The 82731-nt window shown below is 47.8% G+C and carries 73 protein-coding genes, 3 tRNA genes and 1 other RNA gene (1 of these 77 only partly in view); 41 read left to right on the top strand and 36 right to left on the bottom strand.

All coding sequences use genetic code 11. From position 1 onward, the window contains the following. The coding region (locus M2404_RS08630; RefSeq protein ID WP_259239314.1) for a hypothetical protein at nucleotides 1-352 on the top strand (352 nt) is incomplete at its 5' end. Between the two features lie 234 nt (nucleotides 353-586). On the opposite strand, the gene M2404_RS08625 is transcribed toward M2404_RS08630, so the two are convergent. The 6 genes from M2404_RS08625 to M2404_RS08600 all read right to left on the bottom strand — a co-directional run bounded on the left by M2404_RS08625 (nucleotide 587) and on the right by M2404_RS08600 (nucleotide 3598). Then, a complete protein-coding gene (locus M2404_RS08625; RefSeq protein ID WP_259239312.1) occupies nucleotides 587-1114 on the bottom strand; it encodes a GNAT family N-acetyltransferase in 528 nt (175 codons plus the stop codon). Next, nucleotides 1104-1376, bottom strand: a complete 273-nt coding sequence (locus tag M2404_RS08620) for a type II toxin-antitoxin system TacA family antitoxin (RefSeq protein ID WP_259239311.1) — start codon at nucleotides 1374-1376, stop codon at nucleotides 1104-1106. Before M2404_RS08620 ends, M2404_RS08625 begins: the two co-directional genes overlap by 11 nt. A 109-nt stretch (nucleotides 1377-1485) precedes the next feature. Further along, on the bottom strand, nucleotides 1486-3111 hold the full coding sequence (locus tag M2404_RS08615; protein ID WP_259239310.1) for a tetratricopeptide repeat-containing response regulator: 1626 nt from the start codon (nucleotides 3109-3111) through the stop codon (nucleotides 1486-1488). A gap of 215 nt (nucleotides 3112-3326) precedes the next feature. Continuing rightward, nucleotides 3327-3402: transfer RNA gene (locus tag M2404_RS08610), tRNA-Val, on the bottom strand. A gap of 19 nt (nucleotides 3403-3421) precedes the next feature. Further along, nucleotides 3422-3497 (bottom strand) — tRNA-Val (locus M2404_RS08605). Between the two features lie 25 nt (nucleotides 3498-3522). Further along, nucleotides 3523-3598, bottom strand: a tRNA-Val gene (locus tag M2404_RS08600). Between the two features lie 200 nt (nucleotides 3599-3798). On the opposite strand from M2404_RS08600, the gene gltX reads away from it, so the two are divergent. Next, the gene (gene gltX, locus M2404_RS08595; protein ID WP_259239309.1) at nucleotides 3799-5217 is read left to right on the top strand and encodes a glutamate--tRNA ligase; all 1419 of its coding nucleotides are present in this window, start codon (nucleotides 3799-3801) and stop codon (nucleotides 5215-5217) included. 168 nt (nucleotides 5218-5385) lie between these two features. Continuing rightward, entirely contained in the window at nucleotides 5386-6183 is a 798-nt protein-coding gene (locus tag M2404_RS08590; protein WP_259239307.1) for a DUF481 domain-containing protein, read from the top strand. A 55-nt stretch (nucleotides 6184-6238) separates the two neighbouring features. Here the strand turns inward: M2404_RS08590 and serA are convergent, their stop codons facing one another. From serA to ssrS, 4 genes are all read right to left on the bottom strand, one after another. After that, on the bottom strand, nucleotides 6239-7465 hold the full coding sequence (gene serA, locus M2404_RS08585) for a phosphoglycerate dehydrogenase (RefSeq protein WP_259239306.1): 1227 nt from the start codon (nucleotides 7463-7465) through the stop codon (nucleotides 6239-6241). Nucleotides 7466-7547: 82 nt separating this feature from the next. Next, entirely contained in the window at nucleotides 7548-8204 is a 657-nt protein-coding gene (gene rpiA / locus M2404_RS08580) for a ribose-5-phosphate isomerase RpiA (protein WP_259239305.1), read from the bottom strand. Between the two features lie 229 nt (nucleotides 8205-8433). Next, on the bottom strand, nucleotides 8434-9069 hold the full coding sequence (locus tag M2404_RS08575; protein WP_259239304.1) for a 5-formyltetrahydrofolate cyclo-ligase: 636 nt from the start codon (nucleotides 9067-9069) through the stop codon (nucleotides 8434-8436). 36 nt (nucleotides 9070-9105) lie between these two features. Then, a non-coding RNA gene (gene ssrS / locus M2404_RS08570) (6S RNA) lies at nucleotides 9106-9290 on the bottom strand. A 195-nt stretch (nucleotides 9291-9485) separates the two neighbouring features. Here ssrS and M2404_RS08565 point away from each other — a divergent pair. The 11 genes from M2404_RS08565 to M2404_RS08515 all read left to right on the top strand — a co-directional run bounded on the left by M2404_RS08565 (nucleotide 9486) and on the right by M2404_RS08515 (nucleotide 22739). After that, nucleotides 9486-10067, top strand: a complete 582-nt coding sequence (locus M2404_RS08565; RefSeq protein ID WP_259239303.1) for a UPF0149 family protein — start codon at nucleotides 9486-9488, stop codon at nucleotides 10065-10067. Next, nucleotides 10068-11264, top strand: coding sequence for a 2-octaprenyl-6-methoxyphenyl hydroxylase (gene ubiH / locus M2404_RS08560; protein ID WP_259239302.1), 1197 nt, complete (start codon nucleotides 10068-10070; stop codon nucleotides 11262-11264). It abuts the gene before it with no gap. A gap of 1 nt (nucleotide 11265) precedes the next feature. Continuing rightward, complete coding sequence (locus M2404_RS08555) at nucleotides 11266-12489, top strand: FAD-dependent monooxygenase (RefSeq protein WP_259239301.1); 1224 nt, start codon at nucleotides 11266-11268, stop codon at nucleotides 12487-12489. A 189-nt stretch (nucleotides 12490-12678) separates the two neighbouring features. Next, nucleotides 12679-13758, top strand: coding sequence for a glycine cleavage system aminomethyltransferase GcvT (gene gcvT / locus M2404_RS08550; protein WP_259239300.1), 1080 nt, complete (start codon nucleotides 12679-12681; stop codon nucleotides 13756-13758). Nucleotides 13759-13815: 57 nt separating this feature from the next. Further along, nucleotides 13816-14202, top strand: a complete 387-nt coding sequence (gene gcvH / locus M2404_RS08545) for a glycine cleavage system protein GcvH (RefSeq protein ID WP_259239299.1) — start codon at nucleotides 13816-13818, stop codon at nucleotides 14200-14202. Nucleotides 14203-14306: 104 nt separating this feature from the next. Continuing rightward, complete coding sequence (gcvP, locus tag M2404_RS08540) at nucleotides 14307-17198, top strand: aminomethyl-transferring glycine dehydrogenase (RefSeq protein WP_259239298.1); 2892 nt, start codon at nucleotides 14307-14309, stop codon at nucleotides 17196-17198. Between the two features lie 171 nt (nucleotides 17199-17369). Beyond that, nucleotides 17370-18392, top strand: a complete 1023-nt coding sequence (locus M2404_RS08535) for a tetratricopeptide repeat protein (RefSeq protein ID WP_259239297.1) — start codon at nucleotides 17370-17372, stop codon at nucleotides 18390-18392. Continuing rightward, nucleotides 18377-19126, top strand: a complete 750-nt coding sequence (locus tag M2404_RS08530; RefSeq protein ID WP_259239296.1) for a hypothetical protein — start codon at nucleotides 18377-18379, stop codon at nucleotides 19124-19126. Before M2404_RS08535 ends, M2404_RS08530 begins: the two co-directional genes overlap by 16 nt. Nucleotides 19127-19460: 334 nt before the next feature. Next, a complete protein-coding gene (locus M2404_RS08525; RefSeq protein ID WP_259239295.1) occupies nucleotides 19461-19700 on the top strand; it encodes a toxin-antitoxin system HicB family antitoxin in 240 nt (79 codons plus the stop codon). Between the two features lie 698 nt (nucleotides 19701-20398). Continuing rightward, nucleotides 20399-21358: a reverse transcriptase family protein gene (locus tag M2404_RS08520; protein WP_259239294.1), complete on the top strand. Its 960-nt coding sequence runs from the start codon at nucleotides 20399-20401 to the stop codon at nucleotides 21356-21358. Between the two features lies 1 nt (nucleotide 21359). After that, nucleotides 21360-22739, top strand: a complete 1380-nt coding sequence (locus M2404_RS08515) for an AAA family ATPase (protein WP_259239293.1) — start codon at nucleotides 21360-21362, stop codon at nucleotides 22737-22739. Between the two features lie 326 nt (nucleotides 22740-23065). On the opposite strand, the gene M2404_RS08510 is transcribed toward M2404_RS08515, so the two are convergent. Genes M2404_RS08510 through M2404_RS08500 form a run of 3 tightly spaced genes read right to left on the bottom strand, consistent with a single transcriptional unit; the run spans nucleotide 23066 to nucleotide 23875 of the window. Continuing rightward, entirely contained in the window at nucleotides 23066-23143 is a 78-nt protein-coding gene (locus M2404_RS08510; RefSeq protein WP_259239324.1) for a type II toxin-antitoxin system YhaV family toxin, read from the bottom strand. Nucleotides 23144-23171: 28 nt separating this feature from the next. Further along, nucleotides 23172-23540, bottom strand: a complete 369-nt coding sequence (locus tag M2404_RS08505; RefSeq protein ID WP_259239292.1) for a type II toxin-antitoxin system YhaV family toxin — start codon at nucleotides 23538-23540, stop codon at nucleotides 23172-23174. Nucleotides 23541-23542: 2 nt separating this feature from the next. Further along, complete coding sequence (locus tag M2404_RS08500) at nucleotides 23543-23875, bottom strand: type II toxin-antitoxin system PrlF family antitoxin (RefSeq protein WP_259239291.1); 333 nt, start codon at nucleotides 23873-23875, stop codon at nucleotides 23543-23545. Between the two features lie 203 nt (nucleotides 23876-24078). Between M2404_RS08500 and M2404_RS08495 the strand changes: the two genes are divergently transcribed. Next, nucleotides 24079-24885, top strand: a complete 807-nt coding sequence (locus M2404_RS08495; RefSeq protein ID WP_259239290.1) for a PhzF family phenazine biosynthesis protein — start codon at nucleotides 24079-24081, stop codon at nucleotides 24883-24885. A 25-nt stretch (nucleotides 24886-24910) separates the two neighbouring features. On the opposite strand, the gene M2404_RS08490 is transcribed toward M2404_RS08495, so the two are convergent. Then, nucleotides 24911-25378 (bottom strand): CreA family protein, encoded by a 468-nt coding sequence (locus tag M2404_RS08490; RefSeq protein WP_259239289.1) that lies wholly within the window; start codon nucleotides 25376-25378, stop codon nucleotides 24911-24913. Nucleotides 25379-25597: 219 nt separating this feature from the next. On the opposite strand from M2404_RS08490, the gene M2404_RS08485 reads away from it, so the two are divergent. Together M2404_RS08485 and M2404_RS08480 are read left to right on the top strand one after the other, a co-directional pair. Then, nucleotides 25598-25909 (top strand): cupin domain-containing protein, encoded by a 312-nt coding sequence (locus M2404_RS08485; protein WP_259239288.1) that lies wholly within the window; start codon nucleotides 25598-25600, stop codon nucleotides 25907-25909. A 188-nt stretch (nucleotides 25910-26097) separates the two neighbouring features. Then, nucleotides 26098-28338, top strand: a complete 2241-nt coding sequence (locus M2404_RS08480; RefSeq protein WP_259239323.1) for a YgiQ family radical SAM protein — start codon at nucleotides 26098-26100, stop codon at nucleotides 28336-28338. 15 nt (nucleotides 28339-28353) lie between these two features. Here the strand turns inward: M2404_RS08480 and M2404_RS20280 are convergent, their stop codons facing one another. After that, entirely contained in the window at nucleotides 28354-30108 is a 1755-nt protein-coding gene (locus M2404_RS20280) for a PAS domain S-box protein (RefSeq protein WP_310503075.1), read from the bottom strand. A gap of 245 nt (nucleotides 30109-30353) precedes the next feature. Then, nucleotides 30354-30899, bottom strand: coding sequence for a GNAT family N-acetyltransferase (locus M2404_RS08465; RefSeq protein WP_259239287.1), 546 nt, complete (start codon nucleotides 30897-30899; stop codon nucleotides 30354-30356). A 204-nt stretch (nucleotides 30900-31103) separates the two neighbouring features. On the opposite strand from M2404_RS08465, the gene M2404_RS08460 reads away from it, so the two are divergent. From M2404_RS08460 to M2404_RS08425, 8 genes are all read left to right on the top strand, one after another. Then, a complete protein-coding gene (locus tag M2404_RS08460) occupies nucleotides 31104-36926 on the top strand; it encodes an MG2 domain-containing protein (protein ID WP_259239286.1) in 5823 nt (1940 codons plus the stop codon). A gap of 18 nt (nucleotides 36927-36944) precedes the next feature. Beyond that, nucleotides 36945-39278: a penicillin-binding protein 1C gene (pbpC, locus tag M2404_RS08455; RefSeq protein WP_259239284.1), complete on the top strand. Its 2334-nt coding sequence runs from the start codon at nucleotides 36945-36947 to the stop codon at nucleotides 39276-39278. Nucleotides 39279-39345: 67 nt separating this feature from the next. Next, nucleotides 39346-40491, top strand: a complete 1146-nt coding sequence (gene rlmC, locus M2404_RS08450) for a 23S rRNA (uracil(747)-C(5))-methyltransferase RlmC (RefSeq protein WP_259239283.1) — start codon at nucleotides 39346-39348, stop codon at nucleotides 40489-40491. Nucleotides 40492-40557: 66 nt separating this feature from the next. Further along, entirely contained in the window at nucleotides 40558-41226 is a 669-nt protein-coding gene (gene imuA, locus M2404_RS08445) for a translesion DNA synthesis-associated protein ImuA (RefSeq protein ID WP_259239282.1), read from the top strand. Between the two features lies 1 nt (nucleotide 41227). Beyond that, nucleotides 41228-42625, top strand: coding sequence for a Y-family DNA polymerase (locus tag M2404_RS08440; protein ID WP_259239281.1), 1398 nt, complete (start codon nucleotides 41228-41230; stop codon nucleotides 42623-42625). Between the two features lie 9 nt (nucleotides 42626-42634). Further along, the gene (locus tag M2404_RS08435) at nucleotides 42635-45724 is read left to right on the top strand and encodes an error-prone DNA polymerase (RefSeq protein ID WP_259239280.1); all 3090 of its coding nucleotides are present in this window, start codon (nucleotides 42635-42637) and stop codon (nucleotides 45722-45724) included. Between the two features lie 11 nt (nucleotides 45725-45735). Further along, the gene (locus M2404_RS08430; RefSeq protein ID WP_259239279.1) at nucleotides 45736-46281 is read left to right on the top strand and encodes an isochorismatase family protein; all 546 of its coding nucleotides are present in this window, start codon (nucleotides 45736-45738) and stop codon (nucleotides 46279-46281) included. Next, nucleotides 46281-47411 carry a dienelactone hydrolase family protein gene (locus tag M2404_RS08425; protein WP_259239278.1) on the top strand — a complete coding sequence of 377 codons (1131 nt, stop codon included), beginning with the start codon at nucleotides 46281-46283 and terminating at the stop codon, nucleotides 47409-47411. The genes M2404_RS08430 and M2404_RS08425 overlap by 1 nt, the downstream gene beginning before the upstream one ends. Here M2404_RS08425 and M2404_RS08420 read toward each other — a convergent pair. Then, nucleotides 47384-48166 (bottom strand): S1/P1 nuclease, encoded by a 783-nt coding sequence (locus M2404_RS08420; protein WP_259239277.1) that lies wholly within the window; start codon nucleotides 48164-48166, stop codon nucleotides 47384-47386. The two genes, M2404_RS08425 and M2404_RS08420, sit on opposite strands and share 28 nt — an antisense overlap. A 16-nt stretch (nucleotides 48167-48182) precedes the next feature. Next, complete coding sequence (locus M2404_RS08415) at nucleotides 48183-49019, bottom strand: 23S rRNA (adenine(2030)-N(6))-methyltransferase RlmJ (protein ID WP_259239276.1); 837 nt, start codon at nucleotides 49017-49019, stop codon at nucleotides 48183-48185. Between the two features lie 139 nt (nucleotides 49020-49158). Here M2404_RS08415 and M2404_RS08410 point away from each other — a divergent pair, with 139 nt between their 5' ends. Next, nucleotides 49159-50031 (top strand): tRNA/rRNA methyltransferase, encoded by an 873-nt coding sequence (locus tag M2404_RS08410; RefSeq protein ID WP_259239275.1) that lies wholly within the window; start codon nucleotides 49159-49161, stop codon nucleotides 50029-50031. An 18-nt stretch (nucleotides 50032-50049) separates the two neighbouring features. On the opposite strand, the gene M2404_RS08405 is transcribed toward M2404_RS08410, so the two are convergent. From M2404_RS08405 to M2404_RS08395, 3 genes are read right to left on the bottom strand one after another with little or no spacing between them, the layout of a single operon-like run. Then, the gene (locus M2404_RS08405) at nucleotides 50050-50763 is read right to left on the bottom strand and encodes a LytR/AlgR family response regulator transcription factor (protein WP_259239274.1); all 714 of its coding nucleotides are present in this window, start codon (nucleotides 50761-50763) and stop codon (nucleotides 50050-50052) included. Then, the gene (locus M2404_RS08400) at nucleotides 50756-51862 is read right to left on the bottom strand and encodes a sensor histidine kinase (protein WP_259239273.1); all 1107 of its coding nucleotides are present in this window, start codon (nucleotides 51860-51862) and stop codon (nucleotides 50756-50758) included. Before M2404_RS08400 ends, M2404_RS08405 begins: the two co-directional genes overlap by 8 nt. A 55-nt stretch (nucleotides 51863-51917) precedes the next feature. Further along, nucleotides 51918-52169 carry a superinfection immunity protein gene (locus tag M2404_RS08395; RefSeq protein ID WP_259239272.1) on the bottom strand — a complete coding sequence of 84 codons (252 nt, stop codon included), beginning with the start codon at nucleotides 52167-52169 and terminating at the stop codon, nucleotides 51918-51920. A gap of 318 nt (nucleotides 52170-52487) precedes the next feature. Here M2404_RS08395 and M2404_RS08390 point away from each other — a divergent pair, with 318 nt between their 5' ends. From M2404_RS08390 to M2404_RS08380, 3 genes are all read left to right on the top strand, one after another. After that, a complete protein-coding gene (locus M2404_RS08390) occupies nucleotides 52488-53096 on the top strand; it encodes a DUF2589 domain-containing protein (protein WP_259239271.1) in 609 nt (202 codons plus the stop codon). 64 nt (nucleotides 53097-53160) lie between these two features. After that, nucleotides 53161-53865: a hypothetical protein gene (locus M2404_RS08385; protein ID WP_259239270.1), complete on the top strand. Its 705-nt coding sequence runs from the start codon at nucleotides 53161-53163 to the stop codon at nucleotides 53863-53865. A gap of 5 nt (nucleotides 53866-53870) precedes the next feature. Then, complete coding sequence (locus tag M2404_RS08380) at nucleotides 53871-54425, top strand: hypothetical protein (protein WP_259239269.1); 555 nt, start codon at nucleotides 53871-53873, stop codon at nucleotides 54423-54425. On the opposite strand, the gene M2404_RS08375 is transcribed toward M2404_RS08380, so the two are convergent. The 7 genes from M2404_RS08375 to metK form a co-directional block, all read right to left on the bottom strand. After that, entirely contained in the window at nucleotides 54403-54669 is a 267-nt protein-coding gene (locus M2404_RS08375) for a DUF1653 domain-containing protein (RefSeq protein WP_259239268.1), read from the bottom strand. The genes M2404_RS08380 and M2404_RS08375 overlap by 23 nt on opposite strands. Further along, nucleotides 54653-55069 (bottom strand): Holliday junction resolvase RuvX, encoded by a 417-nt coding sequence (gene ruvX / locus M2404_RS08370; RefSeq protein ID WP_259239267.1) that lies wholly within the window; start codon nucleotides 55067-55069, stop codon nucleotides 54653-54655. Before ruvX ends, M2404_RS08375 begins: the two co-directional genes overlap by 17 nt. Further along, nucleotides 55069-55626 carry a YqgE/AlgH family protein gene (locus M2404_RS08365; protein WP_259239266.1) on the bottom strand — a complete coding sequence of 186 codons (558 nt, stop codon included), beginning with the start codon at nucleotides 55624-55626 and terminating at the stop codon, nucleotides 55069-55071. The genes ruvX and M2404_RS08365 overlap by 1 nt, the downstream gene beginning before the upstream one ends. 24 nt (nucleotides 55627-55650) lie before the next feature. After that, nucleotides 55651-56613, bottom strand: a complete 963-nt coding sequence (gshB, locus tag M2404_RS08360) for a glutathione synthase (RefSeq protein WP_259239265.1) — start codon at nucleotides 56611-56613, stop codon at nucleotides 55651-55653. A gap of 9 nt (nucleotides 56614-56622) precedes the next feature. Next, nucleotides 56623-57351 carry a 16S rRNA (uracil(1498)-N(3))-methyltransferase gene (rsmE, locus tag M2404_RS08355; protein WP_259239264.1) on the bottom strand — a complete coding sequence of 243 codons (729 nt, stop codon included), beginning with the start codon at nucleotides 57349-57351 and terminating at the stop codon, nucleotides 56623-56625. 106 nt (nucleotides 57352-57457) lie between these two features. Next, on the bottom strand, nucleotides 57458-59050 hold the full coding sequence (locus M2404_RS08350; RefSeq protein WP_259239263.1) for an AbgT family transporter: 1593 nt from the start codon (nucleotides 59048-59050) through the stop codon (nucleotides 57458-57460). Between the two features lie 184 nt (nucleotides 59051-59234). After that, nucleotides 59235-60383: a methionine adenosyltransferase gene (gene metK / locus M2404_RS08345; RefSeq protein ID WP_259239262.1), complete on the bottom strand. Its 1149-nt coding sequence runs from the start codon at nucleotides 60381-60383 to the stop codon at nucleotides 59235-59237. A gap of 333 nt (nucleotides 60384-60716) precedes the next feature. Here metK and tkt point away from each other — a divergent pair, with 333 nt between their 5' ends. The 10 genes from tkt (at nucleotide 60717) to M2404_RS08295 (ending at nucleotide 71338) form a co-directional block, all read left to right on the top strand. After that, entirely contained in the window at nucleotides 60717-62714 is a 1998-nt protein-coding gene (gene tkt / locus M2404_RS08340) for a transketolase (RefSeq protein WP_259239261.1), read from the top strand. Nucleotides 62715-62801: 87 nt separating this feature from the next. Then, the gene (epd, locus tag M2404_RS08335; protein ID WP_259239260.1) at nucleotides 62802-63818 is read left to right on the top strand and encodes an erythrose-4-phosphate dehydrogenase; all 1017 of its coding nucleotides are present in this window, start codon (nucleotides 62802-62804) and stop codon (nucleotides 63816-63818) included. Nucleotides 63819-63831: 13 nt separating this feature from the next. Next, on the top strand, nucleotides 63832-65013 hold the full coding sequence (locus tag M2404_RS08330; protein WP_259239259.1) for a phosphoglycerate kinase: 1182 nt from the start codon (nucleotides 63832-63834) through the stop codon (nucleotides 65011-65013). A 45-nt stretch (nucleotides 65014-65058) separates the two neighbouring features. After that, the gene (gene fba, locus M2404_RS08325; RefSeq protein ID WP_215397330.1) at nucleotides 65059-66123 is read left to right on the top strand and encodes a class II fructose-bisphosphate aldolase; all 1065 of its coding nucleotides are present in this window, start codon (nucleotides 65059-65061) and stop codon (nucleotides 66121-66123) included. Between the two features lie 248 nt (nucleotides 66124-66371). After that, a complete protein-coding gene (locus M2404_RS08320; protein ID WP_259239258.1) occupies nucleotides 66372-67142 on the top strand; it encodes a DUF3450 domain-containing protein in 771 nt (256 codons plus the stop codon). A gap of 6 nt (nucleotides 67143-67148) precedes the next feature. Continuing rightward, on the top strand, nucleotides 67149-68516 hold the full coding sequence (locus M2404_RS08315; protein ID WP_259239257.1) for a MotA/TolQ/ExbB proton channel family protein: 1368 nt from the start codon (nucleotides 67149-67151) through the stop codon (nucleotides 68514-68516). Then, on the top strand, nucleotides 68516-69043 hold the full coding sequence (locus tag M2404_RS08310) for a MotA/TolQ/ExbB proton channel family protein (protein WP_259239256.1): 528 nt from the start codon (nucleotides 68516-68518) through the stop codon (nucleotides 69041-69043). The genes M2404_RS08315 and M2404_RS08310 overlap by 1 nt, the downstream gene beginning before the upstream one ends. 12 nt (nucleotides 69044-69055) lie before the next feature. Further along, complete coding sequence (locus M2404_RS08305) at nucleotides 69056-69460, top strand: ExbD/TolR family protein (RefSeq protein WP_259239255.1); 405 nt, start codon at nucleotides 69056-69058, stop codon at nucleotides 69458-69460. A gap of 2 nt (nucleotides 69461-69462) precedes the next feature. Then, nucleotides 69463-70080 carry an energy transducer TonB gene (locus M2404_RS08300; protein ID WP_259239254.1) on the top strand — a complete coding sequence of 206 codons (618 nt, stop codon included), beginning with the start codon at nucleotides 69463-69465 and terminating at the stop codon, nucleotides 70078-70080. A gap of 1 nt (nucleotide 70081) precedes the next feature. After that, entirely contained in the window at nucleotides 70082-71338 is a 1257-nt protein-coding gene (locus M2404_RS08295) for a tetratricopeptide repeat protein (protein ID WP_259239253.1), read from the top strand. A gap of 55 nt (nucleotides 71339-71393) precedes the next feature. Here the strand turns inward: M2404_RS08295 and prsR are convergent, their stop codons facing one another. From prsR to M2404_RS08280, 3 genes are read right to left on the bottom strand one after another with little or no spacing between them, the layout of a single operon-like run. Further along, nucleotides 71394-72752 (bottom strand): PEP-CTERM-box response regulator transcription factor, encoded by a 1359-nt coding sequence (gene prsR, locus M2404_RS08290; RefSeq protein WP_259239252.1) that lies wholly within the window; start codon nucleotides 72750-72752, stop codon nucleotides 71394-71396. A gap of 34 nt (nucleotides 72753-72786) precedes the next feature. Next, nucleotides 72787-74808: an XrtA/PEP-CTERM system histidine kinase PrsK gene (gene prsK, locus M2404_RS08285; protein ID WP_259239251.1), complete on the bottom strand. Its 2022-nt coding sequence runs from the start codon at nucleotides 74806-74808 to the stop codon at nucleotides 72787-72789. 41 nt (nucleotides 74809-74849) lie between these two features. Beyond that, complete coding sequence (locus tag M2404_RS08280; protein ID WP_259239250.1) at nucleotides 74850-75596, bottom strand: S1 family peptidase; 747 nt, start codon at nucleotides 75594-75596, stop codon at nucleotides 74850-74852. Nucleotides 75597-75732: 136 nt separating this feature from the next. On the opposite strand from M2404_RS08280, the gene M2404_RS08275 reads away from it, so the two are divergent. Then, nucleotides 75733-76578: a patatin-like phospholipase family protein gene (locus tag M2404_RS08275; RefSeq protein ID WP_259239249.1), complete on the top strand. Its 846-nt coding sequence runs from the start codon at nucleotides 75733-75735 to the stop codon at nucleotides 76576-76578. A gap of 47 nt (nucleotides 76579-76625) precedes the next feature. On the opposite strand, the gene M2404_RS08270 is transcribed toward M2404_RS08275, so the two are convergent. Beyond that, on the bottom strand, nucleotides 76626-77669 hold the full coding sequence (locus M2404_RS08270; protein ID WP_259239248.1) for a Leu/Phe/Val dehydrogenase: 1044 nt from the start codon (nucleotides 77667-77669) through the stop codon (nucleotides 76626-76628). Between the two features lie 239 nt (nucleotides 77670-77908). Between M2404_RS08270 and M2404_RS08265 the strand changes: the two genes are divergently transcribed. Continuing rightward, on the top strand, nucleotides 77909-78337 hold the full coding sequence (locus M2404_RS08265; RefSeq protein ID WP_215397341.1) for a DUF4826 family protein: 429 nt from the start codon (nucleotides 77909-77911) through the stop codon (nucleotides 78335-78337). 81 nt (nucleotides 78338-78418) lie between these two features. Here M2404_RS08265 and M2404_RS08260 read toward each other — a convergent pair whose 3' ends face one another. The 4 genes in view from M2404_RS08260 to mnmA are tightly spaced (at most 52 nt apart) and all read right to left on the bottom strand, a layout consistent with a single transcriptional unit that may run on beyond the window. Beyond that, on the bottom strand, nucleotides 78419-79573 hold the full coding sequence (locus tag M2404_RS08260; RefSeq protein WP_259239247.1) for a ribosomal protein uL16 3-hydroxylase: 1155 nt from the start codon (nucleotides 79571-79573) through the stop codon (nucleotides 78419-78421). Between the two features lie 52 nt (nucleotides 79574-79625). Beyond that, complete coding sequence (gene purB / locus M2404_RS08255) at nucleotides 79626-80996, bottom strand: adenylosuccinate lyase (protein ID WP_259239246.1); 1371 nt, start codon at nucleotides 80994-80996, stop codon at nucleotides 79626-79628. An 8-nt stretch (nucleotides 80997-81004) separates the two neighbouring features. Continuing rightward, the gene (gene hflD, locus M2404_RS08250) at nucleotides 81005-81643 is read right to left on the bottom strand and encodes a high frequency lysogenization protein HflD (protein ID WP_259239244.1); all 639 of its coding nucleotides are present in this window, start codon (nucleotides 81641-81643) and stop codon (nucleotides 81005-81007) included. A 1-nt stretch (nucleotide 81644) separates the two neighbouring features. After that, on the bottom strand, nucleotides 81645-82731 hold the 3' portion of the coding sequence (gene mnmA / locus M2404_RS08245) for a tRNA 2-thiouridine(34) synthase MnmA (protein WP_259239243.1). It continues 38 nt past the right edge of the window; the window shows 1087 of its 1125 coding nt (coding positions 39-1125); its start codon lies beyond the right edge, outside the window; the stop codon is at nucleotides 81645-81647.

The following is an 82731-nucleotide window of genomic DNA, read 5'->3' as shown; positions in this document are numbered from 1 at the left end:
GAGCAGGTTGAGCATTTTATGGATAACGCCGCGCCGTTTCCGGGAGGCGGTCATGGCTTGCAGCGGGTGTATCAGAGTTAGGATCAGTTATTTAGATGTTGAGAGAATTTTCGAGCTGTTGCTGGCCGAGGAAACCGGGAAGCATTTAATTTCTTTAGGTGAGTCGTTTGACGATTTCTGTATCCTTGTATATGCGAAAGATGATTTATTAAATTTTGTATGGCGATTAGAACCTGATCCTTATTTCGATCATCCGCAATATGGGTATGAGTTAAAATCTGGCGTTGTCCCACTAAAGTATTTCCTAGGAGTCGTCGAAGATTATAAATCAGCAATTTCTAACTATGTTTGATAGCTATTTTTTTAATTGAGCAATCACACACCGACATAAAACCCAGCAGTGATCAAAGCCATCAGCATGCAGGGCAGCGGGTGCCGGTAGAAGTGATCAGCGTTGACCAGCAGGCTGCACAGATTTGTCCAGTGCCACTAACTGGTGGGGCTGGACAGATTGATCTGTTCTACTGGTGAGATGTAGGGAAGTCCTTGTCATCAATGTCATGGTTTTAATTTGGGGAAAAGGTCATCATCCGAGTAACGCTTTAATTGTTTGGATACTGAGAAACATTTTTGCGATATCGTTTTGGCTACCTTCGTCGAGACGGATAAACCCCAGTAACAGATAAAAGGCAATGGCATCAAGATCGGCATCCAGATATAGCCCGTAAATACCAATTTCTTTTGACGCTCTGTGTACCCTGTGTAATGCATCAGACATCATTTTTTTTCCGATGCCTTGCCCTTGCAGGCTTTTATCGACGCCTAACATCACCAGGCGAACGCAGGGAATATCTCTGGGTAAACTGCCCTGAGACAGCTTGTCTAACTCCGGTGCCGATAATTTAAAGGACGCTAAGGTATAAAAAGCAGAAAAACATTCACTGTTCCCGGTATCCAATAACACGTAAGCCTGAGAAAAGTGCTGGCTGATCTGCTTTTTTAGTGATGAGTGAACAAACTTATTAATAATCTTGTTTCCGCAGTCAAATTTTTTCTGCTGGAAATACGTTTTGCTCGTGTCATATTGCTCTATAACAAATTTCTTATCGTTCACTAAAGGTTCCTGCTGAAAGTAAGTCCTTTAACTCTTCAGTAGGTTTTGCAGGTTTAGATAACGCTTTAAACAATGCAACTTGTTCTGATTGTTGCAGTTGCGCTTGTTCTATTACCTGTCTTGCGGCTTTTAATGCCGGTTCAATGATAAAACTCGTCATATCAACCCCGCGCAAAAGGGCTGCGTGTGCCAGCAACTCCTTATTTTGCTGTGTGGTCTTCAAATCCAGCCGGGCGTCTTTTTTCAAAGCTAATGAAGTCATGCTATTTCTCCTGTACGGTTATTGTACGTATATATACTGTGAGGCCAGAGCATCAAAGTCAAGTAAATAATGAACGTATATTGTACGTATGTTGCCGCACTTGGTTTGGCTAAACAGCGGTTTCGTCTAAGTACTTTTGCCTTAATTGCAGGTAACGCTCTTGTTGTCCGGCTTTAAGTTTACTGCCGTCAATCAGCTGCTGGCATTGTTGCAACAAGCTCTGGCGTTGTTGTGGCGGGCAAAGCTGGCGGGGGGAGGTTAGCAGTGTTTGCAGCAGGTTAAGCGCTATGCCAGCATTTTTCGGCATAACCTGGGCGGCCATAACAAAAGCAGCAAACGCTTCTTGCCAGTTGCCGTGCTGGTACAGGCGCACTGCATTGTTATTCAGCTCTCTGGGGCCTTGCGGCATACGTTCGCGCTCTTGCTGCTCTTGCTGCAGATATTGCATAAATACCTGCTCAGGCTGCTGTTTACGGCAGTGTTCGGTAATCTGCCGGAACAGTTGTCTGGACGCATCGGCTAAGCCTACTTCATGCAAAGCCTTGGCTTTATCCAACGCATCTTCCAGCGAGGTAATTTCAGGTTGGGGTTCAAGCTCTGCCAGCAATTGCCGGGCCTTATCGCGGTGATCCTGCAGGTACATCAGCCGGGCTTGTAACACCTGTTGTTGCTCAGTCAATTTGTGGCTGGCAAATTGGTGCTGCACCATATTCAGTGACAATGTGGCCTGGCGATTAAGCCGGGACTGCTGCTCAGTATCTTCAGTGCTAAGGGCGAAATCTATGCTGGCGCGCGCCATATTCAGATATAAATCGGGTTGTTCATAAATTGAATTGCGGGCAAATTTAACCATATCGCGGGCGGCACGGTATTGAATTTCGTAATCATGGTTTAGCCGTGACAACTGCAACAGTTTTTGCTGACGTAGCAGATTACGCGGGGCTATGTTCGCAGCGGCCAGAATATGTTGTTGAGCTTCTTGGTAATGCTGTTGGCGAAACTCCAGCTCACTGAGGTTGTCCAGAGCAAACAGCCTGGTTTCCTGCCGTTTTAGCATTTGCTCCAGTTCAGCAAAAGCTTGTTGTTCGTGGCCTTGCTGCAATAAACAGCGTACCTGGCCAATTCTGGCCCAGCTAAATGGCTGAATTTGTAGCATGGCCGTAAAAAACACACTGGCCTCGTCCCAATTAGCTTGCAGCAGTAAAATATCACCCTTAATTTTAAGCAGCAGAGGAAACAGCTTGTGCAACTCAGTTTTACCAAGCTGAATATTGATATGCTGTAATGCTTTGTCCAGTGCATTTTGTTCCAGCAACTCATAAACCGGCCGTAGCAACTGTTTGCGTTTTAGCACCCGCTCAATACGCTGCTGCAAATCGCGGATAACAAACGGCTTGGCCATAAACTCATCGGGCTGTAATTCCAGCACACTGTGTACCAGCGCGGGATCTGTTTCTGCGCTGATAAAAATCACGCCGCCGGCAGGTTTATGTAAACCTCGGCTTTTTAATTCATCAAATAACTGGTAGCCATCTTTGCCTTTAGCCAGGTTGTAATCGCAGATCATTAAATCGTAGCTATTTTGCCGGCAAAGTTGCAGGGCGGTTTGGGCCCGGTCGGCTAATACAATATTCTGATACCCCAATTGTTCCAGCGCATAACGCAGAAAACTCTGGCTCAGGCTTTGATCATCAATTATCAGAATGCGTTCGTCGCGTTTAACGGCGGGTTCCATAGGAATAAAGCAGATCCGGGACAGAAGACTGACTTTACTATAGCAAGTTTTTAACAATGCAGAACAGCAGAAGATAAGATTTACTTCAGGTTATTTGCTACGGGTTTTATCAGGAAGTGGTGGATTGTACTGGGGCGGCATGCAATGCTTCGAGGCAGTGGCAACCGTGTCTTAATAAAGAGAGGGCGGTGCTTTGCTATGGTTTTATCAGGAAGTGGTGGATTGTACTGGGTTCGAACCAGTGACCCCCGCCTTGTAAGGGCGGTGCTCTCCCAGCTGAGCTAACAATCCATGGGAGTATAAAAATTTTTGGTGGATTGTACTGGGTTCGAACCAGTGACCCCCGCCTTGTAAGGGCGGTGCTCTCCCAGCTGAGCTAACAATCCATGGGATAAGTCTTTACATCAAATTTGGTGGATTGTACTGGGTTCGAACCAGTGACCCCCGCCTTGTAAGGGCGGTGCTCTCCCAGCTGAGCTAACAATCCACGCTGTTTGATGGCGCTCATTATAGGGAGCATGAAAAAGCTGTCAACATTATTTTGGCAATTGTGGTTTGCCTGCTGCAAAAGTAAACATTCTGCCGTGCTTTAGTACAAAACAGTGGCTGCCGCTTTGCCTTAGCGAGTGCATCCGGTGCGCGGCATTGTTACAATAGCCGCCATTATTGCACTGTGATGGATAAACTATGTCTCTTGTTACCCGTTTTGCACCAAGCCCAACTGGTTATTTACACGTTGGTGGCGCCCGAACTGCTTTGTTCAGCTGGTTATATGCCAAAAAGAACGGCGGAAAATTTATTCTGCGTATTGAAGATACCGACTTAGAGCGTTCTACCCAGGCGTCGGTTGATGCTATTTTAGAAGGCATGACCTGGCTGGGGCTGGATTACGACGAAGGCCCGTACTACCAAACCAAGCGCTTTGATCTGTATAAAGAAGTGGTTGCACAGCTGTTGGCAGATGGTAAGGCTTATAAGTGTTTTTGCACCATAGAAGAAGTTGACGCTATGCGCGAAGCGCAAGCCGCTGCCGGTGAAAAACCGCGCTATAACGGTATGTGGCGTGACCGCACTGATCATCCGGCGGATAAACCTTTCGTTATCCGTTTCAAAAACCCGCAAAGCGGCACTGTGGTAATTGATGACTTAATAAAAGGCCGTATTGAAATTGCCAACAGCGAGCTGGACGACTTAATTATTGCCCGCAGCGATGGCACACCTACCTATAACCTTACTGTGGTGGTAGACGACTGGAAAATGGGTATAACTCACGTGATCCGCGGCGACGACCATGTTAATAACACACCACGGCAGATGAATATTCTGGCAGCGCTGGGTGCTGACATTCCGAAATATGCTCATGTGCCAATGATCCTCGGCGATGATGGTAAACGGTTATCCAAGCGCCACGGTGCGGTGGGTGTAATGCAGTACCGCGATAACGGCTTTTTACCCGAGGCCTTGCTTAATTATTTAGTGCGTTTGGGCTGGTCACATGGTGATCAGGAAATTTTCAGCAAAGACGAGCTGGTTCAACTGTTTGATCTGGATAGCTGTAACCGTGCTCCGTCGGCATTTAACACCGACAAACTGATTTGGTTAAACCAGCATTATATGAAAACCCTGCCGGCAGAACAGGTTGCAGCACAACTGCAGTGGCATCTTGCAGAGCAAAAACTGGATACCAGCAATGGCCCGGCGTTAACTGAGCTGGTAAAAGCGCAGGCCGAGCGGGTAAAAACGCTTAAAGAAATGGTAGAGGTAAGCCGCTATTTCTATGAAGACTTCAGCGACTTTGATGCAGAAGCGGCAAAAAAACATTTACGCCCGGTTGCGCTGGAACCTTTACAGGCTGTTGCAGCCAAACTGGATGCATTAAGCGAGTGGTCAGTGCCGGTTATTCATAATGCTATAAACGCTACGGCAGAGCAGCTGGGTGTGGGCATGGGTAAAATTGGTATGCCGCTGCGGGTGGCTGTTACCGGTGGTGGTAATTCACCGGCTTTGGATATTACGCTGGCTTTGATTGGTAAAACACGTAGCCTGGCGCGGTTGCAAAAAGCCATTGTTGCAGTGCAGCAGCGTGCGGCAGAAACAGAGCAATAATCATTTTAGCGTTAAAAGCCCCAATAACCCGGTTCAGTATCACTGGGCAGGTTTAGTGGGGCTGATACAATAAAAATGCCGAAAGGCAGGGAACAAATAATAACAACCGGGATGGCAATACGACTCATGGGTAACTAATTTATATAAAAGGAGTGACCAAGCGGAATAATGCCTTCTTTTTACAAAGGTATCAGCGCTGTGCTGATGCTTTGCTTGTATGGGGTACAAGCGAGCGAAACAGAACACTTACCCAGCAGCGAAGAGCCACTGCAGCCAATAGGCTTCTTTGGTACGGTGACAGGTGATGTGGAGCTGGGCTTTTTGCTGACGTCAGGTAACACTGACTCTTTTGCTATACGGGCGAATAGTGAGCTGGTGCACGAACTGGAGTATTTTCGTAACCGCTATCATTTACAAAGCCTGTTGCAAAAAAACAATGTTACCAATGCCAGCACCGGCGACAAAAATCAGGTTACGACCGCCAGCCGTTATGGCCTTACCGGCCAGAGTAACTATAAAATTGTTACAGGCAGGCAAACAGTGTTTGGCCGCGGAGCTTACCTGCATGATAAGTTTGGTGCTTTTAAAGAGCAGGCTTCTCTGGTGGTAGGTTATGGTAACCGGATTTATGAAAAGCAAAGCGACTACTTTGATCTGGAAACCGGCCCTGGTTTTGGCCACCAGGAAGCGGCGTCGGGTAACACCAATACCGGCCTGATCTGGTATCTTGCGGCAAACCTGGATTATCAGTTATACGATACCACCAAGTTTCGCCAGACACTGGAAAGCACTGTGTCGCTTAATGGTGAAAACTCGACCTTGTTAAGCCGCAGCAGTGTAACTGCACAGCTGGCAGGCAGTTTGTCAATGCGGTTTAATTTTGTGGTGAAGTTTAACTCTGATCCCGAAGGGGCTCGCAAGCAAACGGACACTGAAACGTCTGCTTCGCTGGTGTATACGTTCTGATGTAAAAAGCCGGTGCAAACCGGCTTTTTTGTCTTTGAGTTTTATGGCTGAAAAATCAGTGTAATACACGGGCGCGTAAGGTGCCGGGTATCGCTTTCAGCTCATTTAACGCCTGTTCAACATCGTCTGAATCAATATCTATAACCACATAGCCAATATCAGCATTGGTTTGCAGGTACTGGCCGGCAATATTAATATTCAGCCGGGCAAAAGCCTCGTTAATTTTGGTCAGCACACCTGGCTGATTTTTATGAACATGCAACAAGCGTGAACGGCCTTTGTGCTCTGGCAGTGATACTTCCGGAAAATTCACTGCGGAAAGTGTTGAGCCGTTGTCACTGTATTTCACCATTTTACCGGCTACTTCAAAGCCGATATTTTCCTGCGCTTCCTGGGTAGAGCCCCCAATGTGCGGTGTCAGGATCACATTATCAAAAGCGCGCAGTGGGGAGATAAACTCTTCATCATTACCTTTAGGCTCAACCGGAAACACATCAATAGCGGCGCCAGCCAGCTTTTTGTTATGCAGTGCCTCGGTTAATGCATCAATATCTACCACTGTGCCACGTGAGGCATTAATTAAAATACTGCCGGGTTTCATTAATTCCAGTTCAGCTTCACCAATCATATTTTTGGTTTGTGCTGTTTCTGGAACATGCAGGCTGATCACGTCTGACGTTTTTAACAAGGTGCTAAAATTAACCTGGGTAGCGTTGCCCAGCACCAGTTTGTCTTCGATATCGTAAAACTGAACGCGCATACCAATATTCTCAGCCATAATGCTCAGCTGCGTGCCGATATGGCCGTAGCCGATAATGCCGAGGGTTTTACCGCGCGCTTCAAAAGAGTTATTGGCTGTTTTTTGCCATTCGCCCCGGTGGGCGGCAGCGTTACGCTGTGGAATACCACGTAGCAGCATAATAATTTGCCCCAGCACCAGCTCGGCTACTGAGCGGGTATTGGAAAACGGCGCATTAAATACCGGAATAGCACGTTTTAATGCTGCGGTTAAATCTACCTGGTTGGTACCAATACAGAAACAACCAATAGCGACCAGTTTACCGGCGGCGTCCAGTACTTTTTCAGTCAGTTGGGTGCGCGAGCGGATCCCGATAAAGTGCGCATCTTTTATGCGCTCAATCAGTTCGTCTTCCGGCAGGGACGTTTTTAAATACTCAATATTGCTATAACCCTGGTTTTTAAAACTTTGCACTGCGCTTTGGTGCAGGCCTTCTAATAGCAATATTTTAATTTTGTCTTTGGCCAGCGAAAATTTTTCCATGTCACGTCTCTTCAATAAATTAAAAGTAAAATCAGTTTGTTAGTTATTATTGTTATAGTTTTTCGTGGCCTTGAGCTGTTATTTAGCGAATAACCTGTGTACCTGTGGCACTGCCTACCAATACCATGTCGGCAGCGCGCTGCGCAAAGATGCCATTGGTGACTACGCCGACAATATTATTAACTTGTTGCTCCAGTTTAAGCGGGTCGCTGATAATTAAATCGTATACATCGAGGATCACATTGCCGTTATCAGTGGTTACACCGGCGCGTAATACCGGCCGGCCACCGAGTTTGGTCAGTTCGCGTGCAACATAGCTGCCGGCCATTGGGATCACTTCTACCGGCAACGGGAATTTGCCCAGCATTTCAACCTGTTTGCTTTGATCAACAATGCAAATAAAGGTATCGGCAACTGCTGCAACGATTTTTTCACGGGTAAGGGCAGCGCCACCGCCTTTAATCATATGTTTTTGCGCGTTTATTTCATCGGCGCCGTCAACATACACACTAAAGCTGTCAATGCTGTTTAGATCCAGCACCTCGATACCCAGCGCTTTAAGTTTTTCAGTAGATTGTACCGAGCTGGACACCGCACCTTTAATGTCATACTTAATGCTGGCCAGGGCGTCGATAAAATGATTTACCGTAGAGCCGGTGCCCACGCCAACCACGGTATTACGCGGAATAAACTCCAGTGCAGCCCAGGCGGCGTTTTTCTTCATTTCATCTTGTGTCATCAGCTGTTCCAAATTCGTTTAGCCATACAGATGGATATTATATCGAAAGGGCCTGCTGACAAAAGGGCAAAAACGGAAAAAGGGCAAAACAGTTGTTTGCCGATGTTGCAGTGAGCAAACGCCGGCCACAATACCTGCTCTGGCTCGTCACAGCAACTCGCCCTACTGCCTGCGGCAGGGCTCAGACACTCTGTGACGACCAGATCGCGTTTCTGGCCTGCTTTTGTGATTAAGCATCAATTGCTCGACGAAAATCGAAGTAGTGATCCGGCGTAATAATCTGCTTTAGCGGAATATCCCAGGCTTCACCTGGCACAGCATCAACCTGCTGGCAGTTATGCGCCAGGCCGATAACCTGACAGTGGCTGTCGGGGGAGAGTTGTGACAAAGTGCGATCATAAAAGCCGCCGCCCATACCCAGGCGGTTACCGGCAGCATCAAAGGCAACCAACGGCGTAAAAATAATATCCAGCTGCTGCAGCGGTATCAGCCGGTGGCAGGCTGGCAAAGGTTCAGGTATGCCAAATTTATTCGGGTACAGCAGGGTGTCTTTATCGTAGCGCACAAACAACAAATACCCGGCAACAAAGGGGTGCAGTACCGGCAGATAAACGCTTTTGCCCAGCTGCCATAGAGCCTGAATAAGCGGATAGGTATCCAGCTCGCCGTCGTTGGCTAAATACAGCGCTATATGCTGGCCTGGCGTAATAATATTGCTGGCAAGCACCTTTGCGGCTAAATCTGTAGCTACCTGTTGCTGCGCCTCAGCACTGAGCTGTTGCCTTTTAGAACGGGTAAGTTTTCTCAGTTGCTGGCGCTGGTTTGTTGTGTCGGGCAAAGCTGGCTTGGGTATGGTACTGGTCATGCAAATAAGTATGCCTGAACGGCGGCAGAATAAAAGAGGTTCTCCAAATTGCCGTGTCTGGTGTTAGCCCTTGAACCATAGGTTCAAGGCGGGAGTCAGATGGCTGCCTCAGGCTTCCCGGTACGGGCCGGGCTTGCACACTGGCAGCGCAGAAGAATCCCTGGGTAAAAACAATTATCGGCTCAGGGACATCCACCTGATCACTAACAATCCAGAGAACAGGCTTGAGTATAACACCGCAGTTTGCTCTGTATAAGGTTATTCATCGCAGTTTTGTGCCTGCCGATGTTAGTTGCATGGTTTTGCAGCAACTTTTGTTTACGCTTTAAGCCATTATTAAAACTACAGTGCGAAGGTTGGCGCTTTTTCGCCGGGGTGGTAGCATAAAGGCAGGTAATCACAGCACGAACAGTTATATGAGCAGCCCTTTTTTACTAACCTACGACGAGTGGACTTACAAGCTGGATCAGGCTTATGTTATGGCGTCTGCTGCAGAAGTGCATGGTTTAATTGCCGGTTTATTAAGTGCCGGAGTCGAGCCTGATGCGCAACAGTTGCTACCGGTGCTGCACGATTTTCTTAACGATGGCCAGGCATTACCGGCAGAGGTTAAGCAACATGTCGCCGGGCTTATTGAGCTTACCCACAAAGAATTGGCACAAAACGACTTTAGTTTTAGCATGTTATTGCCAAGCGATGACGACAGCCTGCCAGAGCGCCTTGACGCCATGGTTGAATGGACTCAGGCTTTTCTGGTGGGTTTCGCCGTACAGCAAACTGATCTGTCGCTGGTATCTGACGACGTACGCGAAGCACTGGATCAACTGAGTGAAGTTACCCGTATTGATATCCACACCACCGATGATGGCAGCAGCGAAGAAAACGAAGAAGCGTATTTCCTGGTGCTGGAGCATATCCGTATGATGGCATTGGCCTGTTATACCGAAGTGGGACAAAAATTCAGCCCTAAGCCCATTGGCAATAAGACATTACATTAAATGACACAGACTGCTGTAATTTCAGATTTACCGCTGTTTGATATTGTGATCAGTGGCGGCGGTATGGCTGGCAGCACTTTGGCCTGGGCATTGCTGCAGGCTAACCCGGCGCTTAAGCTGGCGATTATTGAACAGCAAGCTGAAACTGTTAGCCAGGCCAGTTTTGACAGCCGCAGTATAGCGCTGGCTGCAGCCAGTGTTGATTTGCTGCAGCAATGGGGGCTTTGGCCTGACATTAAACCTAAAGCCTGCGCCATTGAGCATATTCATGTATCTGATCGCGGCCATTTCGGTAAAACCCGGCTTAGTGCGGCAGAATACCAGCAACAGGCACTGGGGTATGTGCTGGAAGTAGAGCACTTAGGCGCGCTATTGGCACAAAAACTGGCAGGTTATAAACAGTTACTGCGCTTTGCCCCCAATACCCTTACTGCAATAACGCCAATGCAACAGCAGCAGATGCTGATATTAAATGACGGTACCGTGCTGCAAGCCAAATTACTGCTGATTGCCGAAGGGGGGGTATCACCCAGCCGCAGCCTGGCAGGTTTTGCAGTGCAGGAGCGCCAGTATCAGCAGCATGCCGTTATCGCCAATCTGGCATTAGCGCAGGGACATCAGCATACGGCGTTTGAGCGTTTTACTGAACATGGCCCCATCGCATTGTTGCCGCTTACCCGCCAGCGCTATTCACTGGTGTACACCGCCACACCGCAAGATGCAGATAAATTAATGCAGCTTGACGACACTGCCTTTGTCGCACAGGTACAGCAGGCATTTGGCTATCGCGCCGGTATCTTCAGTGGGGCAGGTAAACGGGCCAGTTACCCGCTTAGTTTACGTGTCAGCGGCGATATAGTGCGTCATCGCACAGCGCTGCTAGGTAACAGTTTGCACAATGTACACCCAATAGCTGGCCAGGGCTTTAATCTGGCGCTGCGCGATATTGCCGGGCTGGTACGCCAGGTTACAGCTGCGCCGCACGATATTGGTGGTTATGCCATGCTGCGCGCCTATCAGCAAGCCCGCCAGCAAGATATCAATACCGTAACCACTGCCACCGATGCCCTGGTGCGTATTTTTTCTAACCGCTCGCGCTTAATGGCGCTGGCACGTAATACCGGTTTACTGGCCATGACTCTTTGCGATGAATTAAAACGCCCGGTGGCCGAACAAGCCATGGGGCTGCGGAGCTAACATGCAAAATGTTGATATTACTATTGTTGGGGCTGGCAGCGCCGGTTTAACGCTGGCTTTGCTGCTGGCCCCCCTTGGCCTGCAAATTGTTGTACTGGAACAGGGCAGCGCGCCGCATAGCAGCAATATTAACCATCAGCGCGTTAGCGCACTTAACCTGGCATCGCAGCGGGTGCTTAGCCACATTGGAGCCTGGCCTGCTATTGCCGCTACAGCACAAAGCTATAACCGTATGCAGGTGTGGGATGCCGACAGCTTTGCCCGTATTGGATTTGATGCCAAAGCCGAACGCTTGCCTGAACTGGGCTGGATTTGCGACAACGAACAGGTTCGTGTGGCGTTGTATCAGCAGTTACAGCCGCACAGCAATGTACGCTTTGAGTTTAACTGCAGCATTAACAGCCTGGTGCAAAGCGAACGTGATGTGCTGATTAACATTAACCAGCAGCAATTACTGTTAAGCCGCTTGCTGGTAGGTGCCGATGGCGTAAATTCGATGGTACGCACGGCGATGCAACTGCCGCTTACCCATTGGGATTACGAGCAGCAGGCCATAGTTGCCACTATTAATACTGAACAGCCGCACCAGAATACCGCCAGACAGGTATTTTTGCCAACCGGGCCGCTGGCCCTGTTACCGCTGCCTGATCCGCAACAATGTTCTATTGTCTGGAGCTGTAACCCTGAACGGGCCAAAGAGCTGCTGGCAATGGACAACAACACCTTTAATCAGGCACTTACTGCGGCCAGTAACAGTGTGCTGGGAGTGTTGCAGCTACACAATACGCCGAAAGCTTTTGGCCTGAAAATGCGCTATGCCAGCAATTGGCTGCGTGGCCGGGTGGTGTTGGTGGCTGATGCGGCGCACAGCATTCATCCGTTAGCCGGGCAGGGCATGAATTTAGGCCTGATGGACGTTACTGCATTAGCAGAACTAATCAGTGAATATGTTAGCAATAATAAAGACTTTACCGACAACCGCATGCTGCGCCGTTATGAGCGCTGGCGTAAGGCTGAGGCACAAACTCTGATCGCAGCGATGGAAGCTTTTAAACGTGGTTTTAGCAGTTCGCAGCCGCTGCTAAAGCTGGTAAGAGCTGTTGGTATGAGTAGTGTTAACCAACTGCCGTGGCTAAAAGGCCAGATCATTGCTGCAGCCCTTGGCAACAGTGGTGACTTGCCCAAACTGGCCAAGCCACAGGCCAAAACGGCGCGGCGCGCCTGAGTTAGTTTTTTTGGTTATTGCGGCAGTCGCATTACAAAAACTAATTAATCTGGGGCTGTTGGCAACGGTAGCCTTGCGTTATAATCCGGGCGCCTTTTTATCCGCTGATGCTGCCTAAGTTAACTAAAACCAAGCAGCTGCGCTGAATTTCCGGCGCCTTGCGGGCCTTACATTAAGCAGGACATAACAATGGCTAATCAAACTGCGTTACATGGCAAACACCTCGAAGCCGGTGCCAAAATGGTCGACTTCTTCGGCTGGGACATGCCAATCAACTACGGCTCTCAAATTGAAGAACACCACGCGGTACGCCGCGACGCTGGTATGTTCGACGTTTCCCACATGACTATTGTTGACTTAAAAGGCGCAGACACCCGCGCCTTTTTACGTTATTTGCTGGCAAACGATGTAGCAAAACTGACCGTGCCGGGCAAAGCGCTGTACAGTGGCATGTTAAATGAAGCCGGTGGCGTAATTGACGATTTAATTGTGTATTTTCTGCAGGAAGATTTCTTCCGCCTGGTGGTTAATTCAGCCACCCGTGAAAAAGACTTAGCTCACATCACTAAAGAAGCCGGTGCTTTTGGTGTAAGCGTTACCGAGCGCCCTGAGTTCGCCATGATTGCCGTACAGGGCCCGAATGCTAAAACTAAAGTAGCCACCTTATTAACGGCTGAGCAGCAAGCTGCTGTTGCCGGTATGAAACCATTTTTTGGTGTGCAGGCCGGTGAACTGTTTATTGCCACTACCGGTTACACCGGTGAAGACGGTTACGAAATTGCCCTGCCAAACGAGCAAGCTGCCGACTTCTGGCAAAAATTGCTGGATGCTGGTGTAGCGCCAGCCGGTTTAGGTGCGCGTGATACCCTGCGTTTAGAAGCCGGTATGAACTTATACGGCCAGGATATGGACGAAAGCGTATCGCCACTGGCGGCCAATATGGGGTGGACTATCGCCTGGGCACCAGAAGAGCGTAACTTTATCGGCCGTAAAGCGTTAGAGCAGCATAAAGCCGAAGGCACCTTCAAACTGGTTGGCCTGGTAATGGAAGCCAAAGGCGTATTACGCCATGGCCAGCGCGTAGTGGTAGAAGGCGGCGAAGGTGAAATTACCTCTGGCACTTTCTCGCCTACTCTGGGCTACAGTATTGCGATGGCACGGGTACCGGCTACGGTGGGCGAGGTAGCTGAAGTTGATATTCGCGGTAAGATGGTGCCGGTTAAAGTAGTTAAACCTGCTTTCGTGCGCATGAGTAAGAAAGTCATCTAAACTGTGACAGTAATTAAAAACTATATTAAATAAAAGACACCAGCTAAGGATTAAACAATGAGCTCAATTCCTAATACATTGAAATACGCCAGCAGCCACGAGTGGGCGCGCGACGAAGGCAACGGTATCTACACTGTAGGTATTACTGAACACGCCCAGGGTCTGCTGGGTGATATGGTGTTTGTTGAGCTGCCGGACGTAGGCGATGCCGTAACCCAGGGCGATGACTGCGCCGTAGCCGAATCTGTTAAAGCTGCCTCTGATATTTATGCGCCGCTGTCTGGTGAAATTGTAGAAGTTAACGAAGCACTGGCCGATGCACCAGAGCTGGTAAACAGCAGCCCGTACGAAGATGGTTGGATGTTTAAAATTAAAGTGTCTGATACCTCTGAGTTATCAGCGCTGTTAGACGCAGCCGGTTACAAAAACTCTATCGACGAGTAAGCCAGCATAGTCAATCCATTTAAGCCCCGTGCCCGTACCAGTTAACTGTTCAGCCACGGGGCTTAACTTTAGTAGCAACGAAACCTTACCAGGACATTCAAGGCATGACCAACTCCGCTGTGAAAACCCTGTCGCAACTTGCGAACCACGACGAATTTATTCAGCGCCATATCGGCCCGGACGCGGCAGAAACCGCAGCCATGCTAAATGAGCTGGGTGTAGACAGCATTGAAGCGCTGATTGCCCAAACGGTACCGGCTGATATCCGCCTGACTACGCCATTGGCTACAGGCCCGGCCCGCACTGAAGCCGATGCGCTGGCTGTGTTAAAGCAAGCTGCGGCAAAGAACAAAATGTTCAAATCTTACATTGGCATGGGTTATCACCCAACGTTAACGCCGAATGTTATCCTGCGTAATGTGCTGGAAAACCCAGGCTGGTACACCGCTTATACGCCATACCAGCCGGAAATTGCCCAAGGCCGGTTAGAATCGCTGTTAAACTTCCAGCAATTAACGCTGGATTTAACCGGTATGGAGCTGGCCAGTGCCTCGTTGCTGGACGAAGCCACTGCCGCCGCTGAAGCTATGGCATTGGCCAAGCGCGTAACCAAGAGCAAGTCTAACCTGTACTTTATTAGCGACGATGTTCACCCGCAAACCATCGACGTGGTAAAAACCCGCGCCGAAATGTTCGGCTTTGACATCGTAGTTGGCAAAGCGGCCGATGCCGCCACGCACGATGTATTTGGTGCGCTTATTCAATACCCTGCCACTAACGGTGAGATCCGTAACGACAGCGAATTAATTGCGCAGTTACAGGCGAAAAAAGCCATTGTGGCCGTTGCCACTGATCCTATGGCGCTGATGCTGTTAAAAGCCCCAGGCCAGTTAGGCGCCGATGTAGTATTGGGCAGCGCCCAGCGTTTTGGTGTGCCTATGGCCTACGGCGGCCCGCACGCGGCGTTTTTTGCTACCCGCGATGCTTACAAGCGCTCTATGCCTGGCCGCATTATTGGTGTGTCGAAAGACCGCCGCGGTAACCAGGCACTGCGTATGGCAATGCAAACGCGCGAGCAACATATCCGCCGCGAAAAAGCCAACTCTAACATTTGTACTGCGCAGGTATTACTGGCCAATATGGCATCGTTTTACGCGGTATATCATGGCCCGCAGGGGCTGAAAAATATCGCCCTGCGTATTCACCGCAGCGCTGATCTTTTTGCTGCTGGTTTACAAGCCAAAGGCGTGGCCTTAGTAAACCAACACTGGTTTGACACCATTACCTTTAAAGTGGCTAACCGTGCCGACGTTATCAACCGTGCTTTAGCGGCCGGTGTTAACCTGCGTACCGATGTAGCTGACTCGTTGGCGGTAAGCTTCCACGAAGCCACCAGCAGCGCAGATATTGCTGAGCTGTTTGATATCGTGCTGGGCACAAACCACGGCTTAAATGTAGATACGCTGGATAGCGCTATTGTTAAAGACGGCAGCAAATCTATTCCTGCTGAACTACAGCGTAACGACAGCGTGCTGGGCCACCCGGTATTTAACCAGTATCACTCTGAAACTGAGATGCTGCGTTATATCAAAAAGCTGGAAAACAAAGATTTATCATTAAACCACTCGATGATTTCGCTTGGCTCATGCACCATGAAGCTAAATGCCACCGCCGAGATGATCCCGGTAACCTGGCCAGAGTTTGGTTCGTTGCACCCGTTCGTGCCGCGCGACCAGGCAGAAGGTTACTACGAGATGATTAATCAACTGGGCGACTGGCTGGTAAACATTACCGGTTACGACAATATCTCTATGCAGCCAAACTCGGGCGCGCAGGGCGAGTACGCCGGTATGGTGGCAATTCGTAAGTACCACGAAAGCCGCGGTGAAGGCCATCGTAATATCTGTTTAATTCCGGTATCGGCGCACGGTACTAACCCGGCTACTGCCGCCATGACCAGCTACGACGTAGTACTGGTTGAGTGCGACAAGCGCGGCAATATCGATATGGCCGATTTAAAAGCCAAAGCCGCTGAAGTGGGCGACCGCTTAGCCGCTATCATGGTAACTTATCCATCTACCCACGGTGTATTTGAAGAGAGTATCCGTGAGCTGTGCGACATTATTCACAGCTACGGCGGCCAGGTGTATATGGACGGCGCCAATATGAACGCCCAGGTGGGCTTAACCGCACCTGGCTTTATCGGCTCAGACGTATCGCACTTAAACCTGCACAAAACCTTCTGTATTCCACACGGCGGTGGCGGCCCTGGCATGGGCCCGATTGGCGTGAAAAGCCATTTAGCACCATTCCTGCCTAACCATGCAGTGGTAAGCATTGATGGCACCGGCAGCGATAACGGCGCGGTATCTGCAGCACCGTTCGGTAGCGCCGGTATATTGCCAATCAGCTGGATGTACATTGCGATGATGGGCGGCGAGGGCTTAAAACAGGCTACTGAATACGCCATCCTGAACGCAAACTACATGGCGAAAAAGCTCGACCCGTTATTCCCGGTACTGTACCGCGGTACCAACGGCCGGGTAGCGCACGAATGTATTATCGACATTCGCCCGCTTAAAGAAGCCAGTGGCATTACCGAGATGGATATTGCCAAGCGTTTAATGGACTTTGGTTACCACTCACCAACAATGAGCTTCCCGGTAGCTGGCACGCTGATGATTGAGCCAACAGAATCAGAAAGCAAAGCAGAGCTGGATAAATTTATCGAAGCGATGAGCACCATACGCGCTGAAATTGCCAAGGTAGAAGCGGGTGAGTGGACAGTGGACAACAACCCACTGGCCTATGCACCGCATACCATGCAAGACATTTTCGACCCGGCATGGGACCGCGCCTACGAGCGCCAGTACGCCGCCTTCCCGGCAGCTTACGTGGCAGAGAACAAGTTCTGGCCAACGGTTACCCGTATCGACGATGTATACGGCGACCGCAACCTGATTTGTTCATGCCCAAGCCCGGAAGCGTATCGGTAAGCGTTTAGCGTTTATGCAGTAACAACTAAAACCCCGGCCAGCGTGCCGGGGTTTTTTATCAGCATATTTAACTTTGTTTTCAGGCGTCCGGCTTAACTGACGTTGGTAATTCAGTTACAAACACTGTTATTCTGCCAACTTATCTGAGTTATTGATTGAAGTGGAGACGAAATGAAGCCGAACGTTTTAATGTTACTCAGTATTTGCTTGCTACCATTATCAGTTCAGGCTGATTGTCTAAGCTCAATTAAAAACGACCTGTACGAAAAAATTTGGACGGCTTGTACCCAAGATAAAGGCGATATCCTGTTCATGGTAGACAGCAAAGGCAAGCATGAATTTGGTACTTATGATACGCCGAGCACAGCGGCGATGGAGCTGATACTAAAAGCGGAGCAAGGAGACTCGCTTCATCAGTATTTTTTATCTGAAGTTTTGGCGCTGTATTCAATGGAGAAAGCGGTTGAAAACAGCAGCAATGCTGTAGCAATAGCCAGAGATCTTAAAATAGAATCTAATATCATGCTGAAAAAAGCTGCTGAGGGTGGAGCTGTACCTGCACTTTACAAAAGTGTCGCTATGTTTACTTCCCATACGAATCCGACTGCAGATGAAAAAGCGACAGCAATTCGTTATGCAGAATTACTTCGTGACAATGGCGAGGCTGGAGCAGAAAAGCTGCTGCAAAAAGTTACACAGAAAAGCGTTGGTAACTCTGCGATTGCAGGCTACGAGAATGCGCTGCGAGATTATAAGGCGTTAGACGATACCACGCTTCTTAAAGTGGCTGATGCAAGCCGTACCGGCTCTTTATTGGTAGAAGTTGATACGGGCGTTGTAGTTCTTACGCGTCGAACAGCTGTAGATAAAAACGAAGCAAAAAGTCGCGAGATTTATTATTTTCTGGTTCGTGAGAGGAATAATGCAGAGGCAGGCTATATTTTAGCCAGATGGCTTGGTAAGAGCGATAAGCCACAAGCACTTGAATTATATAAGTTGGCTGCCAATAACGGGCAGCCGGATGCCGCAGCATGGTTGGGTGAGTACTATGTTTGTAACGATGATAAAGCGAAAGCGTTGCAGTGGTTGGAAAAAGCAACGCAGCTCGGGTTTAAAGACTCGGAATATATTATCGGAGAAATTGAAGAACTTGGTAAGCCAACCAGCTGTAGCGGTAATTGGGTCAGCAATTAATCTGTATCAATCCTCATAATGGAAACGCTGTAGCCGATGTTGATTTACTGGCTGCAATATCGATAATATTGACCCAATCGACCGAGTATAATTCTTTGAAATTAAAATTCTTTTTATTTGGTTTTACTGCTGCACTCTGTGTATGGATAGTTTTTTTCCCTCGCCAAGACTATCTTGCCATCGTCTCGGGCATGCTTTTTTTCCCGTTTGCTGTTTTGCTAAGTCTTTTTATGCCGCAGCTTTTTGTTCTCAAAGATGTAAAGTCTGTTGATCGAAGAAGCAATTTGGCTTTTGCGTCTTTTTTTGTGATCTTTTGTGTTGCGGTGCGTGTTTTGACTGACATGGAGATAACAAACTATGGGTTGTTTGTTCTACTCCTTGTTCCTGCTACTACCCTTGTATTCATTGTTGTTTGGGCGCTGCCACATAAAATAGATATTGATACTATTGCTATAACAGCTATTTTCTATTCAATAGCATTTGTTCCGCTGTTAAATGAGCTTGGATCAGCGAAAACAGAGGTCATCACTTCAGGACCGTTAGTAAGAAAATATCACAGTACTAGCAGACCTCCGGGACGTTATTTAGTGACGCAAGATAGAAAGGAAAAGCTACAAATCCGAGTAGGTAAGTCCACATATGAGGGCTATCAAAAAGGTGATTTGGTTTGTATCAAAGTTCGTGTTGGTTGGCTCGGGCTTGAGTCTTTATCTCTGGTTCATTGCCCGTCTTGATTGCTCAACTTTTAAGTACCTTCAACAGGTCGGATCGTAATTAAATGCGCTAAAAAAGTATTTTGATTGGCTCTAATGGCTCGAAATTGCCATGGTAGAAGCCGGCGAGTGGACAGCAACCCACTGGTCTACGCACAGCATTCTGATCTGTTCATGTCCAAGCCCGGAAGCGTATCGGTAAGCGTTTAGCGTTTATGTAGTAACAACCAAGACCCCGGCCAGCATGCCGGGGTTTTTTATCGCTTAAATTGGCAATTGCGGTGTGTATTCTTTAAGGCTAAGCTGTTCTAACGTTCCAAATAAGCATACATTGGTTGCCCGTTAATAGCCTATTATGAAAAAGCTGACGATCAGAATGCCGGATGGTAAAGCCAGCAGGCTTAAAGCCCTGGCGCAAAGCCGCAATATCAGTGCTAATAAGCTTATAGAAGAGCTATCTACCATTGCATTGACTGAATATGATACCCAAGTCAGGTTTGAGGTACGTGCAGCGCGAGCTAACGCAACTCTGGGGTTAGCGCTGCTTGATGAGTTAGAAAAGCTGGAGTTGGCTAAGCGTTCGGAGGCCATTTAGTAACAGACAACCCCGCCAGTGTGTCGGGTTTCTATTGTGTAGCGCTGAGGATAGAGAGTTAGAAATATCAATGAACCTGGCCCTATCGATTCTGTAGCCCAAGGCTGCTCCTTATACCGCACATCAAAAACAGTCAAAACTTTGGCTAAGTGTCATGGGTCGCCTTTCCCTGCGAACAAGCGGATCTTAAAGTGATTCATAAGAACATAGCTGAGCAGGCTAAAATGAGCTTTGGGACGAATAAAGGCCATAGACTTACCTAGCCTTGAAAATGCGCTTTAGAATATTAGGGATTAGTAAAGCACTACCCTGGAGAGGTTTTAAAAGCCAGCTTATAGAACTTGAATTTTTGCTCAATACCCTATATCTTTAACTCATACCTCGCGACTAGGAGCATCTCCAGTCATTATGCGAGGTCCCTACAGGCTATGAGTCATGTTACCCTTACGCCAAATTGTTTTCTATATAGCGAACATTTGGTGTAAGAATGTAACTTTTTTCGTCTCTTTTTCGAACTCACCATCTCCTTACGAGAGTTAATTCGTTATCGCTTCATAAAATAACAATAAAATTGTCTTGACGTTAGCTGGCAAAGAACAAATATTAAACTTATCAACTGCTAATGAATTTTTATCGGTGAATGGGGAATTAACTAGTTGAACAACAGTAATACTAAGCGCAGCTTGGAGGAAATTTTTGTGTCGACATTTCATGAGAAAATGTCGTTCAAAGATTTTCTAAGGCTGGATGTTAAAAGCGAGTTTCATAAAATAGTGCAAAGTAAACGTACTATATATGCTCCTTCACCCAAGCTGAAGCAAATTCACCGCTTTATAAATAAAACAGTTCTAGAATTCGCTGATTACAACTCCCATGTTGTGTACTCGTACCGTAAAGGGGTTAGTATTCGTGATGCAGTAGAAAAACACTCAAACAACAATTTTTTCTTTCAAACTGACTTTTCAAATTTTTATGGTAGCCTCCATTTAGCTAACGTAAATTCATCTTTGAATAAGCAGCTGTCAAATACCCTAGTCTCTGATATTGAATGTTACATAAATAGAATAGTTGACGTCACTGTTGTTGATAACCATATTCCAGCAGGCTTTGCAACATCCCCTTTGCTTAGTAACATATGTCTGTTTGATTTCGATAATAAGCTCTTTGACTACTGTCAGGTGCGCGGACTTACTTATACTAGATATTCTGACGATGTGATCGTCTCTGGGGCTACCCCAGAGTTCACTGTTGACATAGAAAATGTTATCAGTGAAATGTTGAAAATTTATGTAAATTCAGAGATTAAAATAAATAAATCAAAGACAAAAATAAATAAAAAAGGGCATGATTTTAAAATTTTAGGTTTTAATATTTTACCTAACGGTATTGTAACCATACCAAGTGCTGATAAAAAAGAAATTGAGTCCTTGCTTTACTTTTACCTTACAGATAAAGAAAGATTTGAGAACTACTTTGAAAACTTAGCCATTCATAAACAGCTGGATTTAAGTGATAAATCTTTACAAGAATATGCAATCAGTACTTTATCAGGCAAGTTAATAGCCTTTAACTCAATGGATAAAAATTACATTTCCAAACTGCGCAGAAAATATGGAAATACGGTAATTGATATGTTCATTAGAAAATCGGTGAAGTAGTTTGAAGATCACAATTTCCGTGCAAAATATTCAACATATAAAAAAGCAGAAGGCTGTTTTCGACCTATCTCAAAACTCAATTATTTGTATTACAGGAAAAAACAGTGTCGGGAAAACCACACTCATTCGTGCAATTCGTAATCTAGCTATCAATAGTACGTTTCAGGAGACCGCTGCGCCTTACATTTTTCAAAAAGATAGCTCAATCACTTACTCGATTGACGGTTTTGGTAAGGATATCGAGTTTACCTACAACAGGTTTATAAAAGGGATAGACAGTAAACAAGACATCCCTGAAGATATTAAATCAAAAATAAAGGTCGAATTGCCAATACCTCACGGAGAAAGGTTTAATCACTTTAGGCGTTTAGCTGATATAGACGAAGAACTAAGAGCGAAAATAGCGATTGGTGACTATACTACATCAAATGAATTAGTAATTTTTCTTGAGAAAATTTACGGTGATAATCGGTTTGAAGGACTGAAACAAGTCGAGATTAAAAAGACGATCTATTACTTTATTTTAAAAGATGATATAGATCGATTTTATATTCGAGAAGACTACTTTAGCTCTGGAGAATACTTTGTAATCAATCTTTTCAAGCAGATACAGCAAGGGAAAAAGTTAATTGTAATTGATGAGATAGATATATCTCTAGATGCTAGCGCTCAAGTTAATCTTGTAGATGCTCTAAGAACATACTGCAGTCAATATGAAACAAATATAGTATTTACAACCCACTCCTTAGCGTTAATGAAGACACTTGAAGATGGTGAGCTTCATTATATGGAAAAAGAGCCTGGTGACGGCTTAATATCAATTACTCCACGTTCTTATAATTTTGTTAAAAGTATCATGTATGGCTTCATTGACTTTGATAAATACATACTTACAGAGGACGCATGCTTAGCTAACTACATAAATTTTTTACTTGGGTCAGCTGAATTTAATATGTTTTACCAGTATCAAGTAATTTATATAGGTGGAGCAACTCAGGTTATTGATTTAATGCAAAGAAACATAACTGCTAAGTTTCTTTCAGAACCGGAAAATATACTGGCGGTATTAGATGGCGACCAGAAAGGCAAAGATTACCTTAATGGAATTAATAACGTTATTTTTCTACCATTTTTAAATATCGAGCTGGAATTGTATCAAAGGTACGTGGCTGGCGAATTAGCTGTCTCTGATATCGAGGAGATTACCAATAAAAAGGAAACTGACAGGGCTAAAAATTTTTACAAACAGCTAACAAAAAAACACTTTAAGATTGGTTCGATAATGTCTGAACCTGAAATTTATAGGTATTTGGAAAAATTAGATCCTGAAGGCGTGCAAGAATTTAAGCGACAGTTGATCGAGTTTTTAAATCCTAAGTAACGTTCTACAAAAAGCTTTAGGCTTTGGCCTGTATTTTTGTGACATGACTTAATTTTCATTAGGGAACTATGCGATTAGCTCAGCTAAAACGATTGAATGGTCATCTCTCGCCAAAACCCTATAAGATAAGGCTTTCAGAGATGTTTCCAATTAGTTTGTATTAGTGGGTGAAATTAAGTGATAGATTACCTGCGAAGTTTCCAACTAGATATGGCATGCTCAGCTGCGGATTATGTAATATCCGGATAGAAACCAGGGCAAGTTGTGTTTGAAGCTACCGCAGGTTTCTCTGGTTGAGTAGGACAAAGACATCACGGAGTATCATTCTAAAGTGCGATTTTCACACCTCTGGCTGCTGTTAGCAGTGCTTCCCAATCGTCCGGCGGATTACCTGATTTAAGCATCTTTGCGAACACTTTGTAAGCATCGGTTTTACTGGCAAATGCCCCCCTTATTTTCTTCGTCATTCACCCAGGCATAAACGATAATTTTTGCTTCAAGGTGGTATCTGAAAAACAACCGGTATTGCTGAAAAAACTTAGCCCGAAACCAATGCTTATTGTTGCCGCCTAATGTCTTGCCCTGGCGGTAATCTGCCAGGGTTGGGTCTTGCGGAATAATGTCAAAGGCCAGCTTGTGAATAGCTGCCAAGCGCTTAATGTCATTTTTGCTGCGGTAGCCTTGTGGATCTTTGGCTTTTAGCGCTTCTACCTTGTCTTTCAGTGCTTGATACTGCTGTGCAAAAAGAGGATGGGTAAATAGCGTCCAGCCATTAACGACCATCGGGACTTGATCAGGCAAGTTTATTCGTCCTCAGCTGATAGCGGCTCATTCAAATTAATATCAACATCGGCAACCAGCGACGCTACGCTCTGCCGCATACTTATGGTTAATGGCTGCAGTTTTTCCGGATGCTGCTGCATATCAAGCGCCAGAAATGATAAAAACTGGTCAATAACCGGATCCGCTTCAACCGTTTCAGCGCGCTGCATAAGCACACTTCCATCCGACTGGATAACGTATTTAATCTTGTCTTTTTTACCCAGATGCAACGCTTGGCGCACAGGGCCCGGTACTGTTGTCTGAAAACGGTCGGTCAGTGTTGATTCTGCTTCCAAAGCCGTTTGTGCAAGCATGATGGTCTCCACAGGTTTACATTGGCTATGGTGGTTATTTTAGTTGCAGAATAATGGTAATGCAAATGCATTACTATTTTTTGGAATCAAAAGGGTTAGTATCATTGATTTTTCATTTATACCAAATGGCTGGTGTAAACTCTGGTTCAGGTGAAAACCTCGTGGCCATGGTTTGGTATAAACAGTTAACCCTTAAGGAGCTTGTGTTGGAATTAGATATTTATATTGTAGATGCCTTTACCAAACAACAGTTTAAAGGCAATGCTGCTGCCGTGGTGCCACTACAGCAGTGGCTGGCGTCTGAGGTGATGCAAAGTATTGCGGCAGAAAATAATTTGTCTGAAACTGCCTTTATCCGCGTGTTATCAGCCAATCAATATGAAATTCGCTGGTTTTCGCCATTAACCGAAATCGACTTTTGCGGCCATGCCACGTTAGCGGCATCTTATGTGATATTTAATCATTTGGGCGCTCAGGGCGATATTGAGTTTTTAACCGCTAAAGTGGGCGCATTGGTGGTTAATCAGCATAGCGACGGCAGAATTGAAATGAGCTTTCCTAACCAGTGCCCGCAAGTTGTTGAACAGGCACCTGCGGCGTTGTTAGCCGGTTTGTCTGTGAAACCAACACAGGTATTACAAAACCGCCAGGCCTATTTTGCGGTAATGGCATCGGAGCAGGATGTAAAAAGCCTGAGCTATGTTTCAGATCAGCTGAAACAGTTAGCCCCTTATGATGTGGTAGTGACTGCCAGGGGCAGTGCCATCACAAATGAGTATGACTTTATCTCACGCTATTTTTGGCCCGCTAACGGTGGCGATGAAGACCCGGTAACGGGGTCAATTCATGCTGGCCTTACGCCTTATTGGGCGAAAGAGCTGGCTAAAACTGAGTTGCTGGCGTATCAGGCTTCACAACGTGGCGGCATTTTATATTGCCGCCTTGCTGGTGAGCGGGTGTTGGTGTCAGGCTTTGCGGTGCTGTATTTAAAAGGTACCGCCTACCTGTAACACGAAGTTTTACCTCTGCCTGCTGCTATTGGTTTGGTACTGTCGCTGTAGCATAAGCTTCAGTACCCCACAGCGGCACGGTTGACAGGCTGTGTTTAAAGCTGCCGGAGGTTTCTTTGGTGGAGTAGGACAGATACATCAGGGTTTGGTTTTGTGGATCAAAAATACGGCGTATTTTCATGCTCTTAAAGAAGATGCTTTTTGATTTAGTAAACAACACCTCGCCGTTTTTGCTTTTGTCTATTTGGGCTATCATCGCGGCGGTGATAGGGCCGGTTTGGCGGCAGGCGATAGAGCTGTCTGACGGATCTGATAAGTTCAGGTTGGCTTCGATACTGGAGACATGGCAGGTCACGCCGGTAACAATTGGATCGTTAACGGCATCGAGCTTGATATCCTTGGTGGTAAACACGCCAAGTGATACATCACCCACTTCATTCTTGTTACAACCGGCAAGCATAAAAAGCAGTAATACACAGTAAACAGCGCGCATAGTGGGCCTCCCGAGGTTAAATCAGCTCATGTTTAATTATTAAACACTTTGATTGCGCTCATACTGCCACCTTTGCTGCTGGCAAAGAAGCAAAAACACTGCAAAGCAGGGTTTATTTTCCGGCGTTAGTTGTTTATTGTCTGGCTCCGAACCAGGTAATTGCATTTACACCCTAACAGGCTGGTAAGAAGGGTGTATAAGTACAAATAAAGGTAAACAATGAAAATAATCCGCAGTAAAGATTTTACCGCCAGCCGTGCCTGGGGCGCGTTGGATATTGCCAGTATGAATGGCATTACTACCCGGCTGCACTGGACTAATAAGCCGTACAAATGGCATATCAATGACGGTGAAGAAGTATTTGTTGTGCTGGATGGCATAGTAGATATGCATTACCGCGAAGCTGGCTTAGAGCAGGTTAGCCGGTTACAGGCCGGTGATATTTTTTATGCCGGTATCGGCTGCGAGCATGTTGCGCATCCGGTAGGTGAAGCACGGATTTTAGTGATAGAAACAGCCGGCAGTGTTTAGTTGGCGCATGTTATGCGGGGCTGCTGTTTATCGACATATGTTTTCATGAGTAAAAGACGATCGCTCAGGGCACCATTCGCCTTTCCCTAATACTCCTTGTATAATACGCGCCCTTGTTCCGCTCTGGTGCTTAATTTATGTCCACTGTTGCTACTACCGTTTCCCGCAAATCTGCCCCTGTAGCACGTATGGCGCCTGAGCGTGACTTATTCAGCTATCCGAAATACTGGGCTGAATGCTATGGCACGGCACCATTTTTACCAATGTCGCGCAAGGAAATGGATGTACTTGGCTGGGACAGCTGCGATGTTATTTTGGTAGTAGGCGATGCTTACGTTGATCACCCCAGCTTCGGTATGGCGGTAGTCGGGCGCATGTTAGAAGCCCAGGGCTACCGCGTAGGGCTTATTTGCCAGCCGGATTGGCACAGCAAAGACGATTTTATGCGTCTGGGTAAGCCTAACCTGTTTTACGGTGTATCGGCCGGTAATATGGACTCGATGATTAACCGCTACACCGCCGATAAAAAGCTGCGCCACGACGATGCTTACACCGCCGGTGATATTGGCGGTAAGCGGCCAGACAGAGCCGTAACGGTATACACCCAGCGCTGTAAAGAAGCCTATAAAGACGTACCGGTAATTATTGGTGGTATAGAAGCCAGCCTGCGCCGTATTGCGCACTATGATTACTGGTCTGAAAAAGTGCGCCGTTCGGTAATCTTTGACGCCAAGGCTGATATTTTAATTTACGGCAATGCTGAGCGGCCTTTGGTTGAAGTGGCGCACCGTATTGCTTCCGGTGTGCCTATCAGTGAAATCCAGGATGTACGCGGTACTGCTGTGATCCGCAAAGAGCCCTTACCGGGCTGGCGTGGCGTGGATTCTACTGCGCTGGATAAAATCGGCAAAATTGATCCGATCAGCAACCCTTATGGTGCCGATGACGTTGGTTGTAGCAGTTACTCGGAATTTGCCAAAGCCGGTATTGATTTAAGCAAGCCGCAAGAGGTGGAAGCTAAACCAGTTTTAGTGCAACCACCACGGCAAAAACCGTGGGAGCAAACTTACGTTAAGCTGCCTGCCTTTGAGCAGGTAAGCGTAAATAAACCGCTGTACGCCCATGCTTCGCGCATATTGCACCAGGAAACCAACCCCGGCTGTGCCCGTGCAATAATGCAGCGCCATGGTGACCGGCATATCTGGGTTAACCCGCCGGCGTTTCCGCTGTCTACTGAAGAGATGGATTTGGTGTTTGGTCTGCCATATCAGCGTGTGCCGCACCCGGTGTATGGCAAGGAAAAAATTCCGGCCTACGAGATGATCAAAACCTCGGTGAATATAATGCGCGGCTGCTTTGGTGGTTGCTCGTTTTGCTCTATTACCGAGCATGAAGGCCGTATTATCCAAAGCCGCTCGAAAGAATCGATCATGCAGGAAATTAAGGATATTCGCGACAAAGTACCGGGTTTTACCGGCGTGATATCCGATTTGGGCGGCCCAACGGCCAATATGTACCGTTTAAACTGTAAAAACCCCAAAGCTGAGCAAACCTGCCGCAGGCCAAGCTGTGTGTACCCGACCATCTGCGAGCATATGGACACCGACCAAAGCCCGACGGTAGAGTTATACCGCGAGGCACGCACATTACCCGGTATTAAAAAAGTACTGGTGGCATCAGGCGTGCGCTACGACCTGGCGGTGGAAGATCCTAACTATGTGCGCGAACTGGTGCAGCACCATGTCGGCGGCTATTTAAAAATAGCACCAGAGCATACCGAAACTGGCCCACTGTCGAAAATGATGAAGCCGGGTATGGGCGCTTATGACAAGTTTAAGGAAATGTTTGACCGCTTTAGTAAAGAAGCCGGTAAACAGCAGTTTTTAATTCCGTATTTTATTGCTGCCCATCCGGGTACTACTGATATGGATATGATTAACCTGGCGCTATGGTTAAAAGAGCGTGATTTTAAACTTGATCAGGTACAAAACTTTTACCCCAGCCCAATGGCGAACGCGACGACCATTTACCACACAGAAATGAACTCGCTGAAAAACATCAATAAAGCCAATGACGAAGTGGTAGCGGTGCCTAAAGGCGAGCGCCAGCGCCGCCTGCACAAAGCCATACTGCGCTATCATGACCCTAAAGGCTGGCCGCAAATTCGTGAAGCTTTAATTAAAATGGGCTTAAAGCACTTAATTGGCCGCAGTAAAGGCTGTTTAGTGCCGGAAGAGGGCAAAGATGAGCAGTTTAAAAAGCCACAAAAAGGTGGCCAACCGGCGCTAAGCCGCCACACCGGCTTAAACCCGGCGGCAAAAGCTATTGCGAGGCGTAACGAGAGTGGCAAGCAAGGCAAAAAGCCATTTAGTCAACCGGCCACCGGAGCAAATAAAGTGGCACCGAAAGCCAAAAACCGCAGTAACTAAACAATACTAAGGTGTTTAGTTACTTTTGCTGTTTAGCGTATTCAGGGTATTGGCTAAATCTTGTAGCAGGGTCTGGTTTTTACTGACTACAGTATTAATTTCACTGGCTGATGAACTGGCTTTTGATGCCAGGTTTCTTACCTCGTCGGCCACTACAGAAAAGCCACGCCCGGCATCACCGGCACGGGCGGCTTCTATAGCAGCATTTAAAGCCAGTAAGTTGGTTTGGTCTGCAATGGCATTAATGGTCGATACAATTTGGTTAATATTGGCACCTGATTTAACCAGTTCAGCCATAACCTGCTCTGATTGTTTTACTACCAGCAAGCGCTCAGTAATATCGGTGCCGTAAAGAATAATTTTTGCAATATTGCCGTAGGGATCTTTTACTGCACTGTAAGTACAGCCGATCCAGATTTCCTTCTGCTGCGTTTTAAAGCATTGTTCTTTACTGATACTGTTACCCTGCAGCATGGATTTTTGTTGAGCTTCAGATAAATACTCCTGCCAACTGCGTATTAGCGGGCGAAACTGCGCTAAAGACATGCCAGGAATTTTATCAGGATAACCATTTACTTCGCTTACTTTTCCAGCCATATCCCATTCAATAATCAATTGTGACTGTCCGATGGTGTCAAGCCGGGTTTCCGACTCCATGGCGGCGGTTTTTACGCTGGTGATATCAGCCAAAATAGCAATATAGCCGGTATGTTTGCCGTTTTTATCAATAACCGGATTACTGGTTACAGAAATCCACAGGCTTGCGCCATTTTTACAGTGAATTTCAATTTCGTCATAAAATGCATTGGGCGCTTCAAGCTCTGCCTCCATTCTTTTATAGGTGTCAGCATTGGTTCGGGGGCCTATCAGAAACTCTTTAGCTTTATGGCCGGATACTTCCGCTGCGTTAAAACCTGTCATACACTCGAAACCACGGTTAACATATTGAATATGCCTGTCACTATTGGAAATGATTACAGCATTGTCTGTTTCATTGGCTACCAGTGAAAGTAGCTGAAACTCATTACGCTGTTTAACCTCCTGTGTAATGTCGCTGGCAAACTTAATAATTTGTATAACCTTGCCGTCGGGAGAGGTTATCGGGTTGTAGGTAGCATGGATCCACACTTCTTTACCATTTTTACCATAGCGGCGGTACTCGGCGGTTTGATAAGTGCCTTCCCGTAGTTTCTGCCAGAATTTTTGATAGGCTGCGCTGTTTACCTCATCGGCAGAAACAAAGATTTTATGGTGTTTACCGCGGATCTCTGTCAGAGAGTAGCCCATTAGCTGCAGAAAGTTATCATTGGCATCATCAATAATGCCATCGGTATTAAAAGCAATAACGGCCTGAGCCCGGTGTATAGCCTGAATTTGTGACTCCAGCCTTGAACGTGCCATGACTTGTTGGGTGATATCACTGGCAAATTTAATAATTCGCTCTACTTTGCCACGCCGCAGGATTGGCGTATAAGACGCCTGGATCCATACTGTGCCGCCGCTTTTAGTACGGCGTTTAAATTCTGCGGTTTGTGCCATGCCGCTGCGCAGCTGTTGCCAAAATTGTTTATATTGTGCACTTTGGCTGTCGTGGGGGTCTAAAAATATGCTGTGATGCTTGCCTGCTACTTCCGCTAAATTGTATTCCATTAATTGCAGGAAATTAGCATTGGCTGTTTTAATCTGGCCATCCAGATCAAATTGTATTACGGCCTGTGAACTGTTAATGGCAGATATAATATCGTCAGCAGCAGAATTTATTCCTAACATAGCAACACCTCTGTAATCCATTCTTTGAATGTAGGCTACTAACCTTACCAATTCAATGTGTTAAATTACTTTTTATTTACGTAAGGTTTGCAGGATTGGCGCAGTGTCAGCAATATTATTTTTTGTGTTAAATTTTTAATCATGCAGCAACAGGATTTGATTACAGCTGCGCCCAAGCCAAAAGCTGGTTTGGGCTGCATTAGCTGCTCTGGGTTGAAGGCTATGGTTATACTTGTTGCCGGCAGTTATTCCGCTACAGGTATAGCCGGTTCGTCATTGTGGCAGGTGTAGATCAGGTCATCATATAATGTATTATTAATACTATAAGCTTGCTCAATGCGTTTACTCAGTACAAAACCACATTTCTCTAATACACGGCATGAGCCTGTATTACCTTCAGTTACTGTTGCCTGTAGTTGAGTTAGACCTAATGAAAAAGCAAATTGTTTTGTGGCTAATAAGGCTTCTGTTGCATAGCCTTTACCAAAATGCTCAGGTAAGAACATATAGCCAAACTCTGCGCTATTATGCTTGGCATCAGTGATAATAAATGCCATAGTTCCCAACGGTGTACCGCTTGTTATACAGCAGACAATCAAACATAACCATTGCCGTGGCCTGGCTTGCCATGCCGGCAATAAAACCCTGAATTTTGCGGTAATTTCCTCCAGCGAGGGCTCGTCAAATACGTAACGAATAATATCGTGTTCCTGGTGTAACCTGACAAATAACGGCCAATCGGTTACGGAAATTTGGCGCAAGCGAAGGCGTGGAGTTAGAAGTTCAAGCATTTATGCTCCTGTTTTAAGAGGGAAGCTTTCTCGCTACTTTATACTAATAGCCGTGGTTAGGTCTAGCAGTTAAGTATCTGAAAATTTACAATATTAACCATATGTTTCGCTTCAACCTGCTATAGTTCATCAGTGATTAATTTTCGTCGCTTATACTCGGCACTCACACCCGAGCAACGACACCCCCGTTAACAAGGACTGGTTATGCCTGCCTCAGCTTCATTTATGCGTAAAATTTTCGGCTCAGTAAACTGGATTGCTCCTGATTGGCTGCATCGGCTTTGCAGCTATGTAAAACAGCGTCCGGCCAGATTCTGGGGGGCTGTAGCGGCGGTATTGGTGCTTATTGGTGCCGCTGTTGCGGGTTATTACTATTATCAGCAACTACCCAAACCGCTGAAGGTAAAGGCAACAGTGCAAAGCCCGGCACTGGGACATTATCAGGACAACGTGGAGCAGCCTACTGCTGTGCGGTTGCAGTTTAACTATGATATGAGCGATCAGGCCGGGCGTATTGCTCCGGTGCCGCAGCTTTCTGCAGCAAAGCTGGATTTAATTGGCGAGGTACTAACCGAAGGCGTTAGCTTAACCCCGGCTATTGATGGTAAGTGGCTTTGGCTGGATGACAACACTTTAACTTTTACGCCACTGCAGGCTTGGCCAGCCGGGCAGCAGTACAAGATCACGCTGGACAAAAGTATTTTTGCCGCCGGTACTTTATTGGCAGAGCAACAATATCGTTTTGATACTGTGCCACTTACCGGCGCTATTAACCGCTTGCGCTTTTATCAACACCCCACTGAGCAAGCCACGCGGCAAATAGTCGCTACATTGAATTTCAGCCATCCGGTAGATATCGACAGCGTAAAAAGCCAGTTGTCGATGACCATGCGTCCTGATGGTGGCGATATTCGCAGTAAAGGCAAACCGCTTGATTTTACGCTTAGTGCCGATAAAAGCGGCCGTGAAATTTATCTGCAATCTGCAGCATTAACCCTGCCAGAGCGCGAACAATATTTAACTGTGTTGTTAAAAACAGGGGTAAAAGCACAAAACGGCAGTGGTAAAACCCGCGAGGAAAACAGCCAGCAGCTGTTAGTGCCGGATAAAACCAGCTTTTTAAAGGTAGAAGAGCTGCGCACTGATATTATTCGCACACCAGCGCAAGAACCAGAGCAAATGCTGCTGTTAAGTTTTACTGATCGTATCAGCCGCACCGAGCTGCAAAACAAACTAAAACTCTATGTATTGCCAAAGCACCCACAGCGTAACTCTAACTATTGGGCACCGGGCGAAGTAAGCAGCAGTGTATTACAGCAGGCCAGCCTGCACAGCTTTGAGCTGATGCCTACACCAGAGCAGCACGACAGTGCTTTTAGCATTAAGCTGGATGTACCACCAGGCCAAAGCTTGTTTGTTAGTGTGGCTAAAGGTTTGTTATCGGCCAGTGATTTTACCCTGGCCAGTGAGTATCGCGCCGTGGTGCAGGCGCCACAGTACCCGAAAGAAGCCAGAATAGTGGGTGAAGGTGCCATGTTAACGTTAAGTGGCGAGCAAACCCTGCAGTTGCTTAGCCGTGGTGTTAAGGGCGTGCGGGTAAAGTTGCATAAATTGCTACCGGGTGAGCTAAATCACTTTATCAGCCAGACTGGCGGCGACATCAGCCAGCCTTATTTTTACAACTACAACTTTGATGAAAGTAATATCAGCAGCAGCTACGAGAAAACCTTTACTCTGGCTAACAGCCATGCGAAACAGGCGAACTACCTGTCTTTAGCATTAAAACCCTACCTGGCTGAAGCGGGCATGGGAGTGTTTTTTATTCAGTTAACCGAGTTTGACCCAGCCCGGCCGAAAAGCGAAGGCCAGCAACTGGATAAACGGGTGGTGCTGGTAACCGATTTAGGCTTACTGGTAAAGCATAACAGCGATAGCAGCCAGCAGGTATTTGTCATGTCGGTGGCCGACGGCAAGCCGGTAGCCGGAGCTAAAGTTGAACTGCTTGGCAAAAATGGTGTAGCGGTGTTAAGTGGTACCACCAATGCCCAGGGCAGCGTAAACCTGAATAAAACCACCGGTTTTGTGCGTGAAAAACAACCGGTGGTGTACCTGGTTAGCCGTAGCAGTAATGGCGTAACGGATAGCAGCTTTATTCCGTATGACAGATACAGCCGTCAACTGGATTATTCTAAATTTAATACCAGTGGCCGTTATCAGGATGAAAACAGCGCCAAAGCCTTAAGTGCTTATATGTTCAGTGACAGAGGTATATACCGGCCAGGTGAACAAGTGCAACTGGCTGCGATTATCCGCCACAACGATTTATCATTGGCTGAGCAAAAGCTGCCGTTAAAAATACAGGTGCAGGGGCCGCGTGGCAGCACGTTCTGGCAGCAAAACTTCAGCTTAACCGGCCGGGGTATGCACACTTTTAGCCTGGATACCCAGCCGCACAGCGATACCGGTAATTATTATGCCAATATCAGCCTGCTGGATAGCAAAGGCAATACTGAACGGCACCTAGGTTCGGTTAGCTTTGTCGTGGAAGAGTTTCAGCCTGATACGCTGAAAATCAGCAGTAGTTTTAACCAGCAGGGCAAAGGCTGGTTGTCGCCGCAAAACTTAGTAGCACAGGTACAACTGGACAACCTGTTTGGCACCCCGGCACAGCAGCGCCGGGTAACTGCCAGATTTGAGCTGATCCCGGCCGGTTTTAGCTTTGATGCCTATAAAGATTATCGTTTTATTGCCCCGCAGGAGCAGCAGCTTAACAGCAACAGCATTCGGCAGAACCTGGATGAGCAGCAAACCGACGCCGATGGCAAAGCCAGTTTCACGCTGCCGCTTGAGCAATATAGCGGCGGTACTTACCGGCTGGTGTTAACCACCGAAGGCTTTGATGGCGGCGGGGGCAAGAGTGTACAAAACCGGCGTAGTGCGCTGGTGTCGCCATTAAATGAGCTGGTAGGAGTTAAAAGTGATGGCGAGCTTAGCTACCTGAAAAGGCAGCAAAGCCGTAGTTTGCAGTTTATTGCCATTAATAACAGCCTGGAGCAGATAGCACTGAATGAATTAACACTGAAACTGGTAGAAAAACGGCCGTTGTCGAGCTTGGTTAAACAAAACGATGGCACTTATCAGTATCAGAGCATAGTGCAGGAGCTAACACTAAATGAGGCCGCTTTCAGTATTGCCACACAGGGCACTGAATATCAGTTGCCAACCGACACCGCCGGTGATTTTGAACTACAGCTGTTAAAAGGTGAGCAACTGCTGGGGAAAGTGGCGTTTAGTGTAATAGGCGCCGGTAATATCAGCGCTATGCTGGAGAAAAACGCTGCGCTTAACGTACGGTTGGATAAAGCCGATTATAAAGCCGGTGAGCGTATTGAGCTGAATATCACTGCACCTTATACCGGCAGTGGCTTAATAAGCATTGAAAGCGATAAAGTGCATGCCTTTAGCTGGTTTACCGCCGACACCACCAGCAGTATTCAGCATATCGTGCTGCCAGAGGGCATTGAAGGTAATGCTTATATCAACGTTAGCTTTGTACGCGGTGCCGATTCAGATGCACTTTTTGTCAGCCCGCTAAGTTACGCCGTAGTGCCGTTTAATATTGACCGCAGCAAGCGTGAACTGGATATTAGCCTGGTAGCACCGCAAGAAGTGCGCCCCGGTAAAGCCTTTACGCTGGGCTATAAAACCGACCGTCCGGCCGACTTACTGCTATATGGCGTGGATCAGGGCATTTTACAGGTAGCGGCTTACGAATTACCCGACCCGTTATCGCATTACCTGCAAAAACGCGCACTGCAGGTGCGCAGCATGCAAATGCTCGATTTAATCCTGCCGGAATTTAGCGCGCTGAAACGCCAGTTAGCCGGAGTAGGTGGTGACAGCGCACGCCGTGCTATGGCCGCCGCTATGCTGGATAGCAACCTTAACCCCTTTGCCCGCAGGGCCGAGCAGCCGGGCGTATTCTGGCTGGGTGTGGTAAAAGCCGGTACCGAACTGGCCACCCAGCAGGTAACAGTACCGGCCAGCTTTAGCGGTAACTTAAAACTGATGGCAGTAGCGGTAAGCGATGAAGCACTGTCTGCTGTCAGCCAGGATTTACGTGTGCGTGGCCCCTTTGTATTAACGCCGGATGTGCTTACCAGTGCAGCGCCGGGCGATGAGTTTGATATCAGTGTATCGGTAGCCAATGGTGTTAAAGGCTCGGGCCCGGATGCCGCCATTAAAGTGCAGCTTACTTTGCCCGATAGCCTTATTGCTGTGGGTAAAACCGAGCAACTGCTTAGCATCAGCGAAAATAGTGAGCAAAGTGCACGTTTTCGTTTAAAAGCCGGTGACGCACCAGGCGAGGCCAGTTTAAGCTTTAGCGCGACCTATCAGCAGGGTGAACTGACCGAACAGGCCAGCCGCAGTATCAGCCTGAGCATTCGCCCGGCCAGCCATTACCACACCACGCTACAGGCTGGTTTTGCCGATAAAGGCCCGGTGACACTTAATACCCGTTATCCGCTGTATACCGAATTTGCCCGGCAGCATGTGGTTGCTTCAGCCAACCCGTTGGTGCTGGCAGAAAGCTTTACCGATTATCTGGCGCAATATCCGCACGGTTGTACTGAGCAGGTGGTGTCGCAGGTGTTCCCATGGGTGGGTTTAGTACAGCAACCGTCGTATCAGGCGCAGTGGCCTATGCTGAACGAAAAATTTGCCGTGCTGATACAAAAACTGGCTGAGCGCCAGCAAAGCGATGGCGGTTTTAGCTTCTGGCCCGGTGGCTACAGCAGTGCCGATTTCCCCAGTATTTATGTGATGCATTTTCTGCTGGTGGCGCGTGAACAAGGCCTGGCCGTGCCGGATTACCTATACAGGCAGGGGCTGGAGTATTTACGCACTGTAGCGCGGCAAAGTGGTGCTAATTTGTATCAGGCCCGGCTGCGTGCCAATGCAATTTATCTGCTAACCCGCAGCGGCGAAGTAACAACTAACTACTTGGTTGAATTACACGAGCGGCTGGAAAAACAACATAAGCAAGCCTGGCAGGCCGATATTACCGCTATTTATATTGCCGCCAGTTATCAGTTGCTGCAAAAGCCGGAGCTGGCGCGTGGTTTGTTGTCCGGTTACCGTTTAGGTAAAACCTCAGCACTGCAAAGCGGTTATCTGGCACGTATTACCACACCACTGCCGCCTTTTGCCAACCCGGCGTTTCAGTCGCAGCTAAGCCTGGACGCGCAGTATGTGTATTTATTGTCCAGCCATTTTGCCGAACAGGCCAAAGCGCTGGATGGTAAAGCCATTTTGCAGCTATTGCAGCCGGTGTTTAAGGGCGATTATAACACCATAGCCTCAGCCTATACGGTGCTGGCGTTGTCTGCCTATGGCCAGTTGCAAACAGAAGCGGCCGCTACGCCACCGCAGTTTTATCAGTTGGATGGCAAAGGTGCGCGCACCGTATTAACACCGGCCGATAACCAAAGCGCCATACCACGCGCCGCGTTTACCTCGGCAGCAGAGCAAATACTGATAGAGAGCAGTCAGCAGCTGTTTTATGCTTTAAGTGAAGCCGGTTTTGATAAAACCGCGCCAACGAAAGCCGTAGCGCAGCAGTTGGAGGTTGTGCGCGATTATCTTGACGCCGAAGGTAAAGTGGTTAGCAGCGCAAAACAAGGTGATGAGCTTACCGTGCGCCTGCGCCTGCGCAGTTTAACCGAAAGCTGGCACAACAATGTTGCAGTAGTGGATTTACTACCAGCAGGTTTTGCCGTGGTGCGCAGTTCAGTGCCACGCCAAAGTGGAGTATGGCGTGCTGATTATGTTGATATCCGTGAAGACCGTGTGGTGTATTACGCTGGTTTTGGCCCGCAAATGACTGAGTTACGCTACCAGGTTAAGGTAACCGCTGCCGGTGATTTTGTCTTGCCAACGGTGTCGGCACAGTCAATGTATGATTTATCGGTGTATGCCAGCACAGCAGCCGGGCGTTTCGTGGTAACCGCAGCGGCTGCAAATTAACACTTTGCCGGAGCTGTAGTGCAACACGGAATATTAAAAAAACGGGCAGGCAGGGTGCTGGCATTGGCTGCGGTTATATTGCTGCTACCGTTACTGGCGCTGCTGTTATCACCCAAACCGGCACTTTATGGCCGCTATTTGCAAAGCAGTGCTTATTTTGCTGCCGGTGGCGAGTTGCTCAGCTTGCGGCTGGCGGCCGATCAGCGTTACCGGTTGCGGCTGCCACTGGCCGATATTGCCCCGGCGCTACAGCAAGCCACTTTGTTGTATGAAGACCGGCAGTTTTATCACCATTTCGGCGTTGATATCAGTGCCGTTGGCCGGGCGTTCTGGCAAAGTGTGGTAAAAGGTGGCCGGCGTCAGGGCGCATCAACCATAAGTATGCAGCTGGCGCGGCTGCGCTTTGAAATTAATACCAGCAGCCTGAGCGGTAAACTGCAGCAACTGGTATATGCGCTTTATCTGGAGCGGCATTTTAGCAAACACGAGATTTTAGAAGCCTACTTTAACTACGCGCCTTATGGCGGCAACATTGAAGGTGTCGCCGCCGCCAGCTTGATTTACTTTGGTAAAGAAGCGCAGCGGCTAACTGTGGCCGAAGCGTTAGCACTTAGCGTGATCCCACAAAACCCGAACCAGCGCAGCCCGCTAAGTACAAAAGGCGAGCAGCAATTAGAACTGGCGCGCCAGCGTTTGGCTGCACTGTGGCTGCAGTATTATCCTGCCACTGAGCCAGGTGAAGCGCAGCGTTTAAGTTTACCGCTGACGTTTTATCAGCGTGCCGATTTAGCCTATGCTGCGCCGCATTTTATTAATCAGTTGCAGGCGCAGGGGCAAATAGAAGGCCGTTTTTATACCAGCTTGCAGTACACTGTTCAGCAACGTATGCAGCGAGGTGTTACAGCCTATTTACGCCGTAATGCTGACAAAGGCTTTAACAATGCCAGTGTATTGCTGGTAAAACGTAGCACTATGCAGGTACAGGCCTGGATTGGCTCAGCCGATTTTTATAATGCAGCGATCTCCGGTCAGGTTGATGGTGTAACGGCGCTGCGTTCACCGGGTTCAGCACTCAAGCCGTTTGTTTATGCGCTGGCGCTGCAACAGGGCGTTATTCATCCGCAAAGCCTGCTAACCGATTTACCGCGCCGTTATGGCAGTTTTAACCCGGAAAACTTCGACCGCCAGTTTGTCGGCCCGGTTAATGCCACTGAAGCGTTGATTAACAGCCGTAATGTTCCGGCCGTGCAGTTACAGGCCAGTTTAACCAAACCGGATTTTTATCACTGGCTAAAGCAGGCGCAGGTGCCGTTAACTTACAACGCTGAGCATTACGGCCTGGCACTGGTGCTGGGCGGCATGGAGCTGAGCATGCAGCAGTTGGTGCAGTTGTATGCCATGCTGGGTAATGGCGGTAACTGGCAGGCACTGCAGTGGCAGGCTGAGCCTGCCGCGGCGGCACCCCAACCGTTGTTAAGCCCCGAAGCAGCGTTTTTAACACTGGATATGCTGCGCCAGCATGCCAAACCGCAGGTCGGCTTACTTAGCGAGCTGACTGACAGTACCCCCGTAGCCTGGAAAACCGGTACCTCTTATGCATTCCGGGATGCCTGGTCTGTTGCACTTAGTGGTGATTATGTACTGGCAGTGTGGCTGGGTAACTTTGATGGTAGCAGTAACCCTAATCTGATTGGCCGCACAGCAGCCGGCCCGTTGTTATTTGAGCTGCTGGCAATGCTACTGCGCGATAAACAAGCGGAGCAAAGCCTGTTTAGCGCAGGCAATAAGCTAAATCTGAAGCAGGTTGCGCTATGTAGCCGTAGTGGTGAACTGCCCAATAAATACTGCCCGCAAACCCGGCCCGGTTGGTTTATTCCCGGCGTGTCGCCGATTAAAGTGTCTGATGTGCACCGTGCTGTACCGGTGTATGCCGATACCGGGCTGCGTGCTTGTAACCACCAGCCACCTCAAACTGAGCTGAAAGTATTTGAATTCTGGCCATCAGATATTGCCCGTGCCTATCAGCTCTCGGGTATCGTATTAACACCACCGCCGGCTTATCAGCACGCCTGCATTGATCAGCCTCAGTCATCACAGCAGGCACCACAAATCCGCTCACCGCAGCAAGCCTTAACATATCAGTTGGGTAAAAATGCAGAGCAGCAAAAAATTGCTCTGCAAGCCAGCTTTGATGGGGCTGTAACCACAGCACACTGGTTTATTGACAGCCGTTATCTGGGCTCGGTAAAGCCGGGTGAAACGTTATTCTGGCAAGGTGAGACCGGCGAGTTTCAATTACGGGTGGTGGATGATTTGGGCGGCGTGGCCAGCCTGCGCTTACGGGTACAGTAGCCGGTGGGTGCGCATAGTTGCGGTCTGCGCTAGAATAGCGCCGATTTTTAACTGCCGCGGATAACCTATGCACTGTGTTCATTTTGCCGCTAAGCGCTGTCAGTCCTGCCAGTGGCTGGATAAACCCTATCCGGCACAGCTGCTGCTTAAACAACAGCAGTTAGCCGCCTTACTGGCAGAGTTTCAGCCGGCACAGCTGCTGGAACCTGTGGCATCGGCTGAGCAGGGCTTTCGTTATAAAGCCAAAATGGTGGCGCTGGGTACGACAGAGCAGCCAGTTCTGGGCATTGTTAATGCTCAGGGTGAAGCGGTTGATTTAGCCGATTGCCCGCTTTATCCGCCGGCGTTTACGCCAGCCTTTGCGCTGTGTAAAGCCTTTATTCAACGGGCGAACTTAACCCCTTACGATATTGCTGCCCGCCGTGGTGAGCTGAAATTTATTCTGCTTAGTCAAAGCCTGCACAGTGGCCGTTTTATGCTGCGCTTTGTACTGCGCTCAAAAAACTGTCTGGCGTCTATTCAGAAACATCTTCCCTGGTTATTGGCGCAGTGGCCACAGCTTGAAGTGTGTTCGGTAAACCTGCAGCCCAAGCCTGCGGCACTGCTGGAGGGGGAGGAAGAAATTATCCTGACTGAGCAAACCTTGTTGGCCGAGAAGTTAAACCAGGTGCCGCTGTATTTAACCCCGCAAAGCTTTTTTCAAACCCAGCCGGTTATGGCGGCGGCACTTTACCAGACAGCCGCAGACTGGGCGGCACAGTTGCAACAGCAGCAAGGGGCTTTTACACGTATCTGGGATTTGTTCTGTGGTGTGGGTGGATTTGGCCTGCATGTTGTGACACCAGCGCAACAGCTAAACGGGATTGAAATAGCAGAAAAAGCCATTGCCAGTGCACAGCGTTCTGCCGGTGAAATGGGGTTAACTCAGGTGCAGTTTCAGGCGCTGGATTCCGCAGCTTTTGCAAAAGCTGCGGCACAGGCGCCGGATTTGCTGGTGGTTAACCCGCCCCGGCGTGGTTTGGGCAAAACGCTATGCCAGGATATACAACGCTTAGCGCCGCGCTGGCTGATTTATTCCAGTTGCAATGCCCAAACGCTGGCGCAGGATCTTATGGCATTGCCAGACTACAAGCTTTTGAAAGTACAGCTGTTTGATATGTTTGCCCACAGCAGTCACTATGAGGTATTAACGCTGTTGCAAAGGCAGGAATAAAGCCCGGGGTTGCATCACGCTTAACTCAGTATATACTGTTTATGTGTACAGTATTTTGAGTTGTGTATGTCAGCGTTATTAGAGCAACTAACCCGCCGCCAGTTACTGTGGCATGCTAATAGCCAGCATACCGCTTACCAGGCAGTGCCATCTGGTTATGCTGAGTTAGATCAGCAATTAGCTGGTGGTTTTCCTGCCACTGGCTTAATTGATATTCAAACCGACACCGGCATTGGTGAGCTGCGTTTGCTGTTGCCGTATTTGCAGCAACAACAAAGCGGTGGCCGCTTATTAGTGTTTCTTTCTCCTTTGGCAGAGCCCTGTGCCGATATGCTTTGTGCTGCCGGTATAGTGTTGTCGCAGTTAGTTATTATTACGCCCAAAACCGGTAAAGATGCGCTGTGGGCGGCAGAGCAGTGCCTGCAAAGCGGTTGCTGTGCTTCGGTATTGTTGTGGCAGGTACCGTTGAAGCAGGCGCAGGCCAGGCGGCTGCAACTGGCTGCCGAACAGGGTGCTGCCAGCCTGATTTTACTGCGCCGTCCACAACAGGGCTTAAGTTTACCGGTAAATTTAAGTATTAAACTGCAGGCGCATCGGCAGGGGGTGTTGCTAAGTGTGCAAAAACGCAAAGGTGGCTGGCCTGCTGCGCCTTTTCTGGTAGATATGCAAAACCGCTGGCCCGGCTTGTGTTTTAGCACTGAGCAACACTGGCAGGCCCGGCGTAAGGCCAGCTAAGATGGCGCTATATCTGTACTTACAGTTTCCGGCACTGCAGCCCGACAGCCTGGGTTGCACGGCAGCGCAGCAGCTGCCGGTGGCGGTGGTGAATGAGCAACACTGTATTGTGCAGCTTAACACTGTGGCTGAGCAGCAAGGCATTGCGCTGAATATGGCGTTGGGTACCGCTGCTGCGCTGTGTCATAACCTGCAGCTGTTGCCGTATCAGACGCAGTTGCAGCTGAACATTTTACAAAGTGTGGCCCGGCAGTTATATCAGGTAACGGCTGATATCGCGCTGGACCCGCCCGATGGCTTGTATATCCGGCTGTGCAATATGTTGCAGTTGTATCAGGGGCTGGCCGGTTACTGGCAGGCTCTGAAGCACGAGCTACAGCTATTACCTTACCGCTATTATTATGCCTGCGGCACCAGCCCTTTTGCTGCCAAATGCCTGGCCCGGCAACAGTTAAATTTACTGAGCGGGGAGCCTGATGTACTTGCCAGCGCTCTAAATCACAGCCCGCTGCGTTTTACTGAGCTTGATACTGACAGCCAACAGCAGTTGCAGCGTTTAGGTATTAACACACTTGGGCAGTTGCTGGCATTATCGCAGGCTGAGCTGGCCCGGCGTTTTGACAGCAGTTTACTTAGCTATCTGGGGCGTTTACGCGGTAGCTTTTATCATGCCCTGCACTATATCAAGCCAGAGCACAGCTTTAGCCGCTATGTTGAGCTGCTGTACGACATTACAGATACTGCGGTACTCAGCATGCCGCTGCATAGCCTGCTGCTGCAACTGGAGCAGCAACTGCAGCGGATAAATGCGGCCTGCCATCAATTGCAACTGGGTTTGTTGTTTCGTGGTATGCCGGCATACCAGTTAAGTATTGGCTCGGCACAGGGCGAGTATCGCGCGGCTAACTGGTTAAAGTTGTGTCAGCTACAACTGGAGAAACTGAAACTAACCGAACCGGTGTCTGGCCTGCAACTGGAAGTTACCGCTTTTGTGCTGCAACAAAGCCAGAGTGATGATCTGTTTCAGCCAGCGCCAAGCGCGGTATCAGCATTACAGCTGGTTTCACTGCTACAGGCCCGCTTAGGTTATCACTCGGTCAGTGGCCTGATATTACAAAACCAGCACCTGCCAGAGCATGCCAGCCAGCGGCCCTTACCCTTGCTGGCCGGTAAAGCCGCAGTGGCAGCCTTAGCGCTTCGGCCGGCATTTTTGCTGGCAAAACCAGAGCGGTTAACCGAAGCAGTAGAAATAAACCACGGCCCGGAGCGGTTATGCCCAAACGGCTGGGTGCTGGAAGCCCAGCGCGATTATTTTATTGGTCGTAACAGCAAAGGGCAGTGGTTGTGGCTATATCGCACGGCACAGCAGCAGTGGTTTGTGCAGGGTATTTTCAGCTGACGGTTTGCCATGAATTACGCTGAACTGTTTTGCCAAAGCCACTTTAGTTTTTTGCACGGTGCTTCCAGCCCGGAAGAGTTGGTGGCGCAGGCCGCAGCGCTGGGTTATGACGCATTGGCCCTGACGGATGAATGCTCGGTGGCCGGTATAGTGCGGGCTTACCGGCAAATTAACGAGCAAGCGCTAAATATTAAGCTGATTATTGGCAGTTACTTTCAGTTGGATAAGCTGGAGCTGGTATTACTGTGCCCGGATAAAGCCGCTTACGCCGAACTGTGCCGCATTATTACCAATGCGCGGCGGCGCAGTAATAAAGGTGAATATTGCCTGACCGAGTGGGACTTAATGTCGCTAAAGCATTGTCTGCTGTTGTGGCTACCGGCCGGTGATAACGAGAGCGATACGCATTGGGCTAACTGGCTGCAAAAATATCACAGCGACAGGTTATGGCTGGCTATGCGCCGACAGCTTAGCCATAACGAGGCGACCTTTACAGATTATTGCCTGCAACTAGCGCAGCAATATCAGCTTAATACGGTGTGTTGTGGCGCTGTGTTAATGCATGTGCCACAGCGGTTGGCGCTGCAGCACTGTGTTAGCGCTATTAAAGCCGGTAAACCTATAACAGAGCTGGGGCGGCAGTTATTAAGCAACGCCGAGCGTGCGCTGCGGCCACTTAGTAAGCTGGAAAAGCTTTTTAGTAGAGGGTTATTGCAACAAAGCTGTGTTATTGCTGCACGCTGCACTTTTTCACTGGATGAGCTGAAGTACCAGTATCCCAGCGAGCTGGTGCCGGAAGGCGAAACAGCAAGCAGTTATTTGCAGCGGTTGGTAGTGCAGGGCACTAAGCTACGCTTTCCTGCCGGGGTGCCCAAACGGGTGCAGGCCATTATTGATAAAGAAATGGCACTGATCAGCGAGTTTAATTATGAATACTTTTTTCTCACCATTTACGATCTGGTGCAGTTTGCCAAAAGTAAGGCCATTTTATATCAGGGTCGTGGCTCGGCGGCTAACTCTGTCGTGTGTTATTGTCTGGAAATTACTGCCGTTGACCCGGATAAAATTCAGGTATTGTTTGAACGCTTTTTATCACGCGAACGCAAAGAGCCGCCCGATATAGACGTTGATTTTGAACACGAGCGGCGCGAAGAAGTGATCCAGTATTTATATCAGAAATACGGCCGTGAACGTGCAGCACTGGCTGCCACCGTAATTAGCTACCGCTTTAAAAGTGCGCTGCGTGATGTGGGTAAAGCGCTGGGGTTGCCGCTGAGCCAGCTGGATTTTTTGATAAAAAATATTCAGCGGCGTGACCCAAACTTAAGCTGGCAGCAACAGTTATCTGCACTGGGGCTGGATAACAACAGCCAAACCACGCAGCAGCTAGTTACTATGGTAGAGCAACTGCGCGGTTTTCCGCGGCACTTATCACAGCATGTCGGTGGCTTTGTTATCTCCCAGGGGCCTTTGTACGAACTGGTGCCGGTAGAAAACGCTGCCATGGCCGACAGAACGGTGATCCAGTGGGATAAAGATGATCTGGAAACGCTGGAGCTGTTAAAAGTAGATGTACTGGCATTGGGTATGTTAACGGCAATTCGTAAGTGTTTTGCACTGTTAAAACAGCATGCACAGCAAGACTTAAGCATTGCCGGTATCAGCGCTCAGGGCGATGATGTTGCGGTGTACCAGATGATCCAGAAAGCCGATACTATCGGGTTGTTTCAGATTGAATCGCGTGCCCAGATGAGCATGCTGCCACGGTTACGTCCGGCGTGTTATTACGATTTGGTGGTGCAAATTGCCATAGTACGGCCCGGGCCCATCCAGGGTGATATGGTGCACCCGTATTTAAAACGCCGCCACGGTGAAGAAGCTGTCGAATACCCATCGGCTGAAGTACAAAGCGTATTAAGCCGCACTTTGGGCGTGCCGATTTTTCAGGAACAGGTGATCCAACTGGCAATGGTAGCTGCCGGTTTTACCGGTGGTGAGGCCGATCAGCTACGCCGGGCCATGGCCAGCTGGAAAAAAACCGGCGAGTTGCTGCAGTTTAAACATAAGTTGATAGACGGCATGCGAAGCCGCGGTTACGCCCATGAATATGCTGAGCGCATTTATCAGCAAATTTGTGGTTTTGGTGAATATGGTTTTCCTGAGTCACATTCCGCCAGCTTTGCCGTACTGGCCTATGTGTCGGCGTGGTTGAAATATTATTATCCGGCGGCGTTTTGTACGGCTTTGCTTAACAGTTACCCTATGGGGTTTTATACGCCGTCACAACTGCTGCAGGATGCTCGCCGCCATGGTGTTACCGTATTGCCAGTATGTGTAAACCAATCACAGTGGGATTACAGCCTGGAACAGCAAGGTAAAGCAATACGGCTGGGGCTGCGTCAGGTAAAAGGTTTTAGTAAAGCGGCAGCACAGTTGCTGTTAGCGCTGCGCCCGGTTGGCGGGTTTCGGGATTTAGCCCGGTTGCGCCAAACCGGGCTTAGTCATAGTAGCTTGCAGGCGTTGGCCAGTGCTAATGCGCTAAGCAGTATCAGCGGTGATCGTTATAACAGCCGCTGGCAACTGATGGATAATCAGCATAGCCTGCCACTGTTTAATGCCTATACCGCAGAGCCAGCGCAGCAGATTGCCGAGGCTGAGCCCGCCTATTTAGCTGCACCCGGGCCGGTAGCTGAAGTACTGGAAGATTATGCCGCTACCGGCCTGACACTGGCCGTACACCCTATAGCATTATTGCGCCAGGCCAATAAGTTACCCCGCAGCGTACCGGTAGCAGAGCTGAGTGGGGTAAGGCACAACAGCCCGGTAAGGGTTAGCGGCCTGGTTACGTTACGCCAGCGGCCGGGTACGGCTGCCGGGGTCACTTTTATGTCACTTGAAGACGAAACCGGCACTGCCAACGTGCTGATATGGCTGGCTACTGCACAGGCGCAGCAGAAAACCTTTTTAACAGCGCATATTCTGCAGGTAGATGGTATTTTACAGCGTGAAGGTGAAGTAACGCATATTATCGCCGGTAAGCTGGTTGACTTATCCGCGCTTTTGGCCGAACTTAGTTTGTCCTCACGCGATTTTCATTAACAGGAACTGCTATGTTACTGCAAGCCTCCCAAAGCCTGGTGTTATTGATTGATATGCAGCAAAAGCTGGCACCAGCCATTTTTGAACATAAAGAAGTTGAGCAAGCAGCGGCCTGGGTTTTACAGGTAGCATTGCAACTGGAAGTACCGGTATGGGCAACCGAGCAATATCCACAGGGTATTGGCGCCACACTACCGGCGCTGGCAGAGCTGATCCCTGAGGCTCAGGTGCTGCAAAAAATGCACTTTAGTGCGCTAAAAGAGCCGCATATTGCCAGCAGCCTGGCTTGTACTGAGCGCAAGCAAATAGTGGTATTGGGCACCGAAGCGCATGTTTGTGTGCTGCAATCGGTTATGGATTTACTGGCACTGGGCTATCAGGTATTTGTGGTAGTTGAGGCTGTAGGCTCGCGTACCGAACAAAACAAACAGCTGGCGCTTAACCGCATGCAGCAAGCCGGAGCCCAGGTTATCAGCAAAGAAATGCTGGCATTTGAATGGTTGGAGCGCTGCGGTACCGATACGTTCAGGCAGATAAGCAAAGGCTGGATCCGTTAATGCGTTATTGTCTGTTACTGTTACTTTGTGCTTTGCCACTGCATGCCAACAACCTGATTGATCAACAACTACCGGATTTTTATCAGCAACTGATACCACAACAACATTATCCGCTAAGCTGGCAACCGAAGCACTTTAACGATATTCAGCAGTGGCGTACTAAGGGCCGTGCTGCGCTGCGTGAGGCATTGCTATGGCCGGATGAACCGGTTGATTTTGCTGCAAAATTACTTAAAGCCGAAGCACGCGACGGCTACAGCGCACAGCTGTGGTCAGTGCAGCTAACTAAACAAAGCCGGGTGCAACTTATGCTATTGCAGCCCGATAATACCGCACCGGCTCCGGCAGTATTACTACTGCACGATCACGGTGCCCGTTTTGATATTGGTAAAGAAAAATGGATACAGCCGTTTGCAACCGACGTGCGTTTGCCATCGGCACAGCAGTGGGCCGATAAATATTTCAGCACTAACTTTATTGGCGATGCGCTGGCGAAACAAGGCTATCTGGTGCTGGCGGCTGACACCTTTGGCTGGAGTGATCGCGGCCCAATTGAATATGATGCCCAGCAGGCAGTGGCCGGCAATATGTTTATGTTTGGCCGCTCACTGGCCGGTATGGCAGCTTATGAAGACTTACAACTGGTAGAGTATTTAAAACAGCTGCCACAGGCTGACAGTAGCCGGTTGGCCGTATTGGGCTTTTCGATGGGGGCTTTTCGTGCCTGGCAGTTAGCGGCGCTGACTGACGATATCAAAGCCGGTGTAGCCGTGGCCTGGCTAAATAGCTACCAGCATTTACTTATGCCCGGCAATAACATTCTTAAAGGCCAGTCGGCCTTTTATATGCTGCATCCGGGGTTAGCGGCAAAACTGGATATTCCTGATATTGCCGCATTGGCAGCGCCCAAAGCCATGCTGTTTATTAATGGTGGTAAAGATAACTTAATGCCGCAGGCTGGGGTTGAGCAGGCATATCAGCAACTGGCAACGGTGTGGCAGGCACATGGTGCGCCAGACAAGTTAACCACCATGCTGTATCCGCAATACGGCCATGAGTTTAATGCAGAGCAACAACAACAGGTATTTAGCTGGTTAGCGACTCAGTTAGCTCTGCCAGCCAGCGACTGATCCAGCCACAACGCCAGGCGCACAGCGGCTTGCAGCAGACGCTGCTCCAATGTGTCAAGATAGCGCTGCATATAGCTGTCATCCAGTAACATACCAGGCCGATAGTGCAGATAAATGTCGAGAGTAAGGCTGGCAGACTCATTGGCCCAACTGAGCACATCACCTTGTTGCCAGCTTAGCCGCTGCTCAGCGTTTAGACGGTTAAATAACTTAGCTGCTTTAGTGTAGTCAGTTTCATAACCAGCTTGTTTTAGCAGGGCAAAATCCCATACACCGTGCAGGTTATTTGGCAAGCCGTAAAAATACACCGCCGTGCGATTGCCGCCCAGATCGTCTTCGAAACTCACATGCAGTGGCTGGTGTAAATCGCCGATATGATGGGCTAAAAACAGTAGGGCTTGCCAGTCGGTGTTATTTTGCACCAAACGCTGTTGCATATCATTGATGGCAGATAAAATGCAGCCTTGCTCGGGGCAATGCGCCATGTTAACCGCAGTTTCGCCACGGCGCATATTGACATAATGATGCGATGAACTCCAGGCAAACTCCGGCTGCAAGCGGATATCATCGGCCCATGAACAGGCCGGGCCAAAACCGGAGTAGGGCGTGTGTTTTAACAGGCTATCAATTTGCAAACGGGTATCTTCACTTGCCAGCTGATATGCCATATCACAAATTAGCAGATGGCCGGTTTTGCTAAACGCCTGCCCAGGCAGGCTGATTATTAGCAGCAGGGCAGCAAGTAATACACGCATAGCTCACTCCATAGTGTTATTCCGGGACTAACTGATGCACCTGAAATTCCCCCGCAGCACTTAGCAGCGGGTTTAGCTCGGCTAATGCCTGCTGTATATCTTTAGCCAACGTATAGGGTGGGTTAATTACCAGCATACCGCTGCCGGTCATACCAAAGCCAGCTTTATCAGGTTGTGGGCAATATTCAATGCGTAGCTGATCTTTAATACCTGTAGCCGCAATAGCGCTGATAAAGGCCTCTACTGCAGCACGTTCGATAACCGGATACCAAATGGCATAAGTGGCTTGTGGAAAACGCTGATAAGCACTTTGTAAGCCTGTTACTACATCCTGATATTCAGTTTTCAGCTCGTAGGGGGGGTCTATTAAAACCAGGCCGCGCTTATGCAACGGCGGCAGCATGGCCTTAAAACCGGCCCAGGCATCCATATGCTCTATCCGGCTGTAGCGGCGCCGTGCAAACTGGCTGGCTAAAATAGGGTAGTCAGTTGGGTGCAACTCAGTAGCCTGAATGCTATCACCACTGCGCAGCAGCATAGCCGCAATTTTCGGCGAGCCAGGATAAAATGCCAGCTCGCCATTTGGGTTTAACTGCTTTATCAGCGCAATATAATGTGCCAAAGCCGGGCTTTTTGCCTGATACTGCCACAGTTTACCAATACCACCTTCGTATTCGCCGGTTTTCTGCGCTTGCTCGGCCAATAAGCTATATAAGCCAGCACCGGCATGGCTGTCGTGGTAGCAAAAGGGTTTATCTTTTTGCAGCAGGTAGTCAACAATGGCCACCTGTACCAGATGTTTAACTACATCGGCATGATTACCGGCATGATAACTGTGGCGATAACTAAGCATAAACAAGGCCCGTAGCGGCAAATCTAAAGGCCGCCAGCATACTGCGCATTAAGAAAAATACAAGTATTGTTGCCGTGCAACTGGTAAAATCCACCGTATTATTGATTCTCACCGCTGTGCGGTGCCAGCAGGATGTTTTATGTCACAACACAAGCCAAAAAACGGCAAAGCCGCTAATCCGTTACATAAACCGTGGACTAAAACCGATAAGGCTGCTGCAAATAAACCCAACCGCAATACGACAACAGCAAAACCGCAGGCAGCGAAAGCGGTTAAATCAGTGCATGAAGACGAGATCAAGGTGTATAGCCAAAACGCTTGCCGTGTATTGTTTCAACAGCGACCTGATTCTGTTATCCGGCTTTACGTGTCGGATAAAATAGCGCCAAAGTTTGCTGATGTAATGAAGTATTTAGCTGCAACTAAAAAAGCCTATCACATAGTAGACGAAGCGGAATTGGAGAAGGTTTCTGCCAGTACACATCATGGTGGGGTGGTGATGCTGGTAAAACGCAAACCTGTTCAGTCGCTGGCTAATTATCTGCAACAAAAAGGGCGTAAGAAAGATTGTTTACTTGCTTTAGATAGTGTCTCAAATGCCCACAATTTAGGCGCGATAACGCGCAGCTGCGCGCACTTTGGCGTGGGTGGCATTATTATGAAACAGCCTGAGCTGCTGCAGTCGGGGGCAGCGTTACGCACTGCAGAAGGCGGCGGTGAGTTTGTTGATGGCTTAAGTTGTGACAACCTGCCACTGGCATTACAGCTGTGTAAAGAAGCTGGCTATACGCTTATTACCACTTCCAGCCACGGCGGCACCTCGCTGTATCAAAGTGAGCTTCCGGCTAAGGTAGTAATTGTATTTGGCGAAGAGATGTTTGGTGTGTCAAAAAACGTCGCCAAAGGTGCCGATATCGCGTTGCAAATACCGGGCTCAGGCAAAGTGGAATCGCTGAATGTTAGCGTAGCGGCAAGCCTGATCTTAGGCGAATGGTACCGCCAGCAGCTTTAGTGGTCAAAACGTTAGCAGCTAAAACGTACTAAATTGCTGTTTTAGCTGCTGTGCCTGACGGCGGCTAACCTCTACCTGCTGACCGTCTTGCAAGATGGCAATTAAACCGCCATCGGCTATCGCTGGTTCAATATGGCTGATAGCGTTGATGCGTACTATATCGGCACGGCTGGCTTTAAAGAAGAGCGCCGGGTCGAGCTTTTGTTCAATTCTGGCCAGTGAGCTGTGAATAAAGCTTTTACCATAGGGGGTGTAAACTGCCGCATGGTTGCCGATACTTTCAAAACGGCTGATTTCATTTAGCCGTACTACACGCTGGTTGTCGCCGAATTTAAGCAAAATGCCATGTTGCTCTGCTAAAAAATGCGGCGCTGCACCGGCATTTGCCGGGCGTAGCTTTTGTAGCGCTTTTGCCAGCCGCTCCGTCGCTATGGGTTTTAGCAAATAATCTACCGCGTTTAACTCAAACGCATCTAAAGCAAAGCTGTTAAAGGCAGTGCAAAAGATAAACTGAGTATTTACCGGAATATGCTCTGCCAGTTGTAACCCGGTTAAACCCGGCATTTGGATATCAAGAAACACCAAATCAAAATTTGTACTGGCCAGTTGTTGTAAGGCTTCTTCGCCACTTTGAGATTCTGCGGTAATAACACATTGCGGGTGGGCTTTAAGTAAACGTTTCAATTCGCTGCGTGCCAGGCGCTCATCATCAACTATCAAACAGTTATACATGGCTAAACTCCAAAAGAGCAGTGAATTGCTGTTCACTCTGCTGTAGCTGCAACAGGGCTTTACCGCCGTACATTAACTGCAAACGCTGGCGTAAGTTGCTCAGCCCGGTAGCGGTACCAGCCTGCTGTGTTTTATTGGCTGTGGTGTTAGTAACACTCAGTTGCCAGCCTGTAGCACTGGCCGTAGCGTTAATACTTAGCTTACCGGGGGCAATATTGGGCGCAATACCATGTTTAACGGCGTTTTCTACCAGGGTTAGCAGGCTTAGCGTGGGCAACTTATGTTGCCAGAGGCTGCTATCTATGTCGCAGTGAAATTGCAGCCGTTGTTCCAACCGTACTTGCTCAATAACCAGATATTGCTCTGTTAACTGCCACTCCTGCGCCAGGGTTGATTCTGGCTGTAAATGCGCCTGAAGGTGGAAACGGAATAATTCTGATAGCCTCGTTACGGTATCCGCGGCTTTATGCTGATCTTCAAAAATCAGCGCGCGGATGCTGTTAAAAGCGTTAAATAAAAAGTGCGGGCTAAGCTGATTAGTAAGCTGCTGCAGTTGTGCCTGTTGCATCTGGTGTTGCAGGGCTTTACGCGCTTGCCAGCTTTGCCAGGCGATATAAGCGGCCCCCCAAACCAGGTACATCACACTAAATGATGTGAGCAGGGCAATTAACATAAAGTTGGTGCTAAAGTTCATTTGTAACGGAGTATCGCTCTTGTCCGTTACTACGGTTATCTTGCTCATATCGGTCGCTTTAAGCACCTCGATACCGGAAAGAAAATGGGACACAAGGGTTTGAATCAGTGCGGCTATCAGCATTAGCAGTAAAAATACTAACCAGCGTTTTAGCGTATTGATATTATCGGCTTTTAGTACAGGGCGCAGCAATACATGGCTTAGCAGCACAAAGCAGGCAGCTTCAATGCTGTATTTTACTAAAAACAGCCCATATAAGTTTGGCTGTTCGGGGCTTAACAAGGGCAGGGTATAGGCCATAAAGTAGCCAGCATAAATCAGCATTGTGAGCAGCTGCGCCCATAAATAGGCGCTGCTGCAACTGTCTGGTGCCATGCTCCGGCGAAATGTTTTTAATGTTGTCATAGCTGCTGTTGTAATGCCTGTACCCGCAAAAAGCTGAATAAACACAGTGTACTATCTATTGGCTTACTTGTTCAGCAGGTTTCTTCTGTTTACCGGTAAAGGCCCAGATAATCAGCGCTCCCCAGGCTATCAGGGAGAAACCTGCCGGGATATTAGCCAGAAATATTTTGCCCAGATGCCGGCGGTTAAAAAAGCCGGCAATAATGCTGGGTAAAAAGTAAATTGCCAGAAAGGCGGGGATAAATGCCACCCATAATAACGGGTTCATCTGGCTTAATTGGTGAAAAAATTCGGTTTGTTCAAACATGCTGCTGTCCTCTTGTTGGTGGATACAGCAGAAAAGTAACTGCAAATGCTTTTATATTGCGAAAAAAAATGATTAACGGTTTTAAGCGGTGACAAGCGGTTAGATACAGCAAAATTTTGTCAGCTATTTATCAGCAAAACGTAATTAAATTCCCTATTTTGTCTCTGGTTATTCCTGTACTTGTAGCTAGGCTTGATACACTGCCGGGCTGGTGCTGATGTACCGTCTGTAGTAGCTGTGGTAAACAGCCGGCGAGTATGTAGTCGGCGGCAACCGAAAAGCCGAAACAGAGTAGGTACAGCTAGCAGGGAGAGAGTCATGCCAAATCTGGTGCAGGAACTCAATAGTTTAGATTTCAGTGTGTATATAGGAGGCCCGTTACAGGCCGCTGTACAGGCACAACATGCCGCTTCTATGTCGCAGGTTAGTTTTATTCAGGCAGTAGGCTTTGAAGACAACGGCAGTAGCAAGGCGTTACGCTATGTAGATTTTGACTTTACCAAGTCAACGCCTAATCCTCATGTCGGCAAAACAGCGCAACAATTAACGGATGAAGGGCTGCCTGCCAGCACTGACGTCACCAGCAATTTTATTTCGACCGATGTATCAATAAAGGTGCCGTTCTTAACCATGCTGACGATACCAGCCTTGCGCATAGAAGAAATTACTATTGATTTTAATGCCAAGCTTACCTCGACCGAAACCTCTAATGTTTCCAGCGAGTTTGCTGCCAGCGCTGAACTTGGCATCAACTATAAGATTGTTAACTTCAAGGCATCAGCATCATATAAGCGTTCGTCTACCCGTGGTGTTAGTGTCGAAAAAACCTATAACCTCGGCGTAAAAGTCACGGCGTTAAATGATGAAATACCGGCAGGGCTAGATCGCATCCTGACTATGCTGGAAGACAGTATTGTTAGTGCCTGATGTACTTTAACAGGTCTATCGTGCTGGCAGCTCGGCTGCCAGCCGTTTTAACAGGGATAGCAAAATGCCGAATTTGAATGAGTACCTGGGCAGTATTATCAGCAGCATTACCAATGCCAGAGTGATGGCCGATATTCAAACCGTGAAGGTGGCAGAAGAGTATGCCAAACATGACTTACTCAAACATTTTGCCGTGCCACATATGCGGGTTGGTGATGTTGAGCTGACAATACCGGTGGCGCTGGATGTACTGACAGAGAAAACAGAGACCCAGTATCAACCTATTGATAATGCAAAGTTTAATAGCTTGATATACAAGGAGTTAACTAACAGTCTGGGTCGTACCAGTTTGCCGTCCAAAGCATCGAAAGCCTTACGGGCGCTATTGGTTGAGCAAACTCATGTACTTGAGCAGTCGTTGCGTATTAAGCAAGATCTGGCATCGGTTGCGGATTATAGTCAACTGGCTGTACAGCAGTTAGTGCAACTGGCCGAAGAATATCAGTTGGTCAGCCGTGAAAGCTTGCCTAAACTGAATACTGAGCAATTAGCATCCAGAGTAGTTAATGTTGCTACTCAGGAAATTAAAGTACTAAGCCAGCGTAAGGTAATTGAAAATTTAAATGTGATTGCCGAGTCGCATAAGTTACGGGAAGAAAAGCCGGAAAATATTATTTATATCAAACTGAAAATCTCTGAAGACGGTATGGAATGGCAACAAATGCAAAGCAGTAATGGTGAAATCAGCCGTCGTTTATTGCCGGAATAACAGCCATGCAAAAGTCGATTGTACACTTAGTTAATGAGTTAACAGACTTGCTGCTGCAGTTTCCGTTATTGGTAACGGGGTTTGAACGCAAGCAACCGCAAGCACTGGCAGCATTGCAAAGCTGGATTGCATCGGCAGAGCAATTGCTTAGTAGCTACGGCTTGGTGGCCAGTGCTGAACTGGCGGGTTTACGCAGTAAACTTACTACGCCGTTGCATTGTGACGAGCATCGTGGCCAGTTACGCAAACAGCAACTGCGCGCAGCGGTGGAAATATTATATCCACTGCAACAGTGTTTGCAGCAAACCTTAACACCTTACCAGCAAAAGCTGCAGCAGAGTTCTGAATTAATTAGACATTTGTTGAGTGTTATCAGGCAAAGCGGGGCATTGCACTATGATGCTGCTACGGGGTTTGACAGCTTCGTGCAACAGTTGTGGCTGTTAATTGGCCAGCATGATCAGCTAAAAGCCGGTGCTGTGCAATTACGTAGTTGGCTGTCGTTGCAAGATATTCAATTGCTGCTGGCGCAGGAAGTTAACCCGGCAGATTTTCCCTGAGAGCATCTGGTTTAGTCTGGCCCAGATACTGAAAGCGTGGCAGCAACTCACCGGCAATTTTAACGTTTTCGTTAAACATATCCAGCGGCCTGGCCCAAAGGCCGAAATCGCCGTACAGGGCACGATAAATGACCAGCCATTGTTCGGTTTCGCTATGACAGGCGCAGTCAATTACCTGATAGTATGCGCCTTTGTAATGTTGATAGTAACCAGGTTTAACTGGGGGGTTAAGCACGTTGTTCATACCAGCTCTCAAAGATAATTTTGGCTGACAGGCTATCCACTTTGTCTTTGGCTAAGTTACGGTAGCCGCCGTCGGCAAACAGCATACTGCGGGCTTCAGTAGTAGTTAAGCGCTCGTCGTGCAGTTCTACCGGTAGGCCAAAACGGCCGTGCAGCCGGTTAGCAAATTTGCGTGTGCGCACGGTAAATGGCTGCTCGGTGCCGTCCATATTCAGCGGCAAACCTACCAATAATAGCTGTGGTTTCCATTCGTTAATCAGCTTTTCCAGCACGACCCAGTCGGGTATGCCATCCTGAGCTTTTAGTGCGCTAAGCAGTGAGGCAGTGCCGGTAAGTTCCTGACCTACCGCCACGCCAATGCTTTTAGTACCATAATCGAAGGTTAAAATGGTGCGGCTCATTAAGCGTGACCGGCCTCGTTAGTTAGTTGCCAGGGCTTGATACCAATTTTTGCTGTAGCACTTTGCCATTTCTCAGCATGGGTTAAATCAAAAATAATATCGCTGTCGGCCGGAATAATTAACCAGGCGTTATCGGCTATTTCCTGCTCCAGTTGGCCGGCTGTCCAGCCGGCATAGCCCAGGGCCAGAATAAATTTTTCCGGCGCGTTGTCGGTGGTAAGGTCAAACAGAATATCTTTTGACGTTGTCACCATCAGGCCGTCGTTCAGGTGCATGCTGCTGGCGTAGCCTTCTTTGGCGGTATGCAGTACAAAGCCTCTGTCGTGCTGCACCGGGCCGCCGGCACAAACATGGGCTGTTGCCGCCGGGCTTTCGGTGTTGTATTCAATTTGCAGTTGCTGTAGCAAATCGGCCACTTTTACATCCAGCGGGTGGTTAATGACTATGGCCATCGCACCTTCGGTATTGTGCTCACAAATATAGGCGACACTGCGTTTAAACAGTGGATCGTCTAATGACGGCATAGCAATTAAAAAATGATTCTGAAAACTCTGCATAGTGACCTCGCTACAACATGGTTGTCACTGGCGCGCTGCCAGCAGCTGTTCAATTTCATCAAATAACAAACTGGTGATACTTACAGGAAACGCCGCTTCAATTTCGCGGATACAGGTTGGGCTGGTAACGTTAATTTCAGTTAATTTGTCGCCTATTACATCCAAACCAACAAAAATAAGGCCTTTTGCTTTTAGCGTGGGAGCAACAGCATTGGCTATTGCCCAGTCAGAATCTGACAAGGGCCTGGCTTCACCGCGGCCACCGGCAGCAAGGTTACCACGGGTTTCGCCGCTGGCTGGAATGCGTGCTAAACAGTATGGCACGGGTTTACCGTTTACTACCAGTATTCGTTTATCGCCCTGACTTATTTCAGGAATAAAGCGCTGAGCCATAGCATAACGGCTGCCATGTTCGGTTAGTGTTTCAATAATTACGCTAACGTTGGCATCACCCGGCTTTAAACGGAATATAGAGGCGCCGCCCATACCATCCAATGGTTTTAAAATAACGTCCTGTTCGGCCTGATAAAACGCTTTTAAGCGCTTGGCATCGCGGCTAACCAGAGTTTTTGGCGTATGCTGGCTAAACCAACTGGTATACAGCTTCTCGTTGGCGTCGCGCAGGCTCTGTGGTTTATTAACAATTAACGTACCTTCATCTTCAGCCCGTTCAAGAATATAAGTGGCGTAGATATACTCGGTATCAAACGGCGGATCTTTACGCATCAAGATCACATCCAGCTCGCTAAGGGTAATATCCTGCTCGCTGCCAAACTGATACCAGCCGGCCGGGTCTTGTTGTACTGTTAGTAACTTAGTTGCTGCGCGGGCCTGGCCTTCCAACAGGTATAAGTCGGCCATTTCCATATAGTGAATTTGATAACCGCGCTGCTGCGCCTGCAGTAACATGGCGAAACTGGAGTCTTTTTTAATATTGATGGCCGAAATTGGGTCCATCACTATGCCAAGTTTTATCGGTTTACTCATCTTGTATCCTCAGGCCAGATCGCCAAATTGCAGTTGCAACGCACTTATCGCAGTAAGGGCGGCGGTTTCGGTGCGTAGTACCCGTGGCCCTAACTGGATGCCGCTAAAACCGGCTCCGGTAGTTTGCAGCATTTCCTGCTCACTGAAACCGCCTTCAGGGCCTATAACTAAACGGATATTGTGGTTGGGTATAAGCGTCTTAATGGTGTCTTTGGCCCACGGATGCAAGGTCAGTTTTAATTCTTTTGTGCTTTGAGCCAGCCAATTGTCCAGCGAAATGGCCGGATGCACAGTTGGCACTATACTGCGGCCACTTTGCTCGCAAGCGCTGATCGCAATTTTTTGCCATTGTTCGTTACGTTTAGCTAAACGCTCGCCGTCCAGCTTGACGCCACAGCGCTCGGTAAAAAGAGGGGTAATTTCGGTCACACCAAGTTCCACCGCTTTTTGAATGGCAAAATCCATTCTGTCGCCGCGCGATATACCCTGGCCCAGATGAATTTTCAGTGGTGATTCTACCGGGTTGTCTTGCTGCGCCTGGGCAATAACATTTACGCGCTTTTTATCGCTGCTGCTGATACGGGCCGGGTAGTTAAAGCCATCGCCATTAAATAGCAGCAATGCGCTGCCAACCGGCATGCGCAGCACGCGGCCAACATGGTTGGCCGCATCGTCATCGAGGGCAAATTCGTGGTTAAGTGCAATAGCACCGCTGTAATAAATTCTTGGAATACGCATAAAAACTTCTGCAACAGAATAATGCCGTTATGGTAGCAGGCGACAGAGGCAAGCAACAGAAAAAACAAACCCTGCCGCAGCAGGGTTTGTGAAAGTTAACGATAGATCAGTTTATCGCCGGATAGCTGTAACTGGCGCCAACGCCAAGCGGTATATCCAGTGCCCAGAAGCCAAGTAAAAACGCTGTCCACATCACCAGTAAGGTAATAGAGTACGGCAACATCAGTGCGATAAGGGTACCGATGCCGGTTGATTTAACATATTTCTGGCAAAAGACCACTATCAGCGGGAAATACGGCAGCAAAGGCGTAATAATGTTAGTAGAAGAGTCACCCACACGATAAGCCGCTTGCGTTAAATCGGGTGATACGCCAAGTTGCATCAGCATAGGAACCATAACGGCGCCAATTAATGCCCATTTAGCTGAAGCAGAGCCAATCAACAGGTTAACAAAGCCGGATAACAGCACGATACCAATCAGCGTAAAGCCCATAGGGAATGCCATTTCCTGCAGCCAGTTTGCACCTTTTAGCGCTATTAGGGCACCAAGGTTAGACTGGCCAAAAGCATAAATAAACTGGGCACAGAAAAATGCCATAACAATATAGTAGCCCATGCCGCTCATGGCTTTACTCATGCCTTTTACAATATCGCGGTGGTCTTTAGCTGTGCCGGACACATAGCCATAAACTATGCCGGGGATCAGGAAAAACACAAAGATAATACTGACAATAGATTGCATTAGCGGTGCTGCCGCTACCAGCAGGTTACTTTGGCCTTCTGCCAGGGTAGTACCTGCCGGAGCCCGCCATGCAGATGTCTCCGGCAATGCGGTAGCAATTAACAGTACTATGCTTAATACCATTGAAAAGCTGGCCCAGCGTAAACCTTTGCGCTCATTTGGTTTTAAATCGTCCATCTTTGGCATATCTGCCGGGTCGCCATCAACAACCGTATTTTTTAAACGCGGTTCAATAAATTTGTCGGTTAGGATCCAGCCCACAATGACCACCAACAGGGTAGAAGCCGTGGTGAAGTAATAATTATTCATTGGGCTGATCACCAGCGCAGCCGCTGCCGGATCAGCAGATAAGCGCGCCGAGGCCTGTGTTAAACCCGACAGCAAAGGATCTAAGCTTGATGGTAAGATAGTGGCTGAAAAACCGCCTGATACCCCGGCAAAGGCCGCCGCAATACCGGCTAATGGATGGCGGCCAGCTGCATAAAAAATAACCGCACCCAATGGAATAACCAACACGTAACCTGCATCTACCGCCATATGGCTGGCAACACCTACTGCGATCAGTACCGGGGTTAACAGCATTTTAGGCGTTACAGATAATACTGAGCGCAGCCCTGCATTAATAAAACCAGTATGTTCTGCCACACCTAATCCCAGCATTGCTACCAGTACTACACCCAGCGGGGCAAAAGTAACAAAGGTGTTGACCATTTTGGCCATAAAGCCGGTAAGTGAATCTGCTGCCAGCAGATTATTTACCTGAATAGCAGCTCCGGTGCGCGGATCAATTTCATTAAAACTGACACCTGCCAGCGCCCAGGACAGACCCCAGACAACAAACATTAATAAGGCAAATAACACGGCTGGATCGGGTAGTTTATTACCCACAACTTCAATCGCGTTAAGCGCACGGTTAAGCCAGCTGCTTTTCTCAGCGGCGGCGTTTTGTTCAGACATACATGTTCCTTTCTTATAGTTTTGTTTCGCTCTGCCCAGTGACAGAGGACCCCGGATACAACACAACGGCTTATCATACACAAAAAGTGCCGGATGATAAGACGAAATTGCTAATCTGGTTTGCTAATAACAAGTGTGAAAAAGGAGAGCCAGGCTCTCCTTTTATACGACTAACCAGCGATGTTTACTTTGCGTACTGACGCAGTAACTCAGCTTTATCAGTTTGCTCCCACGGGAACTGATCGCGGCCGAAGTGGCCGTAAGCTGCCGTTGGCAGATAGATTGGCCGTTCCAGTTTTAACATTTCAATCAGGCCGTAAGGGCGCAGGTCAAAATGTTCACGTACCAGTTTAATGAGCTGCTCTTCAGTCAGTTTACTGGTGCCGAAGGTTTCCAGGCTTATAGAGGTAGGCTCTGCCACACCGATAGCATAAGACACCTGCAACTCACAGCGTTCTGCCAGACCGGCAGCGACAATATTTTTAGCCACATAGCGTGCTGCATATGCTGCTGAACGGTCTACTTTCGATGGATCTTTACCTGAGAATGCACCGCCACCATGACGTGCCATACCGCCGTAGGAATCGACGATAATTTTACGGCCGGTTAGGCCACAGTCGCCCATCGGGCCGCCGATCACAAAGCGGCCGGTCGGGTTGATAAAGAATTTAGTTTTGCTGCTTAACCACTCTGCCGGGAGTACCGGTTTAATAATGGTTTCCATTACGGCTTCACGCAGATCAGCAGTGCTGATGGTATCGCAGTGCTGGGTAGACAATACTACCGCATCAATACCTACCGGCTTGCCGTCTTCGTATATAAAGCTTAACTGTGATTTTGCATCCGGGCGCAGCCAGGGCAGTGTACCGTCTTTACGTACCTGGGCCTGGCGTTGTACCAAGCGGTGTGAATAGGTAATAGGGGCTGGCATTAATACGTCAGTTTCATTACTGGCGTAGCCAAACATTAAACCCTGATCGCCGGCACCTTGTTCTTTCGGATCGGCACGGTCTACACCCTGGTTAATATCAGGTGATTGCTTACCAATAGCATTTAATACGGCACATGAATCGGCATCAAAACCCATATCAGAGTGTACGTAACCAATTTCACGCACGGTTTTACGGGTAATTTCTTCAATATCAACCCAGGCAGAGGTAGTAATTTCACCGCCTACCAGCACCATACCGGTTTTAACGAAGGTTTCGCAGGCCACGCGGGCTTTAGGATCTTGTTCCAGGATTGCATCCAGCACGGCGTCAGAAATCTGATCGGCAATTTTATCCGGATGCCCTTCAGATACCGACTCAGAAGTAAAAATGTGTTGTGCCATCTGTTGTATTCCAAAAATAAGGTTAATGCAGTTAAGTCCGTTACGGCGTTGAGCGCCGTGCCGAACTCAAAAAAATAGGCAGGTATTCTAGAGAAAGCGCTAACGCATTGCCAGAAAAATCTGCCACCCAGACGTCTTTAATGCTATTTTAAGTTGCTTATTACGTTAGTACAGACAGTTAGATCTGCATGATTAAAAATTCTTTATGTCAGCCGATTTAAATTTGCCATCTGGTGGGGGCTCTGGGAAAATAGAACCTCTTTCTGCCTTAACATTTCAGCTAAATAATAATCTGCTTCGTTATACAGAAGCCGCGCAATGTCAGGAGTGAACATGCCATCTCGTAAACAACTCGCCAATGCGATCCGTGCTCTTAGCATGGATGCGGTGCAAAAAGCTAAATCAGGTCATCCGGGTGCCCCTATGGGTATGGCCGACATTGCCGAAGTGTTATGGCGTGATTTTCTCCGGCATAATCCGCAGGATCCAACGTGGCCAAACCGCGACCGTTTTATTCTGTCAAACGGCCATGGTTCTATGTTGCTGTATTCTTTATTACATTTAAGCGGTTACGATTTAGGTATTGACGATCTAAAGCAGTTCCGTCAGTTACATTCCAGAACGCCAGGCCATCCGGAATACGGTTATGCACCGGGAGTAGAAACCACGACAGGCCCGCTTGGTCAGGGGATTACCAATGCAGTGGGCATGGCAATTGCGGAAAAAGCTCTGGCAGCACAGTTTAACCAGCCGGGTTACGATATTGTTGATCATCATACCTACACTTTTTTAGGTGATGGTTGCCTGATGGAAGGTATTTCACACGAAGCTTGTTCACTTGCCGGCACGTTAGGCTTAGGCAAATTGATTGCTTTTTGGGATGACAACGGTATTTCTATCGATGGCCATGTTGAGGGCTGGTTTACCGATAACACCCCGGCCCGGTTTGCAGCCTATGGCTGGCATGTGATCAGTAATGTTGATGGTCATGATGCTGCAGCTGTAGAAGCAGCAATTAAACAGGCAAAAGCTGAAACAGCCAAGCCAACACTTATTTGTTGTCGTACCGTTATAGGCTATGGCGCGCCGAATAAAGGCGGCAGCCACGATAGCCACGGTGCGCCGCTGGGTGATACTGAAATTGCCGCAGCCCGTGATTTTTTGCAATGGTCACATGCACCGTTTGATATTCCGGCCGACATTTATGCTGATTGGGATGCCAAAGCAAAAGGTAGTGCACAGCAGCAAGACTGGCAGCAGTTGTTTGCCCGTTATAGTGCAGCCTTTCCTGAATTGGCAGCAGAATACAGCCGCCGTGTAGCCGGCGATTTACCATCAGATTGGGCAGAGAAATCTCAGGCCTATATTAAACAGCTGCAAGCCAACCCTGCCAATATTGCCAGCCGTAAAGCATCACAAAATACATTGAATGCTTTTGGCCCAATTCTACCGGAATTTATGGGTGGCTCGGCAGATTTAGCCGGTTCTAATTTGACTATCTGGTCTGGCTCTAAGCCACTTACCGGTGTTGATGCCAGCGGTAACTACATTTATTACGGTGTGCGTGAATTCGGTATGTCGGCCATTATGAATGGTATCGCACTACACGGCGGCTTTGTACCTTACGGTGCGACCTTCCTGATGTTTATGGAATATGCCCGTAATGCGGTGCGTATGGCCGCGTTGATGAAGCAGCGGGTAATCTTCGTTTACACCCACGATTCTATCGGCTTAGGTGAAGATGGCCCAACGCACCAGCCGGTAGAGCAATTAGCTGCACTGCGCGCTACACCAAATTTAATGAACTGGCGTCCGTGCGATCAGGTCGAGTCTGCCGTAGCCTGGAAAGCGGCAATTGAGCGCACTGATGGCCCGAGTACCTTAGTTTTCACCCGGCAGAATCTGGCACAACAGCCGCGTAATACGCAGCAACTGGCCGATATTGCACGCGGCGGTTATACCTTGCGTGACTGCAACGGCACGCCAGAGCTGATTATTATTGCCACCGGCTCTGAAGTTGAGCTGGCAATGCAGGCTGCCGCTAAGCTGAGCGAGCAGGGCAAAGCAGTACGCGTAGTGTCTATGCCATCGACCGATGTATTTGAACAACAAGATGCTGCTTATCGTGAAGCTGTATTACCCGCTTCAGTAAGCAAGCGTATTGCCGTAGAAGCCGGTATTACCGACTGCTGGTATAAATATGTCGGTTTAACCGGCAAAATTATTGGCATGACCAGTTTTGGTGAATCAGCACCGGCTGAACAGTTATTTGAACACTTTGGTATTACCACTGCAAAAGTGCTTGAGGCAGCAGAACAGCTGCTGGCGTAATAGTTAATAAAATGGGATCAGCTTTGGTCCCATTTTTTTGTCATATATTTTTTGTGGTAATTTTTGTCGTATTAATGGCGTGGTGTGATGGCAATAAGACTGGCAATAAACGGTTTTGGCCGTATTGGGCGTAATATTTTACGCGCTATTTATGAAAATGGCTGGCAGCATGAACTGAATGTTGTTGCCATTAATGAGCTGGCCGATGCCAAAGGGGTCGCGCATTTATTAAAGTATGACACGTCGCACGGCCGTTTTGGTTTCAGCGTCAGTTCATATGACGGTGGTATTAACGTTGACGGAACTGATATTGCACTGTTTGCTGAAGCCGATCCCTTGGCACTGCCCTGGAGCGAGCTGGATGTTGATGTGGTATTGGAATGTACCGGTGTATTTCATAGCCGCGAGCATGCGAACTGGCATTTAACGGCAGGTGCCAAAAAGGTGTTGTTTTCGCACCCGGCCGATACCGATATTGATGCCACTATTATCTACGGCATTAACCAAAGCAGCTTAACAGAAAAGATGACAGTGGTATCGGCTGGTTCTTGTACTACTAACTGCATAGTGCCGGTTATTCAGGTGCTGGATCAGCATTTTGGTGTTGAAAGCGGTACTATTACCACTATTCATGCCTCTATGCATGATCAACAGGTAATAGATGCTTACCACCCTGATCTACGCCGTACCCGGGCTGCCAGCCAGTCGATAATTCCGGTAGACACCAAACTGGCACTGGGTATCGAACGCATATTGCCGCAATTTGCTGGCCGTTTTGAAGCTATAGCTGTACGGGTACCTACGGTAAACGTAACAGCGATGGATTTAAGTGTGACACTGCATCAGGATGTTAGCATCAGTGCAGTTAATCAGGCACTACAGCAAGCCCGTATTGGTGAGCTGGCCGGTATTCTGGATTATACCGAAGAGCCTTTGGTGTCAGTAGATTTTAACCACGATGCGCACTCATGCATTGTTGATGGTTCACAAACCCGGGTTAGCCATAAACGGCTGGTAAAATGCCTGGTATGGTGTGACAACGAATGGGGTTTTGCCAATCGCATGATTGACACGGCGCGAGCCATGATGCAACCGACTTTATAATAAGGAGCCTGAAATGTCTGTTATTCGCATGAGCGATTTGGATCTTAACAGCAAACGCGTGCTGATCCGCGAAGATTTAAATGTACCGGTAAAAAATGGCAAAGTAACCTCGGATGCCCGTCTGAAAGCCGCAATACCCACAATTGAACTGGCGCTGAGCAAAGGGGCTAAAGTGATGGTAATGTCGCATCTTGGCCGGCCAGAAGAGGGCGTTTATGATGCTGAATCATCCATGCAACCTGTGGTGGATTATCTGGCTGAGGCCCTGACAGCTCCGGTGCGCCTTGCGGCAAATTATCTTGATGGTATTGACATTAACGCCGGTGAAGTGGTGGTGTTTGAAAACGTACGCTTTAATAAAGGCGAAGGCAAAAATGATGATGTTTTAGCACAAAAGCTGGCGGCGCTGTGCGATGTATTTGTGATGGATGCTTTTGGTACCGCACATCGGGCCCAGGCTTCAACTCATGGTGTGGCTAAATTCGCTCCTGTTGCCTGTGCCGGCCCTTTGTTAGTGGCAGAGCTGGATGCACTTGCTGCGGCATTAAAGAACCCGAAGCGGCCGCTAGTTGCTATTGTTGGGGGCTCTAAAGTATCTACTAAGCTGACAGTGCTGGAATCGTTGTCCGGTATTGTTGATCAATTAATTGTCGGTGGTGGTATTGCCAATACCTTTATTGCCGCTAATGGCAATAATGTGGGTAAGTCGTTGTATGAGGCAGATTTAATCCCTGAAGCACAGCGTTTAATGGCACAAGCCAAAGCCCGCGGCGCTAATATTCCGGTTCCAACCGATGTTGTCGTGGGCCAGGCATTCAGTGAAACCACCGTTGCCACATTAAAGCAGGTAGCAGCGGTTGATGATGGCGACATGATTTTTGATATCGGCCCGGATACCACGGCGCAACTGGTTAAAATTTTAAAATCAGCTGGCACTATCGTCTGGAACGGCCCGGTTGGTGTATTTGAGTTTGACCAGTTTGCTGCCGGCACCAAAGCATTAGCACAGGCAATTGCAGATAGCGACGCTTTCTCAATTGCTGGCGGTGGTGATACGTTGGCAGCGATAGATAAATATAATATTGCAAACAACATTTCATATATATCTACAGGTGGCGGGGCCTTTCTGGAGTTTTTAGAAGGCAAAACTCTGCCAGCAGTAGCTATACTGGAACAGCGTAGCAAAACACAATAATAATACGTTTATAACTGTACCCTAAAAAAATAAAGAGAGGATTTCATGGCCCTTATTTCCCTGCGTCAGATGCTGGATCATGCCGCTGAGTTTAGCTACGGCATACCAGCTTTTAACGTAAATAACCTTGAGCAAATGCGCGCTATTATGCTGGCGGCAGATAAAACCGATAGTCCGGTTATTGTTCAGGCTTCAGCCGGTGCACGTAAATATGCCGGTGCGCCGTTTTTACGTCATCTGATTCTGGCAGCAGTAGAAGAGTTTCCGCATATTCCGGTCGTTATGCATCAGGATCATGGTACTTCACTGGCTGTTTGTCAGCGCTCAATCCAATTGGGTTTCTCTTCTGTCATGATGGATGGCTCGTTAGGCGAAGACGGCAAAACGCCTATGGATTATGCTTACAACGCCAATGTAACGCGCAAAGTTGTAGAAATAGCGCATGCGTGTGGTGTGTCTGTAGAGGGCGAGTTAGGTTGTTTAGGCTCGCTGGAAACGGGAGCCGCCGGCGAAGAGGATGGTATAGGTGCAGATTGTATTTTAAGCCACGATCAAATGCTAACCGATCCGGAAGAAGCGGCTCAGTTTGTAAGGGAAACTCAGGTTGATGCTCTGGCAATAGCCTGTGGTACTTCACATGGTGCTTATAAGTTCAGCCGGCCACCAACAGGCGATATTCTGGCGATTGACCGTATTAAAGCGATCCACGAACGTATTCCTGATACACATCTGGTAATGCATGGCTCGTCTTCAGTACCGCAGGAATGGCTACAGATTATCAACGAAAATGGCGGCAACATTCCGGAAACCTATGGTGTACCGGTGGAGCAGATTCAGCAAGGCATAAAATATGGTGTGCGTAAGGTCAATATCGATACCGACTTACGGCTGGCGTCTACCGGTGCTATCCGCCGCTACATGGCGCAACATCCGGCAGAGTTTGACCCGCGTAAATATTTACAGGCATCAGTAAAGGCGATGACAGAAATTTGTATTGCCCGGTATGAAGCGTTCAACGCTGCAGGCCATGGCAGTAAAATCAAAGCTATATCACTGGACGATATGGTTGCTTTATATGTGTCAGGAAAACTGACGCCGAACATAAAATAAGCTAAAAAATTAATGGACTATAACAAATAGATTCTTATTTGTTTAACAGTGCATAAATTTGGGGCTAGACCATATAAATAGCTGCATCAGAGCAGACATTCAGACGCCTGTGTTGTATTGACAAGGGCGTTTTTACCTGCAATGATGCGGATGGTTTACCCTCTAACCGAGGGCCTTTTCTGTCTGTAAGAACGGCAGGGTCCTTACAACTTCAGGTTACGTTAATCAGCAATAATTGGTTGGGAACTATGTTTAACAATAAAATTCGCAAGAGTCTTGTTGCAACAGCTCTGGCCGGTACTTTCGCCCTTTCGGCGAGCGCACTGGCAACAGATTTAAAAGCTTTGCATCAGGAAGGTAGTCAGATCCAGCGCGCAGCAGTGCAGTCTCAGGAAAAAATTAATACTATATACGAGCAGTCTCAGGAATTATTAGGTGAGTACCGTCAGGTTACTGATCAAACTGAAAACCTGAAAGTTTATAACGACTTCTTAGCTACTCTGGTTGCCGACCAGAAGCGCCAGATAGACTCTATTCAGCGTCAGATTAACGGCCTGGAAGATACCCGCAAAGGTACTGTGCCTCTTATGTTCCGTATGATTGATGCGCTGGAGCAGTTTGTTAAAGCTGATATTCCTCTGCGTACTGAGCGCCGTATCGCCCGGGTAGAAAATTTACGTGAAGTAATGGGCCGTTCAGATGTGCAATTATCTGAGCAGTACCGTCAAATTCTGGAAGCATACAGCATTGAAGTGGGCTACGGTTCAGAAGTCGCATCATTCCAGGGTACATTGCCGATGAATGGTCAGGACATTACCGTAGATTACGTTCATGTTGGCCGCTTGGCTTTAATGGCGCTGGCACTTGATGGTAACGCTGGCTGGGTGTGGAACAAGCAAACATCAAGCTGGGAACAACTGCCGGGTTCTTACCTGACATCGGTGTCTCAGTTTATCAAGATGGCGCGTCGTGAAGCCACGCTTGAGATGGATCGCGTACCACTTATCGCAGCGGAGTAAGAACAAATGAAACAAGCATTTAAGTCAATGTTAATTGCCGCAGCGGTAACTCTGTCCGCTGGTGTTGCTTTTAACGCAGCGGCCAACACAGACAAGTTGGATCAGTTACTGGAACAGTTAAAGAAAGAGCGCACTGTTGAAGGCCGTGTTAATCAGGAACGTGAGCGTGCATTTTTGGCTGAGCGTGCCGACAAGCAGGCGTTGCTGAATACGGCAAAAAGACAGTTCACTGAAGAAGAGAACCGTGGTAAGCGTTTACAGAAAGAATACGCTGACAACGATATTCTGATCGGCCAGAAACAGCAGGAATTAGAAAGTGCGTTGGGTACTATGGGCGAGTTGTTTGGTGTTGTGCGCCAGTCAGCTAATCAGTCAATCGGTACTATTTCAGGTTCAATCGTTAGTGCGCAGTACCCTGGACGTGATGTGCCTTTGCGCGCAGTAGCGTCAGCAACAGAGCTGCCTACTTTAGGTGAAATGGAAGAGTTGTGGATGGCATTACTGACTGAGATGACCGAGTCAGGTAAAGTTGCCAAGTTTGATGCTCAGGTAGTGAAATTGGACGGTGGTACCGAAACTAAGCGTGTAACACGTTTTGGTACTTTCCACCTGACGACTGATTCAGAGTATCTGATCCTGAACACTGATACTGATCAAATTCAACCTCTGGGTCGTCAGCCGCAGTCTAAAATTCACAACTCTGTAGCGGCCTACCATAACGCAAAAACTGGTGAAATTACAGGCTTGTACGTAGACCCGACTAAAGGTAACAGCTTATTGCGCTTGAACCAGCAGCGTTCAACGCTAATGGAGTACTACCATGCAGGTGAAGAAGTTGGTTACATCATCACTATTGTATTCTTTATTGGTTTGCTGATTGCACTTGAGCGTATCATTGTATTAACAATGGTTGGTGGTAAGATTCGTGCTCAGCTGAAAAACCTGTCTAACCCGTCAGATAACAACCCGCTGGGTCGTATCTTACGTGTATATCATGAAAACAAAACGGCTGATGTAGAAAACCTGGAACTGAAGCTGGACGAAGCTATTCTGCGTGAAACACCAAAAGTTGATCGGGGTATTGGTTTAATCAAATTGTTCTCAGCGGTTGCCCCGTTACTGGGTCTGTTAGGTACCGTTATCGGTATGATCCTGACCTTCCAGCAAATTACATTGTACGGTACAGGTGATCCGAAACTGATGGCCGGTTCAATCTCTCTGGCGTTGGTAACAACTGCTCAGGGTCTGGTTGCAGCAATTCCATTGTTATTCGTTCATGCTCTGGTGTCTTCAAAAGCCAAGTCAATTCTGCAAGTTTTAGATGAGCAGGCGGCTGGTATTATTGCTGCACATGCGGAGAAGGAGAAAGCCTAATGATACTCCAGCTAGTAGAGCTGTGGGAATCTGTTCAGGATTTTATCCATACCGGTGGCAACGTATTATACGTTGTCGCCCTGGTACTCTTCGTCATGTGGGTATTGATGATAGAGCGCTACTGGTTTATCAAAGCGGAATATCCGAAGCTCAAAAAGGATATTATTGCCCGTTGGGATGCCAGAGCAGATACCACTTCATGGTATGCGCATAAAATCCGTGATTGCTGGATTTCCGAGGCATCAGATAAATTAGATCAGCGTATGCTGCTCATTAAAACCTTGGTTGCACTGTGTCCACTGGTTGGATTGTTGGGAACGGTTACCGGGATGATTGCTGTGTTCGATATTATGGCGACGCAGGGAACAGGTAACCCAAGAACCATGGCAACAGGTATCTCTATGGCGACTATACCGACAATGTCGGGCTTGGTTGCGGCGATATCAGGTGTATTTTTCAGTGCGCGGTTAGACGTTCAGGTGAAGCGAGAAAAAGCAAGCCTGGCAGATAGCTTACCGCATCATTAAAGAGAGTTTTTTATGGCCCGCAAACGTATTCGCGAAGCTGAAACGGCAGAGATCGATATTACGCCGATGATGGATATCGTTTTCATCATGTTGATCTTCTTTATCGTAACCACGTCTTTCGTAAAAGAGGCTGGTATTGATGTAAACAAGCCAGAAGCCGCTCAGGCTGTCAGTAAACCAACAGCCACTATCTTTATTGCTATCCGTGCAAACGGTGAAATCTGGATGGACAAGCGTACAGTTGATGTTGAACGTGTTTCAGCAAACATTGAACGGCTAAGGGCTGAGTCACCAACAGACACTATTATTGTGCAGGCTGATAAAGAAGCTAAGCACGGTATTGTGATGGAAGTTATGGATCAGATTAAAGCTGCTGACCCATCTCTGGTGATTAGTATAGCCGGGGAGACTAAGTAATTATGGTACGTTTCCTGACATCGTTAATAATCGGTGGTGTGGTAACGTTTCTGTTGTTCTTAATGATGGCCACTTTACTTAAGTCAAGTGGCGATCGTAAAGCGGTTGAGCAAGAGCGTATTGTTATTGAAATTAGCACTACGCCGCCTGACTCAGAGACACAGACGCGGCGGCCACCACCGCCGCCACCACCACCACCACCGGCTCAGCCGCCTAAAGCGCCTCAGCCAGAGCCAGAAACAGCTAACGCTGCGGGGGCGATAGGTTTTAATATGCCTGGGCTTAGCCTTGGAGCAGGTGCAGGCGGTTTAGGCGACCCTTCCGGCATGATGCGGGATGGTGATGCAACGCCAATCGTTCGCATTGAACCGCGTTATCCTGTGCAGGCTGCACGTGATGGTTTGCAAGGTTGGGTTAGACTTCGTTTCAGCATTATGGAAGACGGTAGTGTTGATGAAGTAGAAGTAATTGAAGCGGAACCGCGCCGGGTGTTTGACCGTGAAGCTATCCGCGCATTACGCCGCTGGAAATACAGCCCGAAAATTGTTGATGGTAAGCCGTTAAAGCAAACCGGCCAACAAGTTCAGCTGGACTTCACACTAGATATGGCAGGGGGTTAACATGACTAAGTTTAAAAAACTTACCTCAGCTCTTGTTGTAATGACAGTGTTGGGCGCGTGTTTACCGGTTTCTGCAGCTGTACAGCCTAATATGGCAAAAGTAGAAGAGCGTAAGGCCCGTAAGACTCAAATTGTTGGCGAACGGGTTGGTAAAGTTCTGGTTAGCGCCTTTGAGCTGTATAACGAAGAGAAGCTGGATGAAGCAATTGCTTTGCTGCTTAACGCTAAGTCAAGTAATGAGTTTGATACTGCTACGCTGAATCGTTTTTTAGGTAACTTATATGCTACCAAAGATGAGAAGCAGGCAATAAAGTATCTGACCTTGGCGGTAAAACCAGATGTGCTGACTTTTGCTGATCAGTCTGCATCGATGAAACTGCTGGCAGATATGTTATTGCAGGATAAGCAATATCAGGCTGCAATAAAAGCTTATGAAGACTGGATGATGTTCACAGGTGAACAAAATTCAGATGCTTATATGCGTATTGCTAACGCTTATTACCTGATGGATCAGCATGCTAAGGTTTTGGCACCGGCAGATGATGCAATTCGTTTTGCACCCAAGCCGATTGAAGGACCTTATCAGCTTAAGATGGCTGCTTTGTATGAAACTAAACGTTACAAAGAGTTAGTAGCGGTAGTTGAGACAATGGTTCAGTTGTTTCCTGAGAATAAGCAGTTCTGGGTTTACCTGGGTAATTTTTATACTTTAACTGAAGAGTTTGGCAAATCATTGACTACTTTACAGTTAGCCTATTCACAGGGCTATCTGGAAAAAGACTCTGAAATAAGAATGTTGGCGCAGATGTATGCAAATAACAACATTCCTTATAAAGCCGCTGCGACGATGGAAAAGTATATGAAGAGCGGTTTGGTTAAGAAAGACAAAACCAACCTTACCTTTATTGCCTCAAATTACCAGGCTGCACGGGAGTTTCTAAAGGCTGCTAATTACTATGGTGAAGTTGCTAAGCTGACTAATGACGCTGATGCATATCGTCGCCAGGGTTCAGCTTACTCTGCTGTGCAAAAGTACAATGAAGCTATTGCTGCTTATGACAAAGCCTTATCAATGAATGTTGATAAACCGAGCGGTGTTTATATGAGCTTAGTGGATGCGTATTTCTACCAGAAGAAATATAAAGAAGCTTATGCTGCATTGATGAATGCGAAGAAAGATCCTGCTATGTCACGCCAGGTGCGGGGCTGGGAATCTTACATCAAAGATAAAGCCAAGCAAAACGGCATTACGCTGTAATAAAGAACCCCACATTAAGTGGGGTTTTTTTATATATCCTATATTTATTCCGGTTTTAGATCTCAGCTTCTGCATTTCTTAAGTCGTGTAGGCGATACTTATCTATTAACGCATAAAGTGTTGGTCTGGTAATGCCCAGCAAATCAGATGTTTTAGATAAGTTGCCATTAGCCAGTGTGTAAGCCTGGCGTATCGCTTGTGTTTCAGCTTGTTCTCTTACCTTACGCAGTGTGCTGGTTTTCACCATTTCTTTGCTGCTAAGGCCTAAATCGTCGGCAGTAATCAATTTGCTGTCTGCCAGTATTACCGCTGATTTAAGTTTGTTTTGTAGCTCACGTATATTACCCGGCCACGGGTGTTGCAGCATAGCTTGCATAGCACAGTCTGAAAAGCCCTGAACATGGCTGTTAAACTCTGCGTTGAATTTTGTCAGTAAGGCTTTAGCAATAACGATAATATCGTGACCACGCTGGCGTAGCGGGGGGATTGCCAAGGTTATTTCACTTACCCGGTAGTATAAATCTTCGCGGAAACTTTGTGCCGCAACCATTTCAGCCAAATTACGGTGTGTGGCACAAATTACCCTGACATCAACTTCTATTTCCTGACGTCCGCCGACACGTTCAATAACTCTTTCCTGTAAAAAGCGTAGCATCTTGGCTTGCAGGCTTAGCGGCATGTCGCCAATTTCGTCCAGTAGCAGTGTGCCGCCGTTAGCGCATTCAATTTTGCCTAAGGTCGTTTTATTCGCGCCGGTAAACGCGCCTTTTTCGTAACCAAATAGTTCGCTTTCCAGCAAATTCTCTGGTATTGATGCGCAGTTAATGGCAACGAAAGGTTTATTTACCCTGGGGCTTTGGCGGTGAATGGCGCGGGCAAAAACTTCTTTCCCTGTACCACTTTCTCCAAGTAATAAGGTGGTGATTTCTGTCGGAGCGATTTTTTCTACAGTACGACAGGCACGCATAATAGCGTCACTATTGCCAATAATATCGCTGCTTGTACCGCCGGCTGCTTTTAGCGCCTTGTTTTCTGCTTCCAACTGACTAAGTTTAAAGGCTCTTGCCAGAATCACATTTAACACATCGATATTAATCGGTTTTTGATAGTAGTCATAAGCACCCAGTGCAACAGCTTTAAGCGCATGATCGTTATCATTGCTACCTGTAATGACGATAACTTTACAATCCGGCTGTAAAGCCAGTATTTCAGTTAAACAGGCCAGGCCTTCGGTTGCGTTTGCCGGATCAGGAGGTAAACCAAGATCGAGTGTGACAACTTCTGGCTCATATCGCCTTAGTTGTGTAAGTGCTGAAGAGCGATCCTGAGCAAACACCAGTTCGTAGTCCGGTAAACTCCATTTCAGCTGCTTCTGGATGCCAATATCATCTTCTATGACCAATAAGGTCTTCATAAAACAGTCCTTGTATTTACTTCAATAAACATGATTAGTGTAAAGGAAGAATAAGCGTAAAGGTAGTTCCCACTCCTTCTGTACTTTCTACCAGCAACTGGCCATTATGCTGTCTGGCAAAGTGTAGCGCATCATAGGCACCTACGCCCATACCGGCATTACCTTTTGTTGAATCAAATGGCTTAAATAAACGCTCGCTGATAAATTCGGCAGACATACCGCAGCCTGTGTCCCTGATGCTGATATACAACTGAGCGTCGTCACAGTTAACATTAACCAGTATTGTACCGTTGTTTGCTGTAGCATGCTGGGCGTTGTCAATTAAATGGTAGAGCACGCTGGCAAAGCGTTCTCTGTTTAGCAATAACTCGGCATCGCGGCTCACATTGTATTGAGGTATGGGTTGTTTGGCTGCACAACGCTGAGTGATCACTTCGCGAATCACAGATGAAATACTGATCATAGTATCCTGGCTTGATTCTGCACGTTTGCTGCTTAATTGTGACAGCATATTCTGCAGGCGTTGCTGCATAGCGGCGAGGGTATCAAAGCTGTCATTGATAAATTCAGGGTTAGTGCGGTGTTTTATGCTGTTTGTCAGTATTAAATCAATTTGTGCTTTGATGTTTTTCAAATCATGTACAACAAAAGCAGACATCCGGCTAAAAGCAGCAAACTGGGCATTTTCACTGAGTTTCTGGCTGGCTTGCATTAACTGCAGATAGCTGGATATTTGCTCTGCCACCAGCATCAGGTAATCACGCAGCTCCCAGTTCAGATGCTGGCGGTCAACATCAGGTGCATTTAACAGGCACAAGCCCCAAAGTTCATTGTCGGAATGGATCGGTATGATCAATTGGATGTCAATGTCATTTAAGTTTTGTTTTTGACAAAACGGGTCTTTTTTATCTGCCAGATCGACTATCCAGTTTTTACCGGTGAATTGCTTTAGATACTGTTGCAGTAATTCGGTTTCATTACTGTTCAGCGCCGGGCGGTTCATACGGGCCAGTGTTGTCAGGGCTGAAGTGCCCTCCAGTTTGACCAGGCAGCCCCGGCTGTAACTGACAGAATTTATCCAGGTTTGCAAAATAGTCTGGTATTGATCTGATTTGCTAATATCAACCAGTTGTAACTGCCGTGTCAGTTCCAGCCATTTCACGCGATAATCAAATTTGTTAGCAAAGAAATGTTTTTCAATAAATACTTTGAGTTTGCGTCTTACTGCGCCGGATAACAGCAACACCGCCAACATAGCAAAGCCAAGTACTAAAAAGGTCGTTTGCAGCAGGTTTGACCAGGAGCCGCCAATATAACGAATATAAAAGCCTGCAACGGCGATAAGGCAAAGATAGATACCCGCAGCAAGCACCAGCGAGCTTTGCAGCACGATATCGCGGGATACATAAACATTAATACCCCAGGCTTGCACACGCCTGACTGAAATAATCAGCAGCGGTACTATAGCTGCGTAAACAAAACCGCGGGCTGACCAGAGCTGGTTGTCTACCTGGCCAAATAATGCTGATTCAGCCAATAGAACAAAGTCGAATAATGCACAAACTGTTATACCCAGTACCAGAGGTTTATATTGCCAGCGGTTTGCAGCGGCCTTACGGTACATTGTTTCAAGCAGTGCCAGTTGTAGTATGCAAATAGCCAGACTGCCGGTAAAAATCAGATTCATCGAGATCAGCTGTAAATAGCTGAGTAAGCCCCAACAACTGATAACTAAGATGAGCAGCTGTACAGAGCGTTTTTTTAACAGCAGGCTTAGCGATTGTTCGGCGCTGCCAAGTGCCGCCAGTAAAAATAACAGCAGCACCAGGTTGCGGCTGAGTTCCAGTAATAACGATACCGGCGTATTGTATGGCGCAAAGCCTGTTAGCATGTAGTAGGCTGCCCATATGGTATTAAACAGTGACCAGGCAAGTAGTAATGAGCGTGGCAGGTTTTTTACCCGGGTGGCGAGTGTCAGCAGAAAGAAGAACAAGTTGGCAACGCAGGCTAAGCCAAAGCCAATACGGTCCAATGCTAATTCTGTCAGTAAATCCATCTGAGTTTATCCATAAAAGCTGAAAATGTGTTTACTGCGGCTTATGGCGTTAACAACGGCAGCAAAAACCTGACCGGAATAGCATAAGTGATACCGCTAGGGTCACTCAGTACAGCTTCTCTGGTTGATTTCACATATACCTTATTAATAATACCTATTACCTGAGCGGTATTAGCATCAAACAACGGGCTGCCGCTATTGCCCGGGTAAGCTGTTGCGTCTAATTGATATACCATAAATGGCTGACGCAACTGGCGCAGGGCAGACGCTTGTAACTGGCCGGAGTTATCCGCCGGAATGGCTATAGGAGTGACTGCAGAAATGATACCCCGGTGAGTGGCGGGGTATAACCCGAGCACAGCAGTAATAGGGAAACCGGTAAAGGCAATTTCAGAACCTTCGTTGAGAAATTCAGCATCCGCCAGAATTGCAGCAGGCAGTTTGGCTTCTATTGTTAATACGGCTAAGTCATAAGCTGCTTGTGTTTTAGTGTCGGTAATCTGATGAATTTGTATATTGTCTGCCTGGCCGGATAACACAACATAGGATTCGTTACGTTTTACATCAGGCGCTTTGGCAATAACATGGTAATTAGTCACTATTTTACTGCCATCGGCAACAACAAAGCCGGTACCAACCAGCCTGACCCGGGGCGATGCCAGCGGGCTGAACACCCCTATAGCCACTACAGAGGGTTTGATTTTCTTAATGCTGTCCTGCAGCGCTGCTTGTGCCGGCAAAGCCAGATGCCACAGCAGAGCAATACACAATAGTGCTTTATATCTCATTCAGACATTCCCTATCCAAGTCATTGTGTCAGGGCACTATACTAGCCCAATTTGCTTGAAATAGCTGTATTGTTGTATGGCAAGCGGCAGATTTTACCCCATACTAAAAGGTGCGGATTAAGGCAAAGGATGCGGTATGCCAGTTAGCACAGGTAAAGATATAGTACCTATCTTCTCGGGTGGTGGTACCCGGCTCAGTTGTTATATCGGCATACTACAGGCGTTGCAGGATATGCAATTTCGCTTCCGGCATCTGGTGGGCGTGTCAGGCGGTAGTATTGTGGCAGCACTTTATGCAGCCGGTTGGGAGCTTGCCAGCCTCAAAGCACTGGCATTGCAAACTGATTTCAGACAGTTCTGGAGTTTTTCAGTTACTTCTTTACTCCGTACCGGTGGATTATGTAATGGCGATAAATTTGAAGCCTGGCTGGATAAACAGCTGCGAGGACTCACCTTTGCTGATCTGCAGTACGATCTGCATGTGCTGGCGACCGATATTAACGGTGGCGGCCCGGTGGTATTTAACCGGCTATATACGCCACATCTTAAAGTGTCGAAGGCGGTGCGTTTTTCTATGTCAATCCCGCTGTTTTTTTCGTTTCAGCCGTTTAAAAACCATATTATGACCGACGGGGTTATTTTGTCCGAAGATGCCTTGCACCATGACTGGTCAGGCTCAGCTTTGCCACTTATTTGCTTTCGCTTAAAAAGTGATGCAGAAGCCAAACCTGTACAAACCAGCCGTTATTTTCCGCTGGTATCGTATATTTATATGCTGATCCGCACCTTTATGAGCGCGGTGTCGCGTGAATATGTGCATGCCGAATACTGGCATAATACGGTAGTGATCAATACCGGCAGTATTTCGGCAGTAGATTTTGCCCTGACGGCGGAGCAGAAATTAGAATTATTTGATACCGGTTATCAGACTGCCTCTACTATAGTGCCGTTAAAGTTAGCCGGATTATTTACAACGCAATAAAAAAGCCACTGTAGAAAAGTGGCTTTAAAGGTGCAGGGCGTAACGGCTTATTGCTTACCGCGACGGATAATCTCCTGCGCCATTAAGTCAGCTACCAGGCTGGTAGGCTGGTTTTCTGCATCAGCACGTTGGAAAATATTCAGTAGTGTATCGTAGATAGCGTTTACTTTTGCTGTTGATTCATCTGCGTTGTAACCCTGAGGCCGCATTTCAAAAGCTACGTTAATAATGCCACCGGCGTTAATAACATAATCCGGAGCATACAAAATACCTTTCTGGCGCAACACATCACCGTGGCGGGCTTCTTTTAACTGATTATTGGCACAACCGGCAACAATACGGGCTTTTAGCTGCACAATGGTATCGTCGTTAATAGTGGCACCTAAAGCGCAAGGGGCATAGATATCAGCATCTGCGGCATATATCTCATCCAGACCTACAGCAACAGCGCCAAACTGGTTTACAGCACGCTGTACAGCATCCTGATTAATATCAGTCACAATTAACTTAGCGCCTTCTTTATGCAGGTGTTCACATAAATAGAAGCCCACACTGCCAAGGCCCTGTACTGCAACTGTTTTGCCGGTTAAATCGTCAGAGCCAAACTGGTGTTTAGCCGCAGCTTTAATACCACGGTAGGTGCCCAAAGCGGTAAACGGAGCGGGGTTGCCGCTTTTACCTTCAAGGCCGGCAACGAAAGGGGTTTCTTTATTGACGATCATAATATCGCCGGTGGTAATATTGACGTCTTCTGCACTGTAATAGCTGCCAGACAGCCGGTGGATCATTTTGCCAAAAGCACGGAATAGGGCTTCGGATTTAATTTTCTTCGCATCACCGATAATAACGGATTTACCACCACCTAAAGGTAAACCTGCCATGGCATTTTTGTAAGTCATACCACGGGATAAACGCAGAACATCATGTAAAGCCGCTTCGTCAGAAACATAGTCCCATAAGCGACAGCCACCTACAGCCGGGCCAAGCGCAGTGCTATGCACAGCAATAATTGCTTTTAAACCGGTTTCTGCATCGCTGCAAAACACAACCTGTTCATGATTATCGAATTCAGAATGATTAAATACGGCCACGACTGATTTCTCCGTTTATTGATAGCCCGAAATATTCAGGCCATTATGCCTGGTTAATGACCGCACTGAGGGCGGCATTTTTGCGCGGCGAAATGTAACATTTCAACCCTGGTTTCACCAGAATCAAACCAAAAAAACATCTGGTCAGTCCAGGCAATTGTCGACAATGTATGACAACACTTGATTGTCGCTGCCGAGTCACCTAAAGTAGCAAAAATTTATAAGCAGGAAGTTTTATAATGAGTGAGCAGTTAACTCAGCAACAAATTGAACAAGCCCGTGCTGAATGGGTAAGGGCACAGTTTCAAAAAGCAAACGAGTATTTAGCTGGCAAAGGTATTGTACCCGACAATGTTGCCGCGTCAGAAAGCCGCTATTTGCCACCTTATATGGCGGTGTGGAAGTTAAATACAAAGGACAAACAATCATATTGGGTAATCAGCGGCGATCTGCCGACTGATCATTTGGCTTTTTCTGCCGCCCCTAATGCCAGAGATGCGGTAAGAGCATTTTCAATGCACTGGCAGTTAAAAGCCCAGCAGATTATTGATGCCGGTATTACAGATAAAACCCAGCAGGATTTTGCCAATTTACTGATTAACCGCGCACATAACCTGTACGATATGTTCAACGAAGATCAGCTATGGCAGGCCGAAGCGGTTAGTTAACTGTATTTATTGCTTTACGAATAATAAAAAACCGCATTATCTGCGGTTTTTTATTATCAGCAGCCAAATATCGCAGCCGGATTACTCACTAAAGTACCAGTAGCCCTGGTTAATTAAGCTGGTTAACAGCATCAGCCGCTCAGCTGACTGGTTAAAATGCAGGTTCTGCTCTGATAACAGCTCAGTATAATCACACAGTAATTGTGCAGTGCTCAACTCATTGGCGGGCAGAGTGATTTGTTCACCATTAATAAACAGCAGAATATCGCTATCAGCGGCTTGCTGATAGTAACAGCAGCGCAGGCCGCCGGTGCGGCTTAGCACTGAACCTTCGTCAAGGTACTCAGCAATTTCATCGGCACCGTAGTGTGGATCGGGCTCGTTTAAATCCAGCTCATGTTTGGCGCGGGTAATTAAATTGCCAAACCAATGCGGCAACATGGTGTTGTCACTTACCAGTTGCTGCAGTAATTGCTGCACCTTGTTCAGATCGGTATCCGTAATAGCGCCAACCGATTGCGCACTGCTGCGTCCGGCATCGGTAAAACGCTTACCGGTGATGTCATGGTCAATCAGGTGATCGGCCAAACCGGTGAGCAGATCTTTTTGGGCCGGAGCGCGAAAACCAACAGAGTAGTTCAGGCTGTTTTCAATGCTGATCCCCTCATGCGGGCAACCAGGCGGAATATATAAAATATCGCCGGGCTCTGTAATTACGTCAATGCAGGCAGTAAAAGGACTTACCTGCAGTAAACGTGGGTGAGGGCATAATTGCTGCAGGCTGGCATCTGGCATACCAACACGCCAGTGGCGCTTGCCTTCACCCTGAATAATAAACACATCGTACTGATCTAAATGTGGGCCGACACCGCCGCCGGGTGCTGAAAAACTTACCATTAAATCATCAATACGCCAGTTTGGAATAAAACGAAACGGGTCGAGCAGCTTGGCAGCTTCTGGATGCCAGTGATCAACAGCTTGCACCAGTAAGGTCCAGTCTTTATCGCCAAAAACAGAGAAATCTTCAAACGGACCGGTTTGCATATCCCATTGTTTATTTACACAACTGACTATGCGTGACTCAATATCTTCTTCCAGTGCCAGGCCAGCCAGCTCATCGGCTGTTAGCGGATCGGCAAAATGTTTAAAACCACCTTTAATCAGCAGAGGTTTTTTTTGCCAGTATTCATTAAGAAATTCAGTGATGCCAAGCTCAGCCAAATTTAATTGATACATTTGATATTCCTGAGAAAAAAGGCGCTGAATTCAGCGCCTTGTTGTTAGCCTGCTACTGTAATGTGGCGGTTATTTCTACCGCAGCACCAATATAATTGGCGGGGGTCAGTTGCTTAAGCTGCTCTTTTACCTGATCAGGTAATGCCAGTTTATCAATAAACAGATGTAAATCTGCCTGATTAATACGTTTGCCACGGGTTAACTCTTTGAGCTTTTCATATGGTTGTTCAATGCCATATTTGCGCATAACAGTCTGAACCGGCTCGGCCAGTAATTCCCAGTTAGCATACAGTTCAGCGCGCAGGTTAGTTTCGTTTACTTCCAGCTTGCTGATGCCTTTTAACGTGGCCTGGTAGGCAATAACCGTATAACCAAAACCCATGCCCAGATTACGCAGCACGGTAGAGTCGGTCAGGTCACGTTGCCAACGCGATACCGGCAATTTAGCTGAAAGGTGATTAAACAAAGCATTGGCAATACCCAGATTACCCTCTGAGTTTTCAAAGTCGATTGGGTTAACTTTGTGCGGCATGGTAGATGAGCCAATTTCACCGGCAATAGTACGCTGTTTAAAGTGGCCCAGTGCAATATAACCCCAAACATCGCGATCAAAATCGAGCAAAATGGTATTAAAGCGTGCTACTGCATCAAACAGTTCGGCGATATAGTCATGCGGTTCTATCTGGGTGGTAAAGGCGTTCCAGCTCAGGCCCAACCCGGTAACAAACTGCTCTGACAGCTGATGCCAGTTAAGCTGCGGATATGCAGATAAGTGCGCATTATAGTTGCCTACTGCACCATTAAGTTTGCCAAGAATTTCCACACCGGCAATCTGATCACGCTGGCGCTTTAAGCGCATATACACGTTAGCCATCTCTTTGCCCATGGTGGTAGGAGAGGCTGGCTGACCATGTGTACGCGCCATCATCGGCACGGTTTTATGTTCATTAGCTAACTGCTTAATGGCCTCTAACAATGCATCGCATTGTGGCAGCAACACCTTGCTGCGCGCTTCACTTAACATCAAGCCGTGCGATAAGTTGTTGATATCTTCCGAGGTACAGGCAAAGTGGATAAATTCACTGATGGCAGCGAGTTCTGCATTTGCAGCCACTTTTTCCTTTAACAGATACTCAACCGCTTTAACATCGTGGTTGGTGGTGCGTTCAATTTCTTTTACCCGCTCAGCATCGCTTAAGCTGAAATTGTCGACAATGTCATTCAGGACACGGTTAGCTTCGGCAGACAAGGCCGGCACTTCAGCAATTTGTGTTGTGGCGGCAAGTTGTTGTAACCAGCGCACTTCTACCATCACGCGGTACTTAATTAAGCCAAACTCACTGAAGTAGTTGCGTAAATCTACAGTTTTGCTGCCATAGCGCCCGTCAACGGGAGAAATAGCGGTTAGGGCATTCAGTTGCATACAGGCTCCTATAAGCTTGATGAGGGCAGTTGCGCAAGCATGTCTTTTGCTTGTGCCACCAGCTTGCGACGTTTAAAGATAAAATTAAGACGGCTACCACCGGCCTGGCGCCATAATACTGCGGAGCGGATAGCCGCTAGCAACAGCGCCCGCACTTTGTGCTGTACGGCAGGTAGTTTAAGTAATTCGGGCTGGCCATAGATCTGAATGCGGCCACCTAAACTGCTGATGCAGTCAGAGTAAATATCGGCCAGGTTGGCCAGCATATTGTCATCAGTAATACTGAAATGCTGTAACTGCCGCTCTAAGTGCTGCAGTTTATCGCCGAGCTTTTTCAGGTTCGCCGGCGTTTTACTCAGTTTACGTTCCAGCGCCAGTACGCCGACAATATAGCGTGTCAGCTCGACATCCTTTTGTGGCTTGTCGCCCAACTGGTCAACAATAAGCTGCAAACCGGTTTTCAGGTTTTCAGGTTGATTACCATATATTTGCAGTGGTTCTTCAGCATCGACAACAGCAACGCTGTTTAGCATTATGCTAAGGGTGTCTTTATCGACATTGGTACTGCGGGCAACCGTTTGTACCAGCTTTAATGCCTGGGTTAAGCCGGCTAAAGCGATAATTTGTGTTGAAAGAGAGTATTGCATATCAGTTCAGAGCCACATCAATAATGCCGCCGCCAAGGCAAACATCGTCAAGATAAAATACTGCCGACTGGCCAGGCGTTACTGCTTTTTGCGGCGTATCAAAGTGCACTTCAACGGTGCCGTCGGCATGAGGTGTTAAGCTGCAGGCAATATCAGTCTGGCGGTAGCGGGTTTTCACTGTACAGCGCAAGGTGTGTTGCGGGCCTTTGCGATCTGTCCAGTGTAGTTGGTTAGCAATTAAACCTTTAGATAACAACCCCGGATGATCATGGCCCTGAGCCACAATTAGCTGGTTGGTATCCAGATTCTTACCCACCACATACCAGGGTTCATCGCCACCATCGCGCAGGCCGCCAATACCCAGGCCTTTACGCTGGCCCAGAGTATGGTACATCAGGCCTTCATGGCGGCCGATAATGTCGCCATCTACCGAAACGATATCACCCGGCTGTGCCGGCAAGTATTGCTGTAGAAAGTCCTTGAATTTACGCTCGCCAATAAAACAAATACCGGTGCTGTCTTTTTTATCGTGGGTTATTAAACCCTGCTGCTCGGCAATGGCGCGTACTGCAGGTTTTTCCAGTTCGCCCACCGGAAACAGTGTTTGTGCCACATGCTCTTCGCCAATGGTGTAGAGGAAATAGCTTTGATCTTTGTTGTTATCCAGCCCGCGTAATAGCTGCCAGTGGCCGTTTACATAGCGGCGCTGCACATAGTGGCCGGTGGCAATGTAATCTGCTCCCAGTGCTTCAGCAGCAAACTCGAGAAAGGCTTTAAATTTAATTTCTTTGTTGCACATGATGTCCGGGTTAGGGGTGCGACCGGCTTTATACTCAGCCAGAAAGTACTCAAAAACATTGTCCCAGTACTCTGCAGCAAAATTCACTTTATGCAGCACTATACCCAGTTTGTCGCAAACGGCCTGTGCATCGCGCATATCTTCGGCTGCCGCACAGTATTCGTCATTATCGTCTTCTTCCCAGTTTTTCATAAACAGGCCTTCAACCTGATAACCCTGTTGTAGCAACAGGTAGGCTGAAACGGAAGAGTCTACGCCGCCGGACATACCGACGATGACTTTTTTACTG

Source organism: Rheinheimera pacifica (assembly GCF_024809855.1).
Taxonomy (GTDB): Bacteria; Pseudomonadota; Gammaproteobacteria; order Enterobacterales; family Alteromonadaceae; genus Alishewanella; species Alishewanella pacifica_A.
The sequence above is the reverse complement of the archived record's forward strand: the minus strand, read 5'-3'. Positions and strand labels throughout refer to the sequence as shown.

Coding starts and splice junctions, on each gene's coding strand:
- M2404_RS08620 (WP_259239311.1), bottom strand. CDS start 1,376: ATGACTTCATTAGCTTTGAAAAAAGACGCCCGGCTGGATTTGAAGACC.
- M2404_RS08615 (WP_259239310.1), bottom strand. CDS start 3,111: ATGGAACCCGCCGTTAAACGCGACGAACGCATTCTGATAATTGATGAT.
- gltX (WP_259239309.1), top strand. CDS start 3,799: ATGTCTCTTGTTACCCGTTTTGCACCAAGCCCAACTGGTTATTTACAC.
- M2404_RS08590 (WP_259239307.1), top strand. CDS start 5,386: ATGCCTTCTTTTTACAAAGGTATCAGCGCTGTGCTGATGCTTTGCTTG.
- serA (WP_259239306.1), bottom strand. CDS start 7,465: ATGGAAAAATTTTCGCTGGCCAAAGACAAAATTAAAATATTGCTATTA.
- rpiA (WP_259239305.1), bottom strand. CDS start 8,204: ATGACACAAGATGAAATGAAGAAAAACGCCGCCTGGGCTGCACTGGAG.
- M2404_RS08575 (WP_259239304.1), bottom strand. CDS start 9,069: ATGACCAGTACCATACCCAAGCCAGCTTTGCCCGACACAACAAACCAG.
- M2404_RS08565 (WP_259239303.1), top strand. CDS start 9,486: ATGAGCAGCCCTTTTTTACTAACCTACGACGAGTGGACTTACAAGCTG.
- ubiH (WP_259239302.1), top strand. CDS start 10,068: ATGACACAGACTGCTGTAATTTCAGATTTACCGCTGTTTGATATTGTG.
- M2404_RS08555 (WP_259239301.1), top strand. CDS start 11,266: ATGCAAAATGTTGATATTACTATTGTTGGGGCTGGCAGCGCCGGTTTA.
- gcvT (WP_259239300.1), top strand. CDS start 12,679: ATGGCTAATCAAACTGCGTTACATGGCAAACACCTCGAAGCCGGTGCC.
- gcvH (WP_259239299.1), top strand. CDS start 13,816: ATGAGCTCAATTCCTAATACATTGAAATACGCCAGCAGCCACGAGTGG.
- gcvP (WP_259239298.1), top strand. CDS start 14,307: ATGACCAACTCCGCTGTGAAAACCCTGTCGCAACTTGCGAACCACGAC.
- M2404_RS08535 (WP_259239297.1), top strand. CDS start 17,370: ATGAAGCCGAACGTTTTAATGTTACTCAGTATTTGCTTGCTACCATTA.
- M2404_RS08525 (WP_259239295.1), top strand. CDS start 19,461: ATGAAAAAGCTGACGATCAGAATGCCGGATGGTAAAGCCAGCAGGCTT.
- M2404_RS08510 (WP_259239324.1), bottom strand. CDS start 23,143: ATGCTTAAATCAGGTAATCCGCCGGACGATTGGGAAGCACTGCTAACA.
- M2404_RS08500 (WP_259239291.1), bottom strand. CDS start 23,875: ATGCTTGCACAAACGGCTTTGGAAGCAGAATCAACACTGACCGACCGT.
- M2404_RS08490 (WP_259239289.1), bottom strand. CDS start 25,378: ATGCGCGCTGTTTACTGTGTATTACTGCTTTTTATGCTTGCCGGTTGT.
- M2404_RS08485 (WP_259239288.1), top strand. CDS start 25,598: ATGAAAATAATCCGCAGTAAAGATTTTACCGCCAGCCGTGCCTGGGGC.
- M2404_RS08480 (WP_259239323.1), top strand. CDS start 26,098: ATGGCGCCTGAGCGTGACTTATTCAGCTATCCGAAATACTGGGCTGAA.
- M2404_RS20280 (WP_310503075.1), bottom strand. CDS start 30,108: ATGTTAGGAATAAATTCTGCTGCTGACGATATTATATCTGCCATTAAC.
- M2404_RS08465 (WP_259239287.1), bottom strand. CDS start 30,899: ATGCTTGAACTTCTAACTCCACGCCTTCGCTTGCGCCAAATTTCCGTA.
- M2404_RS08460 (WP_259239286.1), top strand. CDS start 31,104: ATGCCTGCCTCAGCTTCATTTATGCGTAAAATTTTCGGCTCAGTAAAC.
- rlmC (WP_259239283.1), top strand. CDS start 39,346: ATGCACTGTGTTCATTTTGCCGCTAAGCGCTGTCAGTCCTGCCAGTGG.
- imuA (WP_259239282.1), top strand. CDS start 40,558: ATGTCAGCGTTATTAGAGCAACTAACCCGCCGCCAGTTACTGTGGCAT.
- M2404_RS08440 (WP_259239281.1), top strand. CDS start 41,228: ATGGCGCTATATCTGTACTTACAGTTTCCGGCACTGCAGCCCGACAGC.
- M2404_RS08435 (WP_259239280.1), top strand. CDS start 42,635: ATGAATTACGCTGAACTGTTTTGCCAAAGCCACTTTAGTTTTTTGCAC.
- M2404_RS08430 (WP_259239279.1), top strand. CDS start 45,736: ATGTTACTGCAAGCCTCCCAAAGCCTGGTGTTATTGATTGATATGCAG.
- M2404_RS08425 (WP_259239278.1), top strand. CDS start 46,281: ATGCGTTATTGTCTGTTACTGTTACTTTGTGCTTTGCCACTGCATGCC.
- M2404_RS08420 (WP_259239277.1), bottom strand. CDS start 48,166: ATGCGTGTATTACTTGCTGCCCTGCTGCTAATAATCAGCCTGCCTGGG.
- M2404_RS08415 (WP_259239276.1), bottom strand. CDS start 49,019: ATGCTTAGTTATCGCCACAGTTATCATGCCGGTAATCATGCCGATGTA.
- M2404_RS08410 (WP_259239275.1), top strand. CDS start 49,159: ATGTCACAACACAAGCCAAAAAACGGCAAAGCCGCTAATCCGTTACAT.
- M2404_RS08405 (WP_259239274.1), bottom strand. CDS start 50,763: ATGTATAACTGTTTGATAGTTGATGATGAGCGCCTGGCACGCAGCGAA.
- M2404_RS08400 (WP_259239273.1), bottom strand. CDS start 51,862: ATGACAACATTAAAAACATTTCGCCGGAGCATGGCACCAGACAGTTGC.
- M2404_RS08395 (WP_259239272.1), bottom strand. CDS start 52,169: ATGTTTGAACAAACCGAATTTTTTCACCAATTAAGCCAGATGAACCCG.
- M2404_RS08390 (WP_259239271.1), top strand. CDS start 52,488: ATGCCAAATCTGGTGCAGGAACTCAATAGTTTAGATTTCAGTGTGTAT.
- M2404_RS08385 (WP_259239270.1), top strand. CDS start 53,161: ATGCCGAATTTGAATGAGTACCTGGGCAGTATTATCAGCAGCATTACC.
- M2404_RS08380 (WP_259239269.1), top strand. CDS start 53,871: ATGCAAAAGTCGATTGTACACTTAGTTAATGAGTTAACAGACTTGCTG.
- M2404_RS08375 (WP_259239268.1), bottom strand. CDS start 54,669: ATGAACAACGTGCTTAACCCCCCAGTTAAACCTGGTTACTATCAACAT.
- ruvX (WP_259239267.1), bottom strand. CDS start 55,069: ATGAGCCGCACCATTTTAACCTTCGATTATGGTACTAAAAGCATTGGC.
- M2404_RS08365 (WP_259239266.1), bottom strand. CDS start 55,626: ATGCAGAGTTTTCAGAATCATTTTTTAATTGCTATGCCGTCATTAGAC.
- gshB (WP_259239265.1), bottom strand. CDS start 56,613: ATGAGTAAACCGATAAAACTTGGCATAGTGATGGACCCAATTTCGGCC.
- rsmE (WP_259239264.1), bottom strand. CDS start 57,351: ATGCGTATTCCAAGAATTTATTACAGCGGTGCTATTGCACTTAACCAC.
- M2404_RS08350 (WP_259239263.1), bottom strand. CDS start 59,050: ATGTCTGAACAAAACGCCGCCGCTGAGAAAAGCAGCTGGCTTAACCGT.
- metK (WP_259239262.1), bottom strand. CDS start 60,383: ATGGCACAACACATTTTTACTTCTGAGTCGGTATCTGAAGGGCATCCG.
- tkt (WP_259239261.1), top strand. CDS start 60,717: ATGCCATCTCGTAAACAACTCGCCAATGCGATCCGTGCTCTTAGCATG.
- epd (WP_259239260.1), top strand. CDS start 62,802: ATGGCAATAAGACTGGCAATAAACGGTTTTGGCCGTATTGGGCGTAAT.
- M2404_RS08330 (WP_259239259.1), top strand. CDS start 63,832: ATGTCTGTTATTCGCATGAGCGATTTGGATCTTAACAGCAAACGCGTG.
- fba (WP_215397330.1), top strand. CDS start 65,059: ATGGCCCTTATTTCCCTGCGTCAGATGCTGGATCATGCCGCTGAGTTT.
- M2404_RS08320 (WP_259239258.1), top strand. CDS start 66,372: ATGTTTAACAATAAAATTCGCAAGAGTCTTGTTGCAACAGCTCTGGCC.
- M2404_RS08315 (WP_259239257.1), top strand. CDS start 67,149: ATGAAACAAGCATTTAAGTCAATGTTAATTGCCGCAGCGGTAACTCTG.
- M2404_RS08310 (WP_259239256.1), top strand. CDS start 68,516: ATGATACTCCAGCTAGTAGAGCTGTGGGAATCTGTTCAGGATTTTATC.
- M2404_RS08305 (WP_259239255.1), top strand. CDS start 69,056: ATGGCCCGCAAACGTATTCGCGAAGCTGAAACGGCAGAGATCGATATT.
- M2404_RS08300 (WP_259239254.1), top strand. CDS start 69,463: ATGGTACGTTTCCTGACATCGTTAATAATCGGTGGTGTGGTAACGTTT.
- M2404_RS08295 (WP_259239253.1), top strand. CDS start 70,082: ATGACTAAGTTTAAAAAACTTACCTCAGCTCTTGTTGTAATGACAGTG.
- prsR (WP_259239252.1), bottom strand. CDS start 72,752: ATGAAGACCTTATTGGTCATAGAAGATGATATTGGCATCCAGAAGCAG.
- prsK (WP_259239251.1), bottom strand. CDS start 74,808: ATGGATTTACTGACAGAATTAGCATTGGACCGTATTGGCTTTGGCTTA.
- M2404_RS08280 (WP_259239250.1), bottom strand. CDS start 75,596: ATGAGATATAAAGCACTATTGTGTATTGCTCTGCTGTGGCATCTGGCT.
- M2404_RS08275 (WP_259239249.1), top strand. CDS start 75,733: ATGCCAGTTAGCACAGGTAAAGATATAGTACCTATCTTCTCGGGTGGT.
- M2404_RS08265 (WP_215397341.1), top strand. CDS start 77,909: ATGAGTGAGCAGTTAACTCAGCAACAAATTGAACAAGCCCGTGCTGAA.
- M2404_RS08260 (WP_259239247.1), bottom strand. CDS start 79,573: ATGTATCAATTAAATTTGGCTGAGCTTGGCATCACTGAATTTCTTAAT.
- purB (WP_259239246.1), bottom strand. CDS start 80,996: ATGCAACTGAATGCCCTAACCGCTATTTCTCCCGTTGACGGGCGCTAT.
- hflD (WP_259239244.1), bottom strand. CDS start 81,643: ATGCAATACTCTCTTTCAACACAAATTATCGCTTTAGCCGGCTTAACC.